A 115,343-nucleotide genomic window follows, 5' to 3' on the forward strand; every position below is an offset into this window, starting at 1 on the left:
TGAAGGCCCACAGCGCCTCGACGTCGTGATGCGGGTAGCGGGCTTGCCGCACCGGCGCGTTCGCCACTCGGCGCAGCGAGACCTCGCGCAGCGTGGCGAGGTCGACCAGCGCCACCTTGGCGTTGGTCTTGCCGATGTCGATGACGGCGATGTGGCGCGGGGCACTCATGCCATGTGGAACATGGTTTCCAGGGGCACGGCCACCGGCTCATTGTCAGGCCTGGTCTCCATGAGGTCGGCCATGTCTGCCCACCAGCGCTGCATCACCGGATGCTTCGGCAGGTCGGCCATGCCATGGTCGTCCCGCCGCCACAGCACGCCGAACAGGATGTTGGTCTCCTCGTCGAGATGGATGGAATAGTCGGAAACCCCGGCCTGCTTCAACAGCGCGACCAGCGATGGCCATATCTCGTCGTGACGCTTCTTGTATTCCGCCTTCATGCCGGGCTTGAGCATCATCTTGAACGCGTATTTTTCGGCCATCAGCGTCCCCCGCGCAGCCGCCGCCAGACGATCGGCAGCGCGATGACGATGATCAGGAGCAGGCCGATGAAGATCGACATGACGATGCCGGGCACGTTGAGCAGGCCGAGCCCGAAGGTCACCAGCCCCATGATGAAGGCGGCGAGCACGACGCCGACAATGCTGCCTGCGCCGCCAAGGATGCTGACGCCGCCAAGCACCACCATGGTGATGACTTCCAGCTCATAGCCCTGCGCGATCGAGGGACGGGTCGAACCGAGCCGGGAGGTGATCAGCACAGAGGCGATGCCGGACATCAGCCCGGTCAGGCAGAACAGGATGAACTTGATGCGGCCGACACGCACGCCGGAAAACTGTGCCGCGACCGGATTGTTGCCGATGGCGAAGACGCGGCGGCCGAAACTCGTGCGGTGCAGCACGAACCAGTAGACGACGGCGGCGATGAGAAAGAGCACCAATTCGAACGACACCACCCACCGGACGTAACCCTGGCCGAAGAAGGCGAAGCTCTCGGGATAACCCTTGTAGGCCTGGTCGCCGAGGATGATGAAGGCGATGCCTCGAAACAGGCTCATCGTGCCGATGGTGACGACGATCGAGGGCAGGCCAAGCCTCGTGACCAGCAGGCCGTTGAAGGCGCCGCAGCCGAGCCCGACGACGATGCCGATCGCCACCAGCACCGGCGTTCCGGCGCCGGCCTGCACCGCCATGCCCATCATGGTCGAGGCCAGCGCGATGATGGCGGCGACCGACAGGTCGATCTCGCCCGAAATGATCAGCAGCGCCATGGCGAAGGCGATCAGGCCCTTCTCGGTGAAGTTGAAGGTCAGGTCCGACAGCGAATAGGGGTCGAGGAAATAGGGCGAGGCGAAGCTGTTGATGGCGAAGATGGCGAGGGCCACCACGACCAGCAGCGCTTCCCAGGAAAAGATCGCCGAACGAAACGGCTTGTCGAGCCGGTCCGGAATGTGGCGCGGGGCAGGGACGTCGCTCATGCCGCCTCCACTTTTCTCAGGATGATGCGGCCCTGCTGACGTTCGCCGCGCGCGTTGAGCACGACGGCGAGGATGATGGCGCTGCCCGAAATCGCCATCTGCCAGAACGGCGAGATGTTGATGACCGGCAGCGCGTTGGAGATGATGCCGAGAAACAGCGCCCCCAACACCGCGCCCCCGACCGAACCGATGCCGCCGGCAATCGAGATGCCGCCGATGACGCAGGCGGCGATGATGTTGAGCTCATAGCCGTTGGCGACCTCGACGGAGGCGATCACGTAACGTGAGATCCAGAGATAGCCGGCGAGCCCGCCGATCATGCCGGAGATGCAGAAGACGATGAATTTCGTCCGCCCGACATCGATGCCGGCATAGACCGACGCCGTCGGATTGACACCGATGGCATAGATCGAGCGGCCGAGCGCGGTGCGTGTCATCAGGATGAAGAACAGCGCGATGACCAGAATGGCGATCCAGGACAGCACCGGAATGCCGAGGAAGGCCGCGCGTTGGAAGCCGATGAACTCGGGGCTCATCTTGTCGGCATTGACCCAGGCGCCGCCGGAGATGACGAAGGTGGCGCCGCGATAGATGGTCAGCGTGCCCAATGTCACCACGATCGAGGGGATGTTCAGCCGCCACACCAGAAGGCCGTTGAAGGCGCCGAGCACCAGGCCGACGACCAGGGCAATGACGATCAGCAGCGGGATCGGGATCGCCGGGTGAGCGGCGTTCAGCATCGCCACCACCATGCCGGTAAAGCAGAGGTTCGACGCCATCGACAGGTCGATCGAACGGGTCAGGATGACCACCATCTGCCCGAGCGCCAGGATCATCAGGATCGAGGTGTCGTTGAACACCTGGCGCAAATTGCCGGGGTCGGCGAAGGCGGGAAAACGCGTCGAGATCAGCCCGATCAGCACGACGATCGCCGCCAGCAACCAGATTTCGCGATATTTCAGCAAAGTTTTCATGCCGCGATCCCCGCCGCCGTCCGGACCAGCGTCTCGGCGTCCAGTCCGTTGTTGTCGTAGACGGCCGCGACAAGGCCCTCGCGCATGACGACGACGCGGTCGGACATGCCGAGGATTTCGGGCAGCTCCGACGATACCATGATCACCGACAGGCCTTGCGCCACCAGCTCGGCCATGAAGCCGTGCACGGCGGCCTTGGAGCCGATGTCGATGCCCTTGGTCGGCTCGTCCAGGATGATCACCTTGGGGGCGGTCGCCAGCCATTTGGCGATGACGACCTTCTGCTGGTTGCCGCCCGACAGCGTGCCGACATCCTGGCTGAGCGAGGAGGCCCTGAGGTCGAGCCGCTCGGTGTAGGAGCGGGCGAGCGAAAACTCCTCCGCCAGCCGCAGCACGCCGGATTTGGACGTGCGTGCCAGCGACGGGAGAGAAACATTCTGGAAGATGGGCAGGCCGATCACCACGCCTTGCTTGCCGCGCTCCTCCGGCACGTAGACGATGCCGGCCTCGATCGAATCCGCCGCCGATTTCGGCGCGATCGTCTTGCCGTCCAGCGTGATCGTGCCGCCGGAGGTGCGGGTGATCCCTGAAATCGCCTGCATCACCTCGCTGCGGCCGGCGCCGACAAGGCCGTAGAAGCCGAGAATCTCGCCCTTGTGCAGCTCGAAACCGATGTCGTTGAATTCGGTGGGGTGCGACAGGCCGGAGACCGACAGCACCTGCGCGCCGATCTCGGCCTTGCGCTGTGGAAAGATGTGATCGACCGCACGGCCCACCATCATGCGCACGATCTGGCTCTGGGCGGCATCCTTGATCAGCCCTTCGCCGACCATCTCGCCGTCGCGGAACACGGTGTAGCGGTCGGCGATGCGGTAGATCTCGTCGAACTTGTGGCTGATGAACAGGATCGCCTTGCCTTCGCTCTTGAGGAACTCGATCAGCAAAAAGAGCTCTTCGATCTCCTTCATCGAAAGGGCGGCCGTCGGTTCGTCCATGATGACGATCTGCGCGTCGATCGACATGGCCCGCGCCACGGCAACGAGATGCTTGTTGGCGATGCCGAGGTCCTTCAGCCTTGCATCGGCGTCGATATGGCGGGCATGCATGGTGTCGAGCACTTCGCGCGCATTTCTGCGCATGGTGCGCCAGTCGATGGTGCCAAAGCGGGTGCGCGGCGCATGGCCGAGAAAGATGTTTTCGGCGACCGTCAGATCGTCGAACAGCACGGTTTCCTGATGGATGGCGGTAACGCCATGGCCGAAGGCGGCGTGCGCGCTGGGCAGGGTGACGTCCTGCCCGTCTATGCTGATCGTGCCCGCATCGGGCTGGTAGATGCCGGTCATGATCTTGACCAGCGTCGACTTGCCGGCGCCGTTCTCGCCGATCAGCGCCGTCACCTGGCCCGGATAGAGCGAGAGGCTGACATTGTGCAGCGCGCGCACGCCGGGAAAGCTCTTCGAGATGCCGGACAGCGTCAGGCGCGGCGTGGAGGCCAGGGGCCCGTCCTTCACCGTGCCGTGTTGGGCTGTCGTGTCCATGGTCGTATCAAGCCCTGAAACAAGGTGCGTTTGAAGTTGCGGCGGGGCGTGAACCCCGCCGCGTCAGCTTGAAGCTCCGGATCAGTAGATCTTGGAGAACTTCTCGATGTTGGTCTTGTCGAACTGGAAGGGCGGAGCCATCGCAGCCGAATTGGTGTCGTCGAGCGTGACCTTGCCGACGCGGCCGATCGACAGCGTCGCACCGGGCTTGGCCTCTTCCTTCTTCACCGCCAGATCGTGGGCGAGGTAGACGGCGGAGTAACCGAGATCGATCGGGTTCCAAAGAGCCACGGCCTGTGAAGCGCCGTTGTCGATGAACTTCTTGAACTCCGACGGCAGCGCGAGGCCGGTGACGTTGACCTTGCCGATCAGCTTCTCATCGGTGACGACCTGGGCAGCGGCGACGACGCCGACGGTGGTCGGCGCGATGATCGCCTTGAGGTTCGGATAGGACTTCAGCAGGCCCTTGGCTTCGTCGGTGCTCTTGGCCGAATCGTCATCGCCATAGACGGTGGCGACGAGCTTGATCTTCGGAAATTTCTCCGGCAGCACCTTCTTGGCCGCGTCGATCCAGGCGTTCTGGTTGGTCGCGGTCGAGGAGGCCGACAGGATGGCGACGTCGCCGCCCTCAGGCAAATAGTCGGCAGCGAGCTTGATGATGGTCTCGCCGATCAGGCCGGTATCGGACGGGTTGAGGTGAAGCTGGCGGCCTTCCTTGGCGACGCCCGAATCCCAGGAGATGACGGTGATGCCGCGCTCCATGGCCTTCTTCAGCACCGGCACCAGCGCGTCGGCGTCATTGGCCGAGATGGCAATGGCGTTGACCTTTTGCGCGATCAGTGAATTGACCACCTCGATTTGCGCTTCGGCGGTCGCCTTGGTCGGGCCGGTGTAGATGATGTCGACATCGCCCAGTTCCTTGGCCGCCTCTTCGGCGCCCTTGTTGGCGGCGTCGAAGAAGCCGTTGCCGAGCGACTTCACCACCAGCGCGATCTTGACGTTCTCGGCATGGGCGGCATTCACGACCATGGCGGCGGAAAAGGCCGCCGTAACCATCAGTTTCTTCAGAAAGCTCATCGAATATTCCTCCCTTGAGCGTTGCATTCCATCGCCGCTGCGGGCGTGAGGGTGTCTCAGGCTTGCAGCGAAGATTCTTCCTTTGCCGACTTGCGGGCGACGATCAGCGTTACCCCCGCTGTTTCGAGCATCTTTGCCTCGCGGTCCTCGATGCCGTCGTCGGTGATGACGGTGGCGATGCGCGACAGCCCGCACAGGATCAGGCTGGAGCGTTTGCGGAATTTCGAGGAATCGACCAGCACCACCAACTCGTCGGCCTGATCGATCAGCTTCTGTTCCGCCTGGATCAAGAGCGGATCGCCTTCCATCAGGCCGAGCGGCCCGAGCCCCTGGGCGCCCATGAACATGCGGCGCGCGTAGAAATTGCGCGTCACGTCATTGTCGAAGGGCGACAGGATGATGTTCTGCTCGCGGTAGATGGTGCCGCCGGACAGCATCACCGTGTTCTTGGAGTGCTTGAGCAGGCTTTCGGCGATCGGGAAGGAATTGGTGAAGATCGGCATGCGGCGGCCGGTCAGGAAATGCACCATCTGGAAGGTGGTGGTGCCGCCGTTGATGATGATCGGCTCGCCGTCCTTGCAGAGCTCCACCGCTTCCCGCGCTATCGCCCGCTTCTGCGCGGCGTTGAGCGTCTCGTTCACGGAAAAAGGCCTGCCGGCAAGGCCGATGAACTGTGGCGGCGTGATCGCCTCGGCGCCGCCGCGCACCCGGCGCAGTCGCTTTTGCACGTGCAGGGCCGCGATATCGCGCCGGATCGTCGCCTCGGAAGACTCCGTCAGGTCGACCATTTCCTGCACCGTCACCACAGGCTTTTCCTGGACGGCGGACAGAATGATCCTGTGGCGCTCTTTTTCGTGCATGGTTCCTCCCTGCATGGCCATCTGGCATTAGAAATCGCGCAGTGTCAATCATTTCCGATCATAGAATTTCATTGTGCAGTGCAATATGATTGATGTTGATCGTTTGTGATTGACAAAGCCACGTCTTGCGTAGACATTCCCGACGAAAAGAGGAGCGCACCGTCCGCGCTTCAAGGGAGGATTACCCATGCTCGACAAGCGCTCCGGCTCGCGCCTCGCCAATATTTGGGATGATGCGAAGGCAAGGGGGATGAGCGATCCCGAGCTTCTGGTCTATCGTTCGAACACGCTCGGCTCCGACAAGCGTGTCACCAATTACGGTGGCGGCAACACATCGTCGAAAATCCGGCAAAAGGATCCGCTCACCGGACAGGACGTGGAAGTGCTGTGGGTGAAGGGCTCCGGCGGCGACAGCGCTTCGATCAAGCTTGATGGTTTTGCCACGCTCTACATGGACAAATTGCGAGCCCTCAAAGGCCTTTATCGCGGCGTCGAGCATGAAGACGAGATGGTGGGTTATCTACCCCATTGCACCTTCAATCTCAATCCGCGCGCGGCCTCGATCGACACGCCGCTGCATGCCTACGTGCCGAAGCCCTATGTCGATCACATGCATCCCGACGCCATCATCGCCATCGCGGCCGCCAAAGATTCCAAGGCCTTGACGAAAGAAATCTTCGGCGATGCCATAGGCTGGCTGCCGTGGAAGCGGCCGGGCTTCGAACTCGGCCTGTGGCTGGAGAAATTCTGCTTTGACCATCCAGCCGCCAAGGGCGTCATCCTGGAAAGCCACGGCCTGTTCACCTGGGGCGACAGCCCGAAGGAATGCTACGAAACGACGATCTCGGTGATCAACCAGGCGATCGAGTGGTTCGAGCGCCGTTCCGAGGGCGTTGCCATTTTCGGTGGCGAAGCGGTCAAGTCGCTCGACGCCGCCGAACGCCGCGCCATCGCCGCGAAGCTGATGCCGAGGATCCGCGGCCTCATCTCGGAAAAGAGCCATAAGCTCGGCCATTTCGACGATTCCGCCGCCGTGCTCGAATTCGTCAATTCCAGGGATCTGCGCCCGCTGGCGGCACTCGGCACCTCATGCCCGGATCATTTCCTGCGCACCAAGATCCGGCCGCTGGTCATCGAGTTCGATCCGGCCAAGCCCGATGTCGATGCCGTCATCGCGCGGCTGGCCGACGACATTGCCGAATACCGCGTCGGCTACCAGGCCTATTATGACAGCTGCAAGCATGCGGACTCGCCCGCCATCCGCGATCCCAACGCCGTCGTCTATCTGATGCCCGGCGTCGGCATGTTCACCTTCGCCGGCGACAAGGCCACGGCGCGCATTTCGGGGGAGTTCTACGTCAACGCCATCAACGTCATGCGCGGCGCCTCGACCGTCTCCTCCTATGTCGGCCTGCCTGCGCAGGAAGCCTTCGACATCGAATACTGGCTGCTCGAGGATCTGAAGCTGCAGCGCATGCCGAAGCCCAAGGCTCTTGCCGGCAAGATCGCGCTCGTCACTGGCGGCGCGGGCGGCATCGGCCGCGCGACGGCGAGCCGGCTGCTGCGCGAAGGCGCCTGCGTGGTGCTCGCCGACATCGACGAGACAGCACTTGCCAGCGCCAACGACGAACTGGCCAAGGCCTATGGCAAGGATTTTGTCCGCCCCGTGGTCATCAACGTCACGTCGGAGGATCAGGTCGTCGCCGGCTTTGCCGAAACGGCGGTCGAGTTCGGCGGCACCGATATTCTGGTCTCCAACGCCGGCCTCGCCTCCTCGGCGCCGATCGAGGACACGACGCTGGCGCTGTGGAACAAGAACATGGACATCCTGTCGACGGGCTATTTCCTGGTGTCGCGGGAAGCGTTCCGGCTGTTTAGGGTGCAAAAGATTGGCGGCAACGTCGTTTTCGTCGCCTCCAAGAACGGCCTTGCCGCCTCGCCGAACGCCGCCGCCTATTGCACCGCCAAGGCCGCCGAGATCCATCTCGCCCGCTGCCTGGCGCTGGAGGGCGCGGAGGCGCAGATCAGGGTCAACGTCGTCAATCCGGACGCCGTACTGCGCGGCTCCAAAATCTGGTCCGGCGAGTGGAAGGAACAGCGCGCCGCCGCCTACAAGATGTCGACCGACGACCTTGAGGAACATTACCGCTCGCGCTCGATGCTGAAGCGCTCGGTGTTTCCCGAGGACATCGCCGAAGCGATCTATTTCTTCGCCTCCGACATGTCGGCCAAGTCGACCGGCAACATCGTCAATGTCGACGCCGGCAACGCGCAAAGCTTTACGCGCTAGGCCCTCCTTCTCCCCATTCACGGGGAGAAGGTGCCGGCAGGCGGATGAGGGGCAGCGCCAGCTGAACGAAATTTGGGAGGAACAGCAGTGTCCGAAACCATCATCTCGGCCGACGTCGTCGAAAAAAACAACGCGGCGCGCAAGGCCGACCTCGAGCGTGACTACGCCTCGCTCGGCGAACGGCTCGACCTTCGCGGCATCGCCATCGACGCGATCCGAGACAAGGTCGAGAAATTCGCGGTGGCGATCCCCTCCTGGGGTGTCGGTACCGGCGGCACGCGCTTTGCCCGTTTCCCCGGCGCCGGCGAACCGCGCGACATCTTCGACAAGATCGAGGATTGCGCCGTCATCAAGCAATTGACGCAGGCGACACCGACGGTGTCGCTGCACATTCCCTGGGACAAGGCCGACCCGAACCGGCTGAAGCAGGCGGCCTCGCGTTTCGGCCTCGGCTTCGACGCCATGAACTCCAATACGTTCTCCGACGCCAGGGACCAAAAGCTGTCCTACAAATTCGGCTCGCTCTCGCATGCCGATGCCGGAACGCGCCGGCAAGCGGTCGAGCACAATCTCGAATGCATCGAGATCGGCAAGACGCTTGGGTCGAAGGCGCTGACGGTGTGGATCGGCGACGGCTCGAACTTCCCCGGCCAGGTCAACTTCGCCAAGGCGTTCGAGCGCTATCTCGATGCCATGAAAGAGGTCTATGTCGGGCTGCCCGCTAACTGGAAGCTGTTCACCGAACACAAGATATACGAGCCTGCCTTCTATTCCACCGTCGTGCAGGATTGGGGCACCAATTACATTATTGCCAAGGAACTCGGCGACAAGGCCTTCTGCCTGGTCGACCTCGGCCACCACGCGCCCAACGTCAACATCGAGATGATCGTGTCGCGGCTGATCCAGTTCAGGAAACTCGGCGGCTTCCACTTCAACGATTCGAAATATGGCGACGACGACCTCGATGCCGGTTCGATCGACCCCTACCGGCTGTTCCTGGTCTTCAACGAACTGGTCGACGCCGAACTGTCCGGCGCCGACGGCTTCGATCCGGCGCATATGCTCGACCAGAGCCACAACGTCACCGATCCGATCGAGAGCCTGATGCTGTCCGCGGTCGAGGTGCAGCGCGCCTACGCGCAGGCGCTGCTGGTCGACCGCAAGGCGCTTGAAGGTTTTCAGGACGGGAATGACGCGCTGATGGCAACGCAGACGCTAAAATCAGCCTACCGCACCGATGTCGAGCCGATCTTGGCCATGGCGCGGCTGAACACCGGCGGCGCCATCGATCCGGTCGCCGCTTACCGGGCGGCAGGCTACCGCGCCAAGGTCGCGGCGGAACGCCCGGCCGTTGCCGGCGGCAGCGGTGGCATTGTCTGAGGCCGAGCCCGCCCCTCATCCGGTCGCTTCGCGGCCACCTTCTCCCCGCTGGGGAGAAGAGACTGGCGCGAGCGCTGACAGCCTCCTCTCCACTAGACTAGGGAAGAGGTCGGATGGCAATCCGGGTGGGGCTCTTTCTCGTGCCCCCTCAATTGTTAGTGGACTCGATCACCCGAACACGGTTTCCTAGGCGTCCCCCGCCAGGAGCCTCGCCATGCATATCACTCGCCGCACGCTGATCGCCGTCAGCCTCTCCTTCACAATCGCTTTCGCGCCATGGGCGGCCGCCATCGCCGCCTCGCCAGCGCCTGCCAAAGGCGAGAACGGCATGGTTGTCACCGCGCAGCATCTGGCGTCGGAGGTGGGCGTCGAAGTCCTGAAGAAGGGCGGCAACGCCGTCGATGCGGCGGTCGCTGTTGGTTATGCGCTCGCCGTCGTCTATCCCAATGCCGGCAATATCGGCGGCGGCGGCTTCATGACTGTCCGCTTCAAGGACGGCAAGTCGACCTTCCTCGATTTCCGCGAACGTGCGCCGCTGGCCGCGACCAAGACCATGTATCTCGACAAGGACGGCAAACCGGTGAAAGGCGCCAGCCTCGACGGCTACCTCGCCGTCGGCGTGCCGGGCTCCGTCGCCGGTTTCGAGATGGCGCGCGAAAAATACGGCACCTTGTCCCGGCAGGACCTCATGGCGCCGGCCATTCGCTATGCCAAGGACGGGTTCATCCTCAATCAGGGTGACGCCGCCTCGTTTGCCGGAGGTGCCGACAGGCTGGCGAAGGATCCCGCTGCGGCGGCCATATTCCTGAAGCCGGATGGCAAGCCCTATGGCATCGGCGAGCGGCTGGTCCAACCCGACCTAGCCGCGTCGCTCTCGGCGATTTCCGAAAAAGGCCCCGACGCCTTCTACAAGGGCGCCATCGCCGATGCCATCGTCAAGGCAAGCGGCGCCAAGGGCGGTATCCTGGCCAAGGGCGATTTCGAACAATATGCGGTGCGCGAGCTCAAGCCGGTGACCTGTTCCTATCGCGGCTACGAGATCATTTCCTCGCCGCCGCCAAGCTCCGGCGGCGTCATCATCTGCGAAATCCTCAACGTGCTGGAAGGCTATCCGCTGTCCTATCTTGGCGCCGGTTCGGCCGAGACCGTGCATGTCATGGTCGAAGCCATGCGCCACGCCTATGTCGACCGCAATTCGGCGCTCGGAGATCCCGATTTCGTCGACAATCCGGTCTCGAAGCTGCTGGACAAGGCCTACGCCAAGGATATCCGCGACAAGATCGATCCGTTCCGGGCCGGCGTCTCTCAGGACCTGATGCCGAAGGGGTTCGGCGAGAGCAAGGAGACGACGCATTATTCGATCATCGACAAGGACGGCAACGCGGTCGCGGTCACCTACACACTGAACGGCTCGTTTGGCGCCGGCGTTGTCGCCGACGGCACCGGTATCCTGCTCAACAACGAGATGGACGATTTCACCCAGAAGCCCGGCGTGCCCAACCTCTACGGCCTGGTCCAGGGCGAGGCCAACGCCATCCAGCCGAAGAAGACGCCGCTGTCGTCGATGAGCCCGACCGTGGTGGCCAAGGACGGCAAGCCGTTCATGGTCATCGGCAGCCCCGGCGGTTCGCGCATCATCACCATTACACTGGAAACCATCGTCAACGTCATCGACCACGGCATGAACATCCAGGAGGCGATCGACGCCCCGCGCATCCATCATCAATGGCTGCCCGACACGGTCTATATCGAGCCGTTCGGACTGTCGCCGGACACCGAAAGGTTGCTGGCCGGCATGGGTTATCATCTCGATCTCAGCGACAAGACCTGGGGTCAGGCAGCGGGCATACTGGTCGGCGGCAAGAGCCTGGCGGAAATTGGGAAGGGTGGCGGCGCCCGCTACAATGGCGCCATCGACAGCCGCGCCGCTTCCGGCGAGGCGCTCGGCTATTGATGGGACTGGCGCACTCCGCAAGCGCGTGAACCCGCGTCCGCAATCGCATCGAAAACGAAAAAACAGGGCGGTCTGGGTTTCCGTGAAACGACCGCTTTAATTGACGATCAAGCCGTCACGAAATCAGCGTGACGGTGGATGCGATCAGCATCAGGGCCGCGATGCCGACGAACAGTGCGTAGATGCGCGGCCGGTCGAGCAGAAGCGCGTTTCCCGATATCCAGGCCGATGTGGCGCCGCCGAGCGCGAACAGGAAACCGTTGCGGTGGCCGAAGGTCATCGACGCGGCCATCAGCCCGCCTATGATCAGGGCGCCGAACACGATTATGACGGCGACCGCGTATCTCTCGAAGTCGTTGCCGCTGCCCATCGCCGGACCGATTGCATTCAAATTCGGCAGGTCATCCGGATCGAAGGGGCTGGTCGACCCGTATTCGTCTTGACCGATGGATTCTCGCATCACTCGTTCTCCGCTGACCGGCAACAAACCATCAACACATGCCGAGCGCAACCCGATCGCGTGTTTCTCCCTACGTGTTGACCGCGATATCAAACCGTTCCGGCAGGGCGCGCCATCCGTTTTGGCGGGTTCGGACCACCGCCGCAACGCCAGCGGTGTCGGCCCGAATGGCAACGGCCCGCCAACCTGTTTTTATATGGGCGTTTCTTCTGGAGAAAACATGATGGCGGAGTTGATTCGAGCTTCGACAGAAGCATTTTTACGCGACCGGAGCCGCGGCGCCAGGCGCGGCCGCGTAAAATTTTCAGCTCCGGGCGTCCGCTTGATGTTGAGCCAGGTGCGTTCCGCACTTGGGGCGAGCGTCATGCTGGCGCTCGCGGGCTCATGATGAAGCAGCTCGACCAAAGCGGCCGGGCTGATCGCATGGACAAAGCTCGGCCGGGGATCGATTTTCGGCGACGGCCTGCGATATCCTAAGCTGGTATCAGGGCGGCGATACGGTGGATGCTGATCTCCTTGCGTGCCTTGGACGCCTCGTTGGTCAGCCTCATGTCGAACCTCTGTACTGGACAGCCTCAATCCATAGTGCGAGCGCGGTGGCAGGCGACCGTCCCTTTACTTTCAAATCGCGGCCTCGATAGCCGCCGGCCGCGATCCATACCGTTTTTGAACGCTGATAGATTGTTACGCCTCGTGCATTCGCCCAAGCGCATGATTCCGCGAACTTTGGAGCCATTGCCGAGCCCGTTCCCGAGAATGCTGTCTCTATGTGACAAAGCTGCGTGGCCATATCAGGTCCCCTAATTTTGACGGTCCCGGCCGACGATCCCCGACCCTCGCCCAAAATCACCGAATGAATGATAGGACCGCTTCCGTTACGGTAATGTGTCGCCACCAGCGCGGTCAGGTATCTCCCGATGCAAAAGCCGCCAGCTTTCGGCAGGGACAGGTCTGGAGTGGCCAGGGATTAAACCCAGCTTAGGTCAACGAGCGGGCGGAGAGCCGGGATCGGCCGCCATTCAAACCTGATCAGGAGATCGGGCTGGAGACGATGATGCGCAAGGCGCACCTGTTCGACGCACAGCGCGGCGCCAGGATAAATTAGGGGGAATGGCTGACGCGCGCTGGCGACTGTCAGCTCATCCTGTCTATCAAGGTTTGGCGTTGGCTTTCCGCCAAGCCTCGTACTCGTCGTTCGCGCTTGGGTGCAGTGGATAGTAGCGTTGCAACGGCGCGCCCCCCATGAGTTTCATTCGTGAGAATTCCTCCCAATCGTGATGTTTCTGGGATTCTTCGATGACCTTCGGGGCCATTGCGACGGGAAGCACCACCACCCCGTCGTCATCGGCGACGATGATGTCGCCGGGGATCACCGTCACACCGCCGCAGGCAATCGGAACGTTGACCGCATTGGGATAGATGCTGGTCTGCACATGATAATTTGGCGTCCAGCCGCGCAGCCAAAGAGGCAGGTCGAGCTTTTCGACATTGGGCCGGTCGCGCATGCACCCATCGATGACGATGCCCGCACCGCCTCTGCCCTTGAAATAGGTCGACATCATATCGCCGAAGACACCGGAGCTCATGTCGCCGCGCGCGTCGACGACGACCACGTCGCCCTCCTGCGCATGGTAGAGCACATGTCTGTGAAGTTGCGTCTCCGGATCGGCATATTCTCCCTCGGTGAAGAGGTCCGGTCTCTGCGGCATGAACTGCAATGTCAGTGCCGGCCCGACGATCGACTTCCCATGGTTCTGCGGCACCGGGCCGACCATGTGCGGATTGCGAAAGCCCATGTGGCCAAGTGTGCCCGCGACCGTGGCGGCGCCGATCTCCCTTAGCGCGTCGATCAGGTCCTTGGGCGGCCGCGTGATATCGGGAGTATGCGTCATTTTCGGACTCCGGTTGAAATTGAATTACCAGTTGGTGACAGAGCCGTCGCGGCGCTTGAGATGTGGCGCTTCCCAGAAACGGAAACTCTGCGCCTGGACCGCCGCTTCATTGACCTCGACGCCGAGCCCCGGCAGGTCGCTGACCGGATAATCGGTCCCGTCGAGCCTTGGCTGTACGGGGAAAAAGTCGGAATTGTCGAAACCCAGCTTCCTTTCGGGGATCCTGGTCTCGAGCCACGCGAAGTTGGGCACCGCGGCGGCGAGATGCACGGTTGCGGCCGTGCACACGGGGCCAAGGGGATTGTGTGGCATCAGGTCCACATAGTGCGCCTCGCTCCAGCCAGCGACTTTCATCGCCTCGGTGAGCCCGCCGACATTGCAGACATCGAGCCGGTTGAACTGGTGGATGCCGCGCTCGATGTAAGGCAGGAACTGCCACTTGCTGGCAAATTCCTCGCCGATGGCAAAGGGGATGTCGGTCATCGTACGAAGGGACTCGTACGCCTCTGGTGTCTCGGCCCGTATTGGCTCCTCGAGGAAATCAAGCACGCCGCGGCCAAGCTTGTTGCAGAAGCTCGCCGCCTCGGCCACCGACAGCCGATGATGATAATCGACGCCGAGCACCACCTCATCGCCCAGCGCCTCGCGCGCTTTGTTCAGCATGCTCGCGGTAGGGCCGATCGATTCACGCGGCTCGAAGACGTCCTTGCTGCTTTGTCCGATGGGGAAGAAGCGGATCGCCTGCCAGCCCTGCGCGCGCAGTTCGCGGGCGCGTTCGATCGCAACATCGCCCTCGGCCTCGTCTCCGGTCGAGGCGAAGGTGGGCACGCGGTCGCGCTGCTTGCCGCCAAGCAACTCGTAGACCGGCACCCCCAGCGCCTTGCCTTTAATGTCATGAAGGGCGATGTCGATGGCGGAAATCGCCGCCTGCAGGACCCGACCCCCTTCGAAGTATTGGCTGCGATAAACCTCCTGCCAGATACGCCCGATCTGCATCGGGTCGCGGCCGATGAGAAACTCGCGGTAGTGCTCGACCGCGCCGGCTACGGCTTTCTCGCGACCGCTCAAGCCGCTTTCGCCCCAGCCGAAGATACCCTGGTCGGTCTCGACCTTGACGAGCATCTGGTTGCGCGTTCCCACCCATACCGGGTAGGGCTTGATCGCGGTGATCTTCAGGTTCTTAGTCATACACGCCCGCGTTCCACGCGCATCCCCTGTCTCAGTCGGCCTTGAGGGCCATTTCAGTTTCGCCGTCGAACAGATGCATCCGCTCCTGGTCGAACTCGAGCCAGATCCGCTCATCAGGTTTGACGGCGACGTTGGGCGACACGCTGATGTTGACGATGGCGCCCGACAGGAATGCTTGCACGAAGGTGACGTCTCCGGTCGGCTCCACCGTATAGGCCTTGGCCGGAATGGCGCCCGGGACCGCGCTTTTGTGCAGCTTGATCGTCGAGTGCCGCGCGCCGAGCACGACCTTCTTGGTGGTCGCTCCCTGGACCTTGCGCGCGTTGAGTTGCGACAGCTCAAGCGTCCAGCCTTCCGCGCTGGTCAGCGCGGTGCTGCCGTTTGCCGTCGAAGCCTCCAGCGGAATGAGGCTCATCGCCGGGCTGCCGATAAAGCTGGCGACGAACATGTTGACCGGATGGGCAAAGACCTGCGCCGGTGAATCGTATTGCTGCAGATAGCCGCCATTCATCACCGCCATCTTGTCGGCCATGGTCACGGCTTCGAGCTGGTCGTGCGTCACATAGATGATCGTTGCCTTGAGGTCCTGGTGGAAGCGCTTGATCTCGGATCGCATCTGCACGCGCAGTTTGGCGTCGAGGTTGGAGAGCGGCTCGTCCATGAGGAACACAGCGGGGTCGCGGACGAGGGCACGGCCAAGGGCGACGCGCTGCTGCTGCCCGCCCGAAAGTTCCCGCGGTTTGCGCTCGAGCAGGTGCGTCATGTCGAGAACGCGCGCCGCTTCCCTGACCTTCTTGTCGATCTCGTCCCTGGAGAGTTTGCGCATCTGCAGCGGGAACGCCAGGTTCTTGTAGACCGATTTCTGCGGGTACAGCGCGTAGTTCTGGAACACCATTGCGATGTCCCGGTCCTTGGGGTCGAGATCATTGACCACCCGGTCTCCGATGACGATGTCGCCCGATGTGATCGAGGTCAGCCCCGCGACGAGATTGAGCGTGGTTGTTTTGCCGCAGCCTGACGGGCCGACCAGCGCAACGAACTCGCCGTCATTGACCGTCAGCGAAACATCGTTGACAGCTTTGAAGCCGCCATAGGTCTTGACGAGATCTTTGAGGACCACGTGGGCCATTGGCAACTCCCTAATGCTTGACCGCGCCTTCTGTAAGGGCGCGTACGAAGTATCGTTGCAGGACGAGGAACAGCACCACGACGGGCACGCTCATCATGAAGCTGGCCGCCATCAGGCCCGGAAAGTCCGTCGTGTTTTCCGAGAAGAAGCGCTGGATGCCGACCGGCAGCGTCAATTGCTCGTTCTTGGAAAGGAAGGTGTAGGCGTAGATGTATTCGTTCCAGGCGCCGATGAAGGAATAGATCGCGGTGGCGATGATCCCAGGCGTCGAGAGCGGCATCACGATCAGGATGAAGGCCTGGAACCGCGTTGCGCCGTCGATGCGCGCCGCCTGCTCGAGTTGCACCGGGATGTTGTCGTAGAAGCCCTTGAGCAGCCAGATCGCCAGCGGCAGCCCGAAGGTCAGATAGGTGAGAATGAGCGAGCCGTGCGTGTTCACCAGGCCGATCGCGCGCATCAGGATGAAGAGCGGCACGAGAAAGATCACTGCCGGAAACATGTTGCGCAGCAAAACGGCGAAGAACAGGAAGTTCCGTCCGGGGAAACTGAAGCGCGAAAAAGCGTAGGCCGCGGGGACAGCCACGATTACGGAAAGGATTGTCGTGACGGTCGACACGAACAGGCTGTTCCAGAAGAAGCGGAGGAAGTCCTGGCCGACGCTGTTCTGCGGATCGAGCAGTTTCTGATAGCTGGCGAGGGTCGGCTCGTCCGGCCACCATTGCGGCGGGAATTGCGTCGCCGCGAACCCGGATTTGATCGAGGTGATCAGCATCCAGATCATCGGCAATGCTGTATAAAGCAGCATGAACACGAGAAAGATGCGCCCGGCCCACCGCCATCCGTCGACGCGCATACGGCGACGGGTCTGGCCTCGGGAGACCGTCTCGGCAATCGCGCTCATGCGCCGCCCTCCTTCCGCTCGTTGCCGCTCAGCGCACGGACGTAGAAGTAGCCCAGCGTCATCAGGATGATGAACAGGAGCACCGAATAGGCCGATGCCACGCCCCAGCGCTGCCGGCCGAAGGCGAGTTCGTAAATATGGGTGATCCAGATATGCGATGCATTCGACGGCCCGCCGCCGGTCATGATCCAGGGGATGATGAAGGAATTGAAGTTGGCCACTGCCAGCAGCAGGATCGTCACCACCGAGACGTTGCGCAGATGCGGGAAGGTGACGTGCCAGAAGCGCTGCCAGGCATTGGCTCCGTCAACTTTCGCGGCGAGCAGCAACTGCTCGGGGACTGTCTGCAGGCCCGCCATCATCATGATCATGGCGAACGGAAACTCGCGCCAGATATTGACGACGATCAGCGAGGGGAGAACCGTGCTGACGTTGTCGATGAAATTCGGCGGTCGGTCGGCCAATCCGAGGCCGACCAGCACTGCGCCGATGATGCCGAAATCCGAATGGTAGATCCACTTCCAGATATAGGAGGCGGCGACCGCGCTGATGACCCAGGGAATGATCAGGATAGCGCGCAGCATACCGCGGCCGATAAAGTCGCGGTGGAGCGCCAGCGCAGTGGCAAACCCCAGGACAAAGGAGATGAAGGTGGACCCGAATGTCCAGATCAGCGTGTTCCAGGTGACTTTCCAGAACACCTCGCTGGTGAGGATGGCCGTGTAGTTGTCGAAGCCGATGAAGGTCTTGTCACGAAGCTGCAAGCCGGGCGGCGTTTTATAGAACGACAGCTCGATCGTGTAGTAGATCGGATAGGCGATGACGATGAGCATCACGGCGATCGCGGGCAGCACGTACGCGTAGTCGGCGCGATGCTCCCAGATATTCCGCAGCGCACCGGACCTGCCGGGTTGCAATTTTCGGCGCGCCTCGGCGTTGCCGGTCACGATCGTCACGATGGTATGCCCTTGTTTCTTCGGAACGAACCGGCTGCGCTGTCAGCGCAGCCGGTCAGGTCGTGGGTCAGGCGCAGGCTAGAGCCCGCCCATCAGGTCTTTCACCTTCTGGGCCGCGTCGTCCGCCGCCTGGTCGACGGTCATCGCTCCGGTCAGAGCATTCTGCAGCATGTCCGGGACGATGATGTTCATGATCTCCGGGGCCTGCGGCAGCGCCGGGAACGGGATGCCGTATGGCAGCATCGAGGTCGTGACATCGAGGAATTTGATGTTGTCCAGACGTTCCTTCATCCATTTGGTCTTGAAGCCGTTCAGGTTGCCGGGATTCGATCCGGCATAGGCCATCTTCAGCGACCATTCAGGGCTCGTCCACATGCAGATGATAGCCTTCGCCGCCGGCTCGTCTACCTTGCCGCCTTCGACATATTCGGGCTTCAGGATGTGGATGTTCGAGCCGCCGAACACGACCGCGCGCTTGCCGTCGGGCCCGGCCGGGATCAGGCCGTAGCGCATGTTGTCTATGACGGTCTGCGCCTTGTCCTTGTCGGTGCCCGTCGCCTTCTTCTGCAGGTCGAGCATGACATTGTAGTCGGACGGGTGCGAGATCATCATGCCGAGTTGGCCGGCGACGAACAGGGGCTGGTTATCGGCCTGCTGGTTGGTGAGTGCCGAAACCGGAACCGACTTGTCGCGAACATACATGTCGTAGGAAGCCTGCAGCGCCGCCTTGCTCTGCGGGCTGTTCAGCTCGACCTGCTCATAGGTCGGGTTTGCCGCCGCTTCGTCGAAGACGCCGCCACCATAGGCCCATAGCTGCGGCATGAAGCGATACGGCGTATTGCCGGCATTCTTGCGAGCCACGAGGCCATACCCGGCAATGCCGAGCTTGTCGTGGATCTGCTTGGAGTACTTGATGACGTCGTCCCAGGTTGCCGGTGGCTTGTCCGGATCGAGGCCGGCGCGTTTGAAGATGTCGGCGTTCCAGATGAACGCCATCGTTTCGTTGTTGGTTGGAATGCCGTAGGTCACCCCGTCCCAGGTCACGGCCTTCATGGCGCCGGGCCAGAAGTCCTCGGTCGAATAGCCCACATCCTCGGGCTTCAGCGGCTGCAGATAGCCTTTTGAAGCGAATTCGGTACCACCCAGGATTTGCAAGCGGACCGCCATCGGCGCGGCATTGCCGAGGAGCGCGGTGCGGAACTTGTCGAGAAGGTCGTTATAGGTGAGGGCTTGCTCCTCGAGCTGGATGTTTGGATAGGTCTTGCGGAAGGTTTCGAAGAATTCCTTGTAGTACTGGCGCAGGAGGTCGGGGTCGCCCTCGAACACGCCCTGATACCAGAAGGTCAGTCGCCCCTTGTAGTCCAGCGGGGTGACCTTGGCACAATCGGCCGCCGTGTCGAAATCCTGTGTTCCCGCAATGGCGCGGACATATTCCGGCGACCACTTGCTGAGGTCGACCGGTGGCGCGCCCAGCGCCGATGTGGACATCAGCGATGCCGCCAAAACGCTGGCGACAGTGCCGCGCAGGACCGCACTGCCGAGTATAATCCTCGTCATAGGTATCCTCCCTGGTTCTCCCATGCCGCTTTGCGGCGAGGCAAAGCGGTCTTGCTCGTTTGATCGCAGGACGTCTTTGTATCTGTGTACCCGTTCGGGAGCCTTGTACGTTTTCAGATCATGAATTGCCTGTCAACGCGTTAGATCGTACATTGTTTATCGAAACTTTGCGTGTTAATCGGAAAGGGTGTGTATTAATTCAGGGGAGCCGGCCTTGGCCGAACCAAACGATTTCAAAGCCAAGCCACCGGTGGGGATTGACCCCATAGGAGCGTCCAGCGAGGGCGCCTCGCTTTATGAGCTGATCAGGGAAGACATCATCGAGGGACGGCTTGCCGCCAACGAACGGCTCGTGGTCACTGATCTCGCCCGGCGCCACGGCACCTCGACCAACCCCGTGCGCGAAGCCTTGCAGCTGTTGCGCGGCGAAGGCTTTGTCACCTTTCTCCCCAACCGCGGAGCGCGCGTCCGGCCTATCGATCAGGAGTTTGTCCGCGACATTTATGAGATCGGCGTTCTGATCGAGCCGGCCCTGACGCGATGGTTTGTGAATATGGCCACCGGCGAGGACATCGCCGAACTCCAACGTCTCCAGGACCTGATTGAAGAGAACAACTTCGCCGATACGTTCAGGCACAGCGAGCTGGATACCGCCTTCCACACCGTGATGTACCAGCGGCATTACAACCGCCATGCCGCCGAGCTTTGGTGGAAGCATCGTGAAGTGCTGCGAGCCGTGAGCCGGCGTTTCAATTTCACGCTTGCCCGGCGTGCCGCGATCATTCGCGAGCACCGCGAGCTCATCGCGTTCGTAAAAGCCGGAGACGCCGACAAGGCGGCCGAACTCGTTGCTCGCCATGTCGAGGGCTCCGGCCGGCACATCCTCGAACATATGCGTGCGCGCAACGCCGCTCGGGCCGGATAGAATGCCCGTTCCAGAACATCGCTAGCCCGACGATCAGACAGAGGTAGCTGACATGAAAATTACGAGCATTCGGCCGTGGCTGATCAAGTCCGATGCGTCCTATTGGGGAGAGTACCTGTTCGTCGAAGTGACGACCGACGAGGGGGTGAGCGGCTGGGGAGAGATCACGACCACCACCAAGCTCGCCAACCGCGCGCTCTGCACGATCCTGCGGCAGATCGGCGCCGCCGTGACCGGCGAGGACCCGGCCCGGATCGAGCATCTCTGGCACAAGATTTTCCGCAGCTTCACCTATATGGGCAGCCGCGGCGCCGCGGTCGAATGCGTGAGCGCCATCGACATAGCTCTCTGGGACATCCGGGGCAAAGTTTTGGGCAAGCCGATCTACGAGCTGCTGGGCGGGCCGGTGCGCGATGAAATCGCGCTCTACACCCATCCCAACCAGTCCAAATTTACCAGCAAGGAGGCGGTGGTCCGCGAAATTCGGGACATCGTCGAGTCCGGACACACTGCGCTCAAGTTTGATCCTTTCCCGCATCAGGGACGTGGCGCCGATGGCGTGTCGCGCGAACAGCGGGACGGCTACCTCGATGGCAGCATGACTCGCAAGGACGAGCGCGAAGCGGCCGAACTCACGGCTCTGATCCGCGAAACGGCGGGCCCTGATGTCGATATCCTCATCGATGCGCACGGCCGTTTCGACGTTCCGACCGCCATTCGCCTCTGCCGAAGCCTCGAGGAAGCCGGCCAGATCGACTGGTTCGAGGAGCCTTGCCCGCCCGAGAGCCTCAATGCCCTCAAGCAGGTGCGTGAGAAGGTCAGCGCCGCCATCTCGTGGGGCGAACGCGGCCACACCAAGTGGGACTTCGTGCCGGTGCTCGAAAACAAGCTCGCTGACTACATCATGCCTGACGTCACCTGGACCGGCGGCATTACCGAACTCAAGAAGATCTCTGCCCTGTGCGAAGCCTACTACGTCCCGGTCTCGCCGCATGACGCCGCGGGGCCGATCAACGTGGTGGCGGGGGCGCAGGTGATGATGACAGTTCCTAACTTCTACAAGCTCGAGACGTCGGAGTGGAACCTGGGTAAATACGATCATCTCATCGACACACCGCTCGACGTTTCGAACGGCAGCCTGAAACTGACGTCGAAGCCCGGTCTCGGCATCGAGATGGACCGCGAGTACCTGCAAGCCCACGAGATTGAGCTGGGCTGACGCATGTCGCCTCATGTCGGGGCTGCATGCCGCCGAAAAGCCCGCCTACCAAAACGAGGATAAGTGATGCCCAAGACCGGTGGAGCCGACGAAGCCCTTGATCGGGTGAACATGAACTCCAAGCCGTCCGATCTTCGCATCACCGACATGCGGGTGGCTGAAATCGTCGGCGCACCGTTCACAACGGCGCTGCTCAAGATCTACACCAACCAGGGCATCGTCGGGCTTGGCGAGGTGCGCGACGGGGCCAGCGCCACCTACGCGCTGATGCTGAAGAGCCGGTTGCTTGGCGAGAATCCCTGCAACATCGATCGCCTGTTTCGCCGGATCAAGCAGTTCGGCGGGCACGGCCGGCAAGGCGGCGGCGTCTCGGCGGTCGAAATCGCGCTGTGGGATCTCGCCGGCAAGGCCTATGGCGTTCCGATCTACCAGATGCTCGGCGGCCGGTTTCGGGAGAAGGTGCGCCTCTATTGCGATACCGATGCAACCGTGCCGAGCGGCACAGAGACCGGCAAACGTCTCAAGCAGCGCATGGAGCTCGGCTTCACCTTCCTCAAGATGGATCTGGGGCTGATGCAGATCGCGGATGTGCCCGGCGCGGTCGTGTCTCCTGCCGGCTCACTGGAAGGCTATCGCGTTCATCCTGCCCGCGGCCCACTCAAGGCCGTTGATGAGCGGCGCGCCCGCAACGCGGCCTACGACCTGCATAATGTCGCCCACCCGTTTACCGGCCTCCACTTTTCCGACAAGGGCCTCGACCTGCTCGAGCAGTACATTGCCGAGGTTCGCGAGGTCATCGGCATGGAGATCCCGCTCGCGATTGACCACGTCGGCCACATCTCGTTGCAGAACGGCATTCGGCTCGCCAGGCGAATTGAAAAATACGTGCCGGCCTGGCTTGAGGACGTGATTCCCTGGCAATACACCGAGCAGTACCGGCAGTTGCAGGACGCCACCACGGTGCCCATCTGCACCGGCGAGGACATTTACCTCAAGGAGGGGTTCGAGCCTCTGCTCAAGAGCGGTGGCCTCTCCATTGTCCACCCGGACCTGCTCACCAGCGGGGGCATCCTGGAGACCAAGAAGATCGGCGACATGGCGCAGGATCACGGCGTCGCCATGGCCATCCACATGGCCGAAAGTCCAATCGCCGCGATGGCCGCGGCCCATGTCGCCACCGCGACCGAGAACTTCATGGCGCTCGAATATCACTCCGCCGATGTCGACTGGTGGGACGATATCGTCACCGGCCTTCCCAAGCCGCTCGTGCAGGACGGGTTCATCACTGTTCCGGACAAGCCGGGTCTGGGGATCGACGACGTCGTAGATGAGGTGATCTCGCAGCATCTGCAGCCGGGTGTCACCGGCATCTGGCAATCCACCGAGCATTGGGACAATGAATATAGCTGGGACCGGACCTGGAGTTAGCCCAGACCCCCAGCCCTCATTCTCAAGCTCACAGGGCCAACGACCGACCATTCGTGTCGCCCTCTCCGAGGGAGAGGCGAAGAAAGAGACGGACGAAACCATGATCTACGAACTGCGTATCTATGACTGCCTGCCGGGCAGGCTGCCGGCTTTGCTCAAGCGCTTTTCCGACCAGACGCTGGCCATCTGGGAGAGGCATGGCATCCGCCAAGCCGGGTTTTTCACCACGGCGATCGGCGAAAACAGCAATCGCCTTACCTATTTCCTCGCCTGGGAATCGCTGGCCGAGCGTGAGGCGAAATGGGCGGCTTTCGTCACCGATCCGGCATGGCACAGGGCCCGGGACGAGTCTGAGCGTGACGGGCAGATCGTTGCCAATATCGCCAGCCAGCTGCTCACACCGACAGCTTTCTCGTCTGTGAAATAGGACTGTGCCATGAAGATCACCGACCTGCGCTGCGCCGTCATCGGGCGGCATCCCATCGTTCGCGTCGTCACTGACGAGGGCCTCCATGGCCTTGGCGAGGTCGAGTTCACAAAGACCTATCTCAAGCCCTTTGTGCTGCATTTCCGCGAGGCGCTGATCGGCGAGGATCCGACCGACGTCGAGCGGGTGATGCTGAAGATCCGCCAGCGAGGTTCGTTCAAGCCCTATGGCGCCGCCGTCTCCGCGATCGAGCATGCGCTGTGGGACATTGCCGGCAAGTCCGCTGGCGTGCCGGCCTACAAACTGCTCGGCGGCAAGGTGCGCGACAAGGTGCGCGTCTATAACGGCTCGATCCGCCGGAAACGCGCGGGCGACCGGCCGGAGGATTATGCGGCCGACGTCAAATGGATGATGGAGCAGCCGCAGAACTTCTTCATGGTCAAGCAAGGAATCTCGTTCCACTCGAACATGAAGGACAGCATCGAGGACTTCCATTATGGCGTGACGCAGAAGAAGGCCGGCTATCACGGTGCCATGGATCAGGGCGTGATCAGCGAGCGCGGTTTCAACCACATGCTCGACTGCGTGATCGCCATGAAGGAAGTGCTGGGCGACAAGGTCAGCCTGGCGCTCGACTGCGGCCCGGGCTGGATGCTGCCCGATGCGATCAAGTTCGCTCGCGCGGTGGAGAAGTACAATTTGATGTGGCTCGAGGACATGCTGACCGGCGACTATGTGCCGTGGGTCAATCCGCAGGCCTATCGGGAGCTGACAACCTCCACCTCGACGCCGATCCATACCGGCGAGCAGATCTACTTGCGGCACAATTTCAAGGATCTGATCGAGACGCAGGCCGTGCGCGTCATCGGCCCCGATCCTGCCGATATCGGCGGTATTGCCGAACTCAAATGGGTCGCCGAGCACGCCTATATGCACTCCATCCTGATGGCGCCGCACGGCACCGCCAACGGCCTGCTGGGCCTCGGCGCCCTGATCAACGTTTGCGCCACCTTGCCCGCCAACTACATTGCCTTCGAATATCCGAGCGCCTCTGACCCCTGGTGGGAGGATCTCGTGATCGGCCTGCCGTCGCAGATCGTGAAGGACAGCATGGTGGACCTGCTGGAAGCGCCGGGACTGGGCCTCGATATCGACGCCGAAGCAGCCAGGAAGTATCTCAGGGAAGAGGATACGGGCTTCTTTGATTGAAGCCCTCTTCTTTCGCCACCGGAACCACGCCGACCGCGCCGCTACATTCTCATCGGTATCCATTGTCAGACGCCTGTTGATGTGATCCACAGCTTGGGTCAAAGTCGGTTGGTCTGAACTGGACCTTCAAAGGCGGTGGCGTTGAAGCGGACTGGCAAAAACATCGTTGTCTGCTGCGATGGAACGGGAAACCAGATCGAGCGCAATCTCTCGAATGTCTTGAAGTTGTTCCGCATCCTGAAGAAGAATGAGGAGCAGCGCGTCTATTATGACGCCGGCATAGGAACCATCGGTGCCAGCGATGCCTGGACGCGATGGCGCCAGAACGCGAAATCCGTGTTCGAGCTCGCAACTGGATATGGTCTCGACGCCGAAATCGCCGGCGCCTACGCCTTCATCTGCAGGCACTACGTCGAAGGGGACGCAATCTTCCTCTTTGGCTTCAGCCGCGGAGCCTATACAGCCCGCGCCGTTGCGGGCTTGATCCACATGATCGGCCTGCTGCATCCGGACCAACTCAACATCGTCGAGTATGCCGTAAGCTCTTACAAGCAAGCCAGCGATGAGCACGACCTTAGCGTTGCCTGGCACTTTTCCAAGATTTCAGGAGCCCGGGACGCGCGCATCAAGTTTCTTGGTGTCTGGGACACCGTAGCGTCGATCATCGTGCCGCGAAGCGACCGGCTTCTGCCACAGCTCCTCACACTGCCGCATACGAGGACCAACCCGAGCGTCGAAGTCTTTCGACATGCAATTGCGATCGATGAGCATCGTCGCATGTTCCGGCTGAACCGGTGGGTCGAGCCGCAGCCATTCGTCGAAAATCCTTTCGACAAGATTGCGCCGGCAAAAGAGCAGGATATCAGGCAAGTCTGGTTCGCCGGATCTCATTCGGATATCGGCGGTGGCTATCCTGAAGAGGACAGCGCCATATCCAAATTTCCGCTCGACTGGATGATTGATCAGGCCAAAGCATTTGGATTGCAGACCAATTCCCGCATGCTGGAGCGGCTTGTCTTCGGGGAAGGGAAGGGCGAGGGGACGATGACGTTCGTCAGCCCCGATCCGTTGGGGATCGTGCATGATTCAATGGCCGTGGGCTGGAAGCCGCTCGAGTGGATTCCAAAATCGGTTAAATGGCGTGAATGGAAGCGAAAATCGATCCTCGGCTTCTACCTACCGCAAGCCGAGCCGCGCATGATCGAGCGACAGGAACGGCGGCCGCTGGTCCATCAGTCGGTTCTGGATCGGAAGGCGGCGATCCCGGCCTATAAGCCCGAGAATTTTCCAACGGCATTCAATGTTGAACCCTATGGTGACCTCATGAAGGATCACCTGGCCAACGAAGCCGCTACCTAGCGCAGACACCGAGCGGGCCAGCAGGTCTGTGACGGCAGAGAATTTCGGGTGGGTCGGTCCTACTTCGGCAGTCAACGCGTGGAACGCGCGCGTTTCGTCGGGTCATGGAACTCTGCTGCTTTCAACGCCGGTTCAACGAGACGGCAATGATGATGATAGCGCCCTTGATCACCTCCTGGATGCTGGTCGAAAGACCGAGCACGAGAAGACCGAATCCGAGAATTCCTATGAAGATTGCGCCGACGACAGAACCGACGATCGATCCATAGCCGCCGAAGAGACTTGTCCCGCCTATGATCACGGCCGCGATGACGTCGAGTTCGAGACCCGCCCCCAGGCTGGGATTGCCGGCGGTGGAGCGGGCCGCGAGCATCATCCCTGCAAGGGATGCCATCATGCCGGACAGCACAAAGGCGAAAATTTTGACGCTGTCCGTCCGCACCCCGGAAAAGCGGGCGGCTACAGGGTTTCCACCAGTCGCATAAACACGCCTGCCGAAGGGCATCTGGTGCAGAAGATAATAGCCGACGGAAGTTAGGACGATTGTCCACCAGATTGGCGCCTGCACGCCCAGAAAACTACCGTTCCAGAACAGGTTCGAGAAATCATCGTCGACGATCGACACTGGCCGGGTGCCGGTGATCGTCAGCGCCAGTCCGGAAAAGATCGACAGCATGCCAAGGGTCACAAGAAACGATGGAATGCGTATTTTTGTAACAAGGATGCCGGAGGTGGCCCCGATCGCTGCGCCGGCTGCCAGCACCAGAAGAGCTGCGACGTAGGTGGGAACATCCTGGCCGAGCAGCAGCGCTCCGATCATCCCCGAAAAACTTGCAACCGATCCTACCGACAGGTCGATTTCGCCGCAGATGATGACGAATGTCATGCCGATCGCCATTGCCGAAACGATGGCCGTGATGCGCAGAACCGCGCTTGCGGTCGACACAGACGCGAAGTGTGGAGCAAACAGGACGAAGTAGAGGGTTATCGCCAGGAAGATCACATAGGTGATGTGATCGCGGAAAAAATTTATCGCATTTGCGTGCGAGGGCATAGGGGACGGTTTCATGCTGCAACTCCCTGGGCGCGCGCACTGGCTTGTCTGGCCGCCTCGGCCTGCAGCAACGCGCGAAGTTTTGTCTCGTCGTCCGCGCGATCGATGCTGCGCGTGATCCGCCCTTGCGCCATCACCAGAATGCGATCGGACAAATCCAGGAGTTCTTCGAGTTCCGAAGAAATGAGCAGCACGGCGACGCCTTCGCCGGCCGTGCGGCGCACAAGTTCGCGCATATCGCGCTTGGCATTGATGTCGACGCCGGAGGTTGGTTCGTCGAGGATCAACAGCTTCGGCTTCATGGCCAGCCATTTGGCGAAGACGATCTTCTGCTGATTGCCGCCCGAAAGCTCCTGGGCTTTCTGTAAGGGACCGCGGCACAGGATACTGAGATCGTCCCGGTATTGTCTGAACAGAGCCGTTATCCGGGCCTTCGCCATCGGCCCGAACGGACCCGCCAGCGAGAACTCGGAAAGGCGGGGAAGTGCGAGGTTCTCCTCGATCGAACGTCCACCCACAAGACCTTCGAGCCGACGGTCTTCGGGGACAAGCGCGATACCGGCAGCGATGGCCCTGCTGACACTGCCCGGCTGGACGGGGTCGCTCCCGACGGCGATGTGGCCGGTTACATCCGGAAGGATGCCGAACAAAGCCTTGCCCAGGGTCGAGCGGCCACTGCCGACAAGCCCGGCAAGGCCGACGATCTCGCCCGGGCCGATCGAGAACGACACGCCGGACAGTTTGCGCGAGGTGGCAAGGTCACGGACCTCAAGAGCCGGCGTCCCGGCGGGCGTTGCAGGCTGCCGATTTGCTGGCGCGGCTGCGGCGGGGGAAGGCGTTTGGACCTTGGGCCGGGACATCAACGCCGCGATATCCTCGATGGACGTCTTCTCCGGATCGAGCGGACCGACCAGACGTCCATCCTTGATGATCGAGATGCGATCCGAAAGCTGCAGCACATCGGCCATGCGATGGCTGATGTAGACGATACCGATTCCGTTCTGCTTGAGCTGACCGATTGTCCGAAAAAGCGTTTCCTCCTCATGGATGGTCAGGGACGAAGTCGGCTCGTCCATTACGAGCAGCTTGGCGCCCCGCGAGATCGCTTTGAGAATCTCGACCATCTGGCGCTGAGCGAACGCCAGGTCGCCCACACGTGCCGAAGCATCGAGCGAGAAGGCATATCGCTCGATCAGAGCCCGGGCCTCGCGCAGCATTTTTCTGGCATCGACACGTCGGCCGAAGGCGAGCGGCTCGCGAAGGATAAACAGGTTTTCGGCAACCGAACGATTCGGCAACACGCTCAGCTCCTGGAAGATCATTGCGATTCCGCGATCGATCCTCTCTCGAAGCGACAGGGCGGTGACATCCTCGCCGTCGAACAGAATCCGGCCTTCGTCCGTCCGATACGCGCCCATGAGGATCTTCATGAGCGTCGACTTGCCCGCACCGTTTTCGCCGAGCAGTGCATGCGTTTCGCCGGCCTTGACCTCGAACGAAATGTCCGACAGCACGCGGTTCGCGCCAAACGACTTGCCGATGCGTTGCATCGTTACGATAGGGCGCTGGGACGTTGGAGTTTTCGCTTCGGCCATGACGATTTTCTCGATCGCTCGGGGAGCGCCGGCGGACTGCTGCGGCCCGCCGGCGAAAGAAGGAGCTAGAGCAATTCCAAGAAAAGTGTGTACGGTTTTCCGTCCGGAATTGCGCAAAAACAAAGAGATAGAGCGGTTCGCCGTTTCCGTGAAACGGTGAACTGCTCTAGAAGCACTCGCCGTTGCAGATTTTCACCACCGAAGCCGGCGCATCTTCCTTGGTGACCTGCTTGAGGGCACTGAGAAGGTCGAGCTTCTTGACGCGCAACGTCGGTACCGAAATATACGGCGGGACGTCATGTCCAAGCAGAGCAAGCGCGGCCGCCTTGGCCTCCGCGACGCCCTGGTCATAGGGGCGTTGCGCACCCACGGCCAGAAACTCGCCACGTGCAACGTTCAGCGCGCTGTCTGCGGCAATGTCATTCGTGGTGATGACGATGTCGCGGCCGAGTGTCTTGGTCGCTGCCACGACCTGCTGCGCGGGCGTGTCCCAGGCAACGAAAATGCCCTTCATGTCGGGATGCGCCGTCAACATGGCTGTGGCGACCTCGTAGGCCTTCTCAGGCGCGGTGAAGGTACCGACGTCCGCGACCTTGATGTCGGGGTGTTCGCCGAATGCCTTGAGTGCGCCGACCTTGCGGGCCGCGACAGAGTAGTAATAGTCATAGACCAGCGTGATGATGCCGACCTCGCCCTTGCCGCCAATGGCCCCGACAAGTTCCTGCGCGGCGAAATAGGCGTTCTTCTCATTGTCGGAAGCGACAACGGACACATAGTCCTTGCCCGGCGCCATATCGACCGGAACGTTGTCCATGAAAACCAGCTTGATGCCGGCTGCCGCCGCCTTCTTGTAGGCTTCGGATTCGGACTTCGGATCGATCGGGATCGAGAAGATCACATCCGGCTTGCGTGCGATCATCTGCTCGAGATCACTGATCTGCTGGCCGGGCTGGAACTTGGCGTCGGTGGTTCCGACAACCTCGATGCCAAAATCCTTGAGCGTGTTCGAGATCCCGGCCACCTGCAATTGGGGCCAGCCGGCATCCATGGTGTGCATCACCAGCCCGGCGGTGAACTTTCCGGCCTTCAGCTTTGCAAGGTCGGCATCGGAGAATTTCAGCACGTCTGGCGACACCGCCGGTGGACCGTCCGGGAAGCCCGGAACGGGTTGGCCTCTCGGCGATAGGGGCAGCGGCTCAAGCAGCGCCTTTGCTTCCGGTGGAATGGTGTCGTCGGCGATCGCCGAAGATGCGGCCAGTCCTGACAGTGCCACGGCCAAAGCCGCCGCCATGAATCCACGATAGTGCATTTTATTCCTCCCGATGAGATGAAACGGCCATTTTGGCCGGGTAGCGACCTGGCTGGTCGTACTGTCTGGGCGCTGTTCAGCGCCCGTAAGGCATCAATGCCGCCGTGGCGGCACCCGAGTAATTCACGTAGACCGTCTTCTTGCGCATGTAGCTCTCGAGCCCGTGTACGCCGTCATCGCCGCCCAATCCGCTCTCGCGGAAGCCGACATGGAAGCCCTGCAGCATTTCTGGCCCGATCCGGTTCACATAGATTTCGCCAAACGAAACCTCGTTGACGGCGTTCATGACGCGACCCAGATCGTTGGTGAAAAGATAGGCCGACAGGCCATAGCGACTGGCATTGGTGATGCTGACTGCCTCCTCGAAGGTGTCGAAGGGCATGATCGGCACGACCGGGCCGAAGATTTCCCGCGTCATGATCGGCATGTCGGGCGTCACGTCGGTCAATACGGTCGGATTGAGCCAGTAGCCGCCGTCGATCGGCGCCTTGGCCGGGCGTCCGCCGGCCAGAGCCAGCTTCGCGCCGCCCGCGACGGCTTCCGCCAGGACCACCTCGACCTTTTCCAATTCCTCACGACTGACTTTGGGACCGATATCGGTATTCGCCTGCATCGGATCACCGACGACCAGCGACTTCGAGAACTCCACGAAGCGCGTGACGAACTGATCGTAAATCGAACGGTGAACGAGCGTGCGTTCGTTGCATATGCAGACCTGCCCGCAATTCATGTAGCGCGAAGTGGCCGCCGACCGCACCGCCAGCTCGAGATCGGCATCGGCCAGGACGATGAAGGGGGCCTTGCCGCCAAGCTCCAGCGAAACGGGCGTCAGGTTGCGCGAGGCATTCGCCATGATGCGCTTGCCGGTCGGCACGCTTCCGGTCATGGTGATGAGGTCGACGCCGGGTTCCGTGCACAGCACCTCGCCTATGGTTTCGCCTCGTCCTGTTATGATGTTGACCACGCCGTCCGGCACGCCCGCTTCCACAAAGATGCGAGCCATTTCGAGCGCCGAAAGCGGCGTGTCTTCATGCGGTTTGAGGACGATGGTGTCGCCGGCGATCATGGCGGGCGCCACCTTTCGGCTGACCAGGGCGCTCGGATAATTCCAGGGAATGATGGCGGCGACGACGCCTACGGGTACGCGCTGGATCCAGACCTGCTCTCCCGCATAGTCGGATGGCAGGATCTCACCTTGAATGCGGCGGGCAAACTCGGCGTAGTAGTCGAAGAACTCGGCCGCACCGCCGACTTCACCCATGGCCTCATTGATCGGCTTGCCTTGTTCCCTGACGACCACCTCGGCCAGATGTCGGGCGTTCTGCCGGATCAAGACCGCGATCCGCTTCATGATCGCCGCACGGGCGAGGGGTGATTTGAGCCCCCAGGCTTTCTGCGCCTTACGGGCTGCCTCTATCGCCTGGCGAGCCTGATCCGGACTTGCCTCGGGCACGTCGACAAAAGCCTTGCCGTTGGCCGGGTTGATCACCGGGCGCGTGCCGGCTTCGCCGGTGACAAATCTGCCGTCGATCAGCATGAGATGGGACGTCTCTACAGCCATGGTTCGATCCGCTTCTTCGTGCGTTGCAGGCGTGCCGGCGCCTAAGGTTTGGATTTTGCCGCGGCCATCTGGACGGCGAACTCGATCGCCTCGACCAGGCTGTCCTCGTTGGCGATGCCCTTGCCGGCGATGTCGAAGGCCGTGCCGTGGTCGACGGAGGTACGAATGATCGGAAGGCCGAGCGTCACATTGACACCGGAGAGCGCTTTCCATTCACCGGTCGCGGGATCGACATTGAAGCCGAGCAGCTTCACCGGAACATGGCCCTGATCGTGATACATCGCGACCACCGCATCATACTGACGCGCACGTAGCTTGACGAAGACCGTGTCGCCCGGAACAGGTCCAACCACGGTGAAATCGGGCGATGTGTAAGAGGCGACGACCGGGGTCGTGATGTCGATATCCTCACGACCGAAAATGCCGCCTTCGCCAGCGTGCGGGTTGAGCGCGGCAATCGCAATGCGCGGATGCGCAATGCCGAGGCCCTGCAATGCCTCGACAGTCAACTTGATAACCCGGCGCAAACGAGGTCCGGTCAGTTTCGAGGGAACTTGAGCCAGCGCCACATGGGTCGAGACATGGCTGACGCGAAAGTCGCCATGGGCAAGCATCATCACGGAATCGCGGGCGCCCGTCAGTTCTGCCAGCATGTCGGTATGGCCGGCATAGTGATAGCCGGCCAGGTTGAGCGCTTCCTTGTTGAGGGGGGCCGTAACGATACCCGCAATCGAGCCGGCCTGGGCCAGGCGAACAGCCTTTTCGATGGCCAGGTAGGCAAGGCGCCCGCCTTCGGCCGACATGACGCCTGTCTCTACGGGTGTCCGCTCTGGTCCGGCCTCAAGAATGGCCACGGGCGGAAAAGGTCTGGCGGCCGAAGCCGACGGTTCTTCCCGCTCGATACGTCCTGAAATGGACTCCATCGCGCGCATCGCGGTGGCGCTGCCGATGATGAGAAGCGACAGTGACCCGTCGGCCAGGCGCGGTTTCAGCCGTGCGCATGCCTTCGCGATGATCTCGGGGCCGATGCCCGCGGGATCACCCATAGTGATGCCGAGCCTTGGACCAGACATAAACACCCCATATCGGTCAATTGTGATCATCTTCTAATCCTTCGGGCCAGATATGCGCAATAGTTTTCTTTCGCGATCATTTACAATCAAATCTCACAGGCTGAATCGGGCTTGCGTCTCTCCCTCTGCGGCTGAAATCTCGACCACACTCGGCTTCGCAGTGCTTTTTGACGCTATTTGACCGGCAGGCGGATGTCCCGCGTCTTCGCCGGCGATCGTCCTGATCAGGAACGCGCGAGAGCGGCAAGCCTGCAGAGCAGGGCGCTGTCGCCGAACGCGCCCGATTTCGAAATCGTGGCCAGCCCCTCGAAAACGCCGCCTTTGATGACGGAAACCGGCAGCCCCGGCTCGATCTCGCTTTCGACCGTGAGTTCGACGGCGCCTAGGCTGTCGCACACCGACCGCAATGTTTCGCCGCCAGTGACGAGCAACGTGCCGGGCTTCGGCAAATCTTCGAGAAGCGAGGCAAACACCTTGCCGATATGATCCGCCACCGCGTGGCGATCACCCGATGCAGCGACGCTGACAATCGAAGGCGCGCCTTGCATCATCCGCTCCGCCAAGCGCTTTCTCGCTTTGTCGATGTCGCGTTCGATAACGATATGCGCATCCGCATGCCGGGCGGCAAAGACGGCCACCTGTCCCGCAGTGATCTCGTGATTTGTGCCGACAAGGCCAAGGAACGGCCCGGACAACGCAAGAGCAGGCTTCTGCGGGGCTTTCATGTGCCGAGCGAGTGCCGCCGCCAGGCCGCCTGTACCGACCCACAAGGTCCGTGCCTCCGACATTCCGGCCGTTGCGACGATCTTGTCCAGGTCCGTGTCCGTTTCGGCGTCGTAGAGGGTGATGAAATGGACCGGTCGTGCCCTCGGTGTTGAACGCCCGACCGAAAAGCGCTGGCCGAGGTCGGCGAGGAGGTCGGGACCAACCATTTCAGGCCGATCGAGCCGCCATTGGCGCCCGGCGCGCGTAACACGCCCTTGAAATGGGAAAGCAGGCGCCAGCACAACGCGCTGGTACGTCCCCTCGACGATGCAGGCTTCTATTTCGGCGATGACGTGACCGCGCAAAAGGCTGTCGATCTTCTTGAAACTCAGCTGTCCGGCGGCGAGCCATGGCGCGAGCGCCTGGTGCCTGGCGACGGCCGTGGCCTCGGCGCCCTCTCGTGTGGCGACATCGACAGCCATGCGCTCCGAAAACGGACCGTCCAGTCGCCAGCTCACCCCAATGCCGTGGCCGGGCGATGCGAAGGAAACCGCGCTGTCCAGGGCGCCGGTCAGGTCATCGGCTACGACCCGGATATCCACGCCCTCAAGAGCGCTCAACTGAAGAACCTGGACGGCTGACGCGCACGACGCGGACGTTCACATCGAGCGTCCGAAGATTGGTGAGGTGAGCTTGATCGATGCCCTCGTCGGTAATGATCTGGTGGATATCGGCCAGACGGCAGATGGTGCAGAAATTGGGGGCAGTGAACTTCGAATTGTCCGCAAGCACGACGACACGGCGCGCCGCCGCGATCATCGCCTGCTTCATCGCCGCAACCTCTAGCGAGGTCTCCGTGAGCATGTCTCCGGTGATGGCATGGGTCCCAAGAATGGCCACATCGGCGTGGATGGTTCGCAGGAAATTCTCGCCGGGCTGGCCGACCAGGGTCAGTGAGCCCGGCTTGCAGGTGCCTCCAAGCATGACGAGACGTACTTCCGGCACGGCTGCAAGTATCTGCGCGATCGCAAGACTGTTGGTAACGGCGGTAAGCGGAATAGGCGTCGCGGCGATGGCGCGGGCGACTTCCAGCACGGTCGTGCTTGCGTCGAAAATGACGCTTTGGCCGGCGCGGAGTTCCGACATCATGGCGGCACCGATGGCCTCTTTCTCTGCCCTGGCGAAATGCGCCGCGGTGGCGAGATCCGGCTCGAAGGTGGCGAGTTCCGTGCGCTGAAGCATCGCCCCGCCATGCGTTCGCTCCAGTGCTCCCTGCCGTTCAAGCGTCTCGAGATCGCGCCGGATCGTCGAAGGCGATGCGCCGATGAGATCGATGAGCTCCTGAACGCCTACGGCTCCTTGCCGTTTAAGGCATTCGAGGATGAAGGCATGACGCTTGGCCGGAATCAAGTCGACCCGTCCGCGCCCGCCATCGTCTTCCCATGACCCGGCGGACGCCGAGGGCGTCATGTCCTCCACCGCTGATTTTCGGACATTCCTTGCCACGTTTGTATCTCCGCACCGTGCCGCAAACGCTCGCCTGAATCACGCGAGCGATGTCCCGCAAATATCACGAATCCATCCAGCGAGCCCAATCGTTTGTCATTTTTGGTGGGCGATTTCCCACCGTTTTGGCTTCGTTAGAATTATTTTGACTGATTTTTGACCGCCGGCGTTAATCGAATGACGTCAGTCTTCGTCAATAAAAGTTGAAAACGAGCAGTTTTCGTCAAAAAGATGAAAATGGAGTCAGTGACGCAAGGTCCCCTGTAGGCTTCCGTCGCGGACGGAGTTGGAGGAACACTGTCTTGCTAGTCAAGCCTGAAATCGGCCATCGTGGGCGTCGCTGCCGCGGCCTCGGATGTCAAGCGCCCCGCAGGGAAGGCAAGATGATAGGCGCTAAGGCGAGGAATCCCGACGCCAAGCTCCTCCGGCTCGAAGCCAAATTTAACGAACTCATCGAAAAGGTGGGGCGATCGCCGAAGGCCTTGCCATTTGGCAGGATCGGAAGCCGCCATTCAAATGGCGCTGCAGGCATCGCCAGATCGGCTCGGTGATAGACATGGCCAAGTTCCGCCCGGCGGCTTGGCGGCGGTTAAGAATTTCGACGCCGAGGCGAAGGGCGGCGAACGGAAATTGTCAAACCGGTCTGAGAAAAGCGTCAAACTCTGGAATTCGCCGCTATGACGCGATCCTAAAAAGACTTGAATATCAAAGGTATAAGGATGGTGCCCAGAGGCGGATTCGAACCACCGACACGCGGATTTTCAGTCCGCTGCTCTACCAACTGAGCTATCTGGGCCTGTTCCGGCTAACGAAAACTCGCGCTCCGGATTTCATGGAAGCGCCGTGGGCGTCCCTTGAAAGCGCGTGGGTTATAGCATGGGAATCCGGCCTGTCCAGCGCCCAGATGTGGATTTCCGGCAGGAAAAGAAGTGCCGCCCGATGCGCTGGTTTCCGCGCCACGCCGCCGCTATCTGGCGCCCGCCAATCCCTTGCGAAAATCCGTAGGTGTCATGCCGGCGAGCTTCCGGAACGACTTGTTGAAGGCGCTGAGCGAACCGAAGCCCGAATCCATCGCGACCCTGAGCACATTGGCATCCTGGTGCATGAGCAGCGCCTGCGCATAGCTCAGCCGCAACAGGTTGACATATTCGTTGAGTGTCATGCCGGTCGATTTCTTGAAGATGCTCATGGCGTATTTGGGATGGAGGTCGGCGGCCGCCGCTATGTTCATGCAATCGATGTCGTAGAGGAAATTCTCGGCGATGAAATCGCACATGCGCCCGACATTGCGCGACGACTGCTGGTCGAACGGACTGCCCGCTTCCTGTCCGGCCGCATTTTCCGGCACCAGCCTGTAGGGCTCGAACCGTACCCGCTCCAGCCGCAGCAACAGTTCGTTGACGGCGTGCTCCGCCCTGGCCGGGTCGCCGGAGCGGGCGTAGCGGTTCCAGCGGTCGAAATTATCGTTGTCGGACTGATCGGTGGCGCTGGTCACCAGCGTGGCACCCGTCATCAGCCGGTGACGTATGTCAGCCGGCAGATGCAGCCGGAAGAAATGCACCAGCGGCAGATGCGCGCCGGCATAGATGGCGTCGTCGCTCAAATCGTCCATCTGGTGCGGCAGTCCGCCCCAGAACAGGCACATCTCACCGGCCGAAAGCGAGATTTCGTGGTCGTTCATGCGGTAATGCACGCTGCCGCGCACGATGAAGTTTACCTCGACCTGCGCATGCCAGTGCGGTTTGAGCATCACCAGGGGTGCGGTGTGGAACATCTGCAACAGCAGCGGCATTCCTTCCACGCTGCTGGCGCCAGGCTGGTAAAACGGCCGGTCCGGCATCTTACTTTCCGCCAATTTCGTATTCCCTTTGTCGGGGACAAGCCTTCCGCGCCGCATAGTCTAGCCCGGCTCGCAGAGAGAGCAAATGAAATGGGAGGATTTCAATGCGCATCACACTGTCCTGCGCCGCGCTCGCGCTTGCCTTGGGCTCAGCCCCGGCCTTCGCGCAATCGGGCGAAATCACCATCTGGAGCTGGAACATCGCCGCCTCGTCGCTGAAGGCGACGATTGCCGGGTTCAACAAGCTGCATCCTGACATCAAGGTCACCGTCCAGGATCTCGGCAACCAGCCGACCTATGACAAATCGATCGCCGGATGCGCCGCCGGTGGCGTCGGCCTGCCTGATGTCGTTACCATCGAGAACGGCGAGGCCGAGAATTACTGGAGCCAATTTCCCGATTGCTTTGTCGACCTGCACACGCTGGGCTACAGCGCCGAGGACCAGGCGAAATTCCCCGATTTCAAGCGCACCGAGCTCGAGGTCGGCGACAAGGCCTATGCGATGCCGTGGGATTCCGGCCCGGTCGCCGCCTTCTACCGCCGCGACTTCTACCAAAAGGCCGGCGTCGATCCGGCGTCGATCAAGACCTGGGACGATTTCATTGCCGCCGGCAAGAAGATCCAGGCCGCCAATCCCGGCGTCACCATGACCAACGCCGACTTCAACGGCGACACCGAATTCTTCCGCATGATCTCCAATGAACAGGGCTGCGGCTATTTCTCCGAGGATGGCCAGTCGATCACGGTGAACCAGCCGAAATGCATCGATACGCTGGCCAAGATCAAGGAGATGAAGGACGCCGGCATCATCTCCTCGGCCGACTGGGGCACCAAGATCACCAACAACACCGCCGGCACCGTCGCTACCCAGGTCTATGGCGGCTGGTATGAAGGCACAATCCGCACCGAATCGGCCGGCGAAAACGGCAAATGGGGCGTCTACCTGATGCCGAGCCTTACCGCCGACAGGCCACGCGCCGCCAATCTCGGCGGGTCGTCGCTGGCCATCACTTCCGGGTCGAAGAACAAGGAAGCGGCTTACGAGTACCTGAAATACACGCTCGAAACCAATGAGGGCCAGATCACCATGCTGAAGGAGTTCGGCCTCGTTCCCTCGCTGGTGTCGGCGCTGAACGACCCCTACGTGTCTGAAGGCCTGCCCTATTGGGGCGGCCAGGCGGTGTGGAAGGACATCCTCGCCACTCTGCCCAAGATCGTCCCCAGCCGCGGCACGCAGTTCCAGAGCGATGCCGAAATCATCATGCGCGCGGTGCAGACCAAATATCTCGCCGGCGGCTATCCCGACGCCAAGGCAGCCCTCGACGATGCCGCCAGCCAGATCGCGGCGGCGACCGGGCTGCCGGTCAAGTCATAACTTCCCAGACGTGGTCCGGGCAGGCATGCGCCGCCCGGACCCGACCTCGGCCCGCGGGGCTTCCTCGCGGGACGTGTGAAATGTCGCATGTCCCGACTAACCGGTTGCCGCTGCGCGCGGGACCACAGCTTGAAACGCCGACGAGAGGAGGAGGAGCACGATGCGCAACCGCAACGCCACGGCCTATCGTTTCCTCGCGCCCTATTTGCTGATCTTCTCCGTCTTCTGGGTATGGCCGATCATCTCTTCGTTCCTGATCTCGTTCCAGGCGACGCGCACCGTGCCCTGGCGCTTTGCGCCCGGCTTCAACTGGGGCCGGCTGATCGGCGATCCGGCCTTCTTCAATGCCTTGAAGAACACGCTGCTCATCCTCGTCATCCAGGTGCCGGTGATGATCGCGCTGGCGATGGTGATGGCCGTGCTTTTGAATTCGCCGCTCCTGAAGGCGAGAGGACTTTACCGCTTCGCCTTCTTCGCTCCCGTGGTGGTCGGCGAGGTCGCCTATTCCGCGGTGTTCCGGCTGATGTTCAACCTCGATTTCGGCATCATCAACAAGCTCCTGAACAGCGTTGGGCTGCCCAAGATCGACTGGTTCTCCAATGTCACGCCGGCCATGGCGCTGATCATGATCGCGGTCACCTGGCGCTGGGCCGGCTACAACGCCATCATCCTTCTGGCCGGCATGCAGTCCATCCCCGAGGACGTCTACGAGGCGGCGACGCTCGACCGGGTCAGCAAGCTCAAGCAGTTCTTCTTCATCACCTTGCCGCTGTTGAAGCCGGTCATCGTGTTCTGCACCGTGCTGTCGATCATCGGCACCATGCAGCTGTTCACCGAGCCGTTCCTGATCACCGAACGCGGCGGGCCGGGCGGCGGCACCGAGACGCTCGGCCTGCTGCTCTATCGCCAGGGCTTCCGGTCGCTCAATTTCGGCTACGCCTCGGCCGTCGCCTACACCATGGCGGGGCTGGCGATCGCCATCACGCTGGTGCAACTGTGGCTGACGAGGGAACCGAAATGAGCTCGCTCGCCTCGGCCAGGCTGAAGCGCAGCCTCTTGCTGCATCTTTTCCTCACGCCACTGGCGCTGATCTGGCTGTTTCCGCTATGGATGATGGTCGTGTTCTCGACCATGCCGGACAACGGCATCTTCAGCCCCGGCATCGAGTTGCTGCCGCACGGCAATTTCGTGGACAATTTCAACAACCTGCAGCGCGACACCGACTTTGTCGGTGCGATTTTCATCTCCGTCTCGGTGGCGGTCACCTACACTTTTCTGTCGGTGCTGCTGACGTCGATGGCCGGCTGGGCGCTGGCGCGCTACCGGTTCGTCGGCAAGGGCTTGGTCGTCGCCATCATCCTGGGCACCATCACGCTCCCCTATGCGGTGGTGCTGATCCCGCAATTCATCATGGTGGCGCGCGATTTCAAGCTCGCCAACACCTGGGTGGCGTTGATCGTGCCGCCGCTGTTCAATTCGCTGGGCGTCCTGTTCATGCGCCAGAGCTTTTCCATGATGCCCGATGACCTGTTCGACGCCGCCCGCGTCGAAGGCGTGAAGGAGTGGCGCATCTTCGTCTTCATCGCGCTGCCGCTGGCGCGGCCGATGCTGGCCGCCCTTTGCATCATCCTGTTCCTGGCGTCCTGGAACAATTATCTCTGGCCGCTTTTGATCAACAGCCAGCCCGGCGCGATGACCGCACCGGTGGCGCTCGGCACGCTGATCGGCCTCACCAAAGTGTCGTGGGGCGGCATCATGGCGGGCGCGGTAATGCTGACGGTGCCGATGCTGATCGTGTTCGTGCTGCTGCAACGCCATTTCATTGCCGGCATCGCCGCCGGCGCGGTCAAGTAAGGGTAGGCATGGCAACCGTCACGCTCACGAATGTCGTCAAGCGCTTCGGCGTTTTCGAGGTCGTCCATGGCGCCAACATCGACATCAGGGATGGCGAGTTCGTCGTCTTCGTCGGCCCGTCTGGCTGCGGCAAGTCCACGCTGCTCAGGATGATCGCCGGGCTGGAGGATATCAGCGATGGCGAGATCGCCATCGGCGGCAAGGTGGTCAACGATGTCGAGCCGGCCGACCGCGGCATCGCCATGGTGTTCCAGTCCTACGCGCTCTACCCGCATATGAACGTGGAGCAGAATCTCTCCTTCGGCCTGCGTATGACCGGCAATCCGAAGGCCGACACCGACCGCAGGGTGAAACGGGCGGCCGAGATCCTGCGCATCAGCGAATTGATGGAGCGCCGTCCGAAGAAACTCTCCGGCGGCCAGCGCCAGCGCGTTGCCATCGGCCGCGCCATCGTGCGCGAGCCGCAGGTGTTCCTGTTCGACGAGCCGCTGTCCAACCTCGACGCCGAACTGCGCGTCCAGATGCGGGTCGAGATCTCGCGCCTGCACAAGGAGCTTGGCACTACCATGATCTATGTCACGCACGACCAGACCGAGGCGATGACGCTCGCCGACCGGATCGTCGTGCTGCGCGGCGGCCATGTCGAGCAGATCGGCCGCCCGCTCGATCTTTATGACAATCCCGACAATCAGTTCGTGGCCGGTTTCGTCGGCTCGCCGAAGATGAATTTCATCAAGGGCCGCGTGGTCGGCTGCGATGCGCGCGGGGTCGTGGTGGAACTCGCTGGCCAGGAGAAGACCCGCATCACGCAGCCGCTGACGGGCGCCGCGTCCGCAATCGGCAGCAAGGTCATCGTTGGCGTGCGGCCCGAACATTTTGGCAGCGCCGGAGAAGGCGACGCCGATCTTGCCGTCACCATCGATGTGGTCGAGCACCTGGGCGGCACGAGCTTCCTCTACGCCAGAACGGCCAATGGCGAGGACGTGGTGATCCAGCGTGACGCGGCCAAGGTCCCCGACACATCGGAGATCACCGTATCCATCCGCAAATCCTATCTGTTCGACGAAAAAGGGCTGCGGCTGCGCTGATCGGCTGCCTTTTCCCATCCCGCAAGGAGAATGACAATGACTGCAACCACGCCCATCCGCTGGGGCATTCTCGGCCCGGGCAGCATCGCCAAGGCTTTCGCCGGCGGCGTCGCCGGCTCCCGCAACGGAAAGCTGGTCGCCATCGGTGCGCGCGATCCGGGCAAGCCGGGCCTGGCCGAGAATTTTCCCAGCGCCCGCATTCTCGACGGCTACGAAGCATTGCTCACTGACGCGGAAATCGACGCGATCTACATCTCGGTCCCGCACCCCGGCCATGCGCAATGGGCGATCCGGGCGGCGGAAGCGGGAAAGCATGTGCTGTGCGAAAAGCCGCTGGCGCTGACCGCCTTCGAGGCCGACGCCATGATGCATGCGGCGCGCAAGGCCGGCACCTTCCTCGGCGAGGCCTTCATGTACCGGCTGCACCCGCAGACGCTGAAGCTGGTGGAACTGATCAAATCCGGCGTCATCGGCGAGATCAGGATGATCAAGTCGAGCTTCGGTTTTGCCATGCCTGATTTTATGCCGCAGCACCGGCTTTATGCCAACGACCTCGCCGGCGGCGGCATCCTGGACGTCGGCGGCTATCCCGTCTCGATGGCGCGGCTGATTGCCGGCGCCGCGGCCGGCAAGCCGTTCCTCGAGCCGGACAAGGTGACCGGCGTTGCCCATCTTGGCCAGTCCGGCGTCGACGAATGGGCGTCCGCGCTGCTGCATTTTCCAGGTGGCATCCTCGCCGAGGTCTCCTGCAGCATCTCGCTCAACCAGGACAATGTGCTCAGGATTTTCGGTACCAGGGGCCGCATCGAAGTGCCGGATTTCTGGTTCGCCGGCGGCGACCGCGATGTCGGCCTCGGCCGGATCGATGTGATCGGCGCGGACGGCGTGCGCGAAACCATCAGCGTGAACGAAAAGCGTCACGTCTATTCCTTCGAAGTCGACGCCGCCGGGGACGCCATCCTTGCCGGCCGGCAGGAGTTCGCCTGGCCGGGCATGGCCTGGGCCGACAGCCTCGGCACCTTGCGCGTGCTCGACAGATGGCGCGCGGCTGTGGGGTTGGAGTACGAGATCGAAAAGGCCTCGCGGCGCACCAACACAATCGCCGGCCGGCCCTTGCGATCCGGCGGCACGGCGATCGCCAAACGCGCCATTCCGGGTCTGTCGAAGCCGGCCTCGATCGTGGCGCTCGGTTTCGAGGATTTCCGCACCTTCTCCTCGGGTTCGATCCTGCTCGATGCCTTCTTCGAGGCAGGCGGCAATCTGTTCGACACCGGCTATGTCTATGGCGGCGGCTACACCGAGACGCTGCTTGGGCAATGGCTGAAGAACCGTGGCGTTCGCGAGCAGTCGGTGGTCATCGCCAAGGGGGCACATTCGCCGCTTTGCTATCCCGACGTGATCGGCAAGCAGCTCGTCCAGTCGCTCGACCGTCTGCAGACCGACCATGTCGATATCTATTTCATGCATCGCGACAATCCGGACGTGCCCGTCGGAGAATTCGTCGATGCGATGGACCGCGAGGTCAAGGCAGGCCGCATCCGTGGCCCGTTCGGCGGCTCGAACTGGACGATGCAGCGCATGGACGAGGCGATCGCCTATGCCGAGCGCACCGGCAAGCAAAAGCCCGGCGCGCTCTCCAACAACTTCTCGCTGGCTGAAATGCTGGAGCCGATCTGGGCCGGTTGCGTGACCTCCTCCACCGATGACTGGAAGGCCTGGCTGACCGCCCGGCAGATGCCGAATTTCGCCTGGTCGAGCCAAGGGCGCGGCTTCTTCACCGAACGCGCCGGGCGCGACCGGCGCGACAATGAAGAACTGGTGCGGGTCTGGTACTCGGAGCGCAATTTCGGCCGCCGCGACCGGGCGATCGAACTTGCCGCGCGGCTGGGCAAGAGCCCGATCCATATTGCGCTCGCCTATGTGCTCAACCAGCCTTTCCCCTCGGTGCCGTTGATCGGCCCGCGCACGCTGGGCGAACTGGACGACAGCTTGCGCGCCCTCGACATCGCGCTTTCACCTGCCGATCTCCAATGGCTGGACGGCGGCAGCCGGCAAGCGGCGTAGTGCATGTCATGCAAGGCTGCGCTGGACGGCGACGGGGTCAGGTCTCGTCGTCGGACACCCTGATGTCGCGCCTGGCCGGAACCCTCATGCTGGCATACATGCCGGTGGTGCGGAACTGGCCCGGGCTAATGCCGTAACAGCGGCGGAAGACCTTCGAGAAATAGTTCGCGTCCTCGAAGCCGCACAGGATGGCGACTTCTTTCACGGGCAGGAAGTCAGCCTTGGTCAAAAGCTTGGCGGCGCGTTGCAGCCGCTGCTGCAGTACGAACTCCGCGGGCGGGATGCCTTCGCTCTCGGCGAAGCAGCGCGAGAAGTGCGCCCGGCTGAGGCCGCTGATCTGGACGAGGTCCGCTACCGGCAGCGGCCTGTCGAGATTGGCGTTGATGTGGTCGATGACCGGCTGCATGGCGCTCTGCTTCTCCGCAAAGGCGTGCGAGCCGAAGACATCGTCGTAGAGCGCCATCGCCGCCTCATAGGCGATCGCTGAAGCCGCCCCCGGCGCAGCGGCCCCGTTGATGAGACGCAGGCTGCAATCGGCGAGATGATCGATCGTCTCCGGCTGCAGCCGGAACACCGGACCCGAGACGTCGAGGATCGATTTGTGGATGCGCAGCGCCTCCTCGCCATTCATCGAGATCCAGAAATATTCCCAGCGCTCGTCCTTGGCCAGCCAGTAGCGGTGGTTGTGCGGCACCAGCACCAGCAGCGTGTCGTTCTGCTGCAGGCGATAGTCGCGGTTCTCATAGCGAAGCCGGCCGCTTCCGTTGATCGTGTGCTGGAGCACGGTGAATGGCGTCTGGCCGCGCTTGCGCCCGTCCCAATCATAGATTTCGCCTTCGCGCACTTCGTAGCCGGTGCTCGTCGGCATGGCATGCAGGCGCTGGCGACCGCGCGGCAGCGAGATCGTGCGCATCGACTGTCCGTTGGCGATCAGATCCCGCAGCACAAAATTACCCTTGAAAGCATAATCCTTCTCTGGCCGTGCTCGCGAATAAGCGCATAATCCATCCTCGAAGAACGTGAAGAACCCGCGGTCGAGGAGCGGGCGGGAGGAGAAAAGCCGGAATTCGGCTCGATTGGCACGCGCGCCTTGGCGTGTGGCCATATCCTCCCTTGCTGCTCCTTGCCTAGCATCCGATCGGATCGAGGTGAAGGTGATGAGTTTCAAAATCGCTATTATCGGCGCCGGCAGCGTCGGCTTCACCAAGAAACTGTTCACCGACATACTGTGCGTGCCGGAATTCAAGGGTATCGAATTCGCGCTGACCGATGTCAGCGAGCACAATCTCCAGATGATCAAGGCGATCCTCGACCGGATCGTCGAGGCCAACAAATTGCCAACCAAGGTGACGGCGACGACAGACCGCCGCAAGGCGCTCGAGGGCGCTCGTTATGTCATCAGCTGTGTGCGGGTCGGTGGCCTCGAAGCCTATGCCGACGATATCAGGATCCCCTTGAAATACGGCATCGACCAATGCGTCGGCGACACGATCTGCGCCGGCGGCATCCTCTATGGCCAGCGCAACATCCCGGTGATCCTCGATTTCTGCAAGGATATACGCGAGGTCGCCGAGACCGATGCGAAATTCCTCAACTATGCCAACCCGATGGCGATGAACACCTGGGCGGCGATCGAGTACGGCAAGGTCGACACGGTCGGGCTGTGCCACGGCGTCCAGCACGGCGCCGAGCAGATCGCCGAGGTGCTGGGCGCGAAGTCGCCTCGGGAGCTCGACTATGTCTGTTCCGGCATAAACCACCAGACCTGGTTCATCGAGTTGCGCCTGAACGGTCGAGAAATCGGCAAGGACGAGCTGGTCGCCGCCTTCGAGGCGCATCCGGTCTATTCCAGGCAGGAGAAACTGCGCATAGACGTGTTGAAGCGCTTCGGCGTTTATTCGACCGAAAGCAACGGCCACTTGTCCGAGTATCTTCCCTGGTACCGCAAGCGTCCGGACGAGATCACCCGCTGGATCGACATGTCCGACTGGATCCATGGCGAGACGGGCGGCTATCTCCGTTATTCCACCGAGACCCGCAACTGGTTCGAGACGGAATATCCGCAATTCCTCGAAGCGGCGTCGAAGCCGATCGATCCGTCAAAACGCTCCAACGAGCATGCCAGCCACATCTTGGAGGCGCTGGAGACCAACCGTGTCTATCGCGGCCACTTCAACGTCAAGAATGACGGTGTCATCACCAATTTGCCGCAGGACGCCATCGTCGAATCGCCCGGCTTCGTCGACCGCTTCGGCATCAACATGGCGGCCGGCATCACCTTGCCGGAAGCATGTGCCGCGACCTGCATATCCTCGATCAATGTCCAGCGCATGTCGGTGCATGCCGCCATATCCGGCGACATCGACCTGCTCAAGCTTGCCGTGCTGCATGACCCGCTGGTTGGCGCGGTGTCGACACCGGAAGAGGTCTGGCAGATGGTCGACGAAATGGTCGTCGCTGAAGCCGCCTGGCTGCCGCAATATGCGCATGCGGTTCCGGCGGCAAAAGAGCGGCTGTCCAAATCCAGCGTCAAGACCCGCGAGTGGGCGGGTGCCGCGCGGCGCAGCGTCCGCTCGATCGAGGAGTTGCGCGCCGAGAAGGCCGCGCTGAAGCAGGCTGGCTGAAAACCGGGTGCGACGGCGGATCCACGGGAGGTAGGTCCACCGCAGTCAGCCGTCCAGGCACAAGACGAGCAGCAGCAAAACAAAACGTCCGAACACGAGGGAGGAGACAATGAGGAACCTACGCAGCATTGGCATGGTCGCGGGACTGGCGCTGGGCGTCTCCGTCCCGGCGCTCAACGCTTTCGCCTCCGAGCCGACGGTCCCGCCGGTACCGGCGGCGTTTCCGGCCGAAGGCAAGATCACTTATGTGCCGCGCGAGTCCATCCTGGAGTTCAAGGCGCTGCCCGACTATCACGAGCCGGACTGGGTGACCGAGAAATACGTCAAGGCCGGCAAGCTGCCGCCGGTGAAAGACAGGCTGCCGAAGGAGCCCTTGGTTTTCAAGACGGGCAACATGCCTGATGGCATCGGCGTCTACGGCGATACAATGCGCCATGTTATCGGCGGGCGGCCGGAAGGCTGGAACTACGGCGCCGGTCAGACGCAGGGATGGGGCGGCATCGATATCGGCCTGTCCGAATGCCTGACGCGCACCGCGCCGCTGTTCCAGGTCGAGGCCAAGGACACCGAACCGCTGCCCAACCTCGCCAAAAGCTGGGACTGGTCGGCGGATGGCCACAAGCTCACCATGCACCTCGTCGAGGGTGCCAAATGGTCCGACGGCGCGCCCTTCAACTCAGACGACGTCATGTTCTACTGGGACGACGAGGTCGTCGATCCCAATGTCTCGCCGCTCAATGGCGCCACCCAGGAAACGTTCGGCGTCGGCACCACGCTCAAGAAGGTCGACGACTACACCGTCGAGTGGACCTTCAAGGAAGCCTTCCCGAAACAGTATCTCTACGCGATGGCCTACGGCACTTTCTGTCCTGGCCCCGCGCACATATTGAAGCCGCAGCATCCGAAATATTCGAAGAACACCTACGACCAGTTCAAGAACGCCTTCCCGCCGGAATATATGAACATGCCGGTCATGGGCGCCTGGGTGCCGGTTGAATACCGGCCAGACGACATCATCGTCATGCGCCGCAATCCCTATTATTGGAAGGTCGATGAGAAGGGCAATCAGCTGCCCTACCTCAACGAATTACATTACAAGCTGTCCACCTGGGCCGACCGCGATGTCCAGGCGGTGGCCGGCTCGGGCGATTTCTCCAATCTGGAGCAGCCGGAGAACTTCGTCGCCTCGCTGAAGCGGGCCGCGGAGGCGAATGCGCCTGCACGCCTGGCGTTCGGTCCACGGCTGATCGGCTATAATCTGCGCCTCAATTTTTCCGCTAATGGCTGGGGCAACCCGGACGAGCGCGGTCAGGCGATTCGCGAGCTGAACCGCAATGAGGATTTCCGCAAGGCGGTTACCATGGCGCTCGACCGCAAGGCGCTGGGCAACTCCCTGGTCAAGGGGCCGTTCACCGCCATCTACCCCGGCGGCTTGTCCTCCGGCACCAGCTTCTATGACCGCAAGTCGACGGTCTACTATCCCTTCGACCTCGAGGGCGCCAAGGCCGAACTCGCCAAGGCCGGCCTCAAGGATACCGATGGCGACGGCTTCGTGAACTTCCCGGCCGGCACGGCCGGCGGCAAGAATGTCGAGATCGTCATGCTGGTCAACAATGACTACGGCACCGACAAGAGCCTCGCCGAAGGCGTTGTCGCCCAGATGGAGAAACTCGGGCTGCGGATCGTGCTCAACGGTCTCAACGGCACCCAGCGCGATGCCTCGCAATATTCCGGGCGTTTCGACTGGCTGATCCGGCGCAACGACCAGGAGCTGACCTCCGTCGTGCAGAACACCGTGCAACTCGCTCCCGTCGGTCCCAAGACCAGCTGGGATCACCGCGCACCTGAAAGCGGCGAGGTCGACCTGATGCCTTTCGAGAAGGACCTCGTCGACATCGTCAACAAATTTGTCACCTCTGAGGACAATGACCAGCGCGCCGCCCTGATGAGAGACTTCCAGAAGATTTCGACGGAGCACGTCTACAATGTCGGCCTGACGGAATATCCCGGTGCGCTGATCGTCAACAAACGCTTCTCCAACGTTCCAAGGGGCACGCCGATCTACATGTTCAACTGGGCAGAGGATTCGATCATCCGCGAGCGGGTCTTCGTGGCGGCCGACAAGCAGGCGAAATACGAATTGTTCCCGGAAGAGCTGCCCGGCAAGCCTGGAGACAAGGGCCCGATGTAAGTTTACCTCCCCTGACTGAGACCTCCGGCCGCGCCGCTGGCGCGGCCGGACAAAGGCAACCTCCGAACGCACCAAAAAGACGCGATCGGCAAGACGAGGAAGCGACCGTCCATGCTGCGATTTCTGCTCATGCGCATAGCGTCGGCAATCCCGGTCCTTGCCATACTGAGCCTCGTCACCTTCGCCATCATCCAGGCACCGCCCGGCGATTATGCCGACTACATCCGCTCGCAGCTGATCAACCAGGGAGGCGCCTCCTTCGCCGAAGCCGACGCGCAGGCCAACGCCTACCGGATCGAACATGGCCTCGATAAGCCGCTGCCCGTCCAGTATCTCAACTGGATCGGCGGCATCGTCACCCGCGGCGATTTCGGCTACAGCCTCTACTACAACAAGCCGGTGGCCGACGTTGTGGGCGAGCGCCTGCCGCGCACCCTCATCCTGGCGCTTGTGTGCCATCTGCTCGCCTCGGTGCTCGGCATCACCTTCGGCATATGGGCGGCGACCCGGCAATACACCTGGATCGACTCGACACTTTCGGCCATCTCCTTCCTCGGCATGACGGTGCCGCGCTTCCTGATGGCGCTGATCATCGTCTATCTCCTGGTCTTCCAGTTCAACGTCTCGGAGATAGGCAGCTTCTTCTCGCCGCAATATGGCGGCGCGCCATGGTCGTGGGCCAAGTTCCTCGATCTGGTCAAGCATGTCTGGCCGGTGGTTGCGATCGCCACCTTCGGCGGGCTCGCCTACAACATGCGCGTCATGCGCGGTAATCTGCTCGACACGCTGAACGCCCAATATGTCGAGACGGCCAAGGCCAAGGGGTTGACCGGCAGCGCCGTCGTCATGCGACACGCCGTGCCCAATGCGCTGCATCCGCTGGTCATGTATCAGGGCGTGGTGCTGCCTTACATGCTGACCGGCGAAATCGAGACGGCGATCATCTTCGCGCTGCCGACCGTCGGCCCGGCGATCGTCGGCTCGATGGCGGTCGGCGACGTCTATGTCACCGCCACTTTCATGATGGTGCTGTCGGCGACGCTGATCGTCGGCAACATCATCGCCGACATGTTGCTGGTCCTGCTCGATCCGCGCGTGCGCCAGTTCGGGGAGAGCTAGATGTTGGCCCGCGATACATCGCCACCGCCGCTGCCGGCCGAAGGACCCGTCGAGAGACCCGCGCACGGCAACGAGAGCTACACCGCGCTCGTCTGGCGCCGGCTGAAGCGCTCCTGGACCGGCATGGCGGGGTTCTGGCTCGTCGTGCTGCTGATCCTCATGGCGGTATTCGCCGAGTTCCTGGCGCCGATGGACCCGAAGGTGACCGATGTCGCCTTCGCGCCGCCGCAACTGCCTGCTTTCCACGACAGGGACGGCGATTTCGTCGCCCGGCCCAGGGTCTATGCGCTGGCGGATTCGGCGGATCTCGATCCGGTCACCTTTCAGCCCATCGTCGGTCCCGACTATGATCATCCAAGATTGCTCGGCCTTTTCGTCGAGGGCGCGCCCTACAGGCTCTTCGGGCTCATTGCGGCGAACCGGCATTTCTTCGGTTCGATGGACGGCCAGCCGGTGCATTTCCTCGGCACCGACAAGTTCGGACGCGACGTGCTCTCGCGCGCCATCCATGGCTCGCGCGTCTCGCTGATGATCGCGCTGACGGTGGTCTTCATCATCACCGTCATCGGCACTACGGTCGGCATGGCTTCCGGCTATTTCGGCGGTCGGTTCGATGTCTGGATGCAGCGCTTCGTCGAACTCGTGCTGGCCTTCCCGCAGCTGCCGCTCTATCTGGCGCTGACGACGCTGATCCCGGTCACCGCGCCCACCAACGTCTTCCTCGCCTTCGTCATCATCGTCATGTCGGCGCTGGGCTGGGCGCAGATGTCGCGCGAGGTGCGCGGCAAGACGCTGGCGCTTGCGCGCATTGAATACGTACGCGCCGCCATGGCGGTGGGCGCCACCGACCGGCGCATCATCATGCAGCACATTTTCCCCAATGTGATGAGCCATGTGATCGTCGCGGTGACGTTGGCGATCCCGACCGTTGTGCTGCTCGAATCCTTCCTCGGTTTTCTCGGCTTTGCGGTGAAGCCGCCACTGATCTCCTGGGGGCTGATGCTGCAGGACACCGCGACCTACTCCGTCATAGGCACCTATCCGTGGATCCTGTCGCCGGTCGGCTTCGTGCTGGTCACCGTCTTTGCCTTCAACGCGCTGGGCGACGGCCTGCGCGACGCCGTCGATCCTTATTGAGGTGGCTGGGATGACGCTCGCGCTCGCCGAACCCTTCGCACCTTCCGTCCGGCACGACCATGACGGACGCCAGGGAGAACCCGTGATCGATGCCCGCAACATCGAGGTCGCCTTCAAGGTCGAGCACGGCACCGTCGAGGCGGTCAAGGACGTCTCGTTCCAGCTCTATCGCGGCGAGACGATCGCCATCGTCGGCGAATCCGGTTCCGGCAAATCGGTGACGGCGCGCACCGTCATGGGATTGCTGTCCCGGCGCGCCACCGTGTCGCCGAGATCGACCGTCTGTTATGATGGGCAAAACATCCTGAAGTTCCCCGAGAGCGCCCGGCGCAAGCTGCGCGGCAACCGCATCTCGATGATCTTCCAGGAGCCGATGAGCTCGCTCAATCCGATCTATACGATCGGCAGCCAGATCGTCGAGGCGATCAGGGTTCATCGCAAGGTCGGCCGGCGGCAAGCCTGGGCACGGGCGCTCGAACTCCTGCAGCATGTCCAGATCCCGGATCCCGTCGCGCGGCTCAAGCAATATCCGCATCAGCTCTCGGGCGGCCAGCGCCAGCGCGTGATGATCGCCATGGCGCTGGCCAACGATCCCGACGTGCTGATCGCCGACGAACCGACGACGGCGCTCGACGTCACCGTCCAGGCACAGATCCTGAACCTGATCCGCAATCTGCAGAAAGAGCTGCGCATGGCGGTGATCCTGATCACCCATGACCTCACGGTCGTGCGCAAATTCTCCGACTACGTCTATGTCATGCAGCATGGCGAGATGCGGGAGCATAACGTCACCGAACGTCTGTTCTCCGATCCCCAGCATCCCTATACGCAACGACTGCTCGCCTCCGAACCGCGCGGGCGGCCACAACCGCTGCCGGAGGGCTCCGGCACCATCCTCGAAGCGAACGGGGTGCGCGTCTGCTTCATGCTGCGCCACGGCACCTTCCTCAAACCGGACTGGCGCGAGCTGGTCGCCGTCGACGATCTCGATCTCAAGCTTTGTCGCCACGAAACGCTGGGGCTGGTCGGCGAATCCGGGTCCGGCAAGACCACTTTTGGCCAGGCGCTGCTGAGGCTGATCGATGCCAAGCGCGGCGAGATCCGTTTCGACGGCCAGCCTATCCAAGGTCTGTCTCGCAATGAGATGCGGCCGCTGCGGTCGCGCATGCAGGTCGTCTTCCAGGATCCGTTCTCCTCGCTCAACCCGCGCATGACGATCGGGCAGATCATCGAGGAAGGGCTGATCGTCAACGGCATCGGAGCGACGCGGCGCGAGCGGGTCGAGCGGGTGCGCGAGGCGCTGGTCAGCGCCGGCATGCCGGGCGACATCCTTTCGCGATTTCCGCACGAGTTCTCCGGCGGACAGCGGCAGCGCGTCGCCATCGCCCGAGCCATCGCGTTGGAACCGGAATTCATCCTGCTCGACGAGCCGACATCGGCGCTGGACCTCTCCGTCCAGGCGCAGATCATCGATCTCTTGCGCAGGCTGCAGGACGAGCGCGGCCTGAGTTATCTTTTCATCTCGCACGATCTCAAGGTGGTGCGCGCTCTGTGTCACCGCGTCATCGTCATGCAGCACGGCAAGATCGTCGAACAGGGACCTGTCGACGAGGTCCTCACCAATCCCAAGACCGCCTACACCGAACGGCTCGTCCGGGCCGCTTTCGACGTGGCCTGAACACATGCCGGAGGTTAGCGTGGCAAGACATCCCAGGATCACTTTCATCGGCGCCGGCTCGACCGTGTTCATGAAGAACATCGTCGGCGACGTGCTGCAGCGGCCGGCGCTTTCGGGCGCGACGATCGCGCTGATGGACATCGATCCGCAGCGGCTGGAAGAGAGTGCCGTCGTCGTCAACAAGCTGATCGCGACGCTCGGCGTGAAGGCGAAAGCGGAGACCTATTCCGACCAGCGCAAGGCGCTGGCCGGTGCCGATTTCGTCGTCGTCGCCTTCCAGATCGGCGGCTACGAGCCCTGCACCGTCACCGACTTTGAAGTGCCGAAGAAATATGGCCTGCGCCAGACCATAGCCGACACGCTCGGCATCGGCGGCATCATGCGAGGCCTGAGGACCGTGCCGCATCTGTGGAAGATCTGCGAGGACATGCTCGCCGTCTGCCCCGAGGCGATCATGCTGCAATACGTCAACCCGATGGCGATCAACACCTGGGCGATATCGGAGAAATATCCAGAGATCAGGCAGGTCGGCCTCTGCCACTCGGTGCAGGGCACCGCGATGGAACTGGCGCACGATCTCGATCTTCCCTACGAGGACATCCGCTATCGCTCCGCCGGCATCAACCACATGGCCTTCTACCTGAAGTTCGAGCACCGCCAGGCTGACGGCTCCTACCGCGACCTCTACCCGGATCTCCTGCGCGCCTATCGCGAAGGGCGTGCGCCCAAGCCCGGCTGGAATCCGCGCTGCCCCAACAAGGTGCGTTACGAGATGCTGACCCGGCTCGGTTATTTTGTCACCGAAAGCTCGGAGCATTTCGCCGAATACACGCCCTATTTCATCAAGAGCGGCCGTCCCGACCTGATCGAGAAATACGGTATCCCGCTGGATGAATATCCCAAGCGCTGCATCGAGCAGATCGAGCGTTGGCAGGGGCAGGCGGAGGCCTACCGTTCGGCCGAGCGCATCGAAGTCGAGCAGTCGAAGGAATATGCCTCCTCGATCATGAATTCGGTCTGGACCGGCGAGCCGTCGGTGATCTACGGCAATGTTCGCAACAATGGCTGCATCACCTCGCTGCCCCGCGAGTGCGCCGCCGAGGTGCTGTGCCTGGTCGACGCCTCCGGCATCCAGCCGACTTACATCGGCGACCTGCCGCCGCAATTGACGGCGCTGATCCGCACCAACATCAACGTGCAGGAACTGACGGTGCGGGCGCTGACGAGCGAGAACCGGGAACACATCTATCATGCGGCGATGATGGATCCGCACACGGCAGCCGAGCTCGACCTCGACCAGATATGGTCACTGGTGGACGAGCTTCTTGCCGCTCACGGCGACTGGCTGCCGGCCTGGGCGCGCGTGAGCCGCAAGACTGAAGCCGCCTGACCAAGCGTCGCTCTTAGCTTATTTCGGCTCGTCGGCGTCGGGTTCTTCCTCGTCGTCGCGGGCTTTGATGACATAGGCGCCCTTCAGCCAGCGGTTGAGGTCGATGTCCTTGCAGCGCTTGGAGCAGAACGGGTAGGTCTCGCGCGCCGAAGGCTTGCCGCATTCGGGGCAGGGGCGCCTTGGCCGCAGCGGCGTCACCTTGTCGTCCGCGCTCATGGCCGCGCCGAGGACCAGTTGTGATGGACCTTGAAGCCTTCGCCCGAAAGCAACGCTACGGTCTCGTAAAGCGGCAAGCCGACGACATTGGTGTAGGAGCCGACCAGCTTGACGACGAAAGCGCCCGCAAGCCCCTGTACGGCATAGCCGCCGGCCTTGCCGCGCCATTCTCCCGACGCGACATAGGCGTCGATCTCCTCGCGCGGCAGCCGCTTGAACCGCACCCGCGTCTCGACCAGCCGCTGGCGCAGTTTGCCGCCGGGCGTGATCAGGCAGATGCCGGAATAGACCCGGTGCGAACGCCCCGACAGCAGTCCGAGGCAGTTGGCGGCATCATCGAGCGTCTCGGCCTTGGGCAGGATGCGCCGCCCGACAGCGACCACCGTGTCGGCGGCCAGCACCAAGGCCGGCGCGTAGTCGGTTTCCGACTTCAGTGAGGCAAATGCCTTTTCGGCCTTTTCCTTCGACAGCCTTTTGGCCAGCGAGCGCGGATGCTCGGCACGCAGCGGCGTCTCGTCGATGTCGGCGGGCAATATGCGGTCCGGTTCGATGCCGGCCTGCTGCAGGAGTTCGATGCGGCGCGGCGAACCCGAGGCAAGCACCAGCTTCAGCAAAATGCTCATCGCGGACCAGTCGGCCTTGATCTTACTTGAAACGATAGGTGATGCGGCCCTTGGTCAGGTCGTAGGGCGTCATCTCGACCAGGACCTTGTCGCCGGTCAGCACGCGGATGCGGTTCTTGCGCATGCGGCCGGCCGTATGGGCTATGATTTCGTGTTCGTTTTCGAGTTTCACCCGGAACATGGCGTTGGGCAGCAGTTCCGTGACGACACCCGGAAACTCGAGGACTTCTTCCTTCGGCATTCGATACCTTTGCTTGGATGGTTTCCCGGCGTTTAGAGCATGATGCCGAAAAGTATGAAGCGGTTTTCGGACGACATCATGCTCTACTTCTTTGATCTAGAGTCGGAAGCTGTCAGGTCGAAGAGACCCAACCGCATCCGACTCTAGCCGGAAATTCGGCGGAACCTATATGATAATCGTCGGCTTGTGAACACGCTTAATCCGTCGCGTTTTTTGCTTCTGGAAGCAAAAAACGTCGGCCTATGCGCAACTTCAGCCGTTCGCGCACATCGCGATAGGCCGCGATGATCTGCTCGCGCGTGCCGCTGGCGCCGGTAGGATCCGGCGTCGGCCAGTATTCGACCTCAACGGCGAGCGAGCGGGTGAGCTCCAGCGCGGCATGGTGCGCCTCCGGCGCGAGCGTGACGATGAGATCGAAATAGTCGTCTTCCAGCTCGTCCATCGTCCTTGGATGGCGCTCGCCCAGCGACAGGCCTTCCTCGGCAAGTACGGCATCGACGAACGGGTCACGCTCGCCGCTGCGCACGCCCGCGGAGGCGACGAAGGTGCTGGCCGGCAGCATGCGCCGCGCCAACAGCTCGGCCATCGGCGAGCGCACGGCATTCATGCCGCACAGGAACAGGATCGAACGGGGCGGTGCGCCGGCGGTCAGGGGTTAACCCCGCCAATGGAGCACGCAGACCAGCGTGAACAGCCGGCGCGCCGTGTCGAAATCGATGTCGATCTTGCCGGCGAGCCGGTCCATCAACGTCTGCGAACCCTCGTTGTGCAGGCCGCGGCGACCCATGTCGATCGCCTCGATATGGCTCGGCGTCGAGGAGCGAATGGCGTCGTAATAGCTTTCGCAGATCGTGTAGTAGTCCTTGACGATGCGCCTGAGCGGCGTCAGCGACAGGATATGGGTCACCACGGCGGAACCGTCGTCGCGCGTCACGGCGAAAACCAGGCGGGACTCGGCCAGCGACAGCTTCAGCCGGTAGGGGCCGGCGCCGCTGTCATTGACCGGTTGAAAACTGTTCTCCTCGATCAGGTCGAAGATCGCCACCGCGCGTTCGTGCTCGACGTCGGGCGTCGAACGGCCGATCGATTCATCGAGTTCGACATCGATCAGCCTCGCCCGGGTTTGATCGGAGCCCGACATGGCGCCTACATGTTCAGCCGGATAGCGACGGAGCGTCCATGCGCGTCGAGCCCTTCCGCCTTGGCCAGCGCGATCGCGGCGGGCGCCAGCGCGCGCAATTGCTCGGGCCCGAGCTTCAGGATCGAGGTGCGCTTGACGAAATCGAGTACCGAAAGGCCTGACGAGAAACGCGCCGAGCGCGCCGTCGGCAGCACGTGGTTGGAACCGCCGACATAGTCGCCGATGGCTTCCGGCGTATGGCGGCCGAGAAACACGGCACCGGCATTGTGCATCCGCGACAGGAAGCCCTCGGCATCGTCGATTGCCAGTTCGACATGCTCGGCCGCGATACGGTCGACCAGCGGCAGCGCTGCCTCGATCGCCGCAACCTCGATCACCGCGCCGAAATCGCGCCAACTCGCCGCTGCCGTCTCCGCCCGTGGCAGGTTTGGCAGCTGCCGTTCGACCGCCTCCTCCACCGCCTTGCCAAAGGCCGGATCGTCGGTGATCAGGATCGACTGCGCCGACGCGTCATGTTCGGCCTGGGCCAGGAGATCGGCGGCGATCCAGTCGGGATCATTGTCGCCGTCGGCCACGACCAGCACTTCCGAGGGGCCGGCGATCATGTCGATGCCGACGGTGCCGAACACCTGGCGCTTGGCCGCCGCGACATAGGCGTTGCCAGGGCCGACGATCTTGGCGACCGGCTTGATCGTCTCGGTGCCATAGGCCAGGGCAGCGATCGCCTGGGCGCCGCCGATGCGATAGATTTCCGGCACGCCGGCAAGGTCGGCCGCCACCAGCACAAGCGGATTGATGACGCCGCCGGGTGCCGGCACCACCATGACGATGCGCTCCACGCCGGCGACCTTGGCCGGGATGGCGTTCATCAGCACCGAACTGGGATAGCTCGCAGTGCCGCCCGGCACGTAAAGCCCGACCGCCTCGACCGCGGTCCAGCGCCAGCCGAGCTCGACGCCCGCGGCATCGGTAAAGCGGTCGTCCTTCGGCCGCTGCCGCTCGTGATAGGCGCGGATGCGGTCGCGCGCGAATTCGAGCGCCTCGATCGTCTGGTGGTCGCAAGCGGCATAGGCGCGGGCGATCTCGTCCTTCGACACGGCAATGCCGAGTTCCCTAAGGTCGGCCCGGTCGAATCGTCTGGTAAAGTCGACGAGTGCGGCGTCGCCTTCGGCGCGCACGCGCGCGATGATCTGGCGCACGGCCGCGTCGACATCGGCCGACACTTCCCTCTTGGTGGTGAGGAAAGCGGCGAAACGCTGTTCGAAATCGGCGTCGGACTGACGAAGCGTGATGGCCATCGCTCAAGCCCTGTGCACGGGACGCGACGTGGCTTCCCACGCGCCGCCGACATCGGCAAGGCGGGCCTCGATGCATTCGACATCGAGCATGATCGCGCCGCCTCCGGAAAAGATCAGCTCGACGATACCGGCCGGCTTGCTGATCTCGATGAAGCTGATCGCCAGCAGCGACAGCACTTCGGCCGGCTTGTCGCGGGCAATGCCGCTGGTCTTGGCGCCCAGAACCCGATCGAAATGCAGCACGGCCTGGCGCCGTTCATTGTGCTGGCGAAAGAAGCCCGATTTGGCCTCCCAGACGAAACGGTTCATGGTCAGCACGAAACGCTTGGCCGCGGGAAGGTATTCAAGGTCCGAGACTTTCATCACGGCGTCCTGGACGTGGGCGGAGACGATGCTCAGGTCCTGGTCGTCGAGGGCGATAAGCTTGAGGCCGGTCATGCGGATTTCGCACCTGAAAATTGACTGTTCAGCCTTCTGTTAGAGCATGATCCCGAAAAGTGGAAACCGCTTTTCGGAAAAGATCATGCTCAAGCAGGAATCCGGAGGTCATTCCGGTCCGTGCAGCCGTGAGGCGGGCGGCGATCGACCTAAGCCGAGATCCGCTCGATCACCGCGCCGCAATTGGACAGTTTTTCCTCAAGCCGCTCGAAGCCGCGGTCGAGATGATAGACGCGGTTGACCGTGGTTTCGCCTTCGGCCGCCAGGCCCGCGATCACCAGCGAGACCGAAGCACGCAAGTCGGTCGCCATGACCGGCGCGCCCTTCAATTTCGGCACGCCGTCGACGATCGCCGTCTGGCCGGAAAGCGTGATGTGGGCGCCCAGACGCGCCAGTTCCTGCACATGCATGAAGCGGTTTTCGAAGATCGTCTCGGTGATGCGCGACTTGCCCTTGGCCATGGTCATCAGCCCCATGAACTGCGCCTGCAGATCGGTGGGGAAAGCCGGGAAGGGCGCCGTCGTCACGTCGACCGGTGAAATGCCGGCGCCGTTGCGCTTGACGCGGATGCCGGAATTGGTCGGCGTGATCTCGGCGCCCGTCTGCGAGATCACGTCCAGCGCGGTCTGCAGCAAATCGGGACGCGCGCCTTCGAGCACGACGTCGCCGCCGGTCATGGCGACGGCCATGGCATAGGTGCCGGTCTCGATGCGGTCCGGGATGACGCGCACGCGCGCGCCCGACAGCGCCTCGACGCCGTCGATGGTGATGGTTGGCGTGCCGGCGCCGGAAATCTTGGCGCCCATGGCATTGAGGCATTCGGCGAGGTTGACGATCTCGGGCTCGCAGGCGGCGTTTTCAAGCACCGTCTCGCCCTTGGCGAGCGACGCCGCCATCATCAGCACATGGGTGGCGCCGACCGACACTTTCGGAAAGACATAACGGTTGCCGACGAGGCGGCCATTCCTGGTCTTGGCGATGACATAGCCGGTGTCGACGTCGATGTCGGCGCCCAGCGCCTGCAGGCCTTCCAGGAACAGGTCGACCGGCCGCGTGCCGATGGCGCAACCGCCCGGCAGCGACACCTTGGCCTCGCCCATGCGGGCCAGCAGCGGGCCGATGACCCAGAACGAAGCGCGCATCTTCGACACCAGCTCGTAAGGGGCCGTCGTGTCGACGATGTTGCGGGCGGAGAAGTTGATGGTGCGCGAATAGCCTTCATTCTGCTTTTCGCGGCGTCCGTTGACCGAATAATCGACGCCGTGATTGCCCAGGATGCGGATCAGCTGCTCGACATCGGCCAGATGCGGCACGTTTTCGAGCGTCAGCGTGTCGTCTGTCAGAAGCGACGCGATCATCAGCGGCAGGGCGGCGTTTTTCGCGCCCGAGATCGGAATGCTTCCGGCGAGCTTGTTGCCGCCGACAATTCTGATGCGATCCATGAAGACTATCCCCTCGGCCCCGAAAGCCGGTTTCAATCGTTTGAGTATCGGCCCGTCTAGACCATCGGCCAACCTGGTTCAAGAAATAGGATTTCCTGGCACCCGACCCAAGAGTGGCTGATTTGAGTTAATCTTTTTGTATTTCCTTCGCCGCGCCGACCCCGTCCGGCCGCTTGTCGGCGTCCCCGGCGCGCCGCTTGTCGGCGTCGCCGGCGCGCCGCGAGCGCGACTGTGCCTTGCGCTTCAACAGATTCGCCCGCAGCTGTTCGGACAGGCGGTCCTTGCGGCCGGTGCCGCTCTTTTTCGGTGGAATTGTCTTGTCGTTCATCGTCCCGTCCTAGCCGGCGGCCGGCCAGCCCGCTATTCAGGCATAACCAACATTGTGGCGCGGCCATGTCATCAAAACGTATCCGGCAAAGGCTTTCACAGATGCTTTGCACTTGGCCTTGCGCTTGCCGGTTCGATATGGCAGAAGCCCCGCCATCAGCGGCTGCGGTAGCTCAGTGGTAGAGCACTCCCTTGGTAAGGGAGAGGTCGAGAGTTCAATCCTCTCTCGCAGCACCAGACTGCCCGACATTTTCAGCGCCATCCGTCCCATTCTTAAGCCCTTGCGGCACGAACGGGCAAAAAAAAGGCGCATCCGGCACCTGAATCCGAGATTTCGCGCAAGGTTGGTTCTCGTCGCGCTTTCATGGCGGGAGCAAATCGGCCTGCTTGCTTTCCTCCGCGACGAGCGCCTGCCCATAGGGGGCGACCGCTTGACGCCCTTCCGCTACCCACCCGCCCGATCGGACGGTTGAAAACATCGGCATTGGCGACCCGGGCGAGTCCGCTCCGGTCAGTGCCTTGAAGCATGACCTGGCGCGGCCGTCGTCCCGATCAGAGTCGCAGGGCGAAGCGCCGTCCGCGCAGACGGCGCTGGTTGCGGCTTCATCGGGATGCAAATGCCGATATCGGGATTTGCGCTGGCCGCCCGATCATGATTCAAGTCGGCGATTCCGAGGGCTTTCCCGCTGGAGCGCAGCATGACCTTGATCACACGCCGTCGACTTCTGAAAACGGCCGCGGTTGCCGGTGCGGGCGGGCTCGCGGCGATGGGGAGGCTTGGCGGCTGGGCCGCCGCCACGCCCGAGCCGGTGGTGCTGCGGACGGCCAAAATCCAGGCCAGGCTGATGGAGATCGGCCCGACCCGGGACGTGCTGACCTATGGCAGCGCCGGAATGCCGCCGGTGCTGAGGATGAAAAAGGGCGAGCCCTTCGCCGCCCGGCTCGTCAACGCGATCGACGACCCGACGACGATCCACTGGCACGGCGTTCGGGTCCCCAACAAGATGGACGGCGTTCCGTTCCTGGTCCAGCCCTACGTCTATACCGGCGATCATTTCGACTATGCCTTCACGCCGCCCGATGCCGGCACCTTCTGGTACCACCCGCATTGCAACACGCTGGAGCAGATGGGGCACGGCCTGACCGGCGTCATCGTGGTCGAAAATCCCGGTGATCCGAAATTCGATGCCGAAATCGTCCTCAATCTGCGCGACTGGCGTCTCGGCGACGATGGCCAGTTCATCGACCAGTTCCGGCCGCGCGATGCCGCGAGAACCGGCACCTATGGCACGGTGCGCACGGCCAACTGGCTCGACCAGCCGCACTATGACGCGCCAGCCGGCGGGCTGGTGCGGCTGCGCGTCGCCATCACCGACGTGACGCGCATCCATGCCTTTCGCGTCGACGGCGCGGAGGCGACGGTGATCGCGCAGGATGGCAATCCGGTGCCGCAGCGTTTTTCGCCCGATGCCTTGCTGCTTGGCCCGGGACAGCGCATGGAACTCGCCATCCGCATGCCGTACGCGGAGGGCGCGGTCGTGAGCCTGCGGGACGTCAGGGGCACCAAACCCAAGGTGCTGGCGACCGTGCGTGCGGCTGGCAGCTCGCTGAAGCGCGACATTCGTGATGTCGCGCCGCTGGAGGCCAATCCGGTGGCGGAGGTCGATCTCTCCGCTGCCCAGCATATTTCGCTGGCGCTCAGCGCCACGGCCGAGAACATTGCGAGCGACGGCATATGCGGTTCGCTCGGCTACAGTTTCTGGGCCATCAACAAGGTGCCGTGGCCGGGTGACACGCCGGATCCGACCGCGCCGCTGGCCGAATTGAAGCTTGGCAGGAGCTATGTCATCGACATGGAGAACCTGACGCCGCAATCGCATCCGATGCATTTGCACGGCATGAGCTTCAAAGTGCTGTCATCCTCGACTCGGCCCGTGCAGCCGCTGATTTCAGACACCTATCTCATCCAGCCCAACGAGAAGGTGAGCCTCGCCTTCGTCGCCGACAACCCCGGCGACTGGCTGCTGCACTGCCACATCATCGAGCATCAGAAGTCGGGCATGACGAGCTACGTCAGGGTGACCTGAAACCGAGCGTGCCGCGGCCTACTTGCGCAGTTGCGCCTCGATCTCGTCGAGCACCTTGTCCTTGCCGATGCCGGTGAGGAAGGCGAGGCCCTTGATGACCGGCTTGGTCACCGAAGCCGAGATCGGCGTCGTGGCGACGATGAAGTCGACGCTGTCGGCCAGCCCCGGCACTTCGGTCGCCTTGGCCTGCTGGGCGTTGAAGGTCAGGCCGCGTTGCTTCATCGCCTCGGTGACGGCGACGTTGACCGCGGTCGAGGTGGCTATGCCCGTGCCGCAGGCAAAGAGAATTGTTTTCTGTCTGGACATCTCTTTCTTCTCCTTGTTCAGCCGAGCACGGCCCGAACGTCGTCTAGCGTCGTGGCCGACCTCAGGCCGTCCAATGCATCTGGATTCTGGATGGTGGCCATGACGGCCTGCAGCGCTTCAATCTGCTTGTCCTTGTCATTGATGGCAAGCAGGAACACGAAGCCGACCGGCAGCTTCTCGTCGGGGTCTTCCATGTTGGCGAAGACGACGGGGCGCTTCAATGTGCCCAAAGCGATCCCGGGCTTCAGGACATGTTCGGGATCGGTGTGCGGCACCGCGACATTGTCGGGGCGCTCCAGCGGCAGTCCTGTCGGGATGGTCAACTCGCGACGCACGACCGCGTCGGCGTAGGAACTTCTGACATAGCCGAGCGTCTCGAGCCGGCCGGCCAGGATGCGGATGATCTGCTCATTGGTCGAGGCATCGGATCCGAGCACGATCGCTTCGGGATCCAGAAGCTGCATGAGGCTGTCAGACATGTTTTGCTCCGTCGGCAAAATCGTGCGCCCGGGGAGGGCACACGATCATTTCAAACGTCAGGCGCGACGAGGCTCAGGCCGTGCCTTCGGCCGGCTCGTCCTCGGCGCCCGCTGCCCGCTCCCAGCCGAGCGTGTTGCGACGGTAGAGGACGAACAGTGCCGCGATGACCACGGCGATCACGACGATGCCGGTAAGGCCAAGTCCCTGGATCGCCTCGATGATCACATAGGGCACCCACAGGAAGCCGTCGACGACGGAGGTGATCTGCAGCGCGTCTGCCGGCAGCTTGAAGCCCGAGGCGACGGCGGCACTTGTGAACAGCGGCGCCAGCGCGTTGGCGACGTAGAAGCCGATCGCCAGCGTCACCGTGCCGATCACCACCATGCGGAACACATTGCCTTTGACCAGAGGGGCGGTCATGGCGACGATGAAGGGAATGACCGCCAGGTCGGCGAACAGGATGACGCGGTTGCCCGGCAGGATCACCGACAGGATGATCGCGATAGGCACCAGGATCAGCGACGACGAGATCGCGGCCGGATGACCGATCAGGATGGCGGAGTCCAGGCCGACCAGAAGCTCGCGGTCGCCGGTGCGCTTGCGCACGAATTCCTGCGCCGCGTCGGAGACCGGGATCAGGCCCTCCATCAGGATCTTCACCATGCGCGGCAAAAGCAGCATGACGGCTGCCAGGGTCATGCCGGTGCCCAGCACCTTGGCGAGCACCGTGCCGAGATCGCCGGCATTGTAGAAGGCGATGGCGCCGAGCACGAGGCCGATGATCAAGCCGAGCACGACAGGTTCGCCGAACACGCCGAACCGGCGCTCGATGGTCTCGGTGTTGATGTTGATGCGGTTGATGCCGGGAATGCGGTCCATGATCCAGTTCAGGATGATGGCGATCGGCAGGATCTGCGCGGAAGCCAGGTGCGGCACCGAAATGCCGGGCACGCCGTAGAACTGCTGCACTGCGCGCGCCGACCAGTCGGCGAACAGCAGCGACAGTGCCGCGACCAATGCCGCGATGGCGATGCCGTAGGCCAGATTGTCGGTCGCCGCCACGACCAGCGAGCCGACAAAGGCGAAGTGCCAGAAGTTCCAGACGTCGACATTGAGCGTGCGCGTCATGCGCGTCAGCAACAGCACGATGTTGACCAGGATGCCGACGGGGATGACCCACAGGCCGACCGACGAGCCGAAGGCGATGGCGGCCGCCGACGGCCAGCCGACATCGATGATGTCGCGATGGATGCCGGTGTTGGTGACGATGGCCTTGGCGACGTCGCCGATCGACGTGAACATCAGGCCAAGCACGAGATTGATGCCGATGAAGGCGACGCCGATGGTGACTGCGGCGCGAAAAGCCTTGCTGACCTTTGCACCAAGAACGACGGCTATGATGAAAATGACGATCGGCAGCAGCACTGTTGCGCCGAGCGTGTCGATGGCCCCTTTGAGGCCCGCAAGAATAGTATCCATTTGTCCTCCCCTGGAGCACCGAGCCCGACCCCCGGGTTCGAAATGATGCTCCGTTGACCTCCAACGCCTTTGCCGCCAACCTCGGCGCAAAGGCACTCCCCGTTCTGCCCGCGAGGCGGAATGCGTCCCGCTCGGTGATGCGGGATGAACATTTGCCTTCGCTGGCGAACGAATGTTTTATTGAGGCAGTTCAAGGCAATGTCAATTGGCAAGTCTTTGAACCCAAGGCATCCGGGCTGACGGAGCCTTCGCCTGTGCGCTCTTGACGGAGCATTGAACGGAAAAACCCGCCTGTGCGGCGGGCCCTTGGCGCAACTCAGCACCATGGGCAAATATGTAGCATAGTTGCCCTCACCCAGTCAAGAAAAAATTCCTATCAGGAGAAACTGCCGGCACAGCGGACTGGCAGTCGTCAGGTCTTTGTCGCCGAGTTCGGAGCCCAGTCTTTGGGCCAACCGAACCGTGGCGAGCGCATCTGTCCTGCGCGATTTCATGGGAAATTGACGGGCCGAGGCCAGTTTCGTTGGCAAGGAGGAGCTATTCCCTGCTAATCCGACGCGAACCAGGAAGCTGTGGACATCCCCGCATGACCAATGTCGCCTTGACCGGGCTCGCCCGCGATCTCGCCAGCCGTGCCGCCGAGGGCCGCCCGGTACGCATCGGCGTCATCGGTTCGGGCGAAATGGGCACCGATCTGGTCACGCAAGGCATGCTGATGCCCGGCATTTCGGTCTGCGCGGTCTCGACAAGACGTCCGCACACGGCGCGCGAAGCGATCCGCATCGCCTATGGTGACGAAGCGATGGCCGTCGAAGCCGATACCACTTCGAAAGTCACCGCGGCGATCGAGTCGGGAAAGATCGCCATCACCTCCAACGAGATGCTGGTCACCAATCCGCTGATCGACGTCGTCATCGACGCCACCGGCAAGCCCGGCGTCGCCGCCGACTTCGACCTGATGGCGATGCAGCATGGCAAGCATCTGGTGATGATGAATGTCGAGGCCGACGTCACCATCGGCTGCTATCTCAAGCAGCAGGCAGATCGCCTCGGCGTCGTCTATTCGGTCGGCGCCGGAGACGAGCCCTCGAGCTGCATGGAGCTGATCGAGTTCGCCTCCGCACTGGGCCTGACCATCGTCTCGGCCGGCAAGGGCAAGAACAACCCGCTTAACCACGATGCCGTGCCCGACGACTATCGCGAGGAAGCGATCCGCCGCAACATGAACCCGCGCATGCTGGTCGAGTTCGTCGACGGTTCGAAAACCATGGTCGAGATGTGCGCCATCGCCAACGCCACCGGGCTGGTGCCCGATGTGCCCGGCATGCACGGCCCGAAGGCCGACCGCGACGACCTCGTCAAGGTGCTCATTCCGCGCGAGCATGGCGGGCTGCTCACGAAAAAGGGCGTTGTCGACTACACGGTCGGCAAGGGTGTCGCACCCGGTGTCTTCGTCATCGTCGAGGCGACCCACCCGCGCATCGTCGAGCGCATGGACGACCTGCATATCGGCCACGGTCCCTATTACAGCCTGTTCCGGCCCTACCATTTGACCTCGCTGGAAGTCCCGCTGACCGCAGCCCGCATCGTGCTCTTCGGCAAGCCCGACATGGTGCCGCTGCCAAGGCCGGTCGCCGAGGTATGCGCCGTCGCCAAGCGGGATCTGGCCGCCGCCGAAACCTTCGATGCGATCGGCGAGACCTGCTATCGCTCCTGGACGATGACCGTCGAAGACGCTCGCGCCCGGCGTGCCGTGCCGGTCGGCCTACTCGAGGGCGGCAAGGTGCTGAAACCGGTGAGGAAAGGCGAGCTGTTGACGGCCGACAACGCCGCACCCGACCGGGCGACGAGACTGTTCGCTCTGCGCCGGCTGCAGGATGAGATGCTGTACGAAAAATAAGCCCGTTGTGGCGCTGTCATGACAGATGCACTATATTGTAATGGCAGATGACGCTGAGGATCGACCAATGAACCTCCAGATCAGGGACCCGCGTGCACGTGAGCTGGCACAGCGGCTCGCCGCCAAACGCAAGATTTCGATGACCGAGGCGGTGATCGAAGCTCTTGAGTCCGAACTGAAACGGGAAAGTGGACGCGCTCCGTTGGCGCAGCGGCTGGCTGCCATCGCTGATGAACTCAAAGCCAGAGCTGGTCATGGCGGCCGGCCCGTAGACAAGGATGAGATCGATGAGATGTGGGGCCACTCTTGATGTTTGTCGACACCTCGGTGGTCGTCGCAATTCTTTCGGGAGAGGGAGATGCTGGCGAGTGGAGCAACCGCATCGCGGTAGCACCTCGCAAAATTACTTCCGCGTTGGTGGTGCTCGAAGCGGCTATGCGGCTTTCAACTATGCTGGCCGTTGAGCCGCTTGTCGCTGAAGTGGCGATAGAGGCTTTTCTGCGCGAGTCCGAAATCGAAATCGTTCCGATCGACGCCGGCGACGCCAAGCTCGCGGTCCAAGCTTTTTCAGACTATGGAAAAGGACGCGGGCATCCCGCCCAACTCAACCTGGCCGATTGCCTGTCCTATGCATGCGCAAAGAGTCGTGGCTCTGCTCTGCTCTACAAAGGCAACGACTTCTCGCATACCGATCTGGCCTAGGGAGTCTGCTCTATTTCCCCAGTTCGATCGACCGCAGCCGCGCCGCTTCCACCGCTTGCGTGAGGAGATTGGTCAACCGGTCCTCGCCCATCAGCACACCAAGCGCCGCCGCCGTCGTGCCGTTCGGGCTGGTCACCTGCTGGCGCAGCAGGCCCGGCTCCTCGCCGCTTTCGGCGGCGAGGGAGGCGGCACCATAGACGGTCTGCATGGCGAGCAGCCTGGCGGTCGCCGCCGGCAGGCCCGCCTTCTCGGCGGCGACGGTCAGCGCTTCGATGAAATGGAAGATATAGGCCGGCCCCGATCCCGACACGGCGGTCACCGCATCCATCAGTCCCTCGTCGTCGATGGTGGCCACTTCGCCGCTGGCCGACAAGAGGTCGGCGACGAAACGCTTGGTGTCGTCGGAAACCAGCGGATTGGAAAACACCACCATCATGCCCTTGCCAATGGAAGCAGGCGTGTTGGGCATGCAGCGCACAACAGGCGCGCGGTCGCCCAGGATTTCCTCGAAGGTGGCGACCGGCGTGCCCGCGGCAATGCTGACGAAGGTGGTGCGCCCTTCGCCGAAACGTTTGTAAGCGGCGGTGACGTCGCGGATCACCTGGGGCTTCACGGCGATGACGATGAGATCAGGCACGGCACCGGCCGGGATATCGGTGGCGTCGGCAGCCGTTCCGCATCCGAGTGCGGCCGCGCGCTGGCGCAGGTCGGCATTGGGCTCGACCACGAAAACGGACGACGGTGCAAGCTTGCCGGATTTCAGCCAGCCCGAGAGCATGGCGTAACCCATATTGCCGCAGCCGGCGAGAACAAGCCTGATCGTCATCGAAAGCCCTCCGAGGAAAGGCTTCACATAAACGCTCGCGGATCAACGGGGAAGCCCTGTCAGGTGGAGTGGCCCAATCGCGCGCCACGACCGGCGTTGCGCAGCGCGACCGGGCGCAGCGAAACTTGTCTGAGCCCAAGCACACCGAGCACGAAGAACAGCCACACCGGATCGCCGCGGTGGAAGAAGAAGCTTTCGAGGAAGGCGTTGAGCGCGGCGAACAGCACCACCATCATGAAGAAGTCGCCGAGATAGATGTTTTCCTTGCGCAAGGGAATGCGCATGTAGTCGCGCAAAGGGGCGATCAGGAAAGTGTAGACCGCCACGCAAAGCGCCGGAATGCCCATCAGCACCGCGATGTCGAGATAACCGTCATGGCCGTGCACGATGGTCCTGATATCCCACGGCCGGTCGAAGGGCTGATCCTGGTTGAGCAGCAGCGGCGTTCCCCAGAAACTCTCATAGCCGTAGCCGGTCCACGGTTTCTTCGCCAGCATCTCGCCGGCGAACTCCCAGAGCGTGGTGCGCCCGGTATAGGTCAGGCCGGGAAAATAGATCGCCGCCAGCTGTTTCACCGGCGGCAGGAAAACGATGCCCAGCGTGCCGACCGCGGTAGCGATGATCGCCAGCGCGAACAGGATCGGCGTGCCGAGTCGCATGCCCATGAGGCTTGGAAACATGACGATCAGGATCGAGAACGGCACCAGGCCGGCCGTGGTCTTGGATCCGGTGTGCAGCATGAACACCATCGCCGCGAAGAAAATTCCGGCGCCCCAGAACCGCTGCCCGCGCCGGAAGAGATAGAGGCCGGCGAAACTGAAGCAGGCCATGACCGGACCGGCGATGTTCTTGTGGGTGAAGACGCCGCGCCACAGGCCGGCATGTTCGGGTTCCTGCGAATCGGCCGTGTGCATTGCCTCGTGCGGAAAGGCGATGAGGCCGAGGTAGGAAAGGCCCATGACCGCCACCGCGGTGAAGATGATGACCTTCGAGAAGGAATCCGCGTCGCGCGGCAGCACAAGGATCGTCGCCATGGTCAGGATGCCGATCATGGTGAAGGAGGCGGCGCGCATCGCCGAGGGCGGGTCTGTCGCCAGCACCACCGACAGGAAGAAGAAGCCCAGCATCAGCATCCAGGAAGGGCTGAGCAGCGAGCGCACGATGCGCGGGTCGGCGAAAGCCATCAGCGAAAAGACGGAAACGGCGCCGAGCGAGCCGAAGCCGAGCTGGTTGACGATGTCGCCGCCTTCGCCGGTGAGTTCGGCGCCCGCGGGCTGGAACGGGCGGAAGGACACCAGGATGACGGTGAACAGCAGCGCCGCGATCGCGGTTGCCACGCCGTCGCGCGTGAACGCGGCGCCGAGCGGCGCGCGCTCAGTTCTTTTCAGGCTGGCGGTATTGCTCATTGGCATATCCGAATTCGGCCAGCACGCGGCCCAGCGCCACATGGACAGGGTAGATTGCGGCCGCGGGCGATCCTGTCCGTGCCAGCCTGGCGGCCCCGCGAAATGGCGAGGCGGCAAGCAGGGCCAGGCTCTTCAGCAACACCTTGACGCCGGCCAGCGGGGTGCCGGCGCGTTTCTTCTTTTCGACCAGCGTCGAGATCACGCCGTTGCGCAGGCTGCGGGCGCGGATCCAGTCGGCCTCGACCCGACGGGCCGGGACGGTCTCGGTCACCCTGGCCTCGGCGCACCAGCCAAGCACAAAGCCGCGCTGCGCCGCCCGGCTCAGGAAGTCGGAATCGCCGCCGCCCATGAAATTGAATCTCAGGTCGAGGAACGGCGGCCCCATGGCGGTAAGCACGTTGCGCCCGACCAGGAGATTGCCGGACGAATAGAGCGCCGGCACGAGGCCCGTCTTGCGGTAGGGCGGCGCGAAAACCGGATGCTCGGCCCAGCGCGCATGGGCGGGATCGGCAAAGTCGGGCACTTGCGGGCCGCCGACAATATCGGCGCCAAGGCTTTCGGCCGCCCCGCACATCCGTTCCAGCCAGTGCGGATCGGCTATCTCGTCATCGTCGATGACCAGCAGGTGCCTGAAATTCGGAAAGTGCAGGATCGCCGCCTGCCAGCCGGCATTGTAGGCGCTGCAATTGCCGCGCTGATGCGCGATGATCACCATGCCCGGTATCTCGCCGCGCTCGAACAGCGGCAGCGACGCCTGGGCGCCGGCCCGCGCCTCGGCCTCGTTCTCAATGACGATGACGGCAAAGCGCCTGCCGGTCAGCTGCGCGCGCAGCGACGCCAGCGTTTGCAGGACCTGGTCCGGCCGCTTGAAGGTCGGCAAGGTGACGACGGCTTCGACGGCCTGCGTGTCAAGCCGGGGGGATCGTCCCGCGATCGATACCGAACCGTCCGATGGCAAAGGGATCATCCGTGTCAGCCGCATGGTGGGTCGAGTTCTGTTAGCACCACGACGATAACGTTTCGTTAATCACCTTTCACGGAGTGGCCCTTCAGGCGGGGGTTTTGGGCCGTCGATGCGCGCGCGTTTAATCAAGGGTTCACCGCGCTTTGCTACCGGCTGCACCACAGGATAGGTGAGATGCATCTGCTGTTCGCCACATCGATCGTGCCCGATGGCGCTCTCGCATCGGGCTACGAGATCGCCAATGCTGCAATCATCGCTGCCTTGCGGCGCGCCGGCGCGCGCGTCACCGTCATCGGCTTCATCTGGCCGGGGAAAGCCGCCGCCGATCCTGAAAGCACCATCGTTCTGGGTGCCGTCGACGTGCGCACCGAAGATGCTTCAGCGCTGCAAAAGCTTGCCTGGGTCGGCAAGGCGATGCTTTCGGGCCTCACCTTCGCGTCGGCCAAGTTGCGTGCGGTCTCCGATGCCGAAGCCCTCGCCGCCATCGAGCGCGCCGGCCCCTTCGACGGCTATGTGCTCAATTCCGTGCAGTTCGCCGGCGCCTTCCAAAAACTCTTCGACGAGCGGCCTTCGATCTTCGTCGCCCACAATGTCGAGCATCTTTCGGCGCGGGAAAATGCCGCTGCCGCCCCGGGCATCTTCCAGCGCCTGTTGTTCCGCCGCGAGGCAAGGCTGCTCGAGAGCGTGGAAGAGCGTCTGTGCCGCCGCGCGCGTTTCGTCTTCACGCTGGCCGAGGAAGACCGTTCGGCACTTGGCGTGGCCTCCGACGACCGCTCGGCGGTGCTGCCGCTGGTGACGGGCGCCACGCCACCGGCGCGTAACGGCCGGCGCAAGATTGAGTGCGACGCCGCGCTGATCGGCACCTGGACCTGGCAGCCGAACCGCATCGGGCTCGGCTGGTTCCTGGACAAGGTGGTACCGCATCTGCGCCCGGACTTCCGCATCAGGATCGCCGGCAGCATGCCGCCTGACATCGCCTCGACGCATCCCGGCGTCGCTTTCGTCGGACGCGTGCCGGACGCCCAGGCTTTCATACGCGGCGGCGCCGTCATCCCGCTCATCAGCACCGCCGGCAGCGGCGTGCAATTGAAGACGATCGAAACGTTCGAGCTCGGCCTGCCCGCCGTTGCCACCAGCCACGCGCTGCGCGGCATCGACCATCGCCCGGTCAATTGCGCGGTCACCGACGATCCGGTCGCCTTTGCCAAGGCGCTGGAGACCGCGGCGGCCGACATAAGCGACGTTGACGGCAGCGCGTTCCACCGCCGGCAGCTCAAGGCGCTGGACGCCGCCATTCGGTTTGGCCTGGAGAAGCTCGGTCCGGTCATGCAGGAGGCGTTTGCATGAACATGCACGCCGCCCGCGCCTCGTTCGGGCCCGACACATTGAAGACGATCTTCGGCATCTCCGTGCTCGCCATTCGCTGGGACGACGCGATCGCCCTGCTGACGCGGCTGATCGTGGAAGGACGCTTCACCAAGGTCAGCTTCCTCAACGCCCATAACGCCAATCTCGCCTACACCGATCCGGTGTTCGCCCAGGCGCTCGACGATTTTCTCATCCTGCCGGACGGGATCGGCGTCGATCTCGCAGCGCAGCTTCTCTATGGCGCGCCGTTCCCGGACAATCTCAACGGCACCGACTTCGTACCGGCCTTTCTGCGGTCGGTGACCCGGCCGCTGACCGTGGGGCTGCTCGGCGCGACGCGCGTCAATGCCGAGGCCGCGTCGAAGAAGCTCGCGGCGATTGCCGTCCAGCACAGATTCGTGGTCATCCATGACGGCTACTTCTCCGCTGCGCAGGAGCCGGAAATCATCGAACGCATCGCGGCGCTGCGGCCTGATATGCTGCTGGTCGCCATGGGCGTGCCGCGCCAGGAATTGTGGATCGAACGGCACATCGACGAGCGCCACTGCACGCTGCCGGTCGCGGTCGGCGCGCTGCTGGATTTTCTCAGCGGCGCCGTGCCGCGCGCGCCCTTGTGGATACGGCGCCTCAGGCTGGAGTGGCTGTTTCGGCTGGCGGTCGAGCCGGGACGGCTCTGGCGCCGCTATGTGGTCGGCAACCCCTTGTTCCTGTGGCGGGTCCTCAAACAGAAATTGTTGAACCGGCCCCAAGCCGCCGGAGACGTCCGTTGAACGAGAGGTTCGTTCCGGGCGCGATCGCCGAACCCGGACTGCTTCGGGCAACGCCGACGGCAGCCATGGTGACGGCAAGCTATGCGCCGGATTTCGAGCGTTGCCGCTTGCTCTGCGAAACCCTCGACCGGCACGTCACGGGCGTCGCGCATCACTACATTCTGGTCGAAGGCCGCGACGTCAAATTGTTTCGACGGTTGGAGAGCGCCAACCGATCCGTCGTCGACGAACGTGAGTTGCTGCCGCGCTGGCTGCATGTCTTCGACGATCCGCTTAGCCTGTTCCGGCGGCGCGTCTGGCTCAGCCTGAAGACGCAGCCGCTGCGCGGCTGGCACGTGCAGCAGCTGCGCCGCATCGCCATAGCGGCGCATGCATGCCAGGACGTTCTGGTCTTCTGCGATTCCGACGTCGCCTTTCTGAAGCCTTTCGATTGCGGCGCGTTCTGGCGCGACGGCAAGGCGCGGCTGTTCCGCCGTGACGGCGTGCTTGCGCAGGACGGTCATGACGAGCATCGCATATGGTCGCGCAATGCCGGCTCCGCGCTCGGCATCGATCCGTCGAGGAATTCGGTTCACGATTACATTTCGACGCTGATCGCCTGGCGCCGCGACACCGTGCTGGCCATGTGCAGTCGGATCGAGGAGGTGCATGGCCGAAACTGGGTCGAGGTCGTCGGCTCGGCGCGCAAATTCTCCGAATGCATGATCTATGGCCGCTATGTCGACGATCTGCTGGACGGCGCCGGCCACTTCCATGGCTCGGAAGAATTCTGCCGCGTCCACTGGACCGGTGAGGCGCTGTCGGATGATGAATTCCGTCGCTTCGTTGCCGCCATGGCGCCCGAACAGGTGGCGATCGGCATGCAGTCCTTCATCGGCACCGATACCGGCCGCATCCGCCGGCTGATCGGACTCGACCGATCCTGATCCTGAAAAGCGAACCGGTTCTCGGAAAGACTGCCCGGATGAAGGATCAGATCGCCTTCGCCGGCTTGCGCAGCGCCGAATAGGTCAGCAGCATCGACGCGAGATAGAGCAGCAGGAAGACGACGTTGAGCGACAGCACCAGCTTCGATGTGTCGGCAATGGTGGTCAGCACATAGGTCAGCAGCAGCGCCTTGAGAGCGGCGAGCAGGCCGAGATTGAGCGCCCGCACCAGCGTCTGGCCGCGCGCGAACAGAAGCTCCGCCTGGTATTCGACCAGATTGCGCAGTCCCGGAACGCCGATCGCAAGCGCCACAAGGGGAGCGGCCTCCGAGACGTTCTTGCCGAGCGCCCCGGGGGAGGAATGCAGCACCACCGCAAGCACCAGCAGCGCCAGCGTCGAGACCGCGAACACGCCGCCTTCGATGCCGCTCTTGACCGCCAGCCGTGACAAGAGCTCCGGGGCACGCATCATGCGCTGCACCAGCATCATGGAGAAGGTGCGGATCGGGATCGCCGTCAGGTCGACCAGCCGCATGATGATGGCATAGATGCCGGCCAGGTGCGGCCCGCCGATCGCCAGCACCAGAAGCTTGTCGAACTCCATCTGCAGGTAGAACAACACCTCGGCGCCGGCGACGTAGATCGAATCGGCGAGCCGCCTGAGATAGAGCTCGCCGCGCAGCCGCAGCCGCTGGCGCGGATAGAAGAGACCGAACGCGACCAGCAGCGAGGCCGCGTTCGCGCCGATATAGAACCAGGACCACACCCAGACGCTGTGTTGCGCGCAGAACATGAACAGCACCGCGCCGGCTGCCCGCAACGCCGTCGCCAGGATCGCCAGCACGGCGGCACGGCCGAATTTGCCGAGCCCGTTGTTGACGATCAGCGCCACCTCCACCGGCCGCCACAGAAGCGCCTCGGCAAACACGATTGCCGCGAACACCGGCAGCGGCACGGTGCTGGCAAAGAAGATCAGGTAGACGATGTAGGAGGCCGCGGCGAGCAGCGGCAACGAGACGATGCCCAGCAGCAGGAAGCCTGCGGTGAAGGTGCCGATCAGGTTGGGGCGGATGGTGGCGGTGCGGTAGAGTGCCGAGATGAAGCCGAAGGCCAGAAGCCGCGACAGCATCACTCCGGCGGCCGAGGCGGTGGCGAACATGCCGAACTCGGCGATGGAAAGCGTATTGGCCAAGGCGATGAAGTAGGCGAGTGAAAACACCAGCCGCCCGCCGGCGCCGCTGATCGCTGAAAAATAGTCGCGAACCATCCCCCGTCTTTCGGCCACGAAGGTGCCGATCCGGGCGAGGGGCCGCCTCTGCGGTATGTCGCTGGCCTCAGTCATAGGTCAGGGAAAGGCATAGGCGGCAAAGTTTAACGTGCCCTTCTGAAATCTTCCTGCATCTGCTGAAATTCCAAGCAGCCGGCATCAAGCAATGCTTTCGGCCGCCTAAAATTAACCTTTTGTTTCCTATGCTTGTTTAGCGTGGCTTAACAAATGGCCGACTGCCGCTGTCTGGCGGCTGAAAGTAAGCTCCGCGACAATGGGCGACAGGGAAAATCGTGAGGACTGGAGGCGCGAGCGATCCTTGCTGGCGCTTGGCCAAGCCGTGCGCGGTGAGGACGAGGCATCGCTGGTCTCGCTAGGGGATCGGGCAAATCCGTCATGGCGCGAGGATGCCGCCACACGTCATCGCCTGGCGCGTTCGCATCGCGAGGCGAAGATGAATCCGGCGCCTTCCGCATCCGCCGCAACGCAACGCTTGCAGCCGGGCGACGAGCCGGCTCCGGCGTCCGCCGGCATTTCGCATTCGCACCATGGGGCCGGTATCGGCGGTTCGGACTCGGCGATGCCGTATGAAGAGACGGTTCCTGAGATCGCCTCGAGCGTTGATTCCCCGCGCAGCACATCCGAACCGCTGAGCGCGAGCGAAGCGGGAGCATCTCCTGGCGAGGATGCCGACAGCCAGCAATGGAAGCCCCTGATCGATCCGATGCAGGTGGTTCGCGGCGTCGCCAGGTCCAAAGCGCTGATCATCACCACGACGGTATTGGGCGCGGCGCTCGGCGTTGCGATTGCCCTGTCGACGCCGAAGAAATACGAGTCCACCACCGAACTGATCGTCGACCCGCGCGACCTGAAGCTTACGGATCGCGATCTCACCCAGGCGGTGGTCATGCCCGACGCGGCGCTCGTCAACGTCGAGAACCAGATCAAGTTGCTGACCTCCGGCACCGTGTTGAACAAGGTTGTCCAGGAGCTCAACCTTGTCGACGACCCCGAGTTCAACGGCCAAGGCAATGGCGGCCTGAGCGTCATATCGCTGATCCGCTCGATCCTGTTGCGCCAGGACGGACCGGGCGGTGTCGACCAATCCCGCCGCCTTTCCCTTGCCATCGTCAACCTGGCCGAGAGCGTTTCGGTCGAGCGCGGCGGCAAGACCTCCGTGATCACCATCGGCGTCACCACGCAGGACGCCCAGAAATCGGCGCTCATCGCGGAAACGATGACGAAGGTCTTCCTGCAGACTTCGGGTGAAATCCAGTCCGACACTGCCGGCCGGGCCAACAACGAACTGACGGCGAAACTCGACGAGATGCGCAAGGGCGTGGAAGCCGCCGAGCGCAAGGTCGAGGATTTCAGGGCCACCCATGATCTTGTCGACGCGCAGGGCCATCTGATCAGCGACGACCAGATGCTCAAGCTCAACGAGCAGCTTTCCGTCGCCCGCGCCCGCACGCTGGAGCTGAACGCCCGCGCGGCCTCGGCACGTCAGGTCAACGTGAATTCGGTGCTCAGCGGCACCTTGCCGGAAGAGATCAACTCCAACTCCATGAGCGATCTGCGCTCGCAATACGCAACGCTCAAGCAGGAGGCTGATCGGGCAGCGGTCCGGCTCGGACCGCGCCATCCCGAGCGCCAGGCGCTCGAGGCCCAGCTCACCGGCGCGCGCGAACGCATCCTCGCCGAACTCAGCCGCATCGCGTCGTCGCTGCAGGTTGACCTGAAACGCTCGGTCCAGCTCGAACAGGACCTTGCTTCCCGCCTGGCGCAGATGAAGGTGCGCAGCGGCGACGTCAACAGCGACCTTGTCTCGATGCGCGAACTGGAACGCGAGGCCTCGGCCAAGCGCTCGGTCTATGAGCAATATCTCCTGCGCGCCAAGGAGACCGGCGAGCAGAAGAATATCAACACCGCCAATATGAGCGTCATCTCGCCCGCCTCCATTCCGCTGGAGCCGAACGGGCCGTCGCGCGCCGTGGTGGCGCTTGCCGGCCTGCTGCTGGGCTTTGCCTCCGGCGTCGGTCTCGGCGCCATGCGCGGCGCCTATGAAAGCCTGCGTGAGACCGCCGGGTCACGATCCCGCCGTGACCGCAAGATGGACGAACGCCGGGCGCCGCTCGATGACCAGGCATTCCGGGCGCCGCCTCCGCCGGCGCCGCCGATACCGCAAGCATCGCCGCCGCAATCACCGCCGCCGCCACCAGCATCAGTGCCGCCGCTTGCCGCGCAGCCCGGAGCCGCTGCCACTGAGGGTCCAAGCCGGATCGGCTTGCTGATGTCGAGGCTGCGCAAAGCCGTGTCCCGCAAGCCCGGCACCGAGGCGCAGGACGATGCGTTTCCCGGTGCATCTGCATCGGCCGCTGTCGCCGAAGAGGGCCGGCCGGCGAGCACTCCGGCATTTCCCGACTATCCGGCTCCGGATTCCGCCTTTGGACATCGCCCGCCAGCTCCAGACTATCCGCGGCCATCTTTTCAGCCAGACGCGGACGCCGGCTATACGCGGCCCATGGGAGCGCCATTGCGGTCGCCCCTGGTGCCGCAGCAGGCGATGTATCCGGCCTCGTCCCATCCCTATGCGCAGCCCTTGGTCTATCCGCACATGCAGCCTTGGCAGACGCGGTCGGCGGCAGGCCATCCCCAGGCCGCGGCGCCCTATGGCGCGCCCATGCCCTACCCGGCCGCACCCGCTCCGGCTCAGCCGTCGGCCTATCCCGCCGCGCCGCTGGAGCAGCCCGCCGCCGCCGAGAAGGGCGCCGAGCAGGCGTCGATCGAGGAAATTCGCGCCAGCCTGCGCGAATTTCGCGAGGCTGTTCGCGAGCTTACCGAGAGCCGCGCCGGCCGCCGCTATTTCTGAGCCACAAGATAGTCTCCTGTGTCGAACAAAAGCGGGCCGGTTTCGCGTAAACGGCATCGGACGGCGCTTTGACGGGATTGCGTGTTCGAATTTTCGTCAAAATGCCGCGCGGTGTCTTGCCGGAGACGCAGCCCGGCTGGCCGGGTCATGCAGGCTTCGGCACACGATTGAGAAAAGGATCCAAAGCGCCGCATTTTCAGACGCGGCCGGTTTGGCGGAACGTATCGAGGGGTGATTCATATGGCCGAAGTGATTGACGGCAAAAGCGTTGCCGAAGACGTGGTGCGGACGGTGAAGACCTTGACCGCGGAGCTTGTCGCCAAGGGCAAGATCCAGCCCGGCCTCGCCGTGGTTATCGTCGGCGAGGATCCGGCGAGCCAGGTCTACGTCGCCTCCAAATCCCGCACCGCCAAGGAATGCGGCTTTCATTCGGTCCAGCACACGCTGCCGGCGGACACCTCCCAGGAGGCGCTGCTCAAGATCATCGCCGACCTCAACGCCGATCCCGCCATCAACGGCATCCTGGTGCAGCTTCCGCTTCCCGCCCACATCGACGCCGGCAAGGTCATCCAGGCGATCGCGCCGCAGAAGGATGTCGACGGCTTCCATTTCATCAATGTCGGCAAGCTCGGCACCGGCGAACTCGACACCGCTTTCGTTCCCTGCACGCCCGCCGGCTCGATGCTCCTGATCGAGCGCGTGCGCGGCAAGGATCTGTCGGGCCTCAATGCCGTCGTCGTCGGCCGTTCCAACATCGTCGGCAAGCCGATGGCCAATCTCCTGCTCGCCGCCAATTGCACCGTCACCATCGCGCACAGCCGCACGAAGGATCTGCCGGGGCTGGCCCGCACCGCCGACATTCTCGTCGCCGCCGTTGGCCGGCCGGAGATGATCAGGGGCGATTGGGTGAAGCCCGGCGCAACCGTCATCGACGTCGGCATCAATCGCATCCCGGCCCCGGAGAAGGGGGAGGGCAAATCCCGCCTCGTCGGCGACGTCGCCTATGCCGAAGCGGCGAAGGCCGCCGGCGCCATCACGCCCGTGCCCGGCGGCGTCGGGCCGATGACCATTGCCATGCTGATGGCCAATACGTTAGCCTCCGCCTACCTTGCGGCCGGGTTGAAACGGCCCTCCTTCTGACCACCAGAAAGCAGCAGCTTTGCCGAACCCAACTATTCCCTTGGAACGGCCGGTCATGAATGATCCCGTTCAAGGCGGCCGGCAATTCGCATTCCTGCTGGTCGACAAGTTCTCCATGTTCTCGCTGGCCGCCGCGATCGACACGTTCCGTTCGGCGAACCGGCTGCTCGGCCGCGATTTCTACGGCTGGACGACGGTATCGGCCGATGGCGATCCGGTGATGGCGTCCAACGGCTTGCCGCTCAAGATCGACTATGCGGTTGCCGACCTTCCGCCGGTCGACATCCTCTTCGTCTCGGTCGGGCTGACCACGGAGTTTCCCGGCAAGAGCAAGGTTCTGGCGGCGCTGCGCAGCTGGGGCCGGCGCGGCAATGCGCTCGGCGCGCTGTCGGTCGGATCCTATTTGCTGGCCGAGGCCGGCCAGCTCGACGGCTATCGCTGCACCATCCATTGGGAGAACCGCGCCGGCTTCGTCGAGCGCTTTCCCGACATCAACTGCACTGGCAACGTCTTCGAGATCGACCGCAAGCGCTACACCTGCGCCGGCGGCACCACCTCGATCGACCTGATGCTGGAGATCGTGCGCGGCGACTTCGGCTCGAACCTCGCCAATGGCGTCGCCAACCAGTTCCAGCACGAGCGCATCCGCTCGGCCGGCGACCGCCAGCGCGTCGGGCCGGAGCGCGATCTCACCGGCAAGTCGGAGAAGCTCAGGCGCATCGTCGAGCTGATGGCCGACCATCTCGACGAGCCGCTCTCGGCGGTGCAGCTCGCCAAATCGGCCGGCCTTTCGGTGCGTCAGGTGGAGCGTTTGTTCCTGCGCCACCTCAACGTCACGCCCGGCCGCTACTACATGCGGCTGCGGTTGGAGCGGGCGCGCGAATTGTTGCGCCAGACCAACATGCCGATCCTCGATGTGGCGATCGCCACCGGCTTCACCTCGCATTCCTATTTTGCCCAGAGCTACCGGCTGCAGTTTGGCCGCCCGCCTTCCGAAGAGCGCCGCACCACCTACTAAGCCGCGGACAAGCCGCGTCCGGGCTTGTGTCCCAGGGTGGGCTCAAATAGCTTCAGCCGGCGGACGGGGCGGCTACTCAGGAGATTTTGATGGCGGGACTTGCACGGAGCGTCGCTGCGGCGTTTCTCCTTTTGTCGATGACGACATTCGGCTTTGCCGCAAACAAGCTCATCATCATCCTCGACGCTTCAGGGTCGATGTGGGCGCAGATCGACGGCAGGCCCAAGCTGGAAATCGCCCGTGAGTCGCTGAGAAGCGTGCTGCAATCGGTTCCCGCCGACGATGAACTCGGTTTCATGGCCTATGGCCATCGCAAGAAAGGCAGTTGCGAGGACATCCAGCTGATCGTACCGCCGCAGGCCGGCTCGGCGAGCGCGATTTCGGCCGCGGCCGACAGCATGAAATTCCTCGGCAAGACGCCGCTGACATCAGCCGTCAAGCAGGCGGCCGAAGCGCTGAAATACACCGAGGACAAGGCGACCGTCATTCTCATCACCGACGGGCTCGAGACCTGTGGCGGCGATCCTTGCGCGCTTGGCAAGGAACTCGAATCGTCCGGCGTCGATTTCACAGCCGACGTTGTCGGCTTTGGCCTTACGGCCGACGAAGGCAAGCAGATCGCTTGCCTCGCCGACAACACCGGCGGCAAGTACATCCAGGCGTCCGACGAGAAGGCGCTGCGGCAAGCTTTGGTCGAAACCGTCGCCGCACCGGCGCCGTCACCGCCCCCCGCGCCGGCGCCGGCAACCGAACCGGCGCCAGCGCCAGCGCCTGCGCCGGAGCCTGCAAGGCCTGCTTTCAATTTCCAGCCGACCGTGGTGATGGCCGAAGGCGGCGAGCCGATCACCGACGGCAATGCCTGGGAGATTTACAAAGCCAACCCCGACGGCTCGCGCGGCGAGTCCGTCACCACCGAATATGGCAGCTATAGCGGCAAACTCGATCCCGGCGACTATATCGTCGTCGCGCGCGACGACGAAGCCAAGGTCGAGCAGAAGGTCAAGATCGAGGCCGGCCAGGTCCAAAAACCGCTCTTTATCCTGAACGCCGGCACATTGATCATTCACCCGCATGCCAGCCAGGGTGCCGAGATCAGCAGCGAAGCCCGCGTCGATTTCGCCTATCCCGGTGGCAGCACCACCCATTACGGCGACACCCAGGCCATCGTGCCGGCGGGCGAACAGAAGGTGACGGTGCAGATCGGTGCCGGCACGGTGACGGAAACAATCCAGCTCGCCGCCGGGCAGACCGTAGAAAAGGACGTCGTGGTCGGCGTCGGCCAGGCCATGCTCAATGCCTACTATACGTCTGGCGGCGAGAAGGCCGACAATTCGGCCATCGGCTTTGAGATCGTCAAGGCGAAGAAGAAGATCGACGGCAGCCGCGACAGCGTCGAGCACTCCTATGGGGCCGACAGCAAGTTCTGGCTGCCGCCCGACGACTATGTGGCGGTGACAACGCTCGATCTCGCCGTCGTCGAGCAGCCTTTCAGCATCAAGCCCGGCGACAGCCAGGACGTGAAGGTCGTGCTCGATGCGGGCGTGCTCGCAATATCGGCGCCCGGCGCTTATTCGATTGAGGTGTTTTCGTCGAAAAAGGACATCGATGGCAAGCGCAAATCGCTCGGCTTCAACTACGGCGACAACTGGCAGCAGACGATCCCGGCCGGCGATTATGTCGTCGTCCGGCATATGTCGGATGAGGGTCATGACAAGGAGATGCCGGTGACAGTCAAGGCCGGCGAACGGGCCGAGATCACGGTTCAGTAGGGTTTGGTTGTCAGCAACAGAAAGGGCGGCCCACGAGCCGGCCTACCAGGCTGGTCACGATTGGCGAACCGTCAAGTTAATCAACGACACCTACGACATTCCGGCCGTGCTGAAAGCTCGACCATGGCCGAGATGCGATGAATGTGCTGCCCGAAATCGCCGGCGCTTTAGCCGGCCGAGCGAAGGTTTACCCAGCGGCTCCAGTTACCATACCGAGCGCTTTGAGCGCCTTTCCTCTGTAGGTTTGTCGCGCTCCTAAAACCCTCGACATTTCACGAGTGAAAAGGGATTTGCGATCTATACGGAAATCCCGTATGATTGTAGCCCATGCCGCAAGACAGGTTCGACTCTGCCAAGGATGCGGCCATCCGCGAGAAGCACAAATTACCGCTAGCCTTTGGCGATCGGATTTTTGAGGACGACAACCATCTGATTATCCCCTCCATCCGAGAGATCGACGGCGAGGAACGGTTCAAGGTGGTCGGCATCGTCGGGGAGAAGCTGTTCACCGGGGTCTTCGTCTGGCGGGGTGAACAGCCCCGCTTCATCTCAGTGAGAAGGAGCAACAAGGGTGAAGAACGAGCATATCTCGCTACCTGCTGACCTGGCTGACGCCGAAGACTTCGACGTGACGGCCGAGGCGATGGACCGGGGCCAGCGCGCCCGCCTGATCCGCAAGACGAGGACCGGGCTTGGCCTGTCGCAGTCCGAGTTCGCCAGCCGCTTCCGGGTTCCGGTCGGCACGCTACGCGATTGGGAGCAGGCGCGGGCAACCGCGCCGGATTTCGCTATCGCCTATGTGCGCGTGATCGGTCAGCATCCGGACATGGTGGCGAAGGTCGTCGCATAGCTGGCGTTGCCGAGGAGCTTCGGCTTGCATGTCGTAGGTTTCGGCAGCTTCGCGAATTTGCCCATATGGCGAGCTGGCAAAAAATCGCGATTTTGTGGTGATTCGGAGGAATCATGAACAGCGAGCGTACGCCGCCAGCGGAGAGCAGTTGCATTCCAGAAGCACAGTGGGACGAGTTATCTACGGAAAGCCTTGCGCTTTGCCCTTTCGGCCACGTCCGATTGTCAGAAATCCTAATCTTCGCAACAAAATAACCGACTTTGACGACGATCCCTGCGACAAGCAAGTAATCCACATTTCAGCTACGGCCAAGTAATCCACATTTCAGCTACGGCGGCCAGGAGCCGTCCCTTTTCATTGCAGCGCGAATTCCGCTGCGTCGGTTCCAAACGCGCTGGCCCCATGGTCGGCTCGACCCACCAGCTGCCGGAATCCGGCGAAGAGCTCACGGCCAAAGCCGAACTCATTGCCGATGAGATCGGCTTCCGCCGTCCGACGCAGCGCGAATTCCGCTGCCGGTACCAGCACTTCAAGCGTGCCGGCATCGGCATCCAGCCGGATGATGTCGCCGTCGTGGATCCTGGCGATCGGGCCGTCCTCGACCGCTTCCGGCGTGACATGGATCGCCGCCGGCACCTTGCCGGAGGCGCCGGACATGCGCCCGTCCGTGACCAGTGCGACGCGCTGGCCGCGATCCTGCAGGATGCCGAGCACGGTGGTCAGCTTGTGCAGTTCCGGCATGCCGTTGGCCTTCGGTCCCTGGAAGCGGATGACGGCGATGAAGTCGCCGGTAAGCGTGCCGGCCTTGAAGGCCTCGTTCAGCCCTTGCTGGCTGTCGAACACCTTGGCCGGCGCCTCGATGATGCGCCGCTCCGGCTTCACGGCCGAAGTCTTGATGACGGCGTGGCCGAGATTGCCCGAAAGCACTTTCAGGCCGCCTGTCGGCTGGAACGCTTTCTTGAACGGCGCCAGCACCTTTTCGTCGCCGCTCGCGCGCGGCGAAGCTTCGCGCACCACATTGCCGTCAGCGCCGAGCCTTGCCTCGACCGCGTAAGGCCGCAGGCCTTCGCCCCATACCGTCTGCACATCTTCATGCAGCACCCCTTCGTCGAGCAACTCGCGAATGAGAAAGCCGAGCCCGCCCGCGGCGTGGAAATGGTTCACATCGGCAAGCCCATTGGGATAGACGCGCGCCAGGAGCGGTACCGCTTCCGAGAGGTCGGAAATATCCTGCCAGGTCAGCGCAATGCCTGCGGCTGCGGCCATGGCGATCAGATGAATGGTATGGTTGGTCGAGCCGCCGGTCGCGTGCAGGCCAACCACGCCGTTGACGATCGAACGCTCGTCGATCATCCGCCCGACCGGCGTATAGGCGTTGCCAAGCGCGGTGATCGCCAGCGCCCGCTTGGTCGCCTCGCGGGTCAAGGCATCTCGCAGCGGCGTGCCCGGATTGACGAAGGAAGCGCCTGGCGTGTGCAGGCCCATGATCTCCATCAACATCTGGTTGGAGTTGGCCGTGCCGTAGAAGGTGCAGGTCCCCGGTCCATGATAGGACTTCGACTCGGCTTCCAGCAGTTCGGCGCGGCCTGCCTTGCCCTCGGCGTAGAGCTGGCGAACCCTGGCCTTTTCATCGTTGGGCAGGCCTGTCGTCATCGGCCCGGCCGGAATGAACACCGCCGGCAGATGGCCGAAGGTCAGTGCCGCGATCACCAGCCCGGGCACGATCTTGTCGCAGACGCCCAGATAAACGGCGGCGTCGAACATATTGTGCGACAGGCCGATCGCGGCCGCCATGGCGATGACATCGCGCGAGAACAGCGAAAGCTCCATGCCCGGCTGCCCCTGGGTGACACCGTCGCACATCGCCGGCACGCCGCCGGCAACCTGGGCGATGCCGCCGGCCTCCCGCGCCGCTTCCTTGATCAGCGCCGGGAATGTCTCGAAGGGCTGATGCGCCGACAGCATGTCGTTGTAGGAGGTGATGATACCGAGGTTCGGCACCTTGTCGGCACCCAGCGCCACTTTCTCCGAGGGGCTGCACACGGCAAAGCCATGGGCAAGATTGCCGCAGGACAGCACCGCCCGGTTGGCGGTCTGGTTCGATGCGCTGCCGATGCGGCCGAGATAGCGCTCGCGGCCCGGCTTGGAGCGTTGGCGGATGCGCTCCGTGATGGCTTCGATGTCGCGTCTGGCGGTCATGGTGTCGGTCCTTTCAGGCGATGGTCCCGGAAACATCCTCCCGCCATTACCGGGACCGCAGCAAGTTGAAATCAGGGTGCCCAGAAAACCTCTACGGGCCGGGGCGATGCGTCGAGCACGGCGCGGATAGGCTTTCGCGGCCCGGCACTGGTCGCGCCGTCGAAGGCGGTGCGTTTGTCCTCGCCCTCTATGTGCAGCGCCAGGAAGCCGGCATCGACGATGCGCGCCAGCGACAGGGTCAGCCGCGGCTCGCCGGCGCTTGCCGCATGAACCGGCAGCACGATCCTGTGCGAGGACGGGTCGAGCAATTTCGCCAGATCGTCGGCGTCGGGAAAGAATGAGGCGGTATGGCCGTCAGGTCCCATGCCGAGCACGGCGACGTCGAGCGGCCAGGGCAGGGACTGGAGCGCCGCATTGTCCGATCTCGCGGCATCCTCGATGCTGACGGCTTCATGATAGAGCGGCACGAACCGTGCCGCCGCAGCCGCGTTCTGCAACAGATTGGCGGCCACCAGTCCGGCATTGGAACGCGGCGAGGAGGCCGGCACGAAGCGCTCGTCGATCAGCGTCACCGCTACCTTGTCCCAGGCGATCGGTATTCCCGACAGGGCAGCAAAGAATTTTGCCGGCGTCGTGCCGCCGGAAACGGCCAGTAACGCCGTGCCGCGCGCCGCGATTGCCTTTGCCAGCCGGTCGGCGACGCGGCCGGCCAGCGCAGCCGCCAGTTCCGTGCGGTCGGAAAAGCCATTCCAGTTGTAGCTGGCGCTGTTCAATTGCTCTCGTGCCATGTCCGCCCGTCACGTTCGATCAGCGCTATCGAGGCCGAAGGTCCCCAGGTGCCCGCCGTATAGCCCTGCGCCTCCTGCCTGGCGCTTTCCCAGGCGTTCTGGATCGGGTCGATCCACCTCCACGCGGCCTCGACCTCGTCGCGGCGCATGAACAGCGTCTGGTTGCCGCGCACGACATCCATGATCAGCCGTTCATAAGCGTCCGGCGCGCGGCCGTCGAAGGACTGCGCGAAGCTCATGTCGAGCGAAATCTGCCGCAGCCGCATGCCGCCCGGACCCGGGTCCTTGATCATGATGAATTGCTTGACGCCTTCGTCGGGCTGCAGCCGGATGACCAGCTGGTTGGCGAAGATCGGCCCGGCGCTGTCGCCGCCGAAGATCGAATGCGGGATCGGCTTGAACTCGATGACGATCTCCGAGACCCGGGTTGCCAGCCGCTTGCCGGTCCTGAGGTAGAACGGAACGCCTGCCCAGCGCCAGTTGCCGATCTCGGCCTTGATCGCGACGAAGGTTTCGGTGTTGCTGTCCTTGCCGAGCTCCTCGACATAGCCTTTCACCGGCCCGCCTGCGGAAGCGCCGGCGCGGTATTGTCCACGCACCGTGTGCTTCGGCGCCTCGTTGCCGTTGATGCGCTTGAGCGCGCGCAGCACCTTCAGCTTCTCGTCACGCACGGCGTCGGCGTCCATCGACGATGGCGCTTCCATGGCCACCAGGCAGAGCAGTTGCAGCATATGGTTCTGCACCATGTCGCGCAGCGCGCCGGCCTTGTCGTAATAGGTGACACGATCTTCCAGGCCGACGGTCTCGGCGACGGTGATCTGCACGTGGTCGATATGGGCGGAATTCCACAGCGGCTCGTAGAGCGCATTGGCAAAACGCAGCGCCATCAGGTTCTGCACCGTTTCCTTGCCGAGATAATGGTCGATGCGGAAGATCTGGCTTTCGTGGAAATCGTCGCCGACCAGATCGTTGAGCGTTTGCGCCGAAGCGAGGTCGCGGCCGATCGGTTTCTCCAGCACGATGCGCGAATTCGGCGTGATCAGATCGTGTTCTTTCAGCTTGTGCGAGATGTCGCCGAACAGCGCCGGCGCCACCGCCAGATAGAAGGCGCGGATGCAGTCGCTGTCGCCGATCGCCTTCTTCAGCCTGTCGAACCCCGCGCCGCTCGTGGCATCGGCCGGGACATAGGAAAGCCGCGCCAGGAAGGTTTTGAGCTCCTTGGGATCGATATCGGCCGCCTTGACGTGGTCGGAAATAGCCTGCTTGGCGAAAGCCCGAAATTCGTCATCACTCATCTTCGAACGCGACGTGCCGATGATGCGGGTTGGCTCGGAAAATTGATGGTCGCGCTGGCGATAGTAGAGCGACGGAAGAAGTTTGCGTTCCGACAGGTCGCCGGTGCCACCGAAAATGATGAAGTCGAAAGGGTCGACGGGGATGATCTGGCTGGTCATGGTCTATCCGCTTTGACGCCGGTCGCGAGTACGCGGCTGATATATTCTAATCGATTTAAATTTTCCAGTGCCATGGTGTCACATCGACGACCGATCGCTACATATTTGCGTCGGTCCAGATGTGCGCTTGACACTGGCACCAAGCGAAGGCTTGTCGGCAAACGACAACTCCGCCAAGCCTTCGCAGTTGCAGCATAGGACGTGAATGTGACGAAAGCTAAGGGAGAATCAGCGCTTTGCCTGTCGTGGCACAGGCCATGATGCCGGCAGCCCACGGTAAAAGCCACGCGATGAACCCAGGGAGCGGAAAAACATGCGTCTGAAGGACAAGGTCGCCATCGTCACCGGGGCCGCTTCGGGTTTCGGCGAGGGCATTGCCCGTCGCTTCGCCGAGGAGGGCGCCAGGATCGTCGTGGCCGACCTCAATGCCAAGGGCGCCGAACGCGTAGCCGGCGAGATCGGCGAGGCGGCGATCTGGACCCAGACCGACGTTTCGCAGCGCTCCGAATTCGACGAGATGGTCCATGCCGCCAAAAGCGCCTTCGGACGTATCGACATCATGGTCAACAATGCCGGGTTCACCCATCGCAATGGCGACATGCTCGAAGTCGACGAGGCGACGTTCGACCTGATCACATCGGTCAACATGAAGGCCATCTATCATGCTGCCCTTGCCGTCGTGCCGATCATGGAGCGGCAAGGCGGGGGCGTCATCCTGACCACGGCCTCCACCGCTGGCCTGCGCCCTCGGCCCGGCCTCACCTGGTACAACGCCTCCAAGGGCTGGGCGATCACCGCCACCAAGTCGATGGCGGTGGAACTCGCGCCGAAGAACATCCGCGTCAACTGCCTGTGTCCGGTGGCCGGCGAGACCGGCATGCTGGAAAAATTCATGGGCGCCGATACACCTGAAATCCGCGAGAAATTCCGCGCCTCGATCCCCCTCGGTCGGCTTTCGACCCCGCTCGACATCGCCAATGCGGCACTGTGGCTGGCATCCGACGAGGCCGTCTTCATTACTGGCGTTGCGCTGGAGGTCGACGGCGGGCGCTGCATCTGACGCACACCGTCATCGCTGCGCCAAAGATCGGCTCGGCCGTGCCTGCCTTAATCGTGGCGCTGGTGCGTCAGGCGCCGGTCTTGATGTAGGTTTTGTAGACCCAGCCTGTCTTGCCGTTGTAGACGATCTGGCACCAACGCTTGCAGCTCATCACTTGCACCGAGGTCTTGGCGGGCACCGTGACGATGGCGGCCGCATTCTTCTTCGGGCCGCTACGCATAGTCACGGCCCTGAGGATGCGCCCGGTGCCAGCCGCGGCCGCTTTGCGCGGTTCGGCCTTGCTGTCGTCATCCTGCGCGGCAGATTGCTGCGACGCTACTTGTGGTTGCGCGGCCGGAATGGCGGCGGTCTGCGCGCCATCGGGACTGCTGCCCGCCGCCGGGGCCGGTGCGGCGACCTTGGCGAGCTCGGTGGCGGCGTCGGTGTCGGCAGCGGGTTGCGCGAATGCCGCCGCCGCCGGCTTGTCAGGCGTCTGCCCGGCCTTGCTCGCCGACTGGCCGGAAGCAGCCGGTGCGGTCTTCGATTGGGAGGCGGTCCAGCGCGGATCGTTCGCCGCGAGCGCCGGAATGGCGGCTTCCGAGACAGCCACGGTCGGCGAGACCTGGTCGGACTTTCGCGCCGCTTGCGGCACCGCCGCCGCGGCTACCGTGATCCCCGCCGGCGCGATCTTCGTCGTCTTCACCGGAACGGCCGGAATGGCTTGCCCTGGATTGGCAACCGCTTGCCGCTCGTTCGCCGGCAACGCCAACCACAGTGCCACCGCGGCCACGCCGAGCAGCGCGGCCGTGCCGACCGCGGCAATCACCAGATGCGAGTTCGAACGGACTTCCTGCCAGAATGACGGGCGCATGTCGTAGCCGAACTGCATGGCAAAGCGCCGACGTTCCGGAGCACCGAAACTGAAGGGCTCTCTCACTCTTGCCACCTCCATAAGGGGCCGATGTTCTTCGATCAAACACCGCAATGCGTGCGTCGGTCGCACCGGTCCCAAATCAAACAGCGGGCGGGCCCGCAGAAAATCCCCGTCTATATTCGCCTAGAGATTGCACTTTTTGCCCGCGATTGTGGCATCAGTGCGCCATTGCTGAAGATTCTGCAACGCTTGGATGTCGCGGCCCCCATGATATTACTCAACAATTGTTAAATCCTGTCGCGCAACGCGAACCAGTTGAGCGCCAGGAAAAGCAGCGGCGCGCGCAAGCGCCGGCCACCGGGGAACGGCGGAATCTTCAAATCCTCGATCAGCTTTAGCCGGTCGCGGTTGCCGGCTACCGTTTCGGCATAGAGCTTGCCGAAGAAGTTCGACAGCATGACGCCGTGGCCGGAATAGCCGCCGGCCGAGATCACATTCGGCATCACTTCCCGCACGAACGGCTTTCTCGGCACCGTGATGCCGACATAGCCGCCCCAGCCATGCGTGATTTCGACGTCCCTCAGTGCGGGATAGAGTTCCGCGATCTGGCGGCGGATATGGATATGGATGTCCTTGGGGTCGTTGACGCCGTAGACCTCGCGTCCGCCGAACAGCAGCCGGCCATCCCTCGACTTGCGGAAGTAGCGCACGACGAAGCGGGAATCATCGACGGCCTCGCCGCCCGGCAGCACGTTCGAATCCGCTCCAAGCGGCACGGTCGCGCCGATGAACGAGCCGATCGGCATGATGTGCGCGGCACTCACCGGTTCGAGCGTGCCGCCATAGGCATTGACCGCGATCAGGCATTTCTGCGCTGTGATCGTCCCCCTGGCTGTCGAAACCTTCACCGTGCCGCCGCTCGAAACAATGCCGGTCGACGGCGTCGCTTCGAACAATCGTGCGCCGGCCTGTGCCGCCGCCCGCGCCGTGCCGATCACCAGTTTCATCGGATGGATATGGCCGGTGCCGGTGTCGCGCGTCCCGCCGAAATAGGCTGTCGAGCCCAGCCGCTGCGCAGTTTCCGTCGCGTCCATGAACGAAATGTGCGGATAGGAGAAGCGGCTGGCCATGATCTCGGCATGTGCCTTGTAGTCGTCGACATAGCGCGGCTTGTGCGCAACCGAGAGCTGGCCCGGCATGTAGTCGATATCGATCTGGTTGGCGGCGGCGAATTCGAGCAGATGCACCTTCGCCTCCTCGGCGAGGTCGAACAGTGCCTTGGCGCGGGAAAACCCGTACTCGGCCTCCAATTCCTCGGCCCAGGCGCGCTGCCCGGTGCCGAGCTGGCCGCCATTGCGCCCGGAAGCGCCGTCTCCGAAGCGATACGCCTCGATCAAAACCACATTGGTGCCCGCCTTGGCCAGATGCACCGCCGCCGACAAGCCCGTGAAACCGCCCCCAACGATAACGACGTCGCAGCTCCGGTCACCGTCCAGCGCCGGATACTCGGGTCGCGGGCCGGCCGTGTCCTCGTACCAGGAACGGCCGGGGGAGATCGGGGATTGGTAGGGCATGATGCTCACGGAGTAGGGGAGTAGGGGAGTAGGGGAGTAGGGGAGTAGGGTAGGCTATTCCGGGGACAATTTGCGGATCAAAAGCCGCAAGAGCTTCCCCACACTTTCGGTGCTGGCCAACAACGACGCTGTCGCCGCCTGCGAGGCGATGCAGTCCGCTCAGCGATCAGAAGTTGAGTTTCCAGCTCCTTCAATGATCCCTGGGCGATGCGAAGAAACTGTTGGTAGGATCCTCGAATTTCTCTACATACCCCTCAGCTATATTTGCCGGCACCGAGCTTGCGGAACGGCGGACTTGGCTGGTCAATCCATAAAGTTCCTCCTTGGGCCATGATTTTGTGGAGCTGTAAACTGCCACAGCAAGATCCATTGCCTGCTGCCAAACAAGCAAGTCCTTGTAAGAGCCTGTCTTTTCGGCCATTCATCCCTACTCCCCTACTCCCCTACTCCCCTACACATTCAGCAACAAATACTCCCTCTCCCAAGGACTGATCACTTCCATGAACGTCTCGAATTCCGCCCGCTTGATCGCCGCATAGGTCGCGGCGAAGGACTTGCCCAAAAGCGCGCAGAGTTCCTCGTCCCCCTCGAACAGGTCGACGGCTTCGAGCAGGCTGCGCGGCAGGTCGATCTCGTCGGCATTGGCGGTGGTCAGCACCGGAGGTTCGGCCTTGATCTTGTTGGTGATGCCGATCAGCCCGCAGGCGAGCGAAGCGGCCATTGCCAGATAGGGATTGGCGTCGGAGGAGGGGATGCGGTTTTCGACGCGCCGCGCCGCCGGATCCGAGCGCGGCACGCGGAATGCCGTTGTGCGATTATCGTAGCCCCATTTGTTGTTGACCGGAGCCGAGGCGGACTGCGTCAGCCGGCGGTAGGAATTGACGTAGGGCGCAAACATGACCAGCGCGTTCGGCACATGCTTCTGCATGCCCCCGATGAAATGGAAGAAGTCCTCGGTTTCCGAGCCGTCCTCGGCCGAGAAGATGTTCTTGCCCGTCTTCTTGTCGATGATCGACTGATGGATGTGCATGGCGGAGCCCGGCTGACCCTGGATCGGCTTGGCCATGAAGGTGGCGTAGATTTCGTGTTTCAGCGCCGCCTCGCGAATAGTGCGCTTGAACATGAACACCTGGTCGGCGAGTTCGACGGGATCGCCGTGGCGCAAATTGATCTCGAGCTGGCCGGCGCCCTCTTCATGGATGAGCGTGTCGATCTCCAGGCCCTGGCTTTCGGAAAAATGATAGATGTCGTCGATCAGCTCGTCGAACTCGTTGACGCCGGCGATCGAATAACCGGCGCCGCCGCCGATCGCCCGCCCCGAACGGCCGACGGGCGGCGTCAGCGGGTAATCCGGATCCGGGTTTTTGCGCACCAGATAGAATTCGATCTCGGGCGCCACCACCGGTTTCAGCCCGCGCCTGTCATAGGCGGCCAGAACACGCTTCAACACGTTGCGCGGCGTGAATTCCACCGAACGGCCGTCCTGGTGGACGAGGTCGCAGATGACGGCCGCCGTCGGGTCTTCCTCCCAAGGCACCACCGTCAGCGTCGACAGGTCCGGCATGAGCTTGAGGTCGCCGTCGTCCTCCGGATAATGGAAGCCGTTGCCGTCTTCGGGATAGCCGCCTGAGATGGTGGTCATGAATACGGCTGAAGGCAGCGCCAGCGAGGTGTTGGAGGTGAATTTCTTCGACGGCATCATCTTGCCGCGGGCAACGCCGGCCTGGTCAGGCGTAATGCATTCGATGTCTTCGATGCCGCGCCATTGCAGCCATTCGCTGACTTCCTTCCAGTTCTTCACACCACGCAGGTTTTTCACGAAGGCAGGCGTGCGGGCGCGCCCTCCGCGGCTCGACGGACGGACTTCCTTTTTTGCAGGCGGCATCATTCACCAGATTGGGTTGCGGATTTAGGAGTATAGCTGTGCCCGGCGACCGAAGGGAAGGGGAGCAGCCGGCATTGGCCGTTGCGGTTGAAAATCGCGGCTGCGAGATTAGGTTCAGCCTCGTTCACATACGAGAAGGCGTCGATGCAGAAGACCGGCGAACTGACCACCATAGGCTTCGATGCCGACGATACGCTGTGGCAGAACGAACAGTTCTTCCGCATGACCGAGAAGCGCTTTGCCGCCATGCTTGCCGATCACGGCGAAGAGGAACATATCTCGGCACGGCTGCTGGAGGCGGAGAGACGCAATCTTGCCGTCTACGGTTTCGGCATCAAAGGCTTCACGCTGTCGATGATCGAGACGGCGATCGAGGTCACGCAAGCTCGCGTGCCGGCTTCGGTCATATCGGAGATCCTCGGCGCCGGTCGCGAGATGCTGAGCCACCCGATCGAGGTCTTGCCGCATGCGCGCGAGACGGTGGAACGGCTCGCCGGCGCCTATCGCCTCGTGCTGATCACCAAGGGTGATCTGTTCGACCAGGAACGCAAGCTGGCCGGGTCCGGTCTTGGCGATCTGTTCGACGCGATCGAGATCGTCAGCGACAAGAACGCGGCTACCTATGCGCGCGTTTTCAGTCGCCATGGCGACGGCCCGGCCAGGAGCATGATGGTCGGCAATTCGCTGAAGTCCGATGTGGTGCCGGCCATCGAGGCCGGCGGCTGGGGCGTTCATGTGCCGCATGAATTGACCTGGGTGCTTGAACATGTCGAAGCGCCCATTGCCGAACCGCGCTTCCGGCAGATCTCCGATCTCGGACAACTGCCCGAACTGATCGAAAGCCTCGCCGGATAGGCTTGCTTGCCGCCTTCAGCGGTTGACCAGCCGATCAATCACCGGCTGCAAGCGCTCGGGCGTAATCGGTTTGGCCACCACCGCGTCGACGACGTTTGAAAGGCCAAGGCTCTCCGGCGTGCCGTTCTTGGTTGAAAGCAGTACCACCGGAGGGAGCGATTTACCCGAAGCCCGCCGCAACATCTCGATGCCGGGCATCAGAGTGTCGCAGTCCCTGTTATCGGCGCCGCCGTCCAGGACAATCACGGCCAGGACCAGCAAGCGCAAGGTCTTCGCCGCCATCTCGGGTGATTCCGAGATCGGCTTGAGCCCGGACCGCTCGACGATCTTGGAAATCACCACCCGATTGATCGGGGACTTGCCGACAACGAGCACCTGCGAGGTCTGGCGGATCGTCTCCGTGGCTGAATCGCGGGTCACCAGATTCGGATGTTTCGCGCTTTCGTCGTCACGCTTCACTGGGCACCCAAGTCAGCCAAGAAACTCGTCCCATTTCAATGCAGAGTTGAAATCAGGCGACAATTGGCGTGAGATCGCGGTCCCTGTCAAGCCGAAATAAAAAGCTGGGGAAAGCATTCCCGCAGCAGTCAATTCAAGCAACAGTACTGTACTGCTCTGTCCATTCCTTGGTTGCATGAAAATAAAATTCACCTGCGCATACACTGCGCAGGTGAGAGGCGGGCCTGCGCGATCTTCGATCAGCCATGGCTTTGCTGCGTGACGATGACCGGGATCAACAGGTCCCCCCAATTGCCGTCGCCGCCATGGTGTCGTGCCGAGCGCACCAGCTCGACCGAGACGCCGGCTTCCACCGCCTTCATCACCGACTGGTTGAGCCGGTGCAGATCGTTGGCCAGCATGCGGATCGTCGCTTGCTGGTCGATGCTCATCGTGGTCGACTGCTCTTCGGCCCGTTCCTTGACGCGGCTTATCGATGCCATTGGTCTTCTCCTTGCTGTATGCCCTTGGGCGTTTGCCGAGATCCCTGGTTTGCTATTCCGCAGCCGGTTTGAACTGGGCGTGCTCGGTCGATTCATGCATGGCCGTGGTCGATGACCGTCCGCCGGTGATCGCCATCGACACGGCATCGAAATAGCCGGTGCCGACCTCGCGTTGGTGCTTGGTCGCGGTGTAGCCGTTGGCCTCCGCCGCGAACTCGGCTTCCTGCAACTCCGAATAGGCTGCCATCTGCCGCTCCTTGTAGCCGCGGGCGAGTTCGAACATGCCGTAATTGAGCTGGTGGAAACCGGCCAGCGTGATGAACTGGAACTTGTAGCCCATGGCGCCGAGCTCTTTCTGGAACCTGGCGATCGTGGCGTCGTCGAGGTTCTTCTTCCAGTTGAACGAAGGCGAGCAATTATAAGCCAGCAGCTTGCCGGGGTGATGCCTGTGCACGCCCTCGGCAAATCTCCTCGCCTGCGCCAGGTCGGGCTTCGAGGTTTCGCACCAGATCAGGTCGGCGTGGGGAGCGTAGGCGACGGCGCGCGCGATGCAGGGCTCGATACCGTTCCTCACCTGGTAGAAGCCTTCCACCGTGCGGCCGGCGTCGTAGTCGACGAAGGGCTGGTCGCGCTCGTCGATGTCGGAGGTGAGCAGCTTTGCCGCTTCCGCGTCCGTGCGCGCCACGACCAGGGTGGGCGTGCCCATCACGTCGGCTGCCAGGCGTGCGGCATTGAGGTTGCGGATGTGGGCCGCGGTAGGGATCAGCACCTTGCCGCCGAGATGGCCGCACTTCTTTTCCGACGCCAATTGATCCTCGTAATGGACGCCGGCGGCACCTGCCTCGATGAACGCCTTCATGATCTCGAAAGCGTTGAGCGGCCCACCGAAGCCGGCTTCGGCATCGGCGACAACAGGTGCGAACCAGGTATCGACCGAAAGCCCCTTGCCTTCGGAGGTCTCGATCTGGTCGGCGCGCTGCAAGGTGCGGTTGATGCGCTTGACGAGTTCGGGCGCCGCATTGGCCGGGTAGAGCGACTGGTCCGGATACATGGCCGAGGCGGTGTTGGCGTCGGCGGCGACCTGCCAGCCAGACAGGTAGATCGCCTTCAGCCCGGCGCGCACCTGCTGCATGGCCTGGTTGCCGGACATGGCGCCGAGCGCGTTGACGAAGTCCTCCTCGTGGATGAGCTTCCACAGCCGGTTGGCGCCCATTTCCGCCAGGCTCTGGCGGATCTGCACCGAGCCGCGCAGTCGCGTCACATCCTCCGGCGAATAGGGGCGTTCGATGCCATCGAAGCGGCCCTCGGGGGCCGAGGGGACGAGGTTGTAAAAATCAGTCATGCTCTACTCCGGAGGATTGTTTCTTTGCGGCTCGGCGGCATTCCTCGCCGCGTTCGAATGTGACTGAATTTACAGTGCGAGGCGAAAAGAACCATGGAAATTGAAGAATCAGGCCATCAATAAGGGAAAATCTGTATTGTGTTTGACAGATGGGCGAGGTAAATTTGTAATTATTGTAAAAAATCGCATGGAAGCGTAGCAGCGACGGCAATGTAAATTCCTGTCAAGGAGCCCTATGGCCGACCAGAAGATATTTGCCGGGCCGCGTATCCGCCGCATCCGCAACGCCAAGGGCCTGACCCAGACGGCAATGGCCGAAGGCCTCGGCATCTCGCCATCCTATCTCAACCTGATCGAGCGCAACCAGCGGCCGCTGACGGTGCAGTTGATCCTGAAGCTGGCGTCCGTCTACAAGGTCGATCCGCATGAGCTGCAGGGCGAAGCGGGCGGCTCTGTTGCGGCCTTGAGGGAAGTGTTTGCCGATCCGCTGCTGGCTGACGAATTGCCGGGAGACCAGGAACTGATCGAGCTTGCCGAAGCCGCGCCCAATGCCTCCGCGGCCGTGATAAAACTGTTCCGTGCCTATCGCGAACAGGCCGAGCGCCTGTCCGATCTCAACGAGCTTCTTGCGCGCGAGGGGCGGGCGACGGCGCTTTCCAGCGCCCGCCTGCCGATCGACGAGGTGCATGAGAGTTTCGAGCGTCGGCCGAACCATTTTGCGCATATCGAGGAAGAGGCGGAAGCATTCACTTCGGTGCTCGATCCCGGCGATGATTTGTCTGCTGCGCTGAAGGGCTGGCTGAAGCGCGAATACGGCATCGTCGTCAAGGTGCTGCCGGTCGCCACCATGCCGAACTGGCGCCGCCGCTACGATCGCCATTCGCAGCGCCTGTTCCTGTCCGAGCGCCTGTCTCCGTTCGACCAGTTACGCGAAATGGCGATGGAGGCATGCCTGATCCGCATGACCGTCGCGATAGCCGGCGAGATCCAGGCGTTGAAACTGTCCACAGATGAGGCCCGCCGCCTCGCCCGGTTCGAACTCGGGCGCTACGCGGCGCATGCGCTGATGATGCCTTACCAGGCTTTCCACGCGGCGGCCGTTCGTGCCCGCTACGATATCGACGTGCTGCGCTCGCGCTTCGGCGTTTCCTTCGAGCAGGCGGCCAACCGGCTGACCACGCTGCAGCGGCAAGGCGCCTCGGCCGTGCCGTTCTTCATGCTGGAGATCGACAATGCCGGCAATCGCTTCCGCAAAGCCGGCAGCCTGGGCTTTCCGCAAAGCCGCTTCGGTGGCGCTTGTCCCAAGCTTCCCGTGCACGTCGCCTTCAGCCAGCCCGGCCAGATTTTTGTGGAAGCGGTGGAAATGCCCGACGGCGCCGAGTTCCTCTGCATCGCCCGAACGCTGGAGGGGCCGCAAGGCGCGTTCTCCGAGCGGCCGCGCCGTACTGCGCTGCTGCTGGGGTGCGACATCGGCTTTCGCGACGACATCGTCTACGGTGCGGCACTTCCCGGCCCGACGGCCGGAAAAGGCGGAGCTGGCGCGGTAGCGGCGACGCCGGTCGGGCCCGCCTGCCGGCTTTGCGAGCGCGTCGGCTGCCTGACGCGCGCCGAGCCGCCGGTGACGCGCCCGCTTGGCCTCGACGAGATGGTGACAGGCCTGAGCGCCTTCGATTTCCAGTGACGCTTCGCAAGGCGGACTTGCCACAATCGGCGCCGGTCTCTGGATCACGCCGGACCCGCGCCTTTGCGTTACGCGAATAAGGTACGTTTTTGTCGTCCCCTGCGCATTGTGCCGTTCTCAAACATCGACAGTCGTACCCATGACCGACACAGCATCATCGCCGATCGCTCGTTCATCGACCGTCCCGCAGCGGGAGGAGCGCATCGGCTTCCTGCTCGTGTTCCTGTCGGCATTGATGTGGAGTTTCGGCGGCACGATCGCCCGCTTCATCACCGCCGGCGACAGTTGGACGGTGGTGTTCTGGCGTTCCGTGTGGGCGGCCGCCTTCCTGCTCTGCTTCATGGTCTGGCGTGACGGCTGGCGCGGCATGCTGAGGTCGTTTCGCGGCATGGGCCTGCCCGGCCTTGCCGTGGGCTTCTGCTTCGCCACCGCGTCGACCTCTTTTGTCGTGGCGCTTGCCTACACCACCGTCGCCAACATCCTGTTGATGCAGGCCGGCGTGCCGCTGCTTGCGGCGCTGTTTGCCTGGGCGCTCTTTCGCGAAAGAGTGGCGGTCGCGACCTGGCTGGCGATTGCCGCCGTCATCGCCGGTGTCGCCATCATGGTGTCGGAATCGCTCGATGGCGCCGTTTCGCCCATGGGCGACGGGCTGGCGCTGCTGATCGCCGTCATGTTCTCGATCGCCACGGTCATCACCCGGCGCTTCTCCAGCGTGCGCATGACGCCGGCGACCTGCCTCGGCACGATCCTGGCGGCAGGCTTTGCCGCCTCGCAGGCTTCGGCCTTCGCCGTATCGGGCATCGACATGGGTTTTCTCTTCGTATTCGGGGTGGTCAATCTGGGTCTTGGCCTCGCCTTCTTCGCCACCGGCGCGCGGCTGATCCCGGCCGCCGTTGCCGCGCTGCTAGGCACCTTTGAGCCGATCCTCGGGCCGATATGGGTGTGGCTGATCCACTCCGAGGTCCCGTCGGGCCGCACCATCGTCGGCGGCGCGGTGGTGGTCACGGCGCTGCTCGTCCATATCGGACTGGAGTTCAAGCGACAGACGCGGCCAGTCAGGGCAGGGGTCACCGGCGTGCCGTCGCCGAATTGATGCGGCGCCCTAGCTTTGCCATTGACAAGTTCGCTGCCGCGCGGGCAGGCTGGGACCACGGCAACAACAAGACAGGCTTATCTTGCCAAGTCTCCCCGGCGACCCGATCGAGACCGGATCACATCCCAGTATTTCTGCCTGCGCGGCGGCGAAAGCTTCTGACGATGCGGCGACTCCTTCCAGCCCAGGACAGTGGCGCGCGAGCATCGCTTGCGACAGCCGGCGGCGCGGCAATTGGCGCTTGTCGCCTCCTGGAAAGCTCAATAGTCTGAAGCAAATGCCCGGCCGCGCGGATACTGCGACGCGCCGGCGATGGAACACTCACCAAAGGAGAATAGCATGATCCGCAAAGCGCTCTGGCTTTCGGCGACTTCGGCATTTCTGGCGCTCTTTACGCTCGGCGGCCACGCCGAGGACCGCGTCGTCAATGTCTTCAACTGGTCGGACTATATAGACCCCACGGTCATCGACGATTTCACCAAGCAGACCGGCATCAAGGTGGTCTACGACACGTTCGATTCCAATGAGATCCTGGAAACCAAATTGCTTGCCGGCGGCAGCGGCTATGACGTCGTCGTGCCGAGCGGCAATTTTCTTGCCCGCCAGATCCAGGCCGGCGTGTTCCAGAAGCTCGACAAGTCGAAACTGCCGAACCTCTCCAACATGTGGGACACGGTTTCGGAACGGACCGCCAAATACGATCCCGGCAATGAATATTCGATCAATTACATGTGGGGCACGGTCGGCCTCGGCTACAACATCAAGAAGGTGCAGGCAGCGCTCGGCACCGACAAGATCGACAGCTGGGACGTGTTCTTCAATCCGGAAAAGCTGGCCAAGCTGAAGGATTGCGGCGTCTATGTCCTGGATTCGCCGACCGACATCTTCCCGACCGCCTTCAAATATCTCGGCATCAATCCTGAGACCACGTCGCCGGACGATTTTGCCAAGGCCGAGGAATTGATGATGAAGATCAGGCCCTACATCAGGAAGTTCCATTCCTCCGAATACATCAACGCTCTGGCCAATGGCGATATCTGCCTGGCGGTTGGCTGGTCGGGCGACGTGTTCCAGGCGCGCAACCGCGCCGAGGAGGCCAAGCAGGGCGTCGAGATCGGCTACGCCGTGCCGAAGGAAGGCGCCGAAATGTGGTTCGACCAGATGGCAATCCCTGCCGATGCGCCGCATGTCGCCGAGGCACATGAGTTCCTGAACTATATGATGAAGCCGGAGGTGATCGCCAAATCGTCGAACGCCGTGCTCTATGCCAACGGCAACAAGGCTTCCCAGCAATTCGTCGACAAGGCGCTTCTGGAGGATCCCGCTGTCTACCCGGACGCCGCGACCTTGCAGAAGCTCTTTACGATCTCGCCCTACGATCCCAAGACCCAGCGCGTCATCACGCGCACCTGGACCAAAATCGTCACCGGTCAGTAGTCAGTCCGAGGAGGCCCGGCAGTCACCCTGCCGGGTCTCCTTCTTTTCGATGGGGCAAAACAGCAGCGGAGTGGCACATGAAATCGCTTGGCAGCATCCGCAGGGATTTCGCGCCTTGGAACGATCCGAACGCCAAGCCATACATTCAGTTCGACAACGTCTCCAAGAAGTTCGGCGACTTCACCGCCGTCAACAATCTCTCGCTGACCATATTCGAGCGCGAGTTCTTCGCCCTGCTCGGCGCCTCCGGTTGCGGAAAATCGACGCTGCTCAGGATGCTCGCCGGCTTCGAGGAGCCGACGGCCGGCCGCATCCTGCTCGACGGCCAGGATCTGCGCGGCATCCCGCCTTATCGCCGGCCGGTCAACATGATGTTCCAGTCCTATGCCCTGTTTCCGCATATGACTGTGGAGAACAACATCGCCTTCGGCCTCAAGCAGGAAGGGATGGCCAAGCCAGACGTCGAAAAGCGCGTCGCCGAGATGCTCAAGCTGGTCAAGCTCGAGCAGTTCGCCAAGCGCAAGCCGCACCAGCTCTCCGGCGGCCAGCGCCAACGTGTCGCGCTCGCCCGTTCGGTCGCCAAGCGGCCGAAGGTGCTGCTGCTCGACGAGCCGCTCGGCGCGCTCGACAAGAAGCTGCGCGAGGAGACGCAGTTCGAACTGATGGACCTTCAGCAGGAACTCGGCCTCACCTTCGTCGTTGTCACCCACGACCAGGAAGAGGCCATGACCATGGCCGACCGTATCGCCATCATGGACAAGGGCGAGGTCATGCAGGTCGCGACGCCGGCGGAAGTCTACGAGGCCCCGGCGTCGCGCTTCGTCGCGCATTTCGTCGGCAACGTGAACATGTTCGAGGGCAAGGTTGCCGAACGGACGGACAAGACGGCGCGCATCACCGGAGCGACCGGCGCCCAGATCCTCGTCGAGAATGCCGGCAATGCCGCCGCCGCGGGCGCCGATATCGTCTTCGCGATTAGGCCGGAGAAGATCAAGGTGTCGTCCAAGAAGCCGGCCGATGGCGTCAATGCGCTGGAGGGCGAGGTTTACGACATCGCCTATCTCGGCGACATGACCGTCTATCACGTCCGGCTGGACGACGGGCAACTCGTGCGGGCAAGCGCCTTGAACGCGGCGCGCATCACCGAGGACCCGCTGACCTGGAACGACCGCGCCTGGGTCTCTTTTCGGCCGGATGCCGGCGTCGTACTGACGCGGTAGGGGGCTGACATGTCCGACATCGCCGCCACCGACGCCGCCCTACCGGCCGCGGCAAAACCGTTGCTGGCGCGGCTGGGCGCCGGCTTCGTCAACCGTCTCGTCATCTTCATTCCCTATCTCTGGCTGCTGTTCTTCTTCCTCGTCCCCTTCATCATCGTCTTCAAGATCTCGTTGTCGCAGACGGCGATCGCCATGCCGCCCTATACGCCGGTGCTTGATTTCAGCGATGGCGTCTCCGGCTTCTTCGCGGGCTTTCGCGATCTCAACTTCGACAACTATGCCTGGCTGACGCAGGACGCGCTCTACTTCAACGCCTATGTCACCAGCTTGATCATCGCGGCGATCTCGACCGTGCTGACGCTGATCGTCGGCTATCCCATAGCCTACGGCATGGCCCGCGCGCCGGCGACGATCCGCCCGACCTTGCTGATGCTGGTCATCCTGCCGTTCTGGACCTCGTTCCTGATCCGGGTCTATGCCTGGATCGGCATCCTGAAGCCCGAGGGGCTGCTCAATCAGTTGCTTCTGTCGCTGCATCTGATCAACCAGCCGCTGGTCATCCTCAACACCTATACGGCGATTTTCATCGGCATCGTCTACTCCTACCTGCCGTTCATGGTGCTGCCGCTCTATTCGTCGCTGGAAAAAATGGATTATTCGCTGATCGAGGCGGCCAAGGACCTTGGTTGTCCGCCGACCAGTGCATTCTGGAAGATCACGTTCCCGCTGTCATTGCCCGGCGTCATCGCCGGCTGCCTGCTGGTGTTCATTCCGGCGGTCGGCGAATTCGTTATTCCCGATCTGCTTGGCGGTTCGCAGACGCTGATGATCGGCAAGACGTTGTGGAACGAGTTCTTCGCCAATCGCGACTGGCCGGTCTCTTCAGCTGTCGCCGTCATCCTGCTGCTGTTGCTGACGGTCCCGATCATGATCTTCCAGCAGGCCCAGGCGAAGGCGCAGGAGCAGGACAAATGAACAGCAGCTGGAGCCGCTTCAACATCACCTCGATCGTGCTCGGTTTCGCCTTCCTCTATCTGCCGATCGTGCTGCTCATCGTGTTCTCCTTCAACGAATCCAAGCTGGTCACCGTCTGGGGCGGCTTTTCGACCAAATGGTACGTGTCGCTGTTCCACAATCAGGGCCTCATGGACGCCACCTGGGTGACGGCGCGCGTCGGCGTCATTTCGGCCACGGCGGCGACCGTGCTCGGCACGTTGGCGGCGCTGACGCTGACACGCTACACGCGTTTCCGGGGCAGGGTACTGTTCTCCGGCATGGTGTTCGCGCCTTTGGTCATGCCCGAAGTCATCACCGGCCTGTCGCTGTTGCTGCTCTTCGTCGCTGTCGGCCTCGACCGGGGCTTCCTCACCGTCACACTCGCACACACCACCTTGACGATGTGCTTCGTCGCCGTCGTCGTGCAGTCGCGCCTCGTATCTTTCGACCGCTCGCTCGAGGAGGCGGCGATGGATCTCGGCGCGCCGCCGGTCAAGACATTCTTCCAGATCACGCTGCCCGTCATCCTGCCCGCGATCGTGTCGGGGTGGATGCTTGCCTTCACGCTCTCGCTCGATGACCTGGTCATCGCCAGCTTCACCTCGGGGCCGGGTGCGACCACGCTGCCGATGAAGATCTACAGCCAGGTTCGTCTCGGCGTGACGCCGGAGATCAACGCCGCCTGCACCATTCTGATCGCGGTCGTCGCGGTCGGCGTCATCGTCGCTTCGCTTGCCAATAAGCGTCGCGAGGTCCAGCGCCAGCGCGACGAGCAGGCCGCCCAACGCGGCTGAGCATGATCCCGAAAAGTGGGCACCGGTTTTCGGGCGAGATCATGCCCGAATAGGCTGAGCATGATCCCGAAAAGTGGGAACCGGTTTTCGCGGACAAACGGTTCCGTTTGTCCAGAGATCATGCTTGAACAACGAGGCCGAAAGGCTGCTTATTCGCCCGACACGCCGCGGTTGATCGGCGAAATGAACGGCGTGCTCCATGTCCCCCCAACGAAGAAGGACGATTGCTTGGGGCCTTGTTGGCCGTTTGCCTGCGTGGCGACCTGGTCCGGCTGGATGACACCGCCTGACAGCGCCAGCCCCCGTCCGGCATAGGAGGCGATGCCGGAAAGCCAGATCTTGTACTTCGCCGAATTGGCTTCGGCCTTGTCCAGCCTCGCCACGCCTTTCGAGATGGTGGCCTTCAGTTCGGCGCCATCGATCGGCAGTGTCCCGTCCGAGACGTCGTCAAGTGCGAAGAAGCCGCCCTGTTCGGTATGCTTGAGAAAGGCCGGCAGGTTGAATTTGCTGAGCGCGCCTGGCCCGAAGGTCGCCGAAACCGAGCCGTCGGCGGTTTCGAAGATCGAGTCCCAGGTCCTGCCGGGCCCTTTGAGGATGACGGACACGGTCCCCGTGCCGACCGGCACCAGCCGCGTCATCCCGGCCGCCGTGCCGAAAGCGCCGCCATCGATATCGGAAGCCAGCAGCCGGATCTCGACCTGGCTGCCCTCGGGCTTGCGGTCGAAGCGAAGGCTGCTCTGGATGTTGCCGCCAAAGGCCGAGGCATCGGAAATGTCGAAAACGGACAGGCCATCCTTGACCTGCGCCGTGGCGGCGACGTCGGCAAGCTGGATGGAGCCTGCCGTGGCGTGCGCCGCCGACAGCCTGAGGTCGAGATTGACCCGGTCGGCGAAATTCGTGTCGACTTCGCTTGGACCTGCCCCGCTTGCCGGCCCGAGCGGCGTGAAGGCGGACAGGAACGACCTCAGATCGAGCGTGTCGAAGGCGAGCGTGCCGGAGATCACCGGCTGTGCGTCGCCAAGCGACAGGTCCAGCGCACCCATGCCTGGGTTATTGTCGAGGGAGAGTGCGGTGTTCTCGAATTTGACGCGCCCCGCCGTCGCGGTCACCTTGCTCGAGATGCTGACGGAGCCGATCGCGGCGCCCGGCGCGATATCGGCCTGCGACCATTCGAGCACACGCCGCAACGAGGGCGCTGAAAACTTGGCCTGGCCGTCGAAATAGGCGTTTTCGGACATGCTGGCCGTGCCGTCGAAGGAGAAGGTGGCGGGCGCCGCCTTGAACGACAGGGTGAGCGGCGCCATGCCGCCGGCAAACAACACCAGCGGCTTCGGCGATGCGGCATCCACGGCGACGCTTTCGCCGCGCCAGATGCCGGTCGCCGAGAGCGTCGCATTGCTGTTCATCGCCGCCCATGTCGCCTGGCCGCTCAGGCTACTCAGCACCTCTTCGTCCTTGCCGTTGACGGACGCCACCATGCGGCCGTCCCTGAACTCCACCGTGCCGAAAGTGTCGGCCGGTAGCTTGTCAAGATCGGGTTTGGCGGGGTCCGCACCGACCACGCCGCGCGCCACGTCGATGGCGCGTGCGATGCGGCCGCCGGTCGGAGCGGTGGGCAGGAACAGGCCGCTCGCCGTGCGCTGGACCCTGATCGTCGGCCGCACCAGCCGCGCCGTGGAAAACACCACGTCGCCGCGCAGCGCCGCCATGGCCGAGAGGTCGACCTCGACCCGTTCGGCCTCGACGACCGGCGGTGCGTCGACGTCGGTCCACTTCGAAAGCGTCACATCCGTCAGGATCGCCCGGAAGTTCGGCCAGACCTCGATGCGCGGCGAGCCTTCGATGGCAACCCGGAAACCGCTCCAGGCACTCAATTCCCAGGCGATACGATCGCGCACGATACGCGTCGAAGCGATCAGCGGCAGGGCGGCGACCACCAGCGCGATGACGATCACGGCAGCGCCGATCGCCCATGTTCCGCGTCGGATCAAAGATGATGGCATATCGCCCCGTATGCTTTCGTTCCGACAAAAATCGTCCGGCGGGTGTAAACCCGGTCGTCACCACGACTTCCAGTCGTCACTACGACTTCTAGTCGTCACTACGACTTAGGGTCGAGGCATTTCAAGTCTTTATGGCCCGGCGATGGCATTTGCGCACATCTGGACGCCTCGGCCGAACAAAATCTTGCTCTGCTGCGGCGCAATATGCATAAGCGGTGCCGATCCTGGGAGGACCCATCATGGCTGCCGAAGTACCACTCTGGACCCCGACGCAGGACCAGATTGACGCTGCGCCGCTGACCGCCTTCATGAAGGCCGCCGCTGCAAAAAGCGGCATATCCGTGACTTCCTATGCCGACCTTCACCGTTGGTCGGTGGCGGACCGCGAAGCGTTCTGGAGCCTGGTCTGGGATTTTTGCGGCATCGTCGGCGACAAGGGCAGCGCCGAAAGCGAGCGTGTGCTCGTCGCTGGCGAGAAGATGCCGGGAGCGGCCTTCTTTCCCGACGCGATGGTGAATTTCGCCGAGAACCTCCTGAAGAAGACCGGAGCAGGAGAGGCGATCGTGTTTCGCGGCGAGGACAAGGTCGAGCGCCGGCTGTCCTGGAACGAACTGCATGCGCTCACCTCGCGCTTCCAGCAACTCTTCTTGTCGCTCAAGGTCAAGAAAGGCGACCGTATCGCTGCGATGATGCCCAACATGCCGGAAACAGTCGCCGCGATGCTCGCGACCGCCTCTATCGGCGCGGTGTGGTCGTCCTGCTCACCGGATTTCGGCGAGCAGGGCGTTCTCGACCGGTTCGGGCAGATCGAACCCGTCGTCTTCATCGTTCCCGATGGTTACTGGTACAACGGCAAGGCGATCGAGGTCGCCGACAAGATCGCCGCGGTGGCCGCAAAGCTGGACACTGTCCGCAAGGTGGTGGTCGTTGACTATCTCGGCACCTCGGCCGATGTCGCTGATACGATCGATAAGGCCGTGGCGATGGAAGAGGCGCTGTCGCCCTTCGCGGTCAGGCAGGTCACCTTCGAGCGGCTGCCGTTCGCGCATCCGCTCTACATCCTGTTCTCGTCCGGAACGACCGGTATTCCCAAATGCATCGTCCATTCGGCCGGCGGAACGCTGATCCAGCACCTCAAGGAACATCGCCTGCACGCAGGCCTGCTCGACGGCGACCGCTTCTTCTACTTCACCACCTGCGGCTGGATGATGTGGAACTGGCTGGTGTCGGGCCTCGCTTCGGGCGCGACGCTGCTGCTCTATGACGGCTCGCCCTTCTATCCCAACGGCAATGCGCTGTTCGACTTCGCCGACGCCGAGAAGATGACCTTCTTCGGCACCTCGGCGAAATTCATCGATTCGGTACGCAAGGCCGGCCTCAAGCCGATCCAAAGCCATGATCTGTCGACCGTGCGCGCCATCTCCTCGACGGGCTCGCCGCTGTCGCCCGAGGATTTCCGCTTCGTCTACGACGGGATCAAGAAGAATGTGCATCTGGCATCGGTCTCCGGCGGCACCGACATCGTCTCCTGCTTCGTCCTCGGCGTCCCGACTGAACCGGTATGGACCGGCGAGATCCAGGGACCAGGCCTCGGCCTTGCTGTCGACGTCTGGGACGACGACGGCAAGCCGGTCAGGCAGGAGAAAGGCGAACTGGTCTGCACCAAGGCGTTCCCGGCAATGCCGATCGGCTTCTGGAACGACCCCGAGGGCAAGAAATACCGGGCTGCCTATTTCGAGCGTTTCGACAATGTCTGGTGCCATGGCGACTTCGCCGAGTGGACCGCTCATGGCGGCATGATCATCCATGGCCGCTCCGACGCGACGCTCAATCCGGGTGGTGTGCGCATTGGTACGGCGGAGATCTACAATCAGGTCGAGCAGATGCCGGAAATCCTGGAGGCGCTCTGTATCGGCCAGGATTTCGACAATGACGTGCGCGTGGTGCTGTTCGTGCGGCTGGCCGCCGGCGTTCAGCTCGACGAGGATCTGGAGAAGCGCATCCGGGCGAAAATCCGCGCTGGCGCCAGCCCGCGCCACGTGCCGGCCAGGATCATCGCCGTGTCAGACATTCCTCGCACCAAATCGGGCAAGATCACCGAGCTTGCGGTGCGCGACGTCGTGCATGGCCGCGCCATCAAGAACAAGGAGGCGCTCGCCAATCCCGAGGCGCTCGAGCTGTTCAGAAACCTGCCGCAATTGGCCGAGTGACCGCCCCGCCCGGCATGGTTAATCAAATCTGCCGCGCGAATTTACCTAGATTTCACGAGTGGTACACATTCGTAAATTTTTTCGGGACCTGGTAAGGACTTGTTAAGGCCCGGCGTCGATAGTCGCACGTAACTTGAGGGAGAAATCCCGTTCCTCAGCCCCCGGAGGATCTGAATTCGCTCAAGCCCCCGTTGTGACAGCAAATCCCATCTTTCAAGGCGTCCTGTTGGGCGCCTTTTCTTTTTCAGGCGGTTGGATGGACGGGAGCTTGCCTATTCCGCAAGCACGCGCGTCGACGGGAACGCGATCTCGACCAGGGTTCCTTCGCCAGGCGTCGAGGTGATGATAAAACGGGCGCGGTTCGCTTCAACCATCGCCTTGGTCAACGGCAGCCCGAGACCGGTGCCGTCGCCGCGCCCCCGTTTCAATGCATTGATCTGTTTGAAGGGCTTCAACGCCTGCTCGATCTCGGCTTGGCTCATACCGATGCCGGTGTCGCGCACGCGCATGACGACATCGCCTGATGTCTCATAGGCGGTCGAGACGATCACCTGGCCGCCGGCCTGGGTATAACGGATGGCGTTCGACAGGATGTTGAGGGCAATCTGGCGCACGCTGCGCAGGTCCGCCACCACTTCCGGCAGTCGCGACGCGAAGCTGGAGCGAATGATGACGCGCTCGCGGTTGGCCTGCGGCTGCATCATCGCCACCGTCTCGGCCAGTGTGTCGTTGAGCGACACCGCTTCATAGGCCATTTCCTGCTGGCCGGCCTCGATCTTGGAGATATCGAGAAGGTCGTTGACGAGATCGAGCACATGATTGCCCGATCGGTTGATATCGCGCAGGTAATCGCGGTAGCGGTCATTGGCCACCGGCCCGAATTTCTCGTCCACCATCAGTTCGGAAAAGCCGATGATGGCATTGAGCGGCGTGCGGATCTCGTGGCTGATGCGGGCGAGGAAATCCGTCTTCTGCGAGGAGGCGCGCTCGGCCACCGCACGCGCCTGGGTCAGGTCCTCCTCGGCCCTCTTCCACTGCGTGATGTCGCGCACCACCGCGCAAAACCCGCTGTCGTTGGGCAGCCGGCCGATGGTCATGAACAGCGGAATGAAGCGGCCCTGCGCCTCGCGGCCGATGACTTCGCGGCCGTCGTTCAGGACGCTCGCCACGCCGGGCTCGGACAGGCCGTCGAGATAATCGCGCGCTGCGCGCTGGCTTTCGATGGCAAACAGCGAGGCGAACGGCTTGCCGGTCACGTCGTCGCTGTCGAAGCCGAACAGCGCCTCGGCTGGACGGCTTATGGAACGGATCGCGCCGTCACGGCCGATCAGCACGACACCGTCGGTGGCGGTATCGATGATGGTGCGCATCTCCGCGATGCGCGCCTTGAGCTCGGAAATATCGGGCTGCGTCTGCTCGTCGCCGGCCGCATGCAGTGCCGCCGGTGCCTCATCCTCGCCCGAACGGCGCACCACCAGCATCAGCGCCTTGCCGTCGCGCCACGGCACCGAGCGCAGGATAGCCTCGATTGGAAATTCCTGCCCGCCATGCGTCTTCAGCCGCAACGCCCGGTCGGCGCCCTCGGCGGCGCCATCATGGCCATAGGGGTCGGCAAACAGCGCGCCCAGCCCGCCGGCATCCGCCAGTTCATCGAGCGTCTCATAGCCTGTCAGGACGAGAAACTCCTCGTTGGCGTAATGAAGTTCATCCCCGGAATGGATGAGCAGCGGCACGGGCAGCTTACTCAGGAGCGAGGTGTCGGGAGCCTTGCTCTCGTCTCCGACCGCAAAGGCCGACGGCACGAACCCTTCGAGCTTGAGCGGAGGCACTTTGAGGCGTGGCCGCTCGACCGGAGCCTCCACCGCGTCGCTTGTGCCGGCGGCCCCCTCGGCGGTCGCGGCCTGCTCATCGGATGCGGACGCTTCCTCGTCCCCGACCCAGTCCTCACTGTCCTCGGCATCGCGAAAATCGGCCGATGTCATGCTCTCGTCGTCGGCAATGTCATCGTTGGCGCCGGCGACGGTCGGTTCGCCTGCCGCCGCGACGGGCTCTTCGCTCTCCCGTTCCGTCTGCGCCGCCGCCGGTTCGGAAGCCGGGGTCTCGTCATTGTTGTCGGCGATCGGCGCTGGTTCCTCGCTCCGCTCGGCATAGTCGAGCAGCGAACCCGTCACTCCGGCTACCGTGTCGGCGGGCTCCTCATCAGCCGTTTTGTCCGGCCGTTCGCCATCGAGCCGGGCGAGGTCCTCTGCATCCTCGGCATCGACATCGGTTTCGGACGGCTCGGCCGGTGCGGCTTCGCCCTTTGGCGCAAGGTTTTTGCGGGCGTCCGCTGGTTTCTCGGACGGCCCCGCCGGCGTTGCCGCCTCCGGTTGCCCGGCATCGTCCGGACCCGGTCTTTCGGCCTCCGGCTCGGCCGGGCTGCTTTCCTTCTTCAGCCGCTCGCCGATCTCGCGGAAGGCGCTGCGTTCCAGGGTCGACAGACCCTTGTCGTTAGCCGGCTGGCGATGTTCGGCCAGACGGATCACCTTGTCGGCAAAGCGGCGTTCAGGCTTCGGCACGATGGTCAGCGCCGGCACCTCGCCCCGGAACGGGTCCGATGGCTTCAACTCCTCGGTCTTCGGTTCTTCGGGTGCGGGTTCGACCGGTTCCGACGCCGGGGGTGCCTCGCTGTTGGGCACCAGCGCCATGCCGATCGCTTCAGGATCGACGACGGCGTCGCCGGCGCGGGCGACGCCGAAACCGCGGAAGCCCTCGAAGGCACGGCTGCGGCCATAGACGGGCAGGGCCGCCAGGTCGACGGGGATCTTCAGGTCCGTGCCGACGACCGGCCAGAGCACGGAACGGCCGGACCAGGTGTCGCGCCGCTCCAGGAGACCGGCGATCTCGCCGGACGCATCCAGCCCGAAGGCCGCCGCGACGTCCCTGAAGCGCCGGCCGATGACATCCGCTGCCGGCTTGCCGACGACGTCGGCGAATTCCGGCGACAGCGCGCTGAACCTGCCCTCGGCGTCGGTGCGCCAGACGAAACGCATCGGCGCCGCCGTGCGATCCACGGTCCTGGCGGCCGGGGCTGCCAGGCCAGGTAGAGGCTGGACATCGTGCTTCGCGTTCTCGGCTGGACCTTCGGCGACAGCTGACGAAGGTGCAGCTTCGGCATCCGGCGCGGCTGGGCCGCGCGCATGCCTCCGGTCCTCGCCGGCATTGAAATACCAATGGTCGTGCTGTGCCGGCGTACCGCTTGCCGCCGGTTGTCCGGGTTCTGCCGACGCCGGCTCCTGCACGGCCGCTTTGGCAGCGGCTTGTGCCTCCGGTTCCGAGATGTCCTTGGCGACGCCCTGTGAGCGGTCAGATCCTTCGGAACGCTCGGCCGCTGGAATTCCCTCCGCCAGCGCACCGTCGTCGAGTCTGTTTTCGTCGATCACCACCAGCAAATGCCGCTCAGGCGTCAGTCGGGCGAGGCCCGCCGGATAGGATGTGCCGCCGCCCGGGACCAGGCGCTTGACGATGCGGTCGCTCTCATTCGCGACGTCGGCCACCAGCGCGGCCAGCGTCGCGGGCTCGATGCCGAGCTGCGAAAAGCTCTCCGATGCCGCTTCGACATTGCCGCTGGCGTCGATGAAGGCGATGAAATGACCATCTTCCGTGAAGCCGCTGATGGCCCTGCCGGCGATTTCGGCCGCACTGCGCGAGCCGGTCTGGGCCGCCGGCACCGCCAGCATGATGGCGTTCTCGCCGTCGGGCAGCGCCACAGCACTTGCAAGGAAACCGATGGCGCGGCTGGACATGCCGGTCGCCAGCCTGACCGTGATGGTGCGGTCGCTGCCGATGTCGGGAAATCCACTGGTTGCCATGATCTGGCGGCGGGCGATCAGCGGCAGCCGTGCCTCGGCGCCGATGATGCTTTCGATGTCGGGATAGCCGAACACCGCGGCACCCGGTCCATTGGCCCAGATCACCTGCTCCAGATTCGCCGACAGGATCGCGATCGCGTCGCCGGCGGCGAAGCGCTGGCGGACCGCGTCGAGCACGGCGACGTCAAGAAAGGAATATTCGGACGGCATGCGCTGGCGAAATCCTCATGCAGCGGGCATTTTTGCAGTTAACGCTTTGTTAATAAAAGCCGGCGGCGCGAAGGTCCACAAGCCAGAACGTGCATAGGCCTGAATTTCGGCTCTTGGTTAACGGCCGAAACGGAATCTATGGTGCAGTGCAACAAAGATATTGCAATGCACAAAAATTGCCTTTATATTGCCATCATACATGAACGAGACGGCTTTCCGTCAAAGCCGCTACCGCTGAAAGGATGGAAAATGTCCAGGACCAAGACTGCCGAGACCATCGAGAACGTTGAATTCCCGAGCTTTGACGCTTCCAAGGCCACCGACCAGATCCGCGCTTTCGCCGAGAAGGGCGTTGAGCAGTCGAAGGAGGCTTACGCCAAGCTCAAGACTGGCGCCGAGGAGACCCAGAAGGCCCTGGAATCCACATACGAGTCCGCCAAGACCGTTTCCAGCGACCTGTCGCTCAAGACCGTTGCCGCACTGCGCGCCAATGCCGAAGCGGGCTTTTCGCATCTCGAGGCGCTGATCGGCGCCAAATCGCTGTCGGAAGTCGTGGAGCTGCAGACCGCGTTCCTGCGCAAGCGCGTCGAAATGACCGTCGAGCAAGCCAAGGAGTTCCAGACCGTCGCCTCCAAGGCGGCCGAGGATGTCTCCAAGCCGATCAAGACCGTTTTCGAGAAGGCGATGAAGGACATCAAGGCCGCCTAATATTTGCGCATGATCAGAAGATGTAACAAAAGGTCGCATTTTCTTCGAAATGATCGTGTGTATGATGGCAGCCATCAACGAATACCCGGTCGGCGGAACCTCCTCCCTCCGCCTCCGGGGTGACCAGCCAGCACCTCCTCCCGCTGGCTCGTAACAGGAAAAGGCCGGCACCTCCTCCCGCCGGCCTTTTTCTTGTCCGCAGATCCGCTTCCATGTGGGCAAGTGACCTTTGCTTTGCAAAAGCCTTGAATTAAAATCCATAAGCCCGTAAGGACGCATCGCCGAACGACAGAGCACTCGAGGGGACTACGTTCCGCCGATCCCGCTCAGGCAAACGTGCCGTTGTAGCTCAGCTGGTTAGAGCGCCGGATTGTGGATCCGGAGGTCGCTGGTTCGATCCCAGCCAACGGTACCATCGGCTTTCCTCTAAACAACTGGTTTGCTCAATAAAATTTTGACCGTGGACTTCCGGGCTTGCTCTGTAAAGCGACAGCCTGCTCAGGCTGTCGAAACCGCCGAAGTGATCCATGTGCATATGCGTCACGAAGACGTGCGAGATTCGCAGGATTTCGCGCAGCGAAAGCGTCGAAAGCTCTCCGAGATAGAAAAGGATGGCCCTGTTGCGGAAGCGGAAATCCAGTAGCAGGCCCGGATCGGAAAAAGGTTCGTTTACCAAGCGCGGCTGGACAAAAAGCGTGACCGGGAGAAGACCGCCGCGAGCGATGCTGGCTTCCTCCGTTCAGCTTCTCTTTGCCCGACCGGCATATTGGTCGACCGCGCCGGCCATCTGGAGCATGAGTGTGTCCATGGAGATGGAATTCCCGCCATAGGGGTAGAAGTCGGATTTATCGCCTTTCTTCCATTTCTCCCGCAGCTCGGGTTCGGTGATGTCCCAGTCGCGATAGGTCCTTCGCGCCAGTTCGCGCAGTTCTGCGTGCAATTCGGCGGTGGAGGGGCGGCCCCAGTAATAGTAACCGTTGTAGACCTTGAAGACTTCGAGGTCCCGCCCGAGCACGATCGTGTGCGGGATCATCACGTCGTGCGTGGTGTCGGTGTATTCCTTGATGTCCAGGTCCTTCTGCACGAGCCGTTCCTCGTCATAAAGAAAGGGCCAGGGCGCGGAGGTCTGCTGGCGGTAATTGTTGGTCGTATGCCAATCATCCGTGGTGATCGTGACGAGCTGTGTGTAGCCGACGACCAATTGCGAGTGAAACCGCACCAGTTCGAGCATTTGCTGCCGGTCTTTCGGACAGAAGAACCCACGCGTCAGCATCACGATCATCAGCTGGTCGCCCTGCAGGTCCGACAGCCGCCGTGGTGTCTTGGTGTGGTCGGGAAGAACGTAGTCGGGGAACTTCGCGCCAGCCACAATGTCTTGTCTCATTTTCAGTCGCTCCCATCGATCCGGTTCTGTAACTCCCGAACAAAAGACTCCCCCCCATGTTCCTTTTTTCCAGGCAAGCCGATATGACGGCCGTCTGCCGTCGAACCGGCGACCCCATCGAGAGCGCATCCAAGTCGAGTTCGCCATCGACGATCGGCTTGCCGCCCTTTTCCAAACTCGAGCTTCGACCGGTTTTCGGTGCCTGCTTTTGAGTTCGTCAATCACTCCCTTGATCATCGCTAAACGGATTTCCGCGTAACCGCCGTGTAGTGCGTGATGGCACCCTCGTCGGGATCCTGAAAATGCACGGTAGCGTCGGCTGCGGCCGAGAATCCGCCGCTTTCAAAGTGTCGGCTCGGGAGAACGTGTTGTAGCCCGGCAAAACCGCAGCGCTGATCCGTTCAGCGAATTCCGCTGGCCAGTCACCTGGCCGAAATACGGACGCGCCGGTCACGCCATGCGTGATGACCTTGGTCATTGCCAGCCGGGTAGGAAGCACGCCGCCAAAGAAATCTTTTGGGCCTGCGAGGGACGCTGCGGATGTTCCGATGATCCACACCTTTGGGCTACATGCCCTGCAAAAGTTCGAGATCATCACACATGCGGTGTAACGAACCAGGTCATTGGCCAGAAGCTGAGGAGGTGCCAGTATATGGACCAGCGCACGCTTTGCGCGGTTAGGCCATGGCCGTCCTCTAAATCGCGAGATTGCAGATAGGTCCCATCATGCCCCCTGCTTTTATGACATCGAAGTTGGCAACCGTCGTGGCGATGATTGCTACCGTCGCCATTCTTTACGTCGCCAAGGAGGTCCTGCTGCCATTGGCAATAGCGGTCCTTCTCACATTTGCGTTGGCGCCGATTGTTTCTTTGCTCCGAAAGTTGAAGCTGCCGCGAATGATCGCTGTGCTTGGCGCGGTTGCATCGGCCTTCGTCCTCGTGTCGCTGTTCAGCCTGATCGTTGCCACGCAGGTGAGCCAGGTCGCGCAGGACATTCCGACATACCAATCCAACATCCTCGAGAAGATTCGGACTTTGAAAGAAACAGGATCCGAAGACGGCCTTATCAGCCGGCTCGGCAAGGTGTTCGAGCGCGTCAACACTGAGATAAACAAATCCCAATCCAGCGGGCAGGCAGATGTGGAGCAAACCACGAAGCAGCAGGATCCGCTTCTGGTTCAGATATTCTCGCCCCAGCGTCCGATAGAGACGCTGAGGAACATCATCGAGCCGCTGATCGGACCACTCGCCACGACCGGCCTTGTCATCATCGTGGTGATTTTCATGCTGCTCGAGCGTGAAGAATTGCGGGATCGATTCATCCGCCTTGTGGGCTACAGCGATCTCCATCGCACGACCCAGGCATTGCAGGATGCAGGCAGTCGCGTCGGACAATATCTGCTCATGCAATTGGTCGTGAACATCGTCTACGGCGTGCCCCTTGCGATAGGTCTTTGGTTTCTTGGCATTCCCAATGCCCTGCTATGGGGCATGTTGGCCGTTGTCTTGCGTTTCGTGCCCTTTATCGGTCCGGTTATCGCGGCGGTGATACCTTTGTTTCTTGCCTTCGCAGTGGCTCCCGGCTGGAGCTTACTGGTATGGACTGGCGCTCTCTTCATCTTGGCAGAGCTCGTAATCAGCAACATCGTCGAGCCCTGGCTTTACGGCTCGCACACGGGCCTCTCGCCGCTGGCGATCATCGTAGCCGCCGTTTTCTGGGCTTGGCTATGGGGCCCGGTCGGCTTGGTGCTGTCGACGCCGTTGACCGTCTGCCTTGTCGTGCTTGGACGGCACGTGCCCCAGTTCGAATTCCTGCAGATCCTGTTTGGCGATGAGCCGGTGCTTGACCCGAAGGAGCGTCTGTACCAGCGGCTTCTTGCCGACGATATCGACGAAGCCACCGACAACGCGGAAGAAATGCTCGAGGAGAAATACCTGATCGAGTTCCACAGCACGGTTGCGATTCCGGCGTTGCTGCTTGGTGAACAGGACCGGGCTCGGGGCGCACTGACGGCAAGTCAGTTGGCGAACCTTGCCGAAAACGCCCGCACCCTGGTGGCCAACCTCAACGAGATCGCCGCGGAGGAAGAAGAAGAGGAAGAAGACGAGCACGCGGAAAAAGAAGGCGCGAGCGCGGATCCGGGCGAAGAGGATGAGGATCAAGCCGAGTTTGCGCCTGATCTCCCGGATGGTGCTGGGAAGTCAGTGCTGTGTATCGGCGGGCGCGGAGACCTCGACGATGTGGCCGCTGCGATGCTCGCGCAGGTCATTTCGATCGAGGGTGCGGATTGCGTGGCCGCGAGCCACCGTGACCTCCTCCCCGCGCGGATCCGGAAACTTCCGCTTGAAGCTCGCGACGCAGTCGTCGTGGGCTTCCTCAACCGCGATTCGTTCAAACACGCGGTGTTCGTCGTGAGGCGCTTGAGGCGACTCGCACCGCGTGCACGCATCGGAATCGCGCTCTGGCACGACACCCATGACAAGCCCAGGGAGGATGCGGCGGGCCTCGCCGAGCAATTGGAAGCGGACTTTGTTGCGTTCAACGTGGTCGACTGCGTGACGGGTGCGCTTTCAAACGAAGAACCGCGTCAAGTGAAAAAGAGAAAGCAAAGAAATCTAAGGCGGCCTCGCGCTCGTCAGGGCGTGGCGGCGACGGTGCAATTGGACGATTCGTTGGCTCAGCCGGTGCGGTGATCGTCAACGGCACGGCCCCTTTTGGACCAACTTCGGCTACCTGATAATGATCATGTGAGCGGTACCTCTGGCACCGGCAGGTAGTTTCGAAAGTTCGCTGGCAATCGCGCATCCACAGCGAACATCCGGGTGTTCGCTCTCCGTTCGACCTTAAGCAGATTCTGAAACAGCTCTTGTTCCGGCCCCAATTACGGAATCCTACCTATCTGTTACATTCGGCGACGCGGCGCTTTCGACGGTGTTTGAGCAGGAAAGGGCGGTGCCGGATTATCTGCTGCCCGGCTTTCGCTGGGCCTGAAATCTACACGGAGACGGGTGCGATCAACTCCAGAGAAACGAGTTCGCGCGCGACTTCGTCCCAGTCGGCGCAGATGGTTCGGGCGCCGGCCACGCGCAGTTTCTCGGCATGCCCCGGATAGGTGTGGCCGCCGCCGATGAAGCCGATCGCCGTCATGCCGGCGGCGACTGCGCCCTGCACGCCGAAAGGCGAGTCCTCGACAACCGCGCAGTGCTTCGGTTCGATGCTCATCTGATCCGCGGCGAACAGGAAGATGTCGGGGGCGGGCTTCCCGCGCGCGACCATTGACGATGAGAATATGTTCTCGCCGAAGAATCTCGCGAGCCCTGTGACCGAAAGGCTGTGATGTATCCGCTCCAGCGAGGAGGATGAGGCGACGCAGCGGGGATTGGACAGCCGTTCAAGGAAGGGCTTCAGGCCCGCCATCGGCTGCAGACTTTCGGTGAAGAGCGCTTTCACCTCGTCCCACAAATCCGCGGTCTGGTGCTCCTCAAGGCGATGGCCGGTCGTGAGCCTGATGCGCTCCAGGATATCGGTCTGCTTCATGCCGACGCATTGCAGGACCGCCTGCGGGTCGAGTTCCATGCCGTGTTTC

98 protein-coding genes, 3 tRNA genes and 3 pseudogenes (2 of these 104 only partly in view) are annotated in these 115,343 nt (G+C 62.7%); 48 read left to right on the forward strand and 56 right to left on the reverse strand.

All coding sequences use genetic code 11. The annotated features are described in order from the left end of the window. From FJ951_RS02100 to FJ951_RS02130, 7 genes are all read right to left on the reverse strand, one after another. Nucleotides 1-169, reverse strand: partial view of an FGGY-family carbohydrate kinase gene (locus tag FJ951_RS02100; protein WP_140513289.1) — the beginning only. It extends 1,208 nt beyond the left edge of the window; 169 of the gene's 1,377 nt are visible here — the first part of the coding sequence; its start codon is at nucleotides 167-169; the stop codon falls past the left edge of the window. Further along, nucleotides 166-483: an L-rhamnose mutarotase gene (gene rhaM, locus FJ951_RS02105; RefSeq protein ID WP_140496569.1), complete on the reverse strand. Its 318-nt coding sequence runs from the start codon at nucleotides 481-483 to the stop codon at nucleotides 166-168. The genes FJ951_RS02100 and rhaM overlap by 4 nt, the downstream gene beginning before the upstream one ends. Then, on the reverse strand, nucleotides 483-1,478 hold the full coding sequence (locus FJ951_RS02110; RefSeq protein ID WP_140513291.1) for an ABC transporter permease: 996 nt from the start codon (nucleotides 1,476-1,478) through the stop codon (nucleotides 483-485). The genes rhaM and FJ951_RS02110 overlap by 1 nt, the downstream gene beginning before the upstream one ends. After that, nucleotides 1,475-2,452, reverse strand: coding sequence for an ABC transporter permease (locus FJ951_RS02115; protein WP_140513293.1), 978 nt, complete (start codon nucleotides 2,450-2,452; stop codon nucleotides 1,475-1,477). Before FJ951_RS02115 ends, FJ951_RS02110 begins: the two co-directional genes overlap by 4 nt. Continuing rightward, complete coding sequence (locus tag FJ951_RS02120; protein ID WP_140513295.1) at nucleotides 2,449-3,990, reverse strand: sugar ABC transporter ATP-binding protein; 1,542 nt, start codon at nucleotides 3,988-3,990, stop codon at nucleotides 2,449-2,451. The genes FJ951_RS02115 and FJ951_RS02120 overlap by 4 nt, the downstream gene beginning before the upstream one ends. A gap of 81 nt (nucleotides 3,991-4,071) precedes the next feature. Continuing rightward, entirely contained in the window at nucleotides 4,072-5,067 is a 996-nt protein-coding gene (gene rhaS / locus FJ951_RS02125; RefSeq protein ID WP_140513297.1) for a rhamnose ABC transporter substrate-binding protein, read from the reverse strand. Between the two features lie 56 nt (nucleotides 5,068-5,123). Continuing rightward, nucleotides 5,124-5,927: a DeoR/GlpR family DNA-binding transcription regulator gene (locus FJ951_RS02130; RefSeq protein ID WP_140496559.1), complete on the reverse strand. Its 804-nt coding sequence runs from the start codon at nucleotides 5,925-5,927 to the stop codon at nucleotides 5,124-5,126. A 187-nt stretch (nucleotides 5,928-6,114) separates the two neighbouring features. Between FJ951_RS02130 and FJ951_RS02135 the strand changes: the two genes are divergently transcribed. The 3 genes from FJ951_RS02135 to ggt all read left to right on the forward strand — a co-directional run bounded on the left by FJ951_RS02135 (nucleotide 6,115) and on the right by ggt (nucleotide 11,551). Beyond that, on the forward strand, nucleotides 6,115-8,217 hold the full coding sequence (locus FJ951_RS02135) for a bifunctional rhamnulose-1-phosphate aldolase/short-chain dehydrogenase (RefSeq protein ID WP_140513299.1): 2,103 nt from the start codon (nucleotides 6,115-6,117) through the stop codon (nucleotides 8,215-8,217). An 87-nt stretch (nucleotides 8,218-8,304) separates the two neighbouring features. Beyond that, complete coding sequence (rhaI, locus tag FJ951_RS02140; protein WP_140513301.1) at nucleotides 8,305-9,597, forward strand: L-rhamnose catabolism isomerase; 1,293 nt, start codon at nucleotides 8,305-8,307, stop codon at nucleotides 9,595-9,597. Nucleotides 9,598-9,811: 214 nt separating this feature from the next. After that, nucleotides 9,812-11,551, forward strand: a complete 1,740-nt coding sequence (gene ggt / locus FJ951_RS02145; protein WP_140513303.1) for a gamma-glutamyltransferase — start codon at nucleotides 9,812-9,814, stop codon at nucleotides 11,549-11,551. Between the two features lie 115 nt (nucleotides 11,552-11,666). On the opposite strand, the gene FJ951_RS02150 is transcribed toward ggt, so the two are convergent. Continuing rightward, the gene (locus FJ951_RS02150) at nucleotides 11,667-12,011 is read right to left on the reverse strand and encodes a hypothetical protein (RefSeq protein WP_140496551.1); all 345 of its coding nucleotides are present in this window, start codon (nucleotides 12,009-12,011) and stop codon (nucleotides 11,667-11,669) included. On the opposite strand from FJ951_RS02150, the gene FJ951_RS02155 reads away from it, so the two are divergent. Beyond that, nucleotides 11,998-12,399, forward strand: a complete 402-nt coding sequence (locus tag FJ951_RS02155) for a hypothetical protein (RefSeq protein ID WP_140513305.1) — start codon at nucleotides 11,998-12,000, stop codon at nucleotides 12,397-12,399. The genes FJ951_RS02150 and FJ951_RS02155 overlap by 14 nt on opposite strands. A 763-nt stretch (nucleotides 12,400-13,162) precedes the next feature. Here the strand turns inward: FJ951_RS02155 and FJ951_RS02160 are convergent. From FJ951_RS02160 to FJ951_RS02185, 6 genes are all read right to left on the reverse strand, one after another. After that, nucleotides 13,163-13,903, reverse strand: coding sequence for a ribonuclease activity regulator RraA (locus FJ951_RS02160; protein ID WP_140496549.1), 741 nt, complete (start codon nucleotides 13,901-13,903; stop codon nucleotides 13,163-13,165). A gap of 24 nt (nucleotides 13,904-13,927) precedes the next feature. Then, a complete protein-coding gene (locus tag FJ951_RS02165) occupies nucleotides 13,928-15,091 on the reverse strand; it encodes a mandelate racemase/muconate lactonizing enzyme family protein (RefSeq protein WP_140513307.1) in 1,164 nt (387 codons plus the stop codon). Between the two features lie 31 nt (nucleotides 15,092-15,122). Continuing rightward, the gene (locus FJ951_RS02170; protein WP_140496545.1) at nucleotides 15,123-16,220 is read right to left on the reverse strand and encodes an ABC transporter ATP-binding protein; all 1,098 of its coding nucleotides are present in this window, start codon (nucleotides 16,218-16,220) and stop codon (nucleotides 15,123-15,125) included. Between the two features lie 10 nt (nucleotides 16,221-16,230). Continuing rightward, nucleotides 16,231-17,121, reverse strand: coding sequence for a carbohydrate ABC transporter permease (locus tag FJ951_RS02175; RefSeq protein ID WP_140496543.1), 891 nt, complete (start codon nucleotides 17,119-17,121; stop codon nucleotides 16,231-16,233). Next, nucleotides 17,118-18,077 (reverse strand): sugar ABC transporter permease, encoded by a 960-nt coding sequence (locus FJ951_RS02180; protein ID WP_140513309.1) that lies wholly within the window; start codon nucleotides 18,075-18,077, stop codon nucleotides 17,118-17,120. Before FJ951_RS02180 ends, FJ951_RS02175 begins: the two co-directional genes overlap by 4 nt. Nucleotides 18,078-18,155: 78 nt before the next feature. Further along, nucleotides 18,156-19,634 carry a sugar ABC transporter substrate-binding protein gene (locus FJ951_RS02185; protein WP_140513311.1) on the reverse strand — a complete coding sequence of 493 codons (1,479 nt, stop codon included), beginning with the start codon at nucleotides 19,632-19,634 and terminating at the stop codon, nucleotides 18,156-18,158. Nucleotides 19,635-19,848: 214 nt separating this feature from the next. Here FJ951_RS02185 and FJ951_RS02190 point away from each other — a divergent pair, with 214 nt between their 5' ends. The 6 genes from FJ951_RS02190 to FJ951_RS02215 all read left to right on the forward strand — a co-directional run bounded on the left by FJ951_RS02190 (nucleotide 19,849) and on the right by FJ951_RS02215 (nucleotide 26,201). Then, nucleotides 19,849-20,559 carry a GntR family transcriptional regulator gene (locus tag FJ951_RS02190; RefSeq protein WP_140496537.1) on the forward strand — a complete coding sequence of 237 codons (711 nt, stop codon included), beginning with the start codon at nucleotides 19,849-19,851 and terminating at the stop codon, nucleotides 20,557-20,559. Nucleotides 20,560-20,611: 52 nt separating this feature from the next. After that, nucleotides 20,612-21,778, forward strand: coding sequence for a mandelate racemase/muconate lactonizing enzyme family protein (locus FJ951_RS02195; RefSeq protein WP_140513313.1), 1,167 nt, complete (start codon nucleotides 20,612-20,614; stop codon nucleotides 21,776-21,778). Nucleotides 21,779-21,844: 66 nt separating this feature from the next. Continuing rightward, complete coding sequence (locus FJ951_RS02200; RefSeq protein WP_140513314.1) at nucleotides 21,845-23,206, forward strand: mandelate racemase/muconate lactonizing enzyme family protein; 1,362 nt, start codon at nucleotides 21,845-21,847, stop codon at nucleotides 23,204-23,206. A 100-nt stretch (nucleotides 23,207-23,306) separates the two neighbouring features. Beyond that, complete coding sequence (locus FJ951_RS02205; RefSeq protein ID WP_140496531.1) at nucleotides 23,307-23,633, forward strand: NIPSNAP family protein; 327 nt, start codon at nucleotides 23,307-23,309, stop codon at nucleotides 23,631-23,633. Between the two features lie 9 nt (nucleotides 23,634-23,642). After that, the gene (locus FJ951_RS02210) at nucleotides 23,643-24,842 is read left to right on the forward strand and encodes a mandelate racemase/muconate lactonizing enzyme family protein (protein ID WP_140513316.1); all 1,200 of its coding nucleotides are present in this window, start codon (nucleotides 23,643-23,645) and stop codon (nucleotides 24,840-24,842) included. 141 nt (nucleotides 24,843-24,983) lie between these two features. After that, nucleotides 24,984-26,201, forward strand: a complete 1,218-nt coding sequence (locus FJ951_RS02215; RefSeq protein WP_140513318.1) for a DUF2235 domain-containing protein — start codon at nucleotides 24,984-24,986, stop codon at nucleotides 26,199-26,201. A gap of 121 nt (nucleotides 26,202-26,322) precedes the next feature. On the opposite strand, the gene FJ951_RS02220 is transcribed toward FJ951_RS02215, so the two are convergent. The 9 genes from FJ951_RS02220 to FJ951_RS02260 form a co-directional block, all read right to left on the reverse strand. After that, nucleotides 26,323-27,204: an ABC transporter permease gene (locus tag FJ951_RS02220; protein WP_181165435.1), complete on the reverse strand. Its 882-nt coding sequence runs from the start codon at nucleotides 27,202-27,204 to the stop codon at nucleotides 26,323-26,325. Nucleotides 27,205-27,266: 62 nt separating this feature from the next. Beyond that, a complete protein-coding gene (locus FJ951_RS02225) occupies nucleotides 27,267-28,850 on the reverse strand; it encodes a sugar ABC transporter ATP-binding protein (protein ID WP_140513320.1) in 1,584 nt (527 codons plus the stop codon). Nucleotides 28,851-29,016: 166 nt separating this feature from the next. Next, nucleotides 29,017-30,159 (reverse strand): substrate-binding domain-containing protein, encoded by a 1,143-nt coding sequence (locus tag FJ951_RS02230; protein ID WP_140513321.1) that lies wholly within the window; start codon nucleotides 30,157-30,159, stop codon nucleotides 29,017-29,019. Nucleotides 30,160-30,235: 76 nt separating this feature from the next. After that, the gene (aldA, locus tag FJ951_RS02235) at nucleotides 30,236-31,720 is read right to left on the reverse strand and encodes an aldehyde dehydrogenase (RefSeq protein ID WP_140513323.1); all 1,485 of its coding nucleotides are present in this window, start codon (nucleotides 31,718-31,720) and stop codon (nucleotides 30,236-30,238) included. A 41-nt stretch (nucleotides 31,721-31,761) separates the two neighbouring features. Further along, nucleotides 31,762-32,793, reverse strand: coding sequence for a 4-hydroxythreonine-4-phosphate dehydrogenase PdxA (pdxA, locus tag FJ951_RS02240; RefSeq protein WP_140513561.1), 1,032 nt, complete (start codon nucleotides 32,791-32,793; stop codon nucleotides 31,762-31,764). 224 nt (nucleotides 32,794-33,017) lie between these two features. Further along, nucleotides 33,018-34,118 carry a four-carbon acid sugar kinase family protein gene (locus tag FJ951_RS02245; RefSeq protein ID WP_140513325.1) on the reverse strand — a complete coding sequence of 367 codons (1,101 nt, stop codon included), beginning with the start codon at nucleotides 34,116-34,118 and terminating at the stop codon, nucleotides 33,018-33,020. Next, on the reverse strand, nucleotides 34,105-35,004 hold the full coding sequence (locus FJ951_RS02250) for a DeoR/GlpR family DNA-binding transcription regulator (protein WP_348642785.1): 900 nt from the start codon (nucleotides 35,002-35,004) through the stop codon (nucleotides 34,105-34,107). The genes FJ951_RS02245 and FJ951_RS02250 overlap by 14 nt, the downstream gene beginning before the upstream one ends. Nucleotides 35,005-35,724: 720 nt before the next feature. Further along, nucleotides 35,725-35,800: transfer RNA gene (locus tag FJ951_RS02255), tRNA-Phe, on the reverse strand. A gap of 171 nt (nucleotides 35,801-35,971) precedes the next feature. Next, on the reverse strand, nucleotides 35,972-36,844 hold the full coding sequence (locus FJ951_RS02260; RefSeq protein ID WP_140501013.1) for a helix-turn-helix domain-containing protein: 873 nt from the start codon (nucleotides 36,842-36,844) through the stop codon (nucleotides 35,972-35,974). A gap of 104 nt (nucleotides 36,845-36,948) precedes the next feature. On the opposite strand from FJ951_RS02260, the gene FJ951_RS02265 reads away from it, so the two are divergent. The 5 genes from FJ951_RS02265 (at nucleotide 36,949) to FJ951_RS02285 (ending at nucleotide 43,226) form a co-directional block, all read left to right on the forward strand. Then, complete coding sequence (locus FJ951_RS02265; RefSeq protein ID WP_140513327.1) at nucleotides 36,949-38,220, forward strand: extracellular solute-binding protein; 1,272 nt, start codon at nucleotides 36,949-36,951, stop codon at nucleotides 38,218-38,220. Nucleotides 38,221-38,380: 160 nt separating this feature from the next. Then, nucleotides 38,381-39,241 (forward strand): sugar ABC transporter permease, encoded by an 861-nt coding sequence (locus tag FJ951_RS02270; RefSeq protein ID WP_140501017.1) that lies wholly within the window; start codon nucleotides 38,381-38,383, stop codon nucleotides 39,239-39,241. Beyond that, the gene (locus FJ951_RS02275; RefSeq protein ID WP_140513329.1) at nucleotides 39,238-40,074 is read left to right on the forward strand and encodes a carbohydrate ABC transporter permease; all 837 of its coding nucleotides are present in this window, start codon (nucleotides 39,238-39,240) and stop codon (nucleotides 40,072-40,074) included. The genes FJ951_RS02270 and FJ951_RS02275 overlap by 4 nt, the downstream gene beginning before the upstream one ends. 8 nt (nucleotides 40,075-40,082) lie before the next feature. Beyond that, nucleotides 40,083-41,162, forward strand: a complete 1,080-nt coding sequence (gene ugpC / locus FJ951_RS02280; RefSeq protein ID WP_140513331.1) for a sn-glycerol-3-phosphate ABC transporter ATP-binding protein UgpC — start codon at nucleotides 40,083-40,085, stop codon at nucleotides 41,160-41,162. A 36-nt stretch (nucleotides 41,163-41,198) separates the two neighbouring features. Beyond that, a complete protein-coding gene (locus FJ951_RS02285; protein ID WP_140513333.1) occupies nucleotides 41,199-43,226 on the forward strand; it encodes an aldo/keto reductase in 2,028 nt (675 codons plus the stop codon). 37 nt (nucleotides 43,227-43,263) lie between these two features. Here FJ951_RS02285 and FJ951_RS02290 read toward each other — a convergent pair whose 3' ends face one another. Then, on the reverse strand, nucleotides 43,264-44,139 hold the full coding sequence (locus FJ951_RS02290; RefSeq protein ID WP_140501110.1) for an AraC family transcriptional regulator: 876 nt from the start codon (nucleotides 44,137-44,139) through the stop codon (nucleotides 43,264-43,266). A gap of 244 nt (nucleotides 44,140-44,383) precedes the next feature. Between FJ951_RS02290 and FJ951_RS02295 the strand changes: the two genes are divergently transcribed. The 6 genes from FJ951_RS02295 to FJ951_RS02320 all read left to right on the forward strand — a co-directional run bounded on the left by FJ951_RS02295 (nucleotide 44,384) and on the right by FJ951_RS02320 (nucleotide 53,365). Next, nucleotides 44,384-45,850, forward strand: a complete 1,467-nt coding sequence (locus FJ951_RS02295) for an alpha-glucosidase/alpha-galactosidase (RefSeq protein WP_140513335.1) — start codon at nucleotides 44,384-44,386, stop codon at nucleotides 45,848-45,850. Between the two features lie 109 nt (nucleotides 45,851-45,959). Beyond that, nucleotides 45,960-48,041 carry an ABC transporter substrate-binding protein gene (locus FJ951_RS02300; RefSeq protein WP_140513337.1) on the forward strand — a complete coding sequence of 694 codons (2,082 nt, stop codon included), beginning with the start codon at nucleotides 45,960-45,962 and terminating at the stop codon, nucleotides 48,039-48,041. Between the two features lie 111 nt (nucleotides 48,042-48,152). Beyond that, on the forward strand, nucleotides 48,153-49,160 hold the full coding sequence (locus FJ951_RS02305; protein ID WP_140513339.1) for an ABC transporter permease: 1,008 nt from the start codon (nucleotides 48,153-48,155) through the stop codon (nucleotides 49,158-49,160). Continuing rightward, nucleotides 49,161-50,297, forward strand: coding sequence for an ABC transporter permease (locus tag FJ951_RS02310; RefSeq protein WP_140501031.1), 1,137 nt, complete (start codon nucleotides 49,161-49,163; stop codon nucleotides 50,295-50,297). It begins immediately after the preceding gene. A gap of 10 nt (nucleotides 50,298-50,307) precedes the next feature. Beyond that, nucleotides 50,308-51,975, forward strand: coding sequence for an ABC transporter ATP-binding protein (locus FJ951_RS02315; protein WP_140513341.1), 1,668 nt, complete (start codon nucleotides 50,308-50,310; stop codon nucleotides 51,973-51,975). Nucleotides 51,976-51,994: 19 nt separating this feature from the next. Beyond that, nucleotides 51,995-53,365 carry an alpha-glucosidase/alpha-galactosidase gene (locus tag FJ951_RS02320; protein WP_140513343.1) on the forward strand — a complete coding sequence of 457 codons (1,371 nt, stop codon included), beginning with the start codon at nucleotides 51,995-51,997 and terminating at the stop codon, nucleotides 53,363-53,365. 18 nt (nucleotides 53,366-53,383) lie between these two features. Here FJ951_RS02320 and yacG read toward each other — a convergent pair whose 3' ends face one another. The 9 genes from yacG to FJ951_RS02365 form a co-directional block, all read right to left on the reverse strand. Beyond that, nucleotides 53,384-53,581, reverse strand: coding sequence for a DNA gyrase inhibitor YacG (yacG, locus tag FJ951_RS02325; protein ID WP_140501037.1), 198 nt, complete (start codon nucleotides 53,579-53,581; stop codon nucleotides 53,384-53,386). Further along, a complete protein-coding gene (locus FJ951_RS02330) occupies nucleotides 53,578-54,204 on the reverse strand; it encodes a Maf-like protein (RefSeq protein ID WP_140513345.1) in 627 nt (208 codons plus the stop codon). The genes yacG and FJ951_RS02330 overlap by 4 nt, the downstream gene beginning before the upstream one ends. Before the next feature lie 22 nt (nucleotides 54,205-54,226). Then, nucleotides 54,227-54,445: a translation initiation factor IF-1 gene (gene infA / locus FJ951_RS02335; protein WP_006200926.1), complete on the reverse strand. Its 219-nt coding sequence runs from the start codon at nucleotides 54,443-54,445 to the stop codon at nucleotides 54,227-54,229. Nucleotides 54,446-54,641: 196 nt separating this feature from the next. Further along, the gene (locus tag FJ951_RS02340) at nucleotides 54,642-55,052 is read right to left on the reverse strand and encodes a low molecular weight phosphatase family protein (protein ID WP_140501041.1); all 411 of its coding nucleotides are present in this window, start codon (nucleotides 55,050-55,052) and stop codon (nucleotides 54,642-54,644) included. Between the two features lie 48 nt (nucleotides 55,053-55,100). Then, the gene (locus FJ951_RS02345; protein ID WP_140513347.1) at nucleotides 55,101-55,586 is read right to left on the reverse strand and encodes a UPF0262 family protein; all 486 of its coding nucleotides are present in this window, start codon (nucleotides 55,584-55,586) and stop codon (nucleotides 55,101-55,103) included. Nucleotides 55,587-55,591: 5 nt separating this feature from the next. After that, nucleotides 55,592-56,884, reverse strand: coding sequence for a histidinol dehydrogenase (gene hisD, locus FJ951_RS02350; protein ID WP_140513349.1), 1,293 nt, complete (start codon nucleotides 56,882-56,884; stop codon nucleotides 55,592-55,594). 3 nt (nucleotides 56,885-56,887) lie between these two features. Further along, a complete protein-coding gene (locus tag FJ951_RS02355; RefSeq protein WP_140513351.1) occupies nucleotides 56,888-57,322 on the reverse strand; it encodes a DUF2948 family protein in 435 nt (144 codons plus the stop codon). A gap of 149 nt (nucleotides 57,323-57,471) precedes the next feature. Continuing rightward, the gene (gene murA / locus FJ951_RS02360) at nucleotides 57,472-58,764 is read right to left on the reverse strand and encodes a UDP-N-acetylglucosamine 1-carboxyvinyltransferase (protein ID WP_140513353.1); all 1,293 of its coding nucleotides are present in this window, start codon (nucleotides 58,762-58,764) and stop codon (nucleotides 57,472-57,474) included. A gap of 127 nt (nucleotides 58,765-58,891) precedes the next feature. Then, entirely contained in the window at nucleotides 58,892-59,092 is a 201-nt protein-coding gene (locus FJ951_RS02365) for a hypothetical protein (protein ID WP_140513355.1), read from the reverse strand. A gap of 161 nt (nucleotides 59,093-59,253) precedes the next feature. On the opposite strand from FJ951_RS02365, the gene FJ951_RS02370 reads away from it, so the two are divergent. Further along, nucleotides 59,254-59,328 (forward strand) — tRNA-Thr (locus tag FJ951_RS02370). A 461-nt stretch (nucleotides 59,329-59,789) separates the two neighbouring features. Further along, complete coding sequence (locus FJ951_RS02375) at nucleotides 59,790-61,178, forward strand: multicopper oxidase family protein (RefSeq protein ID WP_140513357.1); 1,389 nt, start codon at nucleotides 59,790-59,792, stop codon at nucleotides 61,176-61,178. 18 nt (nucleotides 61,179-61,196) lie between these two features. On the opposite strand, the gene FJ951_RS02380 is transcribed toward FJ951_RS02375, so the two are convergent. From FJ951_RS02380 to FJ951_RS02390, 3 genes are all read right to left on the reverse strand, one after another. Then, complete coding sequence (locus tag FJ951_RS02380; protein WP_140513359.1) at nucleotides 61,197-61,484, reverse strand: PTS sugar transporter subunit IIB; 288 nt, start codon at nucleotides 61,482-61,484, stop codon at nucleotides 61,197-61,199. Nucleotides 61,485-61,501: 17 nt separating this feature from the next. Next, nucleotides 61,502-61,963 (reverse strand): PTS sugar transporter subunit IIA, encoded by a 462-nt coding sequence (locus tag FJ951_RS02385; protein ID WP_140513361.1) that lies wholly within the window; start codon nucleotides 61,961-61,963, stop codon nucleotides 61,502-61,504. 73 nt (nucleotides 61,964-62,036) lie between these two features. Next, entirely contained in the window at nucleotides 62,037-63,443 is a 1,407-nt protein-coding gene (locus FJ951_RS02390; RefSeq protein WP_140501059.1) for a PTS transporter subunit IIC, read from the reverse strand. Nucleotides 63,444-64,029: 586 nt separating this feature from the next. On the opposite strand from FJ951_RS02390, the gene FJ951_RS02395 reads away from it, so the two are divergent. From FJ951_RS02395 to FJ951_RS02405, 3 genes are all read left to right on the forward strand, one after another. Beyond that, the gene (locus FJ951_RS02395) at nucleotides 64,030-65,343 is read left to right on the forward strand and encodes an NAD(P)H-dependent oxidoreductase (protein ID WP_140513363.1); all 1,314 of its coding nucleotides are present in this window, start codon (nucleotides 64,030-64,032) and stop codon (nucleotides 65,341-65,343) included. A gap of 67 nt (nucleotides 65,344-65,410) precedes the next feature. Next, nucleotides 65,411-65,653 (forward strand): type II toxin-antitoxin system VapB family antitoxin, encoded by a 243-nt coding sequence (locus tag FJ951_RS02400; RefSeq protein ID WP_140501063.1) that lies wholly within the window; start codon nucleotides 65,411-65,413, stop codon nucleotides 65,651-65,653. Continuing rightward, complete coding sequence (locus tag FJ951_RS02405; protein ID WP_140501065.1) at nucleotides 65,653-66,045, forward strand: type II toxin-antitoxin system VapC family toxin; 393 nt, start codon at nucleotides 65,653-65,655, stop codon at nucleotides 66,043-66,045. The genes FJ951_RS02400 and FJ951_RS02405 overlap by 1 nt, the downstream gene beginning before the upstream one ends. A gap of 10 nt (nucleotides 66,046-66,055) precedes the next feature. Here FJ951_RS02405 and proC read toward each other — a convergent pair whose 3' ends face one another. From proC to FJ951_RS02420, 3 genes are read right to left on the reverse strand one after another with little or no spacing between them, the layout of a single operon-like run. Continuing rightward, complete coding sequence (gene proC, locus FJ951_RS02410) at nucleotides 66,056-66,871, reverse strand: pyrroline-5-carboxylate reductase (RefSeq protein ID WP_140513364.1); 816 nt, start codon at nucleotides 66,869-66,871, stop codon at nucleotides 66,056-66,058. A gap of 59 nt (nucleotides 66,872-66,930) precedes the next feature. Continuing rightward, nucleotides 66,931-68,277 carry an O-antigen ligase gene (locus FJ951_RS02415; protein ID WP_140513366.1) on the reverse strand — a complete coding sequence of 449 codons (1,347 nt, stop codon included), beginning with the start codon at nucleotides 68,275-68,277 and terminating at the stop codon, nucleotides 66,931-66,933. After that, complete coding sequence (locus FJ951_RS02420) at nucleotides 68,246-69,244, reverse strand: glycosyltransferase (protein ID WP_140513368.1); 999 nt, start codon at nucleotides 69,242-69,244, stop codon at nucleotides 68,246-68,248. The genes FJ951_RS02415 and FJ951_RS02420 overlap by 32 nt, the downstream gene beginning before the upstream one ends. Nucleotides 69,245-69,415: 171 nt before the next feature. Between FJ951_RS02420 and FJ951_RS02425 the strand changes: the two genes are divergently transcribed. The 3 genes from FJ951_RS02425 to FJ951_RS02435 are packed head-to-tail and all read left to right on the forward strand — an operon-like array spanning nucleotide 69,416 to nucleotide 72,305. Then, a complete protein-coding gene (locus tag FJ951_RS02425; protein WP_140513370.1) occupies nucleotides 69,416-70,588 on the forward strand; it encodes a glycosyltransferase family 4 protein in 1,173 nt (390 codons plus the stop codon). After that, the gene (locus FJ951_RS02430) at nucleotides 70,585-71,379 is read left to right on the forward strand and encodes a WecB/TagA/CpsF family glycosyltransferase (RefSeq protein WP_140513372.1); all 795 of its coding nucleotides are present in this window, start codon (nucleotides 70,585-70,587) and stop codon (nucleotides 71,377-71,379) included. The genes FJ951_RS02425 and FJ951_RS02430 overlap by 4 nt, the downstream gene beginning before the upstream one ends. Beyond that, complete coding sequence (locus FJ951_RS02435; RefSeq protein WP_140513374.1) at nucleotides 71,376-72,305, forward strand: DUF6492 family protein; 930 nt, start codon at nucleotides 71,376-71,378, stop codon at nucleotides 72,303-72,305. Before FJ951_RS02430 ends, FJ951_RS02435 begins: the two co-directional genes overlap by 4 nt. Nucleotides 72,306-72,351: 46 nt before the next feature. On the opposite strand, the gene FJ951_RS02440 is transcribed toward FJ951_RS02435, so the two are convergent. Then, on the reverse strand, nucleotides 72,352-73,647 hold the full coding sequence (locus FJ951_RS02440; protein ID WP_140513376.1) for a lipopolysaccharide biosynthesis protein: 1,296 nt from the start codon (nucleotides 73,645-73,647) through the stop codon (nucleotides 72,352-72,354). A 199-nt stretch (nucleotides 73,648-73,846) separates the two neighbouring features. Here FJ951_RS02440 and FJ951_RS02445 point away from each other — a divergent pair, with 199 nt between their 5' ends. The 7 genes and pseudogenes from FJ951_RS02445 to FJ951_RS02475 all read left to right on the forward strand — a co-directional run bounded on the left by FJ951_RS02445 (nucleotide 73,847) and on the right by FJ951_RS02475 (nucleotide 81,218). Next, on the forward strand, nucleotides 73,847-76,441 hold the full coding sequence (locus FJ951_RS02445; protein WP_140513378.1) for a GumC family protein: 2,595 nt from the start codon (nucleotides 73,847-73,849) through the stop codon (nucleotides 76,439-76,441). Between the two features lie 240 nt (nucleotides 76,442-76,681). Then, complete coding sequence (folD, locus tag FJ951_RS02450; RefSeq protein WP_140501082.1) at nucleotides 76,682-77,581, forward strand: bifunctional methylenetetrahydrofolate dehydrogenase/methenyltetrahydrofolate cyclohydrolase FolD; 900 nt, start codon at nucleotides 76,682-76,684, stop codon at nucleotides 77,579-77,581. 55 nt (nucleotides 77,582-77,636) lie between these two features. Continuing rightward, nucleotides 77,637-78,599 carry a GlxA family transcriptional regulator gene (locus FJ951_RS02455; protein ID WP_140501084.1) on the forward strand — a complete coding sequence of 321 codons (963 nt, stop codon included), beginning with the start codon at nucleotides 77,637-77,639 and terminating at the stop codon, nucleotides 78,597-78,599. An 89-nt stretch (nucleotides 78,600-78,688) separates the two neighbouring features. Beyond that, entirely contained in the window at nucleotides 78,689-80,368 is a 1,680-nt protein-coding gene (locus FJ951_RS02460) for a VWA domain-containing protein (RefSeq protein WP_140513380.1), read from the forward strand. A 40-nt stretch (nucleotides 80,369-80,408) separates the two neighbouring features. Then, nucleotides 80,409-80,610 (forward strand): annotated as a pseudogene (locus tag FJ951_RS28680) (hypothetical protein); the annotation flags it as partial. A gap of 85 nt (nucleotides 80,611-80,695) precedes the next feature. Further along, entirely contained in the window at nucleotides 80,696-80,971 is a 276-nt protein-coding gene (locus FJ951_RS02470; RefSeq protein WP_140513382.1) for a BrnT family toxin, read from the forward strand. Beyond that, a complete protein-coding gene (locus FJ951_RS02475; RefSeq protein ID WP_140513384.1) occupies nucleotides 80,940-81,218 on the forward strand; it encodes a helix-turn-helix domain-containing protein in 279 nt (92 codons plus the stop codon). The genes FJ951_RS02470 and FJ951_RS02475 overlap by 32 nt, the downstream gene beginning before the upstream one ends. A gap of 354 nt (nucleotides 81,219-81,572) precedes the next feature. Here FJ951_RS02475 and edd read toward each other — a convergent pair whose 3' ends face one another. The 3 genes from edd to zwf all read right to left on the reverse strand — a co-directional run bounded on the left by edd (nucleotide 81,573) and on the right by zwf (nucleotide 85,659). Next, a complete protein-coding gene (gene edd / locus FJ951_RS02480; RefSeq protein ID WP_140513386.1) occupies nucleotides 81,573-83,417 on the reverse strand; it encodes a phosphogluconate dehydratase in 1,845 nt (614 codons plus the stop codon). Between the two features lie 71 nt (nucleotides 83,418-83,488). Continuing rightward, complete coding sequence (gene pgl, locus FJ951_RS02485; RefSeq protein ID WP_140513388.1) at nucleotides 83,489-84,205, reverse strand: 6-phosphogluconolactonase; 717 nt, start codon at nucleotides 84,203-84,205, stop codon at nucleotides 83,489-83,491. After that, nucleotides 84,187-85,659: a glucose-6-phosphate dehydrogenase gene (zwf, locus tag FJ951_RS02490; RefSeq protein WP_140501096.1), complete on the reverse strand. Its 1,473-nt coding sequence runs from the start codon at nucleotides 85,657-85,659 to the stop codon at nucleotides 84,187-84,189. The genes pgl and zwf overlap by 19 nt, the downstream gene beginning before the upstream one ends. Before the next feature lie 313 nt (nucleotides 85,660-85,972). On the opposite strand from zwf, the gene FJ951_RS02495 reads away from it, so the two are divergent. Beyond that, entirely contained in the window at nucleotides 85,973-86,719 is a 747-nt protein-coding gene (locus FJ951_RS02495) for an SDR family oxidoreductase (RefSeq protein WP_140513390.1), read from the forward strand. A gap of 67 nt (nucleotides 86,720-86,786) precedes the next feature. Here FJ951_RS02495 and FJ951_RS02500 read toward each other — a convergent pair whose 3' ends face one another. From FJ951_RS02500 to FJ951_RS02515, 5 genes are all read right to left on the reverse strand, one after another. Next, nucleotides 86,787-87,635, reverse strand: coding sequence for an SH3 domain-containing protein (locus tag FJ951_RS02500; RefSeq protein WP_246671672.1), 849 nt, complete (start codon nucleotides 87,633-87,635; stop codon nucleotides 86,787-86,789). Between the two features lie 224 nt (nucleotides 87,636-87,859). After that, nucleotides 87,860-89,146, reverse strand: a complete 1,287-nt coding sequence (locus tag FJ951_RS02505) for an FAD-binding oxidoreductase (protein WP_140513392.1) — start codon at nucleotides 89,144-89,146, stop codon at nucleotides 87,860-87,862. A 77-nt stretch (nucleotides 89,147-89,223) separates the two neighbouring features. Then, complete coding sequence (locus tag FJ951_RS29055) at nucleotides 89,224-89,385, reverse strand: four helix bundle protein (RefSeq protein ID WP_348642112.1); 162 nt, start codon at nucleotides 89,383-89,385, stop codon at nucleotides 89,224-89,226. After that, a complete protein-coding gene (locus FJ951_RS29060) occupies nucleotides 89,337-89,567 on the reverse strand; it encodes a four helix bundle protein (RefSeq protein WP_348642111.1) in 231 nt (76 codons plus the stop codon). Before FJ951_RS29060 ends, FJ951_RS29055 begins: the two co-directional genes overlap by 49 nt. Nucleotides 89,568-89,597: 30 nt before the next feature. After that, nucleotides 89,598-91,034: a glutamine synthetase family protein gene (locus FJ951_RS02515; protein ID WP_181168616.1), complete on the reverse strand. Its 1,437-nt coding sequence runs from the start codon at nucleotides 91,032-91,034 to the stop codon at nucleotides 89,598-89,600. Between the two features lie 141 nt (nucleotides 91,035-91,175). Between FJ951_RS02515 and FJ951_RS02520 the strand changes: the two genes are divergently transcribed. Continuing rightward, complete coding sequence (locus FJ951_RS02520; RefSeq protein WP_140498531.1) at nucleotides 91,176-91,886, forward strand: HAD family hydrolase; 711 nt, start codon at nucleotides 91,176-91,178, stop codon at nucleotides 91,884-91,886. 15 nt (nucleotides 91,887-91,901) lie between these two features. Here the strand turns inward: FJ951_RS02520 and FJ951_RS02525 are convergent, their stop codons facing one another. The 3 genes from FJ951_RS02525 to aceA form a co-directional block, all read right to left on the reverse strand. After that, complete coding sequence (locus tag FJ951_RS02525; RefSeq protein ID WP_140513394.1) at nucleotides 91,902-92,345, reverse strand: response regulator; 444 nt, start codon at nucleotides 92,343-92,345, stop codon at nucleotides 91,902-91,904. A gap of 239 nt (nucleotides 92,346-92,584) precedes the next feature. Continuing rightward, entirely contained in the window at nucleotides 92,585-92,827 is a 243-nt protein-coding gene (locus tag FJ951_RS02530) for a hypothetical protein (RefSeq protein WP_140498529.1), read from the reverse strand. Nucleotides 92,828-92,879: 52 nt separating this feature from the next. Next, nucleotides 92,880-94,169 (reverse strand): isocitrate lyase, encoded by a 1,290-nt coding sequence (aceA, locus tag FJ951_RS02535; protein WP_140498528.1) that lies wholly within the window; start codon nucleotides 94,167-94,169, stop codon nucleotides 92,880-92,882. Nucleotides 94,170-94,404: 235 nt separating this feature from the next. On the opposite strand from aceA, the gene FJ951_RS02540 reads away from it, so the two are divergent. The 6 genes from FJ951_RS02540 (at nucleotide 94,405) to FJ951_RS02565 (ending at nucleotide 101,390) form a co-directional block, all read left to right on the forward strand. Next, on the forward strand, nucleotides 94,405-95,850 hold the full coding sequence (locus FJ951_RS02540) for a helix-turn-helix domain-containing protein (RefSeq protein ID WP_140513396.1): 1,446 nt from the start codon (nucleotides 94,405-94,407) through the stop codon (nucleotides 95,848-95,850). A gap of 139 nt (nucleotides 95,851-95,989) precedes the next feature. Next, complete coding sequence (locus FJ951_RS02545) at nucleotides 95,990-96,943, forward strand: DMT family transporter (protein WP_140498526.1); 954 nt, start codon at nucleotides 95,990-95,992, stop codon at nucleotides 96,941-96,943. A 339-nt stretch (nucleotides 96,944-97,282) separates the two neighbouring features. After that, nucleotides 97,283-98,380 carry a polyamine ABC transporter substrate-binding protein gene (locus tag FJ951_RS02550; protein WP_140513398.1) on the forward strand — a complete coding sequence of 366 codons (1,098 nt, stop codon included), beginning with the start codon at nucleotides 97,283-97,285 and terminating at the stop codon, nucleotides 98,378-98,380. Nucleotides 98,381-98,457: 77 nt separating this feature from the next. Continuing rightward, entirely contained in the window at nucleotides 98,458-99,600 is a 1,143-nt protein-coding gene (locus FJ951_RS02555; protein ID WP_140513400.1) for an ABC transporter ATP-binding protein, read from the forward strand. 9 nt (nucleotides 99,601-99,609) lie between these two features. Next, a complete protein-coding gene (locus tag FJ951_RS02560) occupies nucleotides 99,610-100,575 on the forward strand; it encodes an ABC transporter permease subunit (protein WP_140498523.1) in 966 nt (321 codons plus the stop codon). Beyond that, nucleotides 100,572-101,390 (forward strand): ABC transporter permease subunit, encoded by an 819-nt coding sequence (locus FJ951_RS02565; RefSeq protein ID WP_140513402.1) that lies wholly within the window; start codon nucleotides 100,572-100,574, stop codon nucleotides 101,388-101,390. Before FJ951_RS02560 ends, FJ951_RS02565 begins: the two co-directional genes overlap by 4 nt. Nucleotides 101,391-101,539: 149 nt before the next feature. Here the strand turns inward: FJ951_RS02565 and FJ951_RS02570 are convergent, their stop codons facing one another. Then, nucleotides 101,540-103,393 carry an AsmA family protein gene (locus FJ951_RS02570; RefSeq protein WP_140498521.1) on the reverse strand — a complete coding sequence of 618 codons (1,854 nt, stop codon included), beginning with the start codon at nucleotides 103,391-103,393 and terminating at the stop codon, nucleotides 101,540-101,542. Between the two features lie 239 nt (nucleotides 103,394-103,632). Between FJ951_RS02570 and FJ951_RS02575 the strand changes: the two genes are divergently transcribed. After that, nucleotides 103,633-105,603 (forward strand): acetoacetate--CoA ligase, encoded by a 1,971-nt coding sequence (locus FJ951_RS02575; RefSeq protein ID WP_140498520.1) that lies wholly within the window; start codon nucleotides 103,633-103,635, stop codon nucleotides 105,601-105,603. A 272-nt stretch (nucleotides 105,604-105,875) separates the two neighbouring features. On the opposite strand, the gene FJ951_RS02580 is transcribed toward FJ951_RS02575, so the two are convergent. After that, nucleotides 105,876-109,664: a histidine kinase dimerization/phospho-acceptor domain-containing protein gene (locus tag FJ951_RS02580; protein WP_140513404.1), complete on the reverse strand. Its 3,789-nt coding sequence runs from the start codon at nucleotides 109,662-109,664 to the stop codon at nucleotides 105,876-105,878. A 249-nt stretch (nucleotides 109,665-109,913) separates the two neighbouring features. On the opposite strand from FJ951_RS02580, the gene FJ951_RS02585 reads away from it, so the two are divergent. Beyond that, the gene (locus FJ951_RS02585) at nucleotides 109,914-110,372 is read left to right on the forward strand and encodes a phasin (RefSeq protein ID WP_140498518.1); all 459 of its coding nucleotides are present in this window, start codon (nucleotides 109,914-109,916) and stop codon (nucleotides 110,370-110,372) included. A 338-nt stretch (nucleotides 110,373-110,710) separates the two neighbouring features. Beyond that, a tRNA-His gene (locus tag FJ951_RS02590) sits at nucleotides 110,711-110,787 on the forward strand. Nucleotides 110,788-110,877: 90 nt separating this feature from the next. Here the strand turns inward: FJ951_RS02590 and FJ951_RS29065 are convergent. Further along, nucleotides 110,878-111,048, reverse strand: a pseudogene (locus FJ951_RS29065) (MBL fold metallo-hydrolase); the annotation flags it as partial. Nucleotides 111,049-111,111: 63 nt separating this feature from the next. Beyond that, nucleotides 111,112-111,756, reverse strand: coding sequence for a redoxin domain-containing protein (locus FJ951_RS02600; RefSeq protein WP_140513406.1), 645 nt, complete (start codon nucleotides 111,754-111,756; stop codon nucleotides 111,112-111,114). Between the two features lie 747 nt (nucleotides 111,757-112,503). Here FJ951_RS02600 and FJ951_RS02610 point away from each other — a divergent pair. Then, nucleotides 112,504-114,450 (forward strand): annotated as a pseudogene (locus FJ951_RS02610) (AI-2E family transporter); the annotation flags it as partial. Nucleotides 114,451-114,751: 301 nt separating this feature from the next. On the opposite strand, the gene FJ951_RS02615 reads toward FJ951_RS02610, so the two are convergent. Beyond that, on the reverse strand, nucleotides 114,752-115,343 hold the 3' portion of the coding sequence (locus tag FJ951_RS02615; protein ID WP_140498514.1) for an HAD family phosphatase. The gene runs 89 nt beyond the window's last position; only the last 592 of its 681 coding nucleotides appear in the window; the start codon falls outside the window, past its right edge; the stop codon is at nucleotides 114,752-114,754.

This window comes from Mesorhizobium sp. B2-2-3, assembly GCF_006442405.1.
GTDB lineage: Bacteria > Pseudomonadota > Alphaproteobacteria > Rhizobiales > Rhizobiaceae > Mesorhizobium.

Coding starts and splice junctions, on each gene's coding strand:
- FJ951_RS02300 (WP_140513337.1), top strand. CDS start 45,960: ATGAGGAACCTACGCAGCATTGGCATGGTCGCGGGACTGGCGCTGGGC.
- FJ951_RS02270 (WP_140501017.1), top strand. CDS start 38,381: ATGCGCAACCGCAACGCCACGGCCTATCGTTTCCTCGCGCCCTATTTG.
- folD (WP_140501082.1), top strand. CDS start 76,682: ATGGCCGAAGTGATTGACGGCAAAAGCGTTGCCGAAGACGTGGTGCGG.
- yacG (WP_140501037.1), bottom strand. CDS start 53,581: ATGAGCGCGGACGACAAGGTGACGCCGCTGCGGCCAAGGCGCCCCTGC.
- FJ951_RS02575 (WP_140498520.1), top strand. CDS start 103,633: ATGGCTGCCGAAGTACCACTCTGGACCCCGACGCAGGACCAGATTGAC.
- infA (WP_006200926.1), bottom strand. CDS start 54,445: ATGCCGAAGGAAGAAGTCCTCGAGTTTCCGGGTGTCGTCACGGAACTG.
- aldA (WP_140513323.1), bottom strand. CDS start 31,720: ATGGCTGTAGAGACGTCCCATCTCATGCTGATCGACGGCAGATTTGTC.
- FJ951_RS02560 (WP_140498523.1), top strand. CDS start 99,610: ATGTCCGACATCGCCGCCACCGACGCCGCCCTACCGGCCGCGGCAAAA.
- FJ951_RS02600 (WP_140513406.1), bottom strand. CDS start 111,756: ATGAGACAAGACATTGTGGCTGGCGCGAAGTTCCCCGACTACGTTCTT.
- FJ951_RS02165 (WP_140513307.1), bottom strand. CDS start 15,091: ATGACTAAGAACCTGAAGATCACCGCGATCAAGCCCTACCCGGTATGG.
- FJ951_RS02205 (WP_140496531.1), top strand. CDS start 23,307: ATGATCTACGAACTGCGTATCTATGACTGCCTGCCGGGCAGGCTGCCG.
- ugpC (WP_140513331.1), top strand. CDS start 40,083: ATGGCAACCGTCACGCTCACGAATGTCGTCAAGCGCTTCGGCGTTTTC.
- FJ951_RS02315 (WP_140513341.1), top strand. CDS start 50,308: ATGACGCTCGCGCTCGCCGAACCCTTCGCACCTTCCGTCCGGCACGAC.
- FJ951_RS02185 (WP_140513311.1), bottom strand. CDS start 19,634: ATGACGAGGATTATACTCGGCAGTGCGGTCCTGCGCGGCACTGTCGCC.
- FJ951_RS02355 (WP_140513351.1), bottom strand. CDS start 57,322: ATGACCGGCCTCAAGCTTATCGCCCTCGACGACCAGGACCTGAGCATC.
- FJ951_RS02395 (WP_140513363.1), top strand. CDS start 64,030: ATGACCAATGTCGCCTTGACCGGGCTCGCCCGCGATCTCGCCAGCCGT.
- FJ951_RS02210 (WP_140513316.1), top strand. CDS start 23,643: ATGAAGATCACCGACCTGCGCTGCGCCGTCATCGGGCGGCATCCCATC.
- FJ951_RS02545 (WP_140498526.1), top strand. CDS start 95,990: ATGACCGACACAGCATCATCGCCGATCGCTCGTTCATCGACCGTCCCG.
- FJ951_RS02570 (WP_140498521.1), bottom strand. CDS start 103,393: ATGCCATCATCTTTGATCCGACGCGGAACATGGGCGATCGGCGCTGCC.
- FJ951_RS02135 (WP_140513299.1), top strand. CDS start 6,115: ATGCTCGACAAGCGCTCCGGCTCGCGCCTCGCCAATATTTGGGATGAT.
- FJ951_RS02115 (WP_140513293.1), bottom strand. CDS start 2,452: ATGAAAACTTTGCTGAAATATCGCGAAATCTGGTTGCTGGCGGCGATC.
- FJ951_RS02365 (WP_140513355.1), bottom strand. CDS start 59,092: ATGAACGACAAGACAATTCCACCGAAAAAGAGCGGCACCGGCCGCAAG.
- FJ951_RS02295 (WP_140513335.1), top strand. CDS start 44,384: ATGAGTTTCAAAATCGCTATTATCGGCGCCGGCAGCGTCGGCTTCACC.
- FJ951_RS02505 (WP_140513392.1), bottom strand. CDS start 89,146: ATGCCCTACCAATCCCCGATCTCCCCCGGCCGTTCCTGGTACGAGGAC.
- FJ951_RS02330 (WP_140513345.1), bottom strand. CDS start 54,204: ATGAGCATTTTGCTGAAGCTGGTGCTTGCCTCGGGTTCGCCGCGCCGC.
- FJ951_RS02385 (WP_140513361.1), bottom strand. CDS start 61,963: ATGTCTGACAGCCTCATGCAGCTTCTGGATCCCGAAGCGATCGTGCTC.
- FJ951_RS02195 (WP_140513313.1), top strand. CDS start 20,612: ATGAAAATTACGAGCATTCGGCCGTGGCTGATCAAGTCCGATGCGTCC.
- FJ951_RS02225 (WP_140513320.1), bottom strand. CDS start 28,850: ATGGCCGAAGCGAAAACTCCAACGTCCCAGCGCCCTATCGTAACGATG.
- FJ951_RS02130 (WP_140496559.1), bottom strand. CDS start 5,927: ATGCACGAAAAAGAGCGCCACAGGATCATTCTGTCCGCCGTCCAGGAA.
- FJ951_RS02200 (WP_140513314.1), top strand. CDS start 21,845: ATGCCCAAGACCGGTGGAGCCGACGAAGCCCTTGATCGGGTGAACATG.
- ggt (WP_140513303.1), top strand. CDS start 9,812: ATGCATATCACTCGCCGCACGCTGATCGCCGTCAGCCTCTCCTTCACA.
- FJ951_RS02110 (WP_140513291.1), bottom strand. CDS start 1,478: ATGAGCGACGTCCCTGCCCCGCGCCACATTCCGGACCGGCTCGACAAG.
- FJ951_RS02275 (WP_140513329.1), top strand. CDS start 39,238: ATGAGCTCGCTCGCCTCGGCCAGGCTGAAGCGCAGCCTCTTGCTGCAT.
- FJ951_RS02390 (WP_140501059.1), bottom strand. CDS start 63,443: ATGGATACTATTCTTGCGGGCCTCAAAGGGGCCATCGACACGCTCGGC.
- FJ951_RS02405 (WP_140501065.1), top strand. CDS start 65,653: ATGTTTGTCGACACCTCGGTGGTCGTCGCAATTCTTTCGGGAGAGGGA.
- FJ951_RS02380 (WP_140513359.1), bottom strand. CDS start 61,484: ATGTCCAGACAGAAAACAATTCTCTTTGCCTGCGGCACGGGCATAGCC.
- edd (WP_140513386.1), bottom strand. CDS start 83,417: ATGACCGCCAGACGCGACATCGAAGCCATCACGGAGCGCATCCGCCAA.
- FJ951_RS02580 (WP_140513404.1), bottom strand. CDS start 109,664: ATGCCGTCCGAATATTCCTTTCTTGACGTCGCCGTGCTCGACGCGGTC.
- FJ951_RS29060 (WP_348642111.1), bottom strand. CDS start 89,567: ATGGCCGAAAAGACAGGCTCTTACAAGGACTTGCTTGTTTGGCAGCAG.
- FJ951_RS02265 (WP_140513327.1), top strand. CDS start 36,949: ATGCGCATCACACTGTCCTGCGCCGCGCTCGCGCTTGCCTTGGGCTCA.
- FJ951_RS02565 (WP_140513402.1), top strand. CDS start 100,572: ATGAACAGCAGCTGGAGCCGCTTCAACATCACCTCGATCGTGCTCGGT.
- FJ951_RS02495 (WP_140513390.1), top strand. CDS start 85,973: ATGCGTCTGAAGGACAAGGTCGCCATCGTCACCGGGGCCGCTTCGGGT.
- FJ951_RS02160 (WP_140496549.1), bottom strand. CDS start 13,903: ATGACGCATACTCCCGATATCACGCGGCCGCCCAAGGACCTGATCGAC.
- FJ951_RS02455 (WP_140501084.1), top strand. CDS start 77,637: ATGAATGATCCCGTTCAAGGCGGCCGGCAATTCGCATTCCTGCTGGTC.
- FJ951_RS02470 (WP_140513382.1), top strand. CDS start 80,696: ATGCCGCAAGACAGGTTCGACTCTGCCAAGGATGCGGCCATCCGCGAG.
- rhaS (WP_140513297.1), bottom strand. CDS start 5,067: ATGAGCTTTCTGAAGAAACTGATGGTTACGGCGGCCTTTTCCGCCGCC.
- FJ951_RS02550 (WP_140513398.1), top strand. CDS start 97,283: ATGATCCGCAAAGCGCTCTGGCTTTCGGCGACTTCGGCATTTCTGGCG.
- FJ951_RS02415 (WP_140513366.1), bottom strand. CDS start 68,277: ATGAGCAATACCGCCAGCCTGAAAAGAACTGAGCGCGCGCCGCTCGGC.
- FJ951_RS02460 (WP_140513380.1), top strand. CDS start 78,689: ATGGCGGGACTTGCACGGAGCGTCGCTGCGGCGTTTCTCCTTTTGTCG.
- FJ951_RS02340 (WP_140501041.1), bottom strand. CDS start 55,052: ATGAATGCCGTGCGCTCGCCGATGGCCGAGCTGTTGGCGCGGCGCATG.
- FJ951_RS02375 (WP_140513357.1), top strand. CDS start 59,790: ATGACCTTGATCACACGCCGTCGACTTCTGAAAACGGCCGCGGTTGCC.
- FJ951_RS02150 (WP_140496551.1), bottom strand. CDS start 12,011: ATGCGAGAATCCATCGGTCAAGACGAATACGGGTCGACCAGCCCCTTC.
- zwf (WP_140501096.1), bottom strand. CDS start 85,659: ATGACCAGCCAGATCATCCCCGTCGACCCTTTCGACTTCATCATTTTC.
- FJ951_RS02420 (WP_140513368.1), bottom strand. CDS start 69,244: ATGATCCCTTTGCCATCGGACGGTTCGGTATCGATCGCGGGACGATCC.
- FJ951_RS02440 (WP_140513376.1), bottom strand. CDS start 73,647: ATGACTGAGGCCAGCGACATACCGCAGAGGCGGCCCCTCGCCCGGATC.
- FJ951_RS02530 (WP_140498529.1), bottom strand. CDS start 92,827: ATGGCATCGATAAGCCGCGTCAAGGAACGGGCCGAAGAGCAGTCGACC.
- FJ951_RS02515 (WP_181168616.1), bottom strand. CDS start 91,034: ATGATGCCGCCTGCAAAAAAGGAAGTCCGTCCGTCGAGCCGCGGAGGG.
- FJ951_RS02155 (WP_140513305.1), top strand. CDS start 11,998: ATGGATTCTCGCATCACTCGTTCTCCGCTGACCGGCAACAAACCATCA.
- FJ951_RS02520 (WP_140498531.1), top strand. CDS start 91,176: ATGCAGAAGACCGGCGAACTGACCACCATAGGCTTCGATGCCGACGAT.
- FJ951_RS02585 (WP_140498518.1), top strand. CDS start 109,914: ATGTCCAGGACCAAGACTGCCGAGACCATCGAGAACGTTGAATTCCCG.
- pgl (WP_140513388.1), bottom strand. CDS start 84,205: ATGGCACGAGAGCAATTGAACAGCGCCAGCTACAACTGGAATGGCTTT.
- FJ951_RS02540 (WP_140513396.1), top strand. CDS start 94,405: ATGGCCGACCAGAAGATATTTGCCGGGCCGCGTATCCGCCGCATCCGC.
- proC (WP_140513364.1), bottom strand. CDS start 66,871: ATGACGATCAGGCTTGTTCTCGCCGGCTGCGGCAATATGGGTTACGCC.
- FJ951_RS02425 (WP_140513370.1), top strand. CDS start 69,416: ATGCATCTGCTGTTCGCCACATCGATCGTGCCCGATGGCGCTCTCGCA.
- FJ951_RS02305 (WP_140513339.1), top strand. CDS start 48,153: ATGCTGCGATTTCTGCTCATGCGCATAGCGTCGGCAATCCCGGTCCTT.
- murA (WP_140513353.1), bottom strand. CDS start 58,764: ATGGATCGCATCAGAATTGTCGGCGGCAACAAGCTCGCCGGAAGCATT.
- hisD (WP_140513349.1), bottom strand. CDS start 56,884: ATGGCCATCACGCTTCGTCAGTCCGACGCCGATTTCGAACAGCGTTTC.
- FJ951_RS02555 (WP_140513400.1), top strand. CDS start 98,458: ATGAAATCGCTTGGCAGCATCCGCAGGGATTTCGCGCCTTGGAACGAT.
- FJ951_RS02170 (WP_140496545.1), bottom strand. CDS start 16,220: ATGGCCCACGTGGTCCTCAAAGATCTCGTCAAGACCTATGGCGGCTTC.
- FJ951_RS02175 (WP_140496543.1), bottom strand. CDS start 17,121: ATGAGCGCGATTGCCGAGACGGTCTCCCGAGGCCAGACCCGTCGCCGT.
- FJ951_RS02445 (WP_140513378.1), top strand. CDS start 73,847: ATGGGCGACAGGGAAAATCGTGAGGACTGGAGGCGCGAGCGATCCTTG.
- aceA (WP_140498528.1), bottom strand. CDS start 94,169: ATGACTGATTTTTACAACCTCGTCCCCTCGGCCCCCGAGGGCCGCTTC.
- FJ951_RS02430 (WP_140513372.1), top strand. CDS start 70,585: ATGAACATGCACGCCGCCCGCGCCTCGTTCGGGCCCGACACATTGAAG.
- FJ951_RS02290 (WP_140501110.1), bottom strand. CDS start 44,139: ATGCGCACGATCTCGCTGCCGCGCGGTCGCCAGCGCCTGCATGCCATG.
- pdxA (WP_140513561.1), bottom strand. CDS start 32,793: ATGTCTGGTCCAAGGCTCGGCATCACTATGGGTGATCCCGCGGGCATC.
- FJ951_RS02345 (WP_140513347.1), bottom strand. CDS start 55,586: ATGTCGGGCTCCGATCAAACCCGGGCGAGGCTGATCGATGTCGAACTC.
- FJ951_RS02285 (WP_140513333.1), top strand. CDS start 41,199: ATGACTGCAACCACGCCCATCCGCTGGGGCATTCTCGGCCCGGGCAGC.
- FJ951_RS02230 (WP_140513321.1), bottom strand. CDS start 30,159: ATGCACTATCGTGGATTCATGGCGGCGGCTTTGGCCGTGGCACTGTCA.
- FJ951_RS02310 (WP_140501031.1), top strand. CDS start 49,161: ATGTTGGCCCGCGATACATCGCCACCGCCGCTGCCGGCCGAAGGACCC.
- rhaM (WP_140496569.1), bottom strand. CDS start 483: ATGGCCGAAAAATACGCGTTCAAGATGATGCTCAAGCCCGGCATGAAG.
- FJ951_RS02400 (WP_140501063.1), top strand. CDS start 65,411: ATGAACCTCCAGATCAGGGACCCGCGTGCACGTGAGCTGGCACAGCGG.
- FJ951_RS02120 (WP_140513295.1), bottom strand. CDS start 3,990: ATGGACACGACAGCCCAACACGGCACGGTGAAGGACGGGCCCCTGGCC.
- FJ951_RS02260 (WP_140501013.1), bottom strand. CDS start 36,844: ATGCCGGACCGGCCGTTTTACCAGCCTGGCGCCAGCAGCGTGGAAGGA.